This is a genomic window from Pseudoglutamicibacter cumminsii, assembly GCF_003143995.1.
Classification (GTDB): Bacteria; Actinomycetota; Actinomycetes; order Actinomycetales; family Micrococcaceae; genus Pseudoglutamicibacter; species Pseudoglutamicibacter cumminsii_B.
This window is the reverse complement of record NZ_QFWG01000003.1, coordinates 57,672-173,014: the sequence shown is the minus strand read 5'-3', so window position 1 is coordinate 173,014 and position 115,343 is coordinate 57,672. Positions and strand designations below refer to the sequence as shown.

At 60.3% G+C, this 115,343-nt stretch carries 95 protein-coding genes, 6 tRNA genes, 1 other RNA gene and 3 pseudogenes (2 of these 105 cut by a window edge); 34 read left to right on the top strand and 71 right to left on the bottom strand.

The window, feature by feature from the left end; genetic code table 11:
- Nucleotides 1–648, top strand: partial view of an IclR family transcriptional regulator gene (locus tag CAY35_RS04065; RefSeq protein WP_109303422.1) — the 3' portion only. Its footprint begins 63 nt before the window's first position; the window shows 648 of its 711 coding nt (coding positions 64–711); its start codon lies beyond the left edge, outside the window; the stop codon is at nt 646–648.
- Nucleotides 649–660: 12 nt separating this feature from the next.
- Here the strand turns inward: CAY35_RS04065 and thiL are convergent, their stop codons facing one another.
- From thiL to CAY35_RS04025, 8 genes are all read right to left on the bottom strand, one after another.
- Nucleotides 661–1,773 (bottom strand): thiamine-phosphate kinase, encoded by a 1,113-nt coding sequence (gene thiL, locus CAY35_RS04060; protein ID WP_109303421.1) that lies wholly within the window; start codon nt 1,771–1,773, stop codon nt 661–663.
- 116 nt (nt 1,774–1,889) lie between these two features.
- Nucleotides 1,890–1,962 (bottom strand) — tRNA-Glu (locus tag CAY35_RS04055).
- Nucleotides 1,963–2,092: 130 nt separating this feature from the next.
- Nucleotides 2,093–2,165 (bottom strand) — tRNA-Glu (locus CAY35_RS04050).
- 141 nt (nt 2,166–2,306) lie between these two features.
- Nucleotides 2,307–2,378: transfer RNA gene (locus CAY35_RS04045), tRNA-Gln, on the bottom strand.
- 260 nt (nt 2,379–2,638) lie between these two features.
- Entirely contained in the window at nt 2,639–4,150 is a 1,512-nt protein-coding gene (gltX, locus tag CAY35_RS04040; RefSeq protein ID WP_109303420.1) for a glutamate--tRNA ligase, read from the bottom strand.
- Nucleotides 4,151–4,271: 121 nt separating this feature from the next.
- Entirely contained in the window at nt 4,272–5,030 is a 759-nt protein-coding gene (locus tag CAY35_RS04035) for a fumarylacetoacetate hydrolase family protein (protein ID WP_109303419.1), read from the bottom strand.
- 20 nt (nt 5,031–5,050) lie between these two features.
- On the bottom strand, nt 5,051–6,133 hold the full coding sequence (locus tag CAY35_RS04030; protein WP_109303418.1) for a branched-chain amino acid aminotransferase: 1,083 nt from the start codon (nt 6,131–6,133) through the stop codon (nt 5,051–5,053).
- A 178-nt stretch (nt 6,134–6,311) separates the two neighbouring features.
- A complete protein-coding gene (locus CAY35_RS04025; RefSeq protein WP_109303417.1) occupies nt 6,312–7,376 on the bottom strand; it encodes a 3-isopropylmalate dehydrogenase in 1,065 nt (354 codons plus the stop codon).
- Nucleotides 7,377–7,502: 126 nt separating this feature from the next.
- On the opposite strand from CAY35_RS04025, the gene CAY35_RS04020 reads away from it, so the two are divergent.
- From CAY35_RS04020 to CAY35_RS04005, 4 genes are all read left to right on the top strand, one after another.
- Nucleotides 7,503–8,792 (top strand): sensor histidine kinase, encoded by a 1,290-nt coding sequence (locus tag CAY35_RS04020; RefSeq protein ID WP_109303416.1) that lies wholly within the window; start codon nt 7,503–7,505, stop codon nt 8,790–8,792.
- 26 nt (nt 8,793–8,818) lie between these two features.
- Nucleotides 8,819–9,529 carry a response regulator gene (locus CAY35_RS04015; RefSeq protein WP_258265613.1) on the top strand — a complete coding sequence of 237 codons (711 nt, stop codon included), beginning with the start codon at nt 8,819–8,821 and terminating at the stop codon, nt 9,527–9,529.
- 121 nt (nt 9,530–9,650) lie between these two features.
- Nucleotides 9,651–10,433, top strand: coding sequence for an ABC transporter ATP-binding protein (locus tag CAY35_RS04010; protein ID WP_101629478.1), 783 nt, complete (start codon nt 9,651–9,653; stop codon nt 10,431–10,433).
- On the top strand, nt 10,433–12,985 hold the full coding sequence (locus tag CAY35_RS04005; protein WP_109303415.1) for an FtsX-like permease family protein: 2,553 nt from the start codon (nt 10,433–10,435) through the stop codon (nt 12,983–12,985). Before CAY35_RS04010 ends, CAY35_RS04005 begins: the two co-directional genes overlap by 1 nt.
- 90 nt (nt 12,986–13,075) lie before the next feature.
- Here CAY35_RS04005 and metG read toward each other — a convergent pair whose 3' ends face one another.
- The 5 genes from metG to CAY35_RS03980 form a co-directional block, all read right to left on the bottom strand.
- Nucleotides 13,076–14,638 carry a methionine--tRNA ligase gene (metG, locus tag CAY35_RS04000; RefSeq protein ID WP_375231748.1) on the bottom strand — a complete coding sequence of 521 codons (1,563 nt, stop codon included), beginning with the start codon at nt 14,636–14,638 and terminating at the stop codon, nt 13,076–13,078.
- Between the two features lie 131 nt (nt 14,639–14,769).
- Nucleotides 14,770–16,371, bottom strand: a complete 1,602-nt coding sequence (gene serA, locus CAY35_RS03995; RefSeq protein WP_109303414.1) for a phosphoglycerate dehydrogenase — start codon at nt 16,369–16,371, stop codon at nt 14,770–14,772.
- Nucleotides 16,372–16,701: 330 nt separating this feature from the next.
- Nucleotides 16,702–17,721 carry a ketol-acid reductoisomerase gene (gene ilvC, locus CAY35_RS03990; protein ID WP_109303413.1) on the bottom strand — a complete coding sequence of 340 codons (1,020 nt, stop codon included), beginning with the start codon at nt 17,719–17,721 and terminating at the stop codon, nt 16,702–16,704.
- Between the two features lie 74 nt (nt 17,722–17,795).
- On the bottom strand, nt 17,796–18,314 hold the full coding sequence (gene ilvN / locus CAY35_RS03985) for an acetolactate synthase small subunit (RefSeq protein WP_109303412.1): 519 nt from the start codon (nt 18,312–18,314) through the stop codon (nt 17,796–17,798).
- 10 nt (nt 18,315–18,324) lie between these two features.
- Nucleotides 18,325–20,184: an acetolactate synthase large subunit gene (locus CAY35_RS03980; RefSeq protein ID WP_109303411.1), complete on the bottom strand. Its 1,860-nt coding sequence runs from the start codon at nt 20,182–20,184 to the stop codon at nt 18,325–18,327.
- A gap of 301 nt (nt 20,185–20,485) precedes the next feature.
- On the opposite strand from CAY35_RS03980, the gene ilvD reads away from it, so the two are divergent.
- The 8 genes from ilvD to CAY35_RS03940 all read left to right on the top strand — a co-directional run bounded on the left by ilvD (nt 20,486) and on the right by CAY35_RS03940 (nt 30,808).
- Nucleotides 20,486–22,366 carry a dihydroxy-acid dehydratase gene (ilvD, locus tag CAY35_RS03975; RefSeq protein ID WP_109303410.1) on the top strand — a complete coding sequence of 627 codons (1,881 nt, stop codon included), beginning with the start codon at nt 20,486–20,488 and terminating at the stop codon, nt 22,364–22,366.
- 78 nt (nt 22,367–22,444) lie between these two features.
- Complete coding sequence (locus CAY35_RS03970; protein ID WP_109303409.1) at nt 22,445–22,945, top strand: hypothetical protein; 501 nt, start codon at nt 22,445–22,447, stop codon at nt 22,943–22,945.
- A gap of 164 nt (nt 22,946–23,109) precedes the next feature.
- A tRNA-Lys gene (locus CAY35_RS03965) sits at nt 23,110–23,182 on the top strand.
- A gap of 89 nt (nt 23,183–23,271) precedes the next feature.
- Complete coding sequence (bcp, locus tag CAY35_RS03960) at nt 23,272–23,745, top strand: thioredoxin-dependent thiol peroxidase (protein ID WP_109303408.1); 474 nt, start codon at nt 23,272–23,274, stop codon at nt 23,743–23,745.
- Between the two features lie 32 nt (nt 23,746–23,777).
- Nucleotides 23,778–23,858, top strand: a tRNA-Leu gene (locus CAY35_RS03955).
- A 71-nt stretch (nt 23,859–23,929) separates the two neighbouring features.
- Entirely contained in the window at nt 23,930–25,702 is a 1,773-nt protein-coding gene (locus CAY35_RS03950; RefSeq protein WP_109303407.1) for an ABC transporter substrate-binding protein, read from the top strand.
- Nucleotides 25,703–25,878: 176 nt separating this feature from the next.
- The gene (locus tag CAY35_RS03945) at nt 25,879–27,360 is read left to right on the top strand and encodes a malate:quinone oxidoreductase (protein ID WP_101629488.1); all 1,482 of its coding nucleotides are present in this window, start codon (nt 25,879–25,881) and stop codon (nt 27,358–27,360) included.
- A 118-nt stretch (nt 27,361–27,478) separates the two neighbouring features.
- Nucleotides 27,479–30,808 carry an efflux RND transporter permease subunit gene (locus CAY35_RS03940; RefSeq protein ID WP_109303406.1) on the top strand — a complete coding sequence of 1,110 codons (3,330 nt, stop codon included), beginning with the start codon at nt 27,479–27,481 and terminating at the stop codon, nt 30,806–30,808.
- A gap of 77 nt (nt 30,809–30,885) precedes the next feature.
- Here CAY35_RS03940 and CAY35_RS03935 read toward each other — a convergent pair whose 3' ends face one another.
- The 6 genes and pseudogenes from CAY35_RS03935 to CAY35_RS03915 all read right to left on the bottom strand — a co-directional run bounded on the left by CAY35_RS03935 (nt 30,886) and on the right by CAY35_RS03915 (nt 39,281).
- The gene (locus tag CAY35_RS03935; protein WP_109303405.1) at nt 30,886–32,289 is read right to left on the bottom strand and encodes an MFS transporter; all 1,404 of its coding nucleotides are present in this window, start codon (nt 32,287–32,289) and stop codon (nt 30,886–30,888) included.
- Nucleotides 32,290–32,592: 303 nt separating this feature from the next.
- Nucleotides 32,593–33,543, bottom strand: coding sequence for a beta-ketoacyl-ACP synthase III (locus CAY35_RS03930; protein ID WP_309136522.1), 951 nt, complete (start codon nt 33,541–33,543; stop codon nt 32,593–32,595).
- A 21-nt stretch (nt 33,544–33,564) separates the two neighbouring features.
- Nucleotides 33,565–34,425: an MFS transporter gene (locus tag CAY35_RS03925; RefSeq protein WP_109303404.1), complete on the bottom strand. Its 861-nt coding sequence runs from the start codon at nt 34,423–34,425 to the stop codon at nt 33,565–33,567.
- A gap of 16 nt (nt 34,426–34,441) precedes the next feature.
- Nucleotides 34,442–34,834, bottom strand: a pseudogene (locus CAY35_RS10010) (MFS transporter); the annotation flags it as partial.
- Nucleotides 34,835–34,878: 44 nt separating this feature from the next.
- Nucleotides 34,879–38,082 (bottom strand): AAA family ATPase, encoded by a 3,204-nt coding sequence (locus tag CAY35_RS03920; protein ID WP_109303403.1) that lies wholly within the window; start codon nt 38,080–38,082, stop codon nt 34,879–34,881.
- Nucleotides 38,079–39,281: an exonuclease SbcCD subunit D gene (locus CAY35_RS03915; protein WP_109303402.1), complete on the bottom strand. Its 1,203-nt coding sequence runs from the start codon at nt 39,279–39,281 to the stop codon at nt 38,079–38,081. The genes CAY35_RS03920 and CAY35_RS03915 overlap by 4 nt, the downstream gene beginning before the upstream one ends.
- 108 nt (nt 39,282–39,389) lie before the next feature.
- Here CAY35_RS03915 and CAY35_RS03910 point away from each other — a divergent pair, with 108 nt between their 5' ends.
- Entirely contained in the window at nt 39,390–40,352 is a 963-nt protein-coding gene (locus CAY35_RS03910) for a hypothetical protein (protein ID WP_109303401.1), read from the top strand.
- Nucleotides 40,353–40,361: 9 nt separating this feature from the next.
- Here CAY35_RS03910 and CAY35_RS03905 read toward each other — a convergent pair whose 3' ends face one another.
- Nucleotides 40,362–41,363 carry an exonuclease domain-containing protein gene (locus CAY35_RS03905; protein WP_109303400.1) on the bottom strand — a complete coding sequence of 334 codons (1,002 nt, stop codon included), beginning with the start codon at nt 41,361–41,363 and terminating at the stop codon, nt 40,362–40,364.
- A gap of 113 nt (nt 41,364–41,476) precedes the next feature.
- On the opposite strand from CAY35_RS03905, the gene CAY35_RS03900 reads away from it, so the two are divergent.
- A complete protein-coding gene (locus CAY35_RS03900; RefSeq protein ID WP_258265616.1) occupies nt 41,477–42,151 on the top strand; it encodes a VTT domain-containing protein in 675 nt (224 codons plus the stop codon).
- 136 nt (nt 42,152–42,287) lie between these two features.
- Here CAY35_RS03900 and rdgB read toward each other — a convergent pair whose 3' ends face one another.
- The 6 genes and pseudogenes from rdgB to clpS all read right to left on the bottom strand — a co-directional run bounded on the left by rdgB (nt 42,288) and on the right by clpS (nt 46,722).
- Nucleotides 42,288–42,953 carry an RdgB/HAM1 family non-canonical purine NTP pyrophosphatase gene (gene rdgB / locus CAY35_RS03895; protein WP_109303433.1) on the bottom strand — a complete coding sequence of 222 codons (666 nt, stop codon included), beginning with the start codon at nt 42,951–42,953 and terminating at the stop codon, nt 42,288–42,290.
- Nucleotides 42,950–43,693 carry a ribonuclease PH gene (gene rph / locus CAY35_RS03890; protein ID WP_109303432.1) on the bottom strand — a complete coding sequence of 248 codons (744 nt, stop codon included), beginning with the start codon at nt 43,691–43,693 and terminating at the stop codon, nt 42,950–42,952. Before rph ends, rdgB begins: the two co-directional genes overlap by 4 nt.
- A gap of 249 nt (nt 43,694–43,942) precedes the next feature.
- Nucleotides 43,943–44,734, bottom strand: a pseudogene (locus tag CAY35_RS03885) (MBL fold metallo-hydrolase); the annotation flags it as partial.
- A 13-nt stretch (nt 44,735–44,747) separates the two neighbouring features.
- Nucleotides 44,748–45,683 carry a glutamate racemase gene (gene murI, locus CAY35_RS03880; RefSeq protein WP_109303397.1) on the bottom strand — a complete coding sequence of 312 codons (936 nt, stop codon included), beginning with the start codon at nt 45,681–45,683 and terminating at the stop codon, nt 44,748–44,750.
- A gap of 47 nt (nt 45,684–45,730) precedes the next feature.
- The gene (locus CAY35_RS03875; protein WP_109303396.1) at nt 45,731–46,414 is read right to left on the bottom strand and encodes a DUF2017 family protein; all 684 of its coding nucleotides are present in this window, start codon (nt 46,412–46,414) and stop codon (nt 45,731–45,733) included.
- Nucleotides 46,414–46,722, bottom strand: coding sequence for an ATP-dependent Clp protease adapter ClpS (clpS, locus tag CAY35_RS03870; RefSeq protein WP_109303395.1), 309 nt, complete (start codon nt 46,720–46,722; stop codon nt 46,414–46,416). The genes CAY35_RS03875 and clpS overlap by 1 nt, the downstream gene beginning before the upstream one ends.
- Nucleotides 46,723–46,806: 84 nt before the next feature.
- Between clpS and CAY35_RS03865 the strand changes: the two genes are divergently transcribed.
- On the top strand, nt 46,807–48,114 hold the full coding sequence (locus CAY35_RS03865) for a nicotinate phosphoribosyltransferase (RefSeq protein ID WP_109303394.1): 1,308 nt from the start codon (nt 46,807–46,809) through the stop codon (nt 48,112–48,114).
- A gap of 100 nt (nt 48,115–48,214) precedes the next feature.
- Here the strand turns inward: CAY35_RS03865 and CAY35_RS03860 are convergent, their stop codons facing one another.
- The 7 genes from CAY35_RS03860 to CAY35_RS03830 all read right to left on the bottom strand — a co-directional run bounded on the left by CAY35_RS03860 (nt 48,215) and on the right by CAY35_RS03830 (nt 56,453).
- The gene (locus tag CAY35_RS03860) at nt 48,215–49,981 is read right to left on the bottom strand and encodes a DEAD/DEAH box helicase (protein ID WP_109303393.1); all 1,767 of its coding nucleotides are present in this window, start codon (nt 49,979–49,981) and stop codon (nt 48,215–48,217) included.
- A gap of 161 nt (nt 49,982–50,142) precedes the next feature.
- On the bottom strand, nt 50,143–50,442 hold the full coding sequence (locus CAY35_RS03855; RefSeq protein WP_375231747.1) for a DUF3039 domain-containing protein: 300 nt from the start codon (nt 50,440–50,442) through the stop codon (nt 50,143–50,145).
- A 73-nt stretch (nt 50,443–50,515) separates the two neighbouring features.
- The gene (locus CAY35_RS03850) at nt 50,516–52,096 is read right to left on the bottom strand and encodes a hypothetical protein (protein WP_146191914.1); all 1,581 of its coding nucleotides are present in this window, start codon (nt 52,094–52,096) and stop codon (nt 50,516–50,518) included.
- Nucleotides 52,081–52,854: an ABC transporter ATP-binding protein gene (locus tag CAY35_RS03845; protein WP_109303390.1), complete on the bottom strand. Its 774-nt coding sequence runs from the start codon at nt 52,852–52,854 to the stop codon at nt 52,081–52,083. Before CAY35_RS03845 ends, CAY35_RS03850 begins: the two co-directional genes overlap by 16 nt.
- A gap of 232 nt (nt 52,855–53,086) precedes the next feature.
- On the bottom strand, nt 53,087–54,085 hold the full coding sequence (locus tag CAY35_RS03840; protein ID WP_109303389.1) for a tetratricopeptide repeat protein: 999 nt from the start codon (nt 54,083–54,085) through the stop codon (nt 53,087–53,089).
- Nucleotides 54,086–54,156: 71 nt separating this feature from the next.
- Nucleotides 54,157–54,513, bottom strand: a complete 357-nt coding sequence (locus tag CAY35_RS03835) for a hypothetical protein (RefSeq protein WP_146191913.1) — start codon at nt 54,511–54,513, stop codon at nt 54,157–54,159.
- Nucleotides 54,399–56,453 carry a hypothetical protein gene (locus tag CAY35_RS03830; protein ID WP_146191912.1) on the bottom strand — a complete coding sequence of 685 codons (2,055 nt, stop codon included), beginning with the start codon at nt 56,451–56,453 and terminating at the stop codon, nt 54,399–54,401. The genes CAY35_RS03835 and CAY35_RS03830 overlap by 115 nt, the downstream gene beginning before the upstream one ends.
- Nucleotides 56,454–56,604: 151 nt before the next feature.
- Here CAY35_RS03830 and CAY35_RS03825 point away from each other — a divergent pair, with 151 nt between their 5' ends.
- A complete protein-coding gene (locus CAY35_RS03825; RefSeq protein ID WP_109303386.1) occupies nt 56,605–58,047 on the top strand; it encodes an AI-2E family transporter in 1,443 nt (480 codons plus the stop codon).
- A gap of 537 nt (nt 58,048–58,584) precedes the next feature.
- Nucleotides 58,585–59,280 (top strand): endonuclease NucS, encoded by a 696-nt coding sequence (nucS, locus tag CAY35_RS03815; protein WP_109303385.1) that lies wholly within the window; start codon nt 58,585–58,587, stop codon nt 59,278–59,280.
- Between the two features lie 81 nt (nt 59,281–59,361).
- Here nucS and CAY35_RS03810 read toward each other — a convergent pair whose 3' ends face one another.
- The 20 genes and pseudogenes from CAY35_RS03810 to argS form a co-directional block, all read right to left on the bottom strand.
- On the bottom strand, nt 59,362–59,805 hold the full coding sequence (locus CAY35_RS03810) for a DUF2550 family protein (RefSeq protein WP_109303384.1): 444 nt from the start codon (nt 59,803–59,805) through the stop codon (nt 59,362–59,364).
- A 6-nt stretch (nt 59,806–59,811) separates the two neighbouring features.
- Entirely contained in the window at nt 59,812–60,087 is a 276-nt protein-coding gene (locus CAY35_RS03805; RefSeq protein WP_109303383.1) for a F0F1 ATP synthase subunit epsilon, read from the bottom strand.
- Nucleotides 60,088–60,089: 2 nt separating this feature from the next.
- Nucleotides 60,090–61,547 carry a F0F1 ATP synthase subunit beta gene (atpD, locus tag CAY35_RS03800; RefSeq protein ID WP_101629512.1) on the bottom strand — a complete coding sequence of 486 codons (1,458 nt, stop codon included), beginning with the start codon at nt 61,545–61,547 and terminating at the stop codon, nt 60,090–60,092.
- Nucleotides 61,548–61,595: 48 nt separating this feature from the next.
- Entirely contained in the window at nt 61,596–62,486 is an 891-nt protein-coding gene (locus CAY35_RS03795) for a F0F1 ATP synthase subunit gamma (protein WP_101629513.1), read from the bottom strand.
- An 84-nt stretch (nt 62,487–62,570) separates the two neighbouring features.
- Complete coding sequence (gene atpA, locus CAY35_RS03790; protein WP_109303382.1) at nt 62,571–64,208, bottom strand: F0F1 ATP synthase subunit alpha; 1,638 nt, start codon at nt 64,206–64,208, stop codon at nt 62,571–62,573.
- A 91-nt stretch (nt 64,209–64,299) separates the two neighbouring features.
- The gene (locus CAY35_RS03785) at nt 64,300–65,112 is read right to left on the bottom strand and encodes a F0F1 ATP synthase subunit delta (RefSeq protein ID WP_101629515.1); all 813 of its coding nucleotides are present in this window, start codon (nt 65,110–65,112) and stop codon (nt 64,300–64,302) included.
- Nucleotides 65,112–65,656, bottom strand: a pseudogene (locus tag CAY35_RS03780) (F0F1 ATP synthase subunit B). Before CAY35_RS03780 ends, CAY35_RS03785 begins: the two are co-directional and overlap by 1 nt.
- 81 nt (nt 65,657–65,737) lie before the next feature.
- On the bottom strand, nt 65,738–65,950 hold the full coding sequence (gene atpE / locus CAY35_RS03775) for an ATP synthase F0 subunit C (protein WP_035754591.1): 213 nt from the start codon (nt 65,948–65,950) through the stop codon (nt 65,738–65,740).
- 110 nt (nt 65,951–66,060) lie between these two features.
- Nucleotides 66,061–66,870 (bottom strand): F0F1 ATP synthase subunit A, encoded by an 810-nt coding sequence (gene atpB / locus CAY35_RS03770; protein ID WP_101629517.1) that lies wholly within the window; start codon nt 66,868–66,870, stop codon nt 66,061–66,063.
- Between the two features lie 94 nt (nt 66,871–66,964).
- Nucleotides 66,965–67,219: a hypothetical protein gene (locus tag CAY35_RS03765; RefSeq protein ID WP_101629518.1), complete on the bottom strand. Its 255-nt coding sequence runs from the start codon at nt 67,217–67,219 to the stop codon at nt 66,965–66,967.
- 12 nt (nt 67,220–67,231) lie between these two features.
- Nucleotides 67,232–67,666 carry a hypothetical protein gene (locus tag CAY35_RS03760; RefSeq protein WP_101629519.1) on the bottom strand — a complete coding sequence of 145 codons (435 nt, stop codon included), beginning with the start codon at nt 67,664–67,666 and terminating at the stop codon, nt 67,232–67,234.
- Nucleotides 67,667–68,815 (bottom strand): MraY family glycosyltransferase, encoded by a 1,149-nt coding sequence (locus CAY35_RS03755; protein WP_109303380.1) that lies wholly within the window; start codon nt 68,813–68,815, stop codon nt 67,667–67,669.
- Nucleotides 68,812–70,587: a peptide chain release factor N(5)-glutamine methyltransferase gene (gene prmC / locus CAY35_RS09950; RefSeq protein ID WP_109303379.1), complete on the bottom strand. Its 1,776-nt coding sequence runs from the start codon at nt 70,585–70,587 to the stop codon at nt 68,812–68,814. The genes CAY35_RS03755 and prmC overlap by 4 nt, the downstream gene beginning before the upstream one ends.
- Before the next feature lie 20 nt (nt 70,588–70,607).
- Nucleotides 70,608–71,696, bottom strand: coding sequence for a peptide chain release factor 1 (gene prfA, locus CAY35_RS03745; protein WP_109303378.1), 1,089 nt, complete (start codon nt 71,694–71,696; stop codon nt 70,608–70,610).
- 144 nt (nt 71,697–71,840) lie between these two features.
- Entirely contained in the window at nt 71,841–73,901 is a 2,061-nt protein-coding gene (gene rho, locus CAY35_RS03740; RefSeq protein ID WP_109303377.1) for a transcription termination factor Rho, read from the bottom strand.
- A 253-nt stretch (nt 73,902–74,154) separates the two neighbouring features.
- Complete coding sequence (gene thrB / locus CAY35_RS03735) at nt 74,155–75,249, bottom strand: homoserine kinase (RefSeq protein WP_109303376.1); 1,095 nt, start codon at nt 75,247–75,249, stop codon at nt 74,155–74,157.
- 2 nt (nt 75,250–75,251) lie between these two features.
- Nucleotides 75,252–76,379, bottom strand: coding sequence for a threonine synthase (gene thrC, locus CAY35_RS03730; protein ID WP_109303375.1), 1,128 nt, complete (start codon nt 76,377–76,379; stop codon nt 75,252–75,254).
- Nucleotides 76,380–77,690: a homoserine dehydrogenase gene (locus CAY35_RS03725; protein ID WP_109303374.1), complete on the bottom strand. Its 1,311-nt coding sequence runs from the start codon at nt 77,688–77,690 to the stop codon at nt 76,380–76,382.
- A 134-nt stretch (nt 77,691–77,824) separates the two neighbouring features.
- Nucleotides 77,825–79,291, bottom strand: coding sequence for a diaminopimelate decarboxylase (gene lysA, locus CAY35_RS03720; RefSeq protein ID WP_109303373.1), 1,467 nt, complete (start codon nt 79,289–79,291; stop codon nt 77,825–77,827).
- 136 nt (nt 79,292–79,427) lie between these two features.
- Entirely contained in the window at nt 79,428–81,032 is a 1,605-nt protein-coding gene (argS, locus tag CAY35_RS03715; RefSeq protein WP_375231750.1) for an arginine--tRNA ligase, read from the bottom strand.
- A gap of 190 nt (nt 81,033–81,222) precedes the next feature.
- Here argS and CAY35_RS03710 point away from each other — a divergent pair.
- From CAY35_RS03710 to hrpA, 3 genes are all read left to right on the top strand, one after another.
- Nucleotides 81,223–81,295 (top strand) — tRNA-Arg (locus CAY35_RS03710).
- Between the two features lie 15 nt (nt 81,296–81,310).
- A complete protein-coding gene (locus tag CAY35_RS03705) occupies nt 81,311–82,126 on the top strand; it encodes a hypothetical protein (RefSeq protein WP_109303371.1) in 816 nt (271 codons plus the stop codon).
- 105 nt (nt 82,127–82,231) lie between these two features.
- A complete protein-coding gene (gene hrpA, locus CAY35_RS03700) occupies nt 82,232–86,332 on the top strand; it encodes an ATP-dependent RNA helicase HrpA (protein WP_109303370.1) in 4,101 nt (1,366 codons plus the stop codon).
- Nucleotides 86,333–86,335: 3 nt separating this feature from the next.
- Here the strand turns inward: hrpA and CAY35_RS03695 are convergent, their stop codons facing one another.
- Entirely contained in the window at nt 86,336–86,761 is a 426-nt protein-coding gene (locus tag CAY35_RS03695; protein ID WP_109303369.1) for an HIT family protein, read from the bottom strand.
- Nucleotides 86,762–86,809: 48 nt separating this feature from the next.
- Nucleotides 86,810–88,150, bottom strand: a complete 1,341-nt coding sequence (locus CAY35_RS03690; protein WP_109303368.1) for an NAD(P)-dependent alcohol dehydrogenase — start codon at nt 88,148–88,150, stop codon at nt 86,810–86,812.
- Nucleotides 88,151–88,256: 106 nt separating this feature from the next.
- Between CAY35_RS03690 and CAY35_RS03685 the strand changes: the two genes are divergently transcribed.
- The gene (locus CAY35_RS03685; protein WP_101629534.1) at nt 88,257–88,670 is read left to right on the top strand and encodes a Fur family transcriptional regulator; all 414 of its coding nucleotides are present in this window, start codon (nt 88,257–88,259) and stop codon (nt 88,668–88,670) included.
- Nucleotides 88,671–88,680: 10 nt separating this feature from the next.
- Here the strand turns inward: CAY35_RS03685 and CAY35_RS03680 are convergent, their stop codons facing one another.
- From CAY35_RS03680 to CAY35_RS03660, 5 genes are all read right to left on the bottom strand, one after another.
- A complete protein-coding gene (locus CAY35_RS03680) occupies nt 88,681–89,556 on the bottom strand; it encodes a metal ABC transporter permease (protein ID WP_101629535.1) in 876 nt (291 codons plus the stop codon).
- Nucleotides 89,519–90,370, bottom strand: a complete 852-nt coding sequence (locus CAY35_RS03675; RefSeq protein ID WP_109303367.1) for a metal ABC transporter ATP-binding protein — start codon at nt 90,368–90,370, stop codon at nt 89,519–89,521. The genes CAY35_RS03680 and CAY35_RS03675 overlap by 38 nt, the downstream gene beginning before the upstream one ends.
- A 31-nt stretch (nt 90,371–90,401) precedes the next feature.
- Nucleotides 90,402–91,544 (bottom strand): metal ABC transporter solute-binding protein, Zn/Mn family, encoded by a 1,143-nt coding sequence (locus CAY35_RS03670; protein WP_109303366.1) that lies wholly within the window; start codon nt 91,542–91,544, stop codon nt 90,402–90,404.
- A gap of 123 nt (nt 91,545–91,667) precedes the next feature.
- Nucleotides 91,668–92,732 (bottom strand): hemolysin family protein, encoded by a 1,065-nt coding sequence (locus CAY35_RS03665; protein ID WP_109303365.1) that lies wholly within the window; start codon nt 92,730–92,732, stop codon nt 91,668–91,670.
- Nucleotides 92,732–94,075: a hemolysin family protein gene (locus CAY35_RS03660; RefSeq protein ID WP_109303364.1), complete on the bottom strand. Its 1,344-nt coding sequence runs from the start codon at nt 94,073–94,075 to the stop codon at nt 92,732–92,734. The genes CAY35_RS03665 and CAY35_RS03660 overlap by 1 nt, the downstream gene beginning before the upstream one ends.
- A gap of 371 nt (nt 94,076–94,446) precedes the next feature.
- Here CAY35_RS03660 and CAY35_RS03655 point away from each other — a divergent pair, with 371 nt between their 5' ends.
- The 3 genes from CAY35_RS03655 (at nt 94,447) to CAY35_RS10005 (ending at nt 99,228) form a co-directional block, all read left to right on the top strand.
- Nucleotides 94,447–98,181 carry a multifunctional oxoglutarate decarboxylase/oxoglutarate dehydrogenase thiamine pyrophosphate-binding subunit/dihydrolipoyllysine-residue succinyltransferase subunit gene (locus tag CAY35_RS03655; RefSeq protein ID WP_109303363.1) on the top strand — a complete coding sequence of 1,245 codons (3,735 nt, stop codon included), beginning with the start codon at nt 94,447–94,449 and terminating at the stop codon, nt 98,179–98,181.
- A 258-nt stretch (nt 98,182–98,439) separates the two neighbouring features.
- A complete protein-coding gene (locus CAY35_RS03650; protein WP_109303362.1) occupies nt 98,440–99,042 on the top strand; it encodes a GDSL-type esterase/lipase family protein in 603 nt (200 codons plus the stop codon).
- Nucleotides 99,043–99,150: 108 nt separating this feature from the next.
- On the top strand, nt 99,151–99,228 hold the full coding sequence (locus CAY35_RS10005; protein ID WP_375231749.1) for a 50S ribosomal protein bL37: 78 nt from the start codon (nt 99,151–99,153) through the stop codon (nt 99,226–99,228).
- A gap of 199 nt (nt 99,229–99,427) precedes the next feature.
- Here the strand turns inward: CAY35_RS10005 and rsrA are convergent, their stop codons facing one another.
- Both rsrA and CAY35_RS03640 read right to left on the bottom strand, forming a co-directional pair.
- Nucleotides 99,428–99,700, bottom strand: a complete 273-nt coding sequence (rsrA, locus tag CAY35_RS03645) for a mycothiol system anti-sigma-R factor (RefSeq protein ID WP_101629542.1) — start codon at nt 99,698–99,700, stop codon at nt 99,428–99,430.
- Nucleotides 99,697–100,458 (bottom strand): sigma-70 family RNA polymerase sigma factor, encoded by a 762-nt coding sequence (locus tag CAY35_RS03640; protein ID WP_109303431.1) that lies wholly within the window; start codon nt 100,456–100,458, stop codon nt 99,697–99,699. The genes rsrA and CAY35_RS03640 overlap by 4 nt, the downstream gene beginning before the upstream one ends.
- Nucleotides 100,459–100,769: 311 nt before the next feature.
- Between CAY35_RS03640 and CAY35_RS03635 the strand changes: the two genes are divergently transcribed.
- The 6 genes from CAY35_RS03635 (at nt 100,770) to CAY35_RS03610 (ending at nt 105,609) form a co-directional block, all read left to right on the top strand.
- Nucleotides 100,770–101,264 carry a DoxX family protein gene (locus CAY35_RS03635; RefSeq protein ID WP_109303361.1) on the top strand — a complete coding sequence of 165 codons (495 nt, stop codon included), beginning with the start codon at nt 100,770–100,772 and terminating at the stop codon, nt 101,262–101,264.
- A gap of 87 nt (nt 101,265–101,351) precedes the next feature.
- Nucleotides 101,352–102,707, top strand: coding sequence for a 3-phosphoshikimate 1-carboxyvinyltransferase (aroA, locus tag CAY35_RS03630; protein WP_258265612.1), 1,356 nt, complete (start codon nt 101,352–101,354; stop codon nt 102,705–102,707).
- The gene (gene rsgA / locus CAY35_RS03625) at nt 102,707–103,873 is read left to right on the top strand and encodes a ribosome small subunit-dependent GTPase A (RefSeq protein WP_109303359.1); all 1,167 of its coding nucleotides are present in this window, start codon (nt 102,707–102,709) and stop codon (nt 103,871–103,873) included. The genes aroA and rsgA overlap by 1 nt, the downstream gene beginning before the upstream one ends.
- Before the next feature lie 10 nt (nt 103,874–103,883).
- Nucleotides 103,884–104,720: a histidinol-phosphatase gene (gene hisN / locus CAY35_RS03620; RefSeq protein WP_109303358.1), complete on the top strand. Its 837-nt coding sequence runs from the start codon at nt 103,884–103,886 to the stop codon at nt 104,718–104,720.
- Nucleotides 104,721–104,767: 47 nt separating this feature from the next.
- Nucleotides 104,768–105,223, top strand: a complete 456-nt coding sequence (locus tag CAY35_RS03615; protein WP_146191911.1) for a fluoride efflux transporter FluC — start codon at nt 104,768–104,770, stop codon at nt 105,221–105,223.
- Complete coding sequence (locus tag CAY35_RS03610) at nt 105,220–105,609, top strand: fluoride efflux transporter FluC (RefSeq protein ID WP_109303356.1); 390 nt, start codon at nt 105,220–105,222, stop codon at nt 105,607–105,609. The genes CAY35_RS03615 and CAY35_RS03610 overlap by 4 nt, the downstream gene beginning before the upstream one ends.
- Nucleotides 105,610–105,717: 108 nt before the next feature.
- Here CAY35_RS03610 and CAY35_RS03605 read toward each other — a convergent pair whose 3' ends face one another.
- Nucleotides 105,718–106,038 (bottom strand): putative quinol monooxygenase, encoded by a 321-nt coding sequence (locus CAY35_RS03605; protein ID WP_109303355.1) that lies wholly within the window; start codon nt 106,036–106,038, stop codon nt 105,718–105,720.
- Between the two features lie 5 nt (nt 106,039–106,043).
- Nucleotides 106,044–107,639: a sodium/proline symporter PutP gene (gene putP, locus CAY35_RS03600; RefSeq protein WP_109303354.1), complete on the bottom strand. Its 1,596-nt coding sequence runs from the start codon at nt 107,637–107,639 to the stop codon at nt 106,044–106,046.
- Between the two features lie 495 nt (nt 107,640–108,134).
- On the opposite strand from putP, the gene CAY35_RS09465 reads away from it, so the two are divergent.
- The 3 genes from CAY35_RS09465 to CAY35_RS03590 all read left to right on the top strand — a co-directional run bounded on the left by CAY35_RS09465 (nt 108,135) and on the right by CAY35_RS03590 (nt 109,925).
- Nucleotides 108,135–108,587, top strand: coding sequence for a hypothetical protein (locus tag CAY35_RS09465; RefSeq protein WP_181377475.1), 453 nt, complete (start codon nt 108,135–108,137; stop codon nt 108,585–108,587).
- 451 nt (nt 108,588–109,038) lie between these two features.
- Nucleotides 109,039–109,497, top strand: coding sequence for a cytidine deaminase (locus tag CAY35_RS03595; protein WP_109303353.1), 459 nt, complete (start codon nt 109,039–109,041; stop codon nt 109,495–109,497).
- A gap of 8 nt (nt 109,498–109,505) precedes the next feature.
- Nucleotides 109,506–109,925 carry a hypothetical protein gene (locus tag CAY35_RS03590; protein WP_101629560.1) on the top strand — a complete coding sequence of 140 codons (420 nt, stop codon included), beginning with the start codon at nt 109,506–109,508 and terminating at the stop codon, nt 109,923–109,925.
- Between the two features lie 60 nt (nt 109,926–109,985).
- On the opposite strand, the gene ssrA is transcribed toward CAY35_RS03590, so the two are convergent.
- From ssrA to CAY35_RS03555, 7 genes are all read right to left on the bottom strand, one after another.
- Nucleotides 109,986–110,372: a transfer-messenger RNA gene (gene ssrA / locus CAY35_RS03585) on the bottom strand.
- A gap of 116 nt (nt 110,373–110,488) precedes the next feature.
- Complete coding sequence (gene smpB / locus CAY35_RS03580) at nt 110,489–110,986, bottom strand: SsrA-binding protein SmpB (protein WP_101629561.1); 498 nt, start codon at nt 110,984–110,986, stop codon at nt 110,489–110,491.
- A gap of 92 nt (nt 110,987–111,078) precedes the next feature.
- Nucleotides 111,079–112,575 carry a peptidoglycan DD-metalloendopeptidase family protein gene (locus CAY35_RS03575; RefSeq protein ID WP_181377474.1) on the bottom strand — a complete coding sequence of 499 codons (1,497 nt, stop codon included), beginning with the start codon at nt 112,573–112,575 and terminating at the stop codon, nt 111,079–111,081.
- Between the two features lie 118 nt (nt 112,576–112,693).
- Nucleotides 112,694–113,626 carry a permease-like cell division protein FtsX gene (gene ftsX, locus CAY35_RS03570; RefSeq protein ID WP_109303351.1) on the bottom strand — a complete coding sequence of 311 codons (933 nt, stop codon included), beginning with the start codon at nt 113,624–113,626 and terminating at the stop codon, nt 112,694–112,696.
- Nucleotides 113,623–114,384, bottom strand: a complete 762-nt coding sequence (ftsE, locus tag CAY35_RS03565; protein WP_109303430.1) for a cell division ATP-binding protein FtsE — start codon at nt 114,382–114,384, stop codon at nt 113,623–113,625. Before ftsE ends, ftsX begins: the two co-directional genes overlap by 4 nt.
- 134 nt (nt 114,385–114,518) lie before the next feature.
- Nucleotides 114,519–115,055, bottom strand: coding sequence for a hypothetical protein (locus CAY35_RS03560; protein WP_109303350.1), 537 nt, complete (start codon nt 115,053–115,055; stop codon nt 114,519–114,521).
- 6 nt (nt 115,056–115,061) lie between these two features.
- Nucleotides 115,062–115,343 carry the 3' portion of a YgaC family protein gene (locus CAY35_RS03555; RefSeq protein ID WP_258265611.1) on the bottom strand. The gene runs 312 nt beyond the window's last position, so 282 of the gene's 594 nt are visible here — the last part of the coding sequence; the start codon falls outside the window, past its right edge; the stop codon is at nt 115,062–115,064.

The window sequence follows — 115,343 nt, the reverse complement described above, 5'->3', positions numbered from 1 at the left end:
TCAGGTCCAGCGAGCCTCGCGGAACTCGTAGAGGCAACCCATCTTGCGCGCCCAACAGCGCACCGGCTCGCTCAAGCTCTGGCCCACCACGGGCTCGTGACCAAAGACCTCCACGGACGCTTCACACTCGGTCCACGCCTCACTGAACTCGCGGCAGCCGCCGGCCAAGACCGGCTCGTTGCTGCTTCACGCCCTTCACTCCACCGCTTGCGTGAACTCACCAACGAAAGCACCCAGGTCTTTAAGCGCCAAGGTGACCTCCGCATCTGCATAGCCTCCGCCGAGCGTCCTACCGGCCTACGCGACACCATCCCGGTAGGCACGCAACTGTCCATGAGTGCCGGCTCTGCGGCGCAGGTCTTGCTCGCTTGGGAGGACCAAGCCCGCATCGTCCAGGGGCTTGAAGGCGCACGATTCACTGCCCACGACCTCGCCCGGGTCAAGCAACGCGGGTGGGCGCAATCCGTGGGTGAACGCGAACGGGGTGTGGCCTCCGTTTCAGCGCCAATCTTCAGCCCCTCGGGGAAAGTTCTCGCCGCGCTTTCGATGTCGGGCCCTGTTCAGCGCACCGGCAACGACCCCGGCCGACGCTACGGCAGCATCGTCGCGCAGGTAGCCCACGACCTCAGCGCCGCAATCGCGACCTGACGCTACTCGGCTTCACACACCGCTGTAGTGGTCGAAGCCGAGGGTTTCGTCGAGGCGGCGGCCAGCGATATAGGCGCCAGGTTCCGTACCAGATCTCGTGTCAGGCTGGCTTAGCTGTTCAACCGTGCCGATGCGGCGGATCGCTACGCCGTCAATCGAAGGGGCCTCAGCCCCTGCCGGAAGCGTGAACAGCAGGTTGAAGTCCTCTCCCCCATATAAGACGTTGTGCCGCGCCTCTTGGGCGGTCAGGTTCCAGGACTCCGCCAGTTGTGCGGCGAAACTGTTGATGACCGCTTCGTCGAGCGCAACAGCAACGTCGCTGGCTTGTGCGATGCGTGTGGCGTCACGCACCACGCCATCGGACGTGTCAATGCTTGCGATGCGGTGCTCGCGTGCCGCTAGCGCCGGACCGACGGCTAGCGGCGGAGCTGGCACGAAGTGAGCGGCAAGCGCTCTTTGCGGCTCGGCCTCCGAGGCCCTGAGTCCACCAACCTGAGGGGACAGAAGTTCGTTGAGGGCAGTGCCTGAGATCCCTGGGATCCTTCCAGCCAGATAGACCCCATCCCCCGGTTGTGCCGCACTGCGGACGAGCGGGGTGGAGTCAGCGCCGAGTTCGCCGATCGCGGTGATGCTCACCGCTACGGATTCCGCCGCCGAGACATCCCCTCCGATGAGCTCAGCACCTGGAGCACCGAGCTCATCGCACGCTTGCCGCATCCCCGCCGCAAACTCAGCAGGCCATGTCTCTTCGATATCGCCCGGGAACGACAACGACACCAGGAGATAACGAGTGCGGGCCCCCATCGCGTTGATGTCGGAAAGATTCTGGGCAGCGCATTTGAATCCGAGCAGCCGCGCATCGGTTTTGGCGCCGCTCGGCCATGTCAGCATGAAATCCTGACCTTCGACGGAGGTGTCCATCGTGAAAACCATGCGAGCATTCGCGGCAACCACAGCCGCATCGTCGCCATTGGCTACAACAACGCGGCTCAGGACCTGCGCTAACCCGTCAGCGCCGCCCGTCCCCGCCTTGGGATGCGAGGCCTCCGATGCCGATGCAGAACCGAATGCCTCGGTGATGGATGCGATGATCGCACGCTCACCCATCCCGCTCACGGTACCCATAGGTTCTCCTTCGGCAGCGCTCACATGGCCCAGCAACAATCTACTCAACGATGAGATAGACCCAGATTAGGGCATAAAAAATCCCGGTGAGTTCATCACCGGGATTTTTTCTTTCGTGACCCCAGCGGGATTCGAACCCGCGTTACCGCCGTGAGAGGGCGGCGTACTAGGCCGCTATACGATGGGGCCGCTTTCGCGACACGCTCCACTAAATCGAACCTGTGCACTGCACAAGATCAACCTGCACTGAGCCTCATATTGAGTTTTCGTCTCATAGTGAGTTAGCGAACTGTTGAGTTCGTGAACGTGTTGTGCGACGTGACCCCAGCGGGATTCGAACCCGCGTTACCGCCGTGAGAGGGCGGCGTACTAGGCCGCTATACGATGGGGCCAAATGCTTTTCCCTACCTCATGCCCTGCATTGCTTTAGCAAGTCCCTGCTTCAGCAAGCAAGACCCTGCTTTAGCAAGACTGTGGGATTTTCAGAGGGGAATCGCTGATCCTTAACGCTGCTTACAGCGGAAGGATCTTCGCTGGGATACCAGGACTCGAACCTAGAATAACTGAACCAGAATCAGTCGTGTTGCCAATTACACCATATCCCAATGTGCATTCGATTGTAGCACGATCAATATGATTACGCATATTCAATTAGCTGCGCCCGGCATTTCAATACTTTTGTATCTTCACGCTAAGCGTTTGTTCGCAACCATAAAATCTTTTGATCGCTATGGCATGCGATTGTCTAGCCTACATGAGACGAGGGAGGAAACCAAATCGGTTCCCTCCCTCGTGTCGAACGCCACATTAACGGGGCGAGACCCTAAGGTGTCTAACGCGCGCAAACACTACGTTGCAACTACGTCTACTCGACGTGGTTCTCGCGGAACGCCCGCAAGCGCGCCAGTGTGGATTCCTTGCCCAGGATCTCGAGCGATTCGAACAGCGGCGGTGATACGCGGTGACCCGAAATCGCCGTGCGCACCGGACCGAATGCAAAACGTGGTTTGAGCTCGAGGCCTTCAATGAGGCTCTCACGCAGGGCCTGCTCAATGTTTTCTACCGTGAAGTCTGAAACCTTCTCGAGCGCGTCCGCTGCCGCATCGATCACTTCACCGAGGTTCTCTGGCATGCGCTTGAGAGCATCCTCGTCCATCGTGATCTCGGCGTCCGGCTTGAACAGGAAGTCCAGCATCTTAGGTGCCTCGCCCAGCAGCTGCATGCGCTCCTGAACCAGCGGAGCGGCCGCTTCGAGGATGCGACGCTCATCGTCAGTCAACGGATCCGAGACAAGCTCAGCACCACGCAGGTACGGGACCAGACGCTCAACGAAAACCTCAGCGCTCAAGCGGCGAATGTGCGTACCGTTGATCGCTTCAGCCTTCTTGACGTCAAAGCGAGCCGGGTTCGGCTGAACATCCTTGATGTCGAAAGCCTTGACCATCTCGTCCATCGTGAAGATGTCCTCATCACCCGAGATCGCCCAACCAAGCAGCGCGAGGTAGTTGACGAGGCCTTCCTTGATGAAGCCCGCATCGCGCAGGTTGAACAGCGAGGATTCCGGGTCGCGCTTGGACAGCTTCTTGTTCCCCTGCCCCATGACGTACGGCATGTGGCCGAAACGCGGCAGGTATTCGGCAATGCCAAGCTCGATCAGCGCGCGGTAGAGCGCAATCTGGCGCGGAGTCGAGGACAAGATGTCCTCACCGCGCAGAACGTGGGTCACGCCCATCAGCGCGTCATCAACCGGGTTCACCAGCGTGTACAGAGGCGCACCGTTCGAACGCGCCACCACGAAGTCTGGAACCGAGCCCGCAGGGAACGTGATCTCGCCACGGATCAGGTCATCGAACGTGATGTCCTCATCTGGCATCCGCAAACGGAAGACCGGCTTGCGGCCTTCGTCGCGGAACGCCTGCTTCTGTTCCTCGGTCAGGTCGCGGTCGTAGTTGTCGTAGCCAAGCTGTACGTCCTGGCCGGCGGCCTTGCGGCGCTCCTTGACTTCCTCGGGAGTCGAGAAGTCCTCGTACACGTACCCGCCGTCAATCAGTTTCTGCAGGATATCGGCGTAGATGTCCATGCGCTGCGACTGGCGGTACGGCTCCTGTGGGCCACCCACGCGGATGCCTTCGTCCCAGTCAATACCGAGCCACTCCATGGCGTCGATGACCTGGTTGAACGACTCTTCGGAGTCGCGCGCCGCATCGGTATCTTCGATGCGGAAAATCATGGTGCCACCCGTGTGGCGAGCATACGCCCAGTTGAACAGGGCCGTGCGGACCATGCCAACGTGCGGAGTACCCGTCGGCGACGGGCAGAAACGCACACGTACAGGAGTTGAATCAGAAACCGTAGGAAGCGACGCAGTAAAGCTCATGATTCCTTATCTTAGTTGGTTTAAATAACGATGCGGTGGCCGGCTAACTCATACGCTGCCGGCTACGTCACGCGGCTGGAATCGCATCAATGCAGTTGGAACTACAGCAACACACTTGGAACTACAGCACGCGATTAGAAAGAGTGCCGATGCCTTCGATCGTGACTTCGACCGTCTGGCCTTCACGCAAAAGACCGACGCCGGCCGGGGTTCCGGTCAGCAGAACATCGCCTGGAAGCAAGGTGAATGCCTCGGATGCTTGCGCGATCAACTCGGCGACCTGGGTCAACATGTCGCGAGTGTTGCCGTCTTGGACGGTCTCGCCATCCACGGTCGTGGTGATAGCCAACGCGTCCGGGTCCAGTTCGGTCTCGATCCACGGACCCAACGGAACCGAACCATCGAAGCCCTTGGCGCGCGACCACTGGCCGTCGTTGCGCTGCGCATCCCGCGCAGTGAGATCGTTCGCGACCGTGTAACCAAACACCACATCGTGGGCGCTCTCCGCCGGAACGTCCTTGCAGATCCGGCCGATCACAACGGCCAGTTCGCCTTCATAGGAAATCTCGTCAGAGAAATCCGGGAAGCGGATAGGCTCCCCCGGCCCCAGAACCGCGGTGTTCGGCATCAAAAACATGACCGGACGCGCGGGGGCTTCCCCGCCCATCTCGCGGGCATGCTCTGCATAGTTCTTGCCGAAACCCACGATCTTGGAACGCGGGATGATCGGCGCAACCAGGCGCACATCGTCCAGGTCGTGAACGGTCTGGGTCGGCTGAACGCCGTGGAAGAACGGGTCGCCAGCCAGTTCGATGACCTTCTGGTCTTCTACCAAGCCGTAGAACGGATCGTTATCAGTGACACAACGGGCAATTCGCATGGTTCTAGCCTACTGGCCGGCTATGCGAGCTTGTGCAGCCAGCCGTGCGCGTCCTCTACCCCGCCGGTCTGAACACCCAACAGGTCGTGACGGATCGAAGCCCACACGCCGTCCTGCTTGACCTCCGGCATCGTGAGCGTCATGTCACGGCCGCGAAGCTCGGAAATAGGGGTGATGACCGCCGCGGTACCGCATGCGAAGACCTCATCGAGTGAGCCGTCCTCAACGCGACGCTTCCACTCGTCCAGGGTGAAGGTGCGCTGCTCGACAGCAAGGCCCTTCTCTTGGGCCAGCTCAAGCACCGAGGAGCGCGTCACGCCGTGCAGGATCGTGCCGTCGAGCGCCGGGGTCACGAGCGTCTTACCGTCGTCGATCACAAAGAACACGTTCATGCCGCCGAGTTCCTGAACTGCGTGATCGTTGGTTGGGTCGGTGAAGATGACCTGCTGGCAACCGTTCGCCTCGGCCTCGAGTTGCGCGATGAGCGAGGCTGCATAGTTACCGCCGCACTTCGCCTCACCCGTGCCGCCGTGGCCCGCGCGGGCGTAGGTCTCCGAGAGCCAAATCTGGACCGGCTTGAGCTCGCCGCCAAAGTAGTTACCGGCAGGCGACGCGATCACGCGGAACTCATAACGATGCGATGGCCGCACACCCAGGAACGCCTCGGTCGCGATCATGAAAGGACGCAAATAGAGCGATTCGCCGTCGCCGTCCGGGATCCAGGCCTCGTCCGCGCTCACGAGTTCCTTGATTGCCTGCAAGAAAACATCCACCGGAAGCTCAGGCATACCCAAACGCACCGCGGAGCGGTTCAAGCGGCGACCATTCTCCTCCGGACGGAAAGTGTAGGCCCCGCCATCCTTGTGGCGGTAAGCCTTGAGGCCCTCGAAGACCTCCTGGCCGTAATGCAGTACCGCCGCGGCAGGGTCCAACGTCAACGGGCCGTACGGAACCACGCGCGCATCGTGCCAACCCTTGTCAATGTCCCAGTCGATAATGACCTGGTGATCCGTGTAGTACGTGCCGAAGCCCGGGTCCTGCAGGATCTTGTTGCGTTCCTCGTCAGAGGTTGGGTTGGTCGTGAGCGTGCGGGTGAACTCCACTGTTCTGCTCCAGTTCCGATACGTTTCGCCGCTCTTGGTGGCGGCTCGTGATGTGTTTGCGCGGCGCCGCAGACGGTGAGCCTGCACGCACCTTTAAGTAACCCTAGTCCTGCGCCTACCGTATGCGGTAGAGCAAGACAGCGGGTTTCAGTTTGAGGCCGGTTTCAGTTTCTTGGCGCTAAGCGCTGAGCTGGGCGATGATCGCGTCACCGATTTCGGTGGTGGCTCGCTGCGGCGTGGAAGGCGCGTCGACGAGTGCCGCGAGGTCCCGCTCGACGGCGGCTTCGATCGCTTCGGCTTGCTCATCGAGGCCAACGTGGCGCAGCAACAGGGCGCCGGAAAGGATCGCGGCGGTTGGGTCCGCGATGTTCTGGCCAGCGATGTCCGGCGCGGAGCCGTGGACTGGCTCAAACATCGATGGCGCGGTTCCGTCGACGTTGATGTTGCCGGAGGATGCGAGGCCGATGCCGCCGGTTACGGCGCCAGCGAGGTCGGTCAGGATGTCGCCGAAGAGGTTGTCGGTCACGATGACGTCGAAGCGGGCCGGGTCGGTGACCATGAAGATGGTCGCGGCGTCGACGTGGAGGTAGTCGACGGTGACCTCCGGGTAGTTGGCGGCTTCTTCGTTCACGATGCGGTTCCACAGCTTTCCGGCGTTGACCAGGACGTTGTGTTTGTGGACCAGCGTCAGTTTCTTGCGACGTGCGTTGGCTCGTTCGAAGGCGTCGCGGACTACGCGGCGCACACCGTGGGCGGTGTTAATCGAAACCTCAGTTGCGACTTCGTGCTCGGTTCCGGCCTTGAACTGTCCGCCGTTGCCTGCGTACAGGCCTTCGGTGCCTTCGCGGACCACGATGAAGTCGATCTCGCCAGGTTCGCTCAGCGGGCTGACCGAGCCTGGGAAGAGCCGCGATGGGCGAAGGTTGACGGCGTGGTCGAAGGAGAATCGCAGCTTGAGCAGGATTTCGCGTTCGAGGATTCCGGATGGGATCCGGTCATCATTGGGGGCGGCACCGACTGCGCCGAAGAGGATCGCTTCGTGCTGGCGGAGGTTCTCCATGGTTTCTTCGGTGAGGGTTTCCCCGGTTGCAAGCCAGTGTTCTGCACCGATGTTGTATTCGGTGGTTGCAACCTCAACGTCGGTGTTTTCCAGCGATGCCATGATGACCCTCAGGGCTTGGCTGACCACTTCTGGCCCGATGCCGTCGCCTGGGATTACTGCCAAATCAAGTGTGCGCGTCATGTCATACACAATACGCCTAGTCCCACATTCTGAGCCAACATCTCACCATATGAAACGCCTTTGTGACAGCGCGTGTCATACCGCAGGCGGATCCGTCACGAGCTACAACTCACTAAAGTGAGGAGCATGTCCCGCACGCTCCACACCGACCCGCCAGCATCCCGTATCAACCGCATCGGGCGCACCGAAACGTGGGTCCGCACCCATCCCACGACGATCGACATGATCCAGGCCGCCGGCATCGGCCTGGTCTTCTTGATCGCGTTGCTATCCACTGTCCGCGTGTCGATGAATCCGTGGCCTTTCGTCCCCTACCCGATCCGTTACATCGGGATGGTCGCGGTGGGCGTCACGCTGTGCGTCTCGTGGGCCATCCGCCGCTACAACCCAGCTGCTTCTCTCCTGACCGCAATCGCGGCGTGCCTCGTGCAAGTGGCGGTCGTCGGCGATTCTTCGATCGCGATCATCCTCGTGCCGGGCATCATCTACTCGTCGGCGGCGCACGGGCGTCGCTGGGTTTCCAACACGGCCCTGATCGCGGGACTCGCGGGGTCGGTTCTGGCGGTCATGTATTTCACCCCACGGTCCTACGAGTGGTCTGCACCTGAGCAGGTCGTAGTGCTGATTGGGCACTGGCTCATCGTCACGGTCGCGTGGCTTTTCGGGCGGTTGTCCTTCGAACGGCGAGCGCGCGTGGATTCTGAGCGGGTCAGGATGCAGCGGCTCATTGACCAGCAGGTGCGTGAGCGTGAGTTCGCGGCTGAGGATGAACGGCGCAGGATTGCTCGTGAGATGCACGATGTGGTGGCTCATTCGCTCTCGGTCATCATTACGCAGGCGGATGGCGGTAGGTATGCGGCGGCTCAGCGGCCGGAGGTCGCGCGTGAGGTTTTAGAGACGATCGCGAACACGGGCCGTGAGGCGTTGGCGGAGATGCGTTCGTTGCTCGGTGTTTTGCGGGATGAGGGCGATGAGGCGCGCCGCTCCCCCGCTCCTGGTTTTGATCGTTTGGATGAGCTTGCGTACACGGCGAGCGCGAACGGCATCGAGACGGTGATCGAGTGGAAGTTTTCGCCCGCGGGCACGTTGCCGTCAGGTGCTGAGTTGGCGGTGTATCGGATTGTGCAGGAGGCCTTGACGAACGTGCGTAAGCACGCGGTTGCGCCTACTCGCACGGATGTTGTGCTGACATGGACGGCCAAAGGGCTTGCGGTGACGGTGACCAACGATGCACGGGACACTTCATCCCCGGTGTCAGCCGCTCCGGTGTCTGTCCCTGGGGCCGGTCGCGGCCAGGTTGGTATCCGCGAGCGTGCTGAAATATATGGAGGCAATGCGAGTTTCTCGGATCTGCCAGGCGGATATCAGGTGTATGTGTTTATTCCGTATGCGTCTGATGTTTTAGCTGGCGCGTGAGCTTGGCGATGTGCGTGGAGGATTCAGTGGAAGGTTCAGTGGAGCAGATTAGGGTTGCGCTGGTCGATGATCAGCAGTTGGTGCGTTCTGGTTTTCGTATGCTGATCGATTCGCAGCCTGATCTGCATGTGGTTGCGGAAGCCGCTGATGGGCTTGAGGCGTGTCAGGCCTTTGTTGATGGTGGCGCTATGGTCGATGCGGATGTTGTCTTGATGGATATCCGTATGCCGCGCATGGATGGGATTGCGGCGACGACGCGGATGCTTGAGGAGTCTGCTCGCCGCGGCGTGGATGCGCCTCGGGTTTTGATGCTGACGACGTTTGATCTGGATGAGTACGTCCTTGACGCGATTTCGGCAGGAGCGGCCGGCTTTTTGCTCAAGGATGCTCCGCCGGAGGATCTTTTGGATGCGATCCGTACGGTGTTCCACGGTGGTGCTGTGGTTGCGCCGAGTTCTACTAAGCGGTTGCTGGACCACATGGCGCCGATGTTGCGGGCACAGGCACAGCAGGATGGGTCTTCGGCGCACGATGTGGTTGAGCTTTTGACGGCGCGTGAGCTCGAGGTTTTCCGTCTCATGGCTCAGGGCTACTCCAACACAGAGATCGCGGATCAACTCACGCTGTCCGAAGCAACGGTGAAGACCCATGTGGGGCGCGTGCTGTCCAAGCTCGAGGTTCGTGACCGCGTTCAGGCCGTGGTTCTTGCGTATCGCACGGGTGTAGTCACCCCGTAGCTGTGTCATATCCCCGTAGGTCAGCGCATCCCGGCAGGTCATACCTGGGTATGACACGGGGCATAAAACTTCCATTCTGGCGGCCGATGTTCTGAACTCGCGCGGCGTTTAGTCTGGATGCATGACTACACAACCTCCATCCCCTGAAGTACAGCCCGCATCGAACGCTGCCACCGCTCAACCCGCGGTTGCGGCCTGGAACCTGACCAAAGTGTTTGGGCAGGGTTCGACGCAGGTGACGGCACTCAACAACATCACGGTGGGTTTCGCGCCTGGCAAGTTCACGGCGATCATGGGGCCTTCGGGTTCCGGTAAGTCGACGCTGATGCACATGCTCGCTACGTTGGACCGTCCGACGAGCGGTGCGCTGGCCTTGGGCCCTACCCGCGTGGATACGTTGAGCGAAGACGAGCAGACTCGTTTGCGCCGCGAGCGTGTGGGTTTCGTGTTCCAGGCGTTCAACCTGGTTCCTACGCTGACCGCCGAGCAGAACATCGTGCTCCCGCTCGAGCTGGCTAACAAGAAGCCGGACATGGCGTGGTTCAACGAGCTCGTGGACCGCTTGGGTCTGCGTGAGCGCCTCAACCACAAGCCGCACGAGCTTTCGGGTGGTCAGCAGCAGCGTGTCGCCGTAGCGCGTGCCCTGTTGTCCCGCCCCGACGTGATTTTTGGTGACGAGCCGACCGGTAACTTGGATTCCGAATCCGGTAGCCAGGTGCTCAACCTGTTGCAGCGGGCCGCGCACGAGTACGGCCAGACCGTGATCATGGTGACGCACGACCCGCAGGCGGCCGCTTACGCTGACCGTGTGCTGTTGCTTTCGGACGGCGTGATCGCCGGCGAGATCAACAACCCGACCGCTCAGGGCGTAGCTGAAGCATTGGCTCAGTTGGGAGCCAAGTAATGAATACGATTGCGCGCGCGAATATTCGCGCTTATTTCCGCCGCTACATAGCTGTGATCGTCGCGGTGACGATCGGCGTGGGCTTCTTGAGCGCTGTCTTGAACTTCTCGACGTCCTCGCTCGCCTCGGTCAAGAACACTCAGGGCCAGGTGTATTCAAAGTCCGATGTCGTGGTTACGGCGCGGACCGCAGTTATCTCTCAGGATGGTGACGGTTCCGCACAGGACAAGCAGGACATTGACAAGCTGGTCACTGGCAGGGATTCGGTCGCCGATCACTTGAGGTATGACCGCGGCATGATCTTCAACGTGGGAAGCAGCACTGGTGATGATCCGGTGCACCTGTATGCAGTGGAAGGTAACTGGGATCTTCTCGGATTCAAGCGCATCGAAGGTGAGCTTCCAAGCGGGAAGAACATTGGTGTTAGCCAGAACCTCTACGACAGCCTCGCACAAGGCAACGGTGGCGGCGCTCCTGACATCACACTTGCGCTCGAGCCAGGCTTTGTTGGAAAGCAAGGCGCTGATCAGCCAGCCAAGATCACGTACAAGGCAACCGGTGTGTTCGAAGACTCGCGCATGCTCGACGCCTTCGGCCTTCCGTCGGTTTTCCTGGACCGGCAAGAAGCTGAGGCAGCAGGCTTCCTCACGGTTACTCCGGAAACGGTCTATCTGCTCAAGCTCTCCCCGGGTAGCAATCCTGCCGACGTTGTTCGTGAGATCAACGATGCCGCTATGGCGGCCGGCTACGAGGGCCTCAAGGCAGCAACCCCGGATGAGCTGCTCAACCAGTCGATGCGTTCCTTCAGCTCCGACATCGCGATCTTCACGTACGCACTCTTGGCGTTCGTAGTGCTCGCCGCCGTGGTGTGCGTGCTCGTGACCTCGAACACGTTCACTGTGATTCTGGCGCAGCGCACTCGCGAGCTCGCTTTGCTACGCACTATCGGCGCTAGCGCGAAGCAGATCAAACGCATGATGCGCACTGAAGGCTTCCTGATCGGTCTCATCGGCGGCGTGGTTGGTGTTGTGCTCGGCATCGTCTTGATCGCGGCAGGCGGGGCTCTCATGTCGTGGATCACCAAGACCACGACGTTCACGTTCGCGATCAACTGGTGGTCGATCCCTGCCGGTTTGATCTTGGCCGTCGTGATGACGTGGCTCGCTTCGATCCGCCCAGCGCAGAAGGCGTCCCGTCTCTCCCCTATCGCGGCACTTCAGCCGTTAGAAACCGTGACGGTGGGCAGCCGCAAGGGCAAAGTCCGCATCGCGATCGGAACCATCCTGATCCTGCTGGGCGTGGCTGTGATCCTCTACGGAATGCTGACCCCGATCAACGAGGACTTCGAGCTCGCCGGAATGCTGTTCCTCATGGTATTCCTTGGATGCTTGCTCGCGTTCATCGGCCTGCTCGTGATCGGCACGTTCCTTGTTCCGTTCCTCGTGGCGCTGTTCGGCAAGCTGTTCTCCAGAAAGCCAGCGGGCAAGCTCGCGGGCCTCAACGCGGTGCGCCACCCTGCCCGCACAGGCGCGGTCGGTTCGGCTCTGCTGATCGGTGTGACGCTCGTGGCGACCTGCTTGACGGGTATGTACAGCCTCAAGACGACCATGGAAAGCCAGCTCGACGAAGCGTTCCCGGTCGACGCGAAGATCACCTTCCCGGAAGACGCCCACCCGAACGCTGGAACCGTGGAAAGCGTGTCCCGAGCCGCAGGCGTCAAGGGGACCGCGCTCGTGAAGAAGGCGGATCTTCCAGTTGAGACACGCTCATCGTGGACCTGCGCTTCGCTCTATGTCGGCGATACAGGCGAACTCAGGAAGCTGATTCCATCCAACGTCCCTGTTCCGGGACTCAACGAATACGGTCCGGTGAACAGCCCGCAGAATGCGGGAACGCTCACGATCAACGGTACGGAGCTGAAACCAGTGGGGACTCCGTCCGGGGCCGATATCCCATGCCTCATCAGCACAGAGACCGCGCAGAAGCTTGACGTCAAGGTTTCGAACCAAGACACTCAGATCTGGGTCAAGCTCGACGAGAACGCCAACCTCGACACGGTCTCTGAGACTTTGGCCACCGCGGCGCACGTTTCACCTCACGATGTGGACGTGGTCGCTCAGATCAAGGATGCGCTCGGCACGTTCATGCTGACGTTCACCTACATCGTGGTGGGTCTCTTCGGTGTAGCGGTCGTGATCGCGCTCGTGGGTGTCTCGAACACGCTGACGCTTTCGATCATCGAACGCACCCGCGAGAACGCGCTGCTGCGTGCTTTGGGCCTAACCAAGAAGCAGCTGCGTTCGATGCTGTTCCTTGAGGCGTTCCTGATCTCCGGTATCACGGCTCTGACAGCGATCGTCATCGGTACGGTATTCGGATTCGTGGGCGCGTCGTCCCTGCTCCGCTCTGCCACGGCGGCCGACCTCACCATCCCGTGGATCCCACTGTTGATCCTGTGGTTCGCTACGGTGGCAATCACGATGCTGGCGACACTCATGCCGGCACGTCGCGCCGCCAAGGTCACTCCTGTCGAGGGGCTTGCCATCGAGTAAGCTCTCGCGACGCGCTGCAACAGCAAGACACAAAAGCCTGGGGCCGGTTCACATTAGTGAACCGGCCCCAGGCTTCGTCATTCTGGAGCTTTAGCTGTCCTTTGGCTCCTCATAACGAGGGAAGATCGGCTGCGGCTTCGGAAGCTCGGTTCCAGCTTCGACCGTGCTGTCGAAGGCCGCGAACGTGCGCATCGCGCCTTCCGGAACACCCAGCACATCCAGCATGCGGGTCATCGCGTCCGGCATGACAGGCTGAGCGAGCAAAGCGACTCGGCGCACAACATCCAGGGTCACTGCCAGCACTACCGACATGCGCTCAGGGTCTTCCTTCCGCAAGACCCACGGAGCCATGTCCGCGAAGTAAGCGTTCGCATCGTGCAGAACCTTCCACTGCTCCGCAAGAGCCAGCGAAAACGCCTGCTTGTCGTAGTGCGCGCGCGCCGAGTCGAGCAGGGCCTTAGCGGAATCCAGCAGCTCGGTGTCGGCGTCCGTGAGGTTCTCGAGCGCCGGCATCTTGCCTTCGAGGTTCTTAACGACCATCGAAAGCGAACGCTGCGCGAGGTTGCCGAGGTTGTTCGACAGTTCAGCATTCATACGGTTCACGATCGCCTCATGCGAATACGAACCGTCGGCACCGAACGGAACTTCGCGCAGGAAGAAGTAGCGCATCGCGTCCAAGCCGTACATGTCGATGAAGTCAGCTGGACCCACGGTGTTGCCCAGGGACTTCGACATCTTGACGCCGTTGTTGTGCAAGAAACCGTGAATCATGATGCGCTTAGGCAGCTCGATGCCAGCGGACATCAGGAACGCAGGCCAGTAGATCGCGTGGAAGCGCGAAATATCCTTGCCGATGACGTGCAGGTCGGCCGGCCAGTACTTGCTGAACTTCTCACCTTCGACGTCCGGGTAGCCGACACCCGTGAGGTAGTTGGTCAGCGCGTCAACCCACACGTACATAACGTGGCCAGGCGCATCCGGAACTGGGATACCCCAGTCGAACGTCGTGCGCGAAATCGAGAGATCCTCAAGGCCACCCTCAACAAAGCGGATGACCTCGTTGAAACGAGACTGCGGCGCCGCGAACTCCGGCTGCGCCTTATACAGCTCAAGCAACGGCTCGGTGTACTTCGAAAGCCGGAAGAAATACGACTCCTCTTCCGTCCACGTCACTTCGGTTTCGGTCGCGGTTGCATAGCGGACGCCGTCCTCACCAACGTGAGTCTCGTCCTCGTCGTAATACGCCTCGTCGCGCACCGAGTACCAACCGGAGTAATGACCCAAGTAAATGTCGCCGTTGGCCTCCATGGCCTTCCAGATCGCTTGTGCTGCGGCCTGGTGATCCGCATCGGTCGTGCGAATGAAACGGTCGTACGAAATACCCAGGGCATCCTGCGTGGCCTGGAATCGATCCGAGTTCACACGCGCCAGTTCCATCGGGGTGACGCCCTGCTTCTGCGCAGTCTGCATCATCTTCTGGCCATGCTCATCCGTACCCGTGAGCATGTACACGTCATAGCCGTCCAAACGCTTGAAGCGCGCCATCGTGTCAGAAGCTATGAACTCGTAAGCATGCCCGATGTGCGGCTCACCGTTTGGATACGAGATCGCCGTGGTCATGTAGAACGTTTTGTCTTTACCCAGATCAGTCACGCCGTGATTCTATCGAAACGACGTGTGGGATGGGTGTACATGACACCCATCCCACACTGTTACAGCTACTTTTACAGCGCCTGCTAAAGCTCCTCGCCCCTAAAACGTGACGTTGAGCGTTCCTCGATGTTTTAGCGTTCTTCGAGGTCAACCTCGCGAGCCACCGTGGCACCGATTTCCTTGCCGATGGTCTCCAAAAGACCCTCAGGCAGCGCGTCATCGATCGTGACAACCGCGGCAGACTGACCCTGCTCGTCGGCCGGGGCAACCTGCATTCCAGCGATGTTGACGTCGTGCTCGCCCAGAACGCGGCCGAGCGTACCGACCACGCCCGGGCGGTCCTCGTAACGCAGGATCAACATGTGGTCCTCGATCGGGATCTCGAGGTTCTGACCAAACACGGCGGTGAGCTTCTGAATCTGCTTCGGGCCCGTCAACGTACCCGTTACGGACAACGCCGCACCCGATGCCAACGCACCCGAAACCACGAGCTTATTGCGGTAATCCTCCGAAACCTCTGTAGTGGTCAAGCGGGTTGCAACGCCACGCTGCTCAGCGAGAACTGGCGCGTTGACGTAGGAGACGCCCTGCGAAACGACGTCGGTGAAAACACCCTTCAACGCCGCGAGCTTGAGGCTCGTGACATCCTTGGACGCGATCTCACCGGCAACCGTGAGCTCAACCGAGGTCAAACGCTCACCCTGGGCCAGAGCAGAGAAGATGCGGCCGAGCTTCTCAGCCAACGGGATACCTGGGCGCACGTTCTCGTCGATCACGCCGCCAGCAACGTTGACCGCATCCGGAACCAGTTCACCCGTAAGCGCCAAGCGCACCGATTTCGCGACAGCAACGCCAGCCTTTTCCTGAGCCTCAGCGGTCGAGGCACCCAGGTGCGGGGTCACCGAAACGTTCGGAAGCTCGATGAACTTGATGTCCCTGGCAGGCTCGGAGGTGTAAACATCGATGCCCGCGCCAGCGATCTGGCCTTCGGTCAGCGCGGTGTAGAGCGCATCCTCGTCGATCAGGCCACCGCGCGCAACGTTGAACACGAACGCGGTGTCCTTCATGAGCTTGAACTGGTCCGCGGAAATCATGCCGGTGGTTTCCGGGGTCTTCGGCATGTGGATCGTAATGAAGTCAGCCTTCTCGAGGAGCTCATCGAGCTCAACAAGCGTCACTCCAAGCTGTTGGGCGCGAGCCGGGGTCACGTACGGGTCGTATGCAACGAGCTTCATGCCGAAACCAGCCAGACGCTCCGCCACGAGAGCGCCGATGCGGCCCAAGCCGATGATGCCAGCGGTCTTCTCAAATAGCTCGACACCCGTGAACGCCTTACGGTTCCACTCCCCCGCTTTCATCGAAGCGTTCGCCGCCGGAATATTACGCGCGGCAGAGATGATGTGGCCCACCGTGAGCTCAGCGGCGGAGATGATGTTCGAGGTCGGAGCGTTGACGACCATCACGCCGTCCTGGGTTGCCGCCTTGATATCGACGTTGTCCAAGCCAACGCCGGCGCGGGCGATCACCTTGAGGTTCTTAGCGGCCGCGATCGCCTCCGCATCGACCTGGGTAGCGGACCGGACCAAGATCGCATCCACATCAGCGATGTCCGCGAGCAACCGCTCACGGTCCGCGCCGTCAGTGTGCCGGATCTCAAAGTCCGAGCGCAACGCTTCAACGGTTGCGGGCGAAAGTTCTTCTGCGAGCAGTACAACAGGCTGAGTCTGAGCCACGAACGTGATCCTCTGTTCGATCGATGGTTTATAACGCTGGGGTTTATCGAGCGCGTTTCACTGGGTGTCCGCTTGTGGCGGTCCCCCACTGAATCTAACGCTAGCTTCCGAACGGCCTACTCCGCTTCCACGTTGCGAAGGTGTGACACGCATCGGCTTCATGAAATGCAACATAACGATGCGGCACGTGCGTTGCGTGGTGACCCCGGCTCCTGACGGTGCTGGCTTAAATGCCGCTGGCGGGGAGGAACTCAATGTTCCTCCCCGCCAGCAACTAAAGCTGTCGACTACAGCGGCGCGCTAACGCCGGTCAACGTTTGAAACTTCGACTTAGCGAGCGGCAGTGCCCTCGGTGTAGTCGGAGTCGGTGTCTTCCATCCAGGAGAACAGCTTGCGCAGTTCGCGGCCGGTCGCCTCGATCGGGTGGCCTTCCTGTTCCTTACGCAGCTTCTGGAACTCTTCGGCACCGTTGTTCTGGTCGTCCATGAAGCGCTTAGCGAAGGTGCCGTCCTGGATGTCCTTGAGGACAGCCTTCATGTTCTCCTTGACCGATGGGTCGATCACGCGTGGGCCCGAGACGTAGTCGCCGAACTCAGCGGTATCGGAGATCGACCAGCGCTGCTTGGACAGGCCGCCTTCGACCATGAGGTCAACGATGAGCTTGAGCTCGTGCAGAACCTCGAAGTATGCGATCTCTGGAGCGTAGCCGGCCTCGGTCAGGGTCTCGAAACCGTACTGAACGAGCTGGGATGCGCCACCGCACAGAACAGCCTGCTCACCGAAGAGGTCGGACTCGGTTTCCTCGGTGAAGGTCGTCTCGATGACACCTGCACGGGTAGCGCCGATGGCCTTAGCCCATGCGAGTGCGATCTCCTTGGCGTCGCCGGTCGCATCGTTTTCAACTGCGATGAGCGCTGGAACACCGCGGCCAGCTTCGAATTCGCGGCGGACAACGTGGCCTGGGCCCTTAGGGGCAACCATGATCACGTTGATGTCCTTGCCTGGCTCGATGTAGCCGTAACGGATGTTGAAACCGTGTGCGAACACGAGGGTGTCGCCTGCCTTGAGGTTGTCCTTGATGGACTCCTCGTATACCTTGGCCTGGACCTGGTCTGGAACCAGGATCATGATGACGTCAGCCTCAGCCGCCGCATCGGCCACGTTCATGACCTTGAGGCCCTCTTCCTCAGCCTTCGCGCGGGACTTCGAGCCCTCAGCGAGACCAACGCGAACGTCGATGCCGGAATCACGCAGCGAAAGCGCGTGAGCATGGCCCTGCGAGCCGTAACCGATAACGGCTACCTTCTTGTCGCTCAGTTTGCTCAGGTCTGCATCTTCTTCGTAGTACATTGTGGTGCTCACGAAATCATTCCTTACAGTTTGAGATCTTTTAGGTCTATACGGTTAAAAGCTAAAAATAGGGTTTATGCCGAAATCGAATGCAATGTCCGCTGAGTCAACGACTTGCGTCCGCGTGCGATAGCCAGGGTTCCCGCCTGCACAATCTCGCGGATGCCGAACGGCTCCATAACGTCCAGTAGCGCGGCGACCTTCTCGCCCGAACCGGTCGCTTCAAGAACCACCGTCTCCGGTGAAACATCCACGACGCGGGCCCGGAAGTAATCCGCCGCCTGAGTCACCTGCGTGCGGGTCTCTGCGTCTGCATTGACCTTGATGAGCACGTGCTCACGCTGGACAGAATGTGTTTGCTCGAGTTCAACGATCTTGATGACGTTGATGAGCTTGTTCAGCTGCTTGGTCACCTGCTCCAGCAGCTTCTCATCCGCTTGAACCACAACGGTCATGCGGGAGAGCCCTGGGGTCTCGGTTGGGCCTACAGCCAAAGAATCAATATTGAATGCTCGGCGGGCGAAGAGGCCTGCGACGCGAGTCAACGCACCTGGGACATCTTCGACCAGTACCGACAAAGTATGGCGTGCCATTGATGTAGTCCTATTCCTCTTCCCACTGAGGCGTCATGCCTCGTGCCACCTGAATCTCGTTATTTGAAACACCTGAAGGGACCATCGGCCACACCATCGCGTCCTTCGAAACAATGAAGTCGATGAGCACTGGACGGTCGTTGATCGACATCGCCTTCTCGATCGCGGCGTCGATCTCGTCTTCAGACTCGACGCGGATACCAACGCAACCGTAGGCGTCGGCCATCTTCACGAAGTCCGGAACACGGATCGAATCCTTACCGGTGTTCAGCTCGGTGTTGGAGTAGCGGCCGTCGTAGAACAGCGTCTGCCACTGCCGCACCATGCCGAGCGAAGAGTTGTTGATGAGCGCGACCTTGATCGGGATCTTGTTGATCACGCACGTCGCGAGTTCCTGGTTGGTCATCTGGAAGCAGCCGTCGCCGTCGATGGCCCACACGACTCGGTCTGGGTTGCCCACCTTGGCGCCCATCGCCGCAGGGATCGAATAACCCATGGTTCCCAGGCCTGCCGAGTTGAGCCACTGGCGTGGGCGTTCGTACTTCACGAACTGTGCCGCCCACATCTGGTGCTGGCCAACGCCTGCAACGTAGATCGCTTCCGGGCCAGCGATTTCGCCGATCCGCTTGATGATGTGCTGCGGTGCGAGCGCGCCATCGGTGGTTTCGGTGTAGCCGAGCGGGTACGTATCGCGGATGCGGTTGAGGATCTCCCACCATGGCTCGAGGTCCGGAGCTTCGCCTTCGTCCTTGCGTTCGCGGTACGCCTCGGTGAGCTCAGGCAGGATGTTTTTGAGGTCACCGACGATCGGGACATCTGCGTTGCGGTTCTTGGAGATCTCCGCCGGGTCAACGTCTACGTGGATCACGCGCGCATCCGGCGCGAAAGACTCGAGGACGCCGGTCACGCGGTCATCGAAACGAGCGCCGAGCGTGATCAGCAGGTCCGCTTGCTGAAGCGAGGAAACCGCGGCAACCGAACCGTGCATGCCCGGCATGCCAAGGTGCTGCTCGTGCGAATCCGGGAACGCGCCGCGCGCCGTCAGCGTCGTGACAACCGGCGCCCCCACCAATTCAGCGAGCTCACGTAGCTCATCCGCCGCATCGGCCTTGATGACACCGCCACCTACATAAAAGACCGGGCGGATCGACGACGCAATGTACTTCGCGGCCTCGCGCACCTGCTTGACGTGGCCCTTCGAGGTCGGCTTGTAACCGGCCATGACTGGCTGCGGAGGCCACGTGAAGGTCATCATGCCTTCCTGAGCATCCTTCGTAACATCGACCAGAACCGGGCCAGGACGGCCCGTTGTCGCAAGATAGAACGCCTTAGCGAGCGTCTCCGGAACGTCCTGAGCGTCCGTAACCAAGAACGAGTGCTTGGTGATCGGCATCGTGATGCCCACGATGTCGGCTTCCTGGAACGCGTCCGTACCGATGACCTTCGAGTTGACCTGGCCGGTGATCGCGACCATGGGAACCGAATCCATATGGGCATCCGCCAGAGGCGTCACGAGGTTCGTTGCACCAGGACCCGAGGTTGCGATAGCGACACCTGGGCGGCCCGTAACCATCGCGTAACCTTGAGCCGCGTGGCCAGCGCCTTGTTCGTGACGAACCAATACGTGGTTGAGGTCCGGCGCCTCCAAAAGAGGGTCATAGGTCGGCAGAATAGCGCCACCCGGAAGACCGAATACAGACTCAATACCGAGTTCCTGAAGCGAACGCACAATAGCCTGCGCGCCCGTCATTTCGACCGGCTCTACAGTCCGATTCGGCCCCATGACGTCCACCGCGTGCCCGCGGGGGTGGTGTGTCTTACGGGCGTTATTCCCCGTAGACGCATCGGATGCAGCGTTTGCCTGCCCCATGATGCTGACCCCTCTCACCGAGTGATGTGTAAATTCTGTATTGCATGCCCGTGTCCATGCGCATGTGGAAGGTCATCCCACATCCGCTCCCCCAACGACGTTGTATCGCGGTCGAAGGTGAGTCCGGTCATACGGACTCAAACACGTCGATTTATCGTCTCAGCTGTGATCTGGGACAACCAAACCGGGCACGTAACAATCTCACATATTGGATCACAGACCACCATGTGAACATGACGTAACCGCGTCACACACCTTAAACCACACCCCATTCACGCGCCCCGCGTGTTTGACTAGAGGCATGCCAGCACTTCGTTCACGCACAGTTACACACGGCCGCAACATGGCAGGCGCACGCGCACTCATGCGCGCATCCGGCGTCGCCAACCAGGACATCGGTAAACCGATCATTGCCGTAGCCAACTCCTTTACCGAGTTCGTGCCAGGCCACACCCACCTCGCACCCGTGGGCCGCATCGTCTCCGAAGGGATCCACAAGGCAGGAGCTGTCGCACGCGAATTCAACACGATCGCAGTCGACGACGGCATCGCGATGGGCCACGGCGGCATGCTGTACTCGCTGCCAAGCCGCGACATCATCGCCGACAGCGTCGAATACATGGCCAACGCACACTGCGCCGACGCGCTCGTGTGCATCTCCAACTGCGACAAGATCACCCCGGGAATGCTGCTGGCCGCACTGCGCCTTAACATCCCAACGGTGTTTGTCTCGGGCGGTCCGATGGAATCGGGACGCGCCGTGCTGACCGACGGAACCGTCAAGAGCCTCGACCTCGTCAACGCGATCGCCGACGCCGTCGACGAATCCGTCTCCGACGCCGACATGCTCTCGATCGAAGAGAACGCGTGCCCAACCTGCGGCTCGTGCTCCGGAATGTTCACCGCTAACTCGATGAACTGCCTCACCGAAGCGATCGGCCTTGCGCTCCCAGGCAACGGCTCCGTTCTTGCAACCCACACCGCGCGCAAGGAACTCTACGAGCGCGCCGGCTCCACCATCGTCGACATCACCAAGCGTTACTACGAAGAGGACGACGAATCCGTCCTGCCACGCAACATCGCAACCCGCGAGGCCTTCGATAACGCGATGGCGCTCGATATCGCGATGGGCGGCTCGACCAACACGATCCTGCACCTGCTCGCCGCAGCACAGGAAGGCGAGGTCGACTACACGCTTCCGGACATCGACAAGAAGTCCCGCGAAGTCCCATGCCTCGCCAAGGTTGCGCCGAACGTTGCAGGCGACCGCACCTACTACATGGAAGACGTCCACCGCGCCGGCGGAATCCCGGCGCTGCTGGGTGAGCTCAACCGCGCGGGAATGCTGCACACCAACGTGCATTCCGTGCACTCCCCTGACCTCACCAGCTGGCTAGACAAGTGGGACATCCGCGGTGGCAAGGCCAGCGAGGAAGCTCACAAGCTTTGGTACGCAGCTCCTGGCGGCAAGCGTTCCTCGAGCGCATTCTCGCAGTCAGAGGTGTGGGACAGCCTTGATACCGACGCGGAGAACGGCTGCATCCGCGACGCCCAGCACGCCTACTCGGCCGACGGCGGCCTTGCAGTACTGCACGGTAACATCGCGCGCAACGGATGCGTCGTTAAGACCGCCGGCGTGGACGAATCCATTTGGACGTTCTCCGGACCAGCAGTCGTGTGCGAATCCCAGGACGATGCAGTCTTCAAGATCCTGTCCAAGGAGATCAAGGAAGGCGACGTCGTCGTGATCCGCTACGAAGGACCACGGGGCGGGCCGGGCATGCAGGAAATGCTCTACCCGACGTCCTACCTCAAGGGCCTGGGCCTGGGCGCGAAGTGCGCGCTGATCACCGACGGCCGCTTCTCCGGCGGAACCTCGGGTCTTTCGATCGGCCACGTATCCCCTGAGGCCGCCTCCGGTGGTGAGATCGCGCTCATCCAAGACGGCGACACCATCACGATCGATATCCCGAACCGCTCGATCCAACTCGAGATCTCGGATGAAGAAATGCAGAAACGCCGCACCGAGCTTGAAGCCGGCCACGGCTACCAGCCTCTCAAGCGTGAGCGTGAGGTCAGCCGGGCGTTGCGTGCCTACGCACTCATGGCTACCTCAGCCGACCGCGGCGCTGTACGCGACATCTCAGCCCTCGAGCGCATCGCGCGCCCACAAGATCTATAAGGAATCTAAGTCAATGGTCAATGCCCTACCTCACCGCAGCACGTCGGTGCGGTAGGGCATTCCCGTATGGTGGAGAATATGGACACGACAGGCCCCGCCCCTTCGAGTGAAACCGCGCTTCAAGACGAGCTTCGGTCTCGCCTGCGCGCGGTGTTCGATGCGCAAATCCCGAACTACGGCTCCTTCAACATCGCCTACGCGATGGGGCAAGCCGGTTCCGGAGGCCAGTGCCTTATCGGTTTTCGGAATCAGCCGCTTGAACTCGTCGTGGCACCCATCGACGCGAACACGTACCAAGCGTCCGAACCCGCTGTGAGCATCAACCTCACCAACTTGAGTGCGGTAGGAATCTACTCCGAAGACTCCGTCGAGCTCGAAATGTCAACCGGGCGCACATTCCGCATCACGTGTTCTGCATACCCGACACTTCTGTTGGAAACACCGCAGGCTAACAACCAGGATTCGGCGGGCACGAACATGCTTGCCGTGACCCTAGATCAAAGCGGTGAAGCGGCAGAATTCTCGGATTTCATCAACGCTTTCGCTGATGCTGTAGAGGCAGGAAGTACACCGCTTTAAAGACCGTAAATGAGCGGCTGCAAAGCGTCCTTGTTCGCGGGACTGTGTGCCCTTCCTCACAAAACAGCTAAAAGATTCTCCTCGATTTGTTGTTTCTGAAAACAGCCTGTAATGTTGAACAGGTCGCCGCGAGGAAGACACAAAATTCTTCGAGGCAAAGACAAGCGCCTTTAGCTCAATTGGTAGAGCACTTGACTCTTAATCAATAGGTTCCGGGTTCGAGTCCCGGAGGGCGCACTAGACTGAAAGGCTGAAACTGTCTCAAACAGTTTCAGCCTTTCTCGTATCAGGCGAACTTCAGTATCAAGCACCTTCAAGGAGCACGCATGAGCAACCGTCTAGAACCGGGCCAAAAAGCACCTGACTTCACCTTGACCGCAGCTGACGGAAGCACCGTGAGCCTCAAGGACCTTACGAACGGCACCAAAGCCATCGTGTACTTCTACCCCAAGGCAATGACCCCGGGATGCACTAAGCAAGCGTGCGACTTCCGCGACTCGCTCGAGTCCCTGGCCGCCCACGGCTACAAGGTCGTTGGGATTTCTCCGGACCCGGTCGAGAAACTCGCGAAGTTCGTTGAGCGTGACGAGCTAACCTTCCCGCTACTTTCTGACGAAGACCACGCCGTCGCGGAAGCCTACGGCGCGTGGGGCGTCAAGAAGAACTACGGACGCGAGTACGAAGGCCTCATCCGGTCAACCATCGTGATTGACGAGAACGGAACCATCGAGCTCGCCCAGTACAACGTCCGCGCCACAGGACACGTCGCCAAACTTCACCGAGACCTGAATCTGGTCTAATATAGATTCCCGGTGCCCACAGGGCACCCCAAGCGGGCGTGGCGGAATTGGTAGACGCGCTGGATTTAGGTTCCAGTGTCTTTGACGTGAGGGTTCAAGTCCCTCCGCCCGCACTCATTCCCTTTATGCGTTCACTCGCTTACGCGCGACTCGACGTAAGCCGCCACCCCCGGATGGTGCAACGATGCAATCCAACACACACTCCCACCGGGATCGTGGCCGTATCTCACGCGAAACCCTCGACAACGCCGGCCCGAGTCGCCGCACGGTTCTGGGTTGGGGTCTCATGACTCTCATGGCAGCAGGATGCGCCCGTGTGCCATCCGCGCCAGACAAACAGAGCCGAACCGAACTAAGCCTCCTCGCGTCGGCTCTCCCAACAGTCTGGGATCCAGCTTTCATTCACGACGTCTCTGGGCAACAAATACTTCAACAAGTCTGCCCGCCGTTGCTCAGCATCGATTCCAGCACGGGTAACCTCACGGGCATCCTCGCCAGCTCTGCAAGTCTCAACAAAGCTGGCACCCGTCTTCGCGTCACTCTCGCCAAAGGGCTCACGTTCTCCGACGGAACAAAGTTGGACGCCGACGCGCTCAAAGCCAACTTCGAGCGCTGGCAAAACATCGCGACCACACCATCTAAACCTTCTGCGATCGATACACTCCTAGCCGACTCCGCCTCGCACCCGCTCATCGAGCGCTACGAAACACCCGCACACAACGTCCTCGACGTGCACTTCACGCGCCCGTGCTTCGCATTCCCCGAAGCCCTCACCCACCCGGGCCTCGGCGTCCTCTCCCCGGCATCGTTCCGCACCAAAGCAACCGACCCCGTCACCGAAACAATCGGCGCGGGCGCCTACCGCATCGAAAACAAAGCCACAACAACCGCGGCACAGCGCGAAACAAGCAACACCACCAAACTCAAGCTACGGCTAGAGTTCATCGACGAACGCGTCGCCACCTCGAGCGAGAGCCCAAGCTCGACTACGCCAGCCCCAAGCGCGGACGCCAACGATACGATGGCGAGTTCAACCCTGCGCGCCGCGCCCGAAAAGGATCAAGCTCCCCGGACCGTGAGCTTCATCCACACCAGTGCAAAGATCTCCCCAGCCAAATGGCTTACCAGCGACCACAGCAGCGCAACCCACACAGACATCGTCGACGCCATTTCGATCAAAGAACAAAAAGAAGTCGCACAGGCGGGGCTGCGCACGCTCCACCGTGACCCACACTCCGTGGTGTTCCTCGGTTTCAATCACGACGACGAACATCTCCGCCATCGAGCGATGCGACAAGCGATCGTCCACAACATCGACGAACGCGAGCTACTCAAAGACCACTACCCAGAATCGACGCTATCCGCTAACGGATTCACTCCCGCATCACTCGGGGTGCAGCCCGAACGTCCCGTCCTTCGCGAAGAAAAACCAACCGAAGAACTGCTCGAAGCCGCCGGCTACACCGGTCAAAGCATCCCGCTCGCCTACCCAACCGGCGTACGCCTTCCCTACATGCCGCGCCCCGAAGCGACCGCTCAAAACATCCGCGAACAGCTCGCGAAAGCCAACATCACAACCCACCTCAAACCGATGCGCTGGGACACCGAGTTCCTCCCAGCACTTCTCAAAGGCGAACACACCGGACTCTGGATCTTCGGGCTTCACGGGCTCTACCGCTCGCCGCATGACATGCTCGCTCGGCTCTTCAGCGGTGCCCACCCTCTCTGCAACGCACGCCTCACCGACATCCCACAACGGCTCGACGCCGCGCTCGGCATCGAATCCCCCACCGAACGCCGCGAAACCTACAAGCGCATCCAAAAAGACCTCCTCACCGACCTGCCGCTCTATCCCCTCATATTGCCGGCATCAACCATCGCGCTCTCCCGCGACGTCACCAGCTACCCGCTCTCCCCATACCTTGAAGAACCACTCGAGTACGTAACCCTCAAATAAGCACTCGTGTAACCTCAACCACGCGACATGTGGCCAGCCACAGGAACTAACGTGGCACTCCTAACATTGCCCTCTTAAAACGGCGCCATAGGTTTCGCCTAAACAGCCGCCAGCGGTACTGTGAGACGTAGACTTATTAAGGTTTAACCGCAAACATCTCAGATGGAGCTGCATCCGTGTCTTCGACCAACCAGAAGATCTCCCTCGACGTCGCCCTGATCGGCGGCGGCATCATGAGCGCAACGCTCGGAACCTTCCTCAATCATGTGGAACCGGGGTGGAGCATCGGCGTGTTCGAAAGCCTTGACCGCGCCGGCGCCGAGTCCTCCGACCCGTGGAACAACGCCGGCACGGGCCACTCCGCACTGTGCGAGCTCAACTACTCCCCAGCCGGTGCCGATGGTTCGGTTGACCCAACCAAGGCCCTCGGCATCGCGGAACAGTTCCAGCAGTCCCGCCAGTTCTACGCGTGGCTCGTTGAACAGGGCATCGTCAAGGACCCATCGACCTTCATCAATGCGCTGCCGCATGCTTCCTTCGTGATCGGCCAAGACCACAAGCGCTACCTGCAGACCCGCTACGAAACCCTCAAGCAGAACGTCCTCTTCCAGGACTTCCAGCACACCACCGACATCGACCAGATCGCTGAGTGGGCCCCACTCGTAGCTGAAGGACGCACCAACAACGACGTCGCGATGACCCGTTCAGAAGCCGGAACCGACGTCAACTTCGGTTCGCTGACCCGCCAGCTGCTCGACGCGATGGCCGCCAAGAACTCGACCGACGTCTACTACAACCACAAGGTCACCAACATCAAGCGCTCCGGCAACGGCTGGACCGTGACCGTCAAGGACAAGGCTTCCAAGCAGACCCTCGAAGTCAACGCCAAGTTCGTGTTCGTTGGCGCCGGCGGTGGCGCACTGCCGCTGCTTCAGAAGTCCGGCATCGACGAGATCAAGGGCTACGGCGGTTTCCCTGTCTCTGGTGAATTCCTTCGTTGCACCAACGAAGAGGTCATCGCCCGCCACGAAGCCAAGGTATACGGTCAGGCATCCGTGGGTGCGCCTCCGATGTCCGTTCCGCACCTCGACACCCGTTACGTGGACGGCAAGAAGTCTCTCATGTTCGGCCCTTACGGCGGCTTCTCGCCTAAGTTCCTCAAGTCGGGCTCGTTCTTCGATCTGCCGTTCTCTGTTCGCGTGCACAACCTTGGCACGATGCTCGGCGTCGCGAAGTCCAACTTCGATCTCGTGACCTACCTCGTATCCGAGCTCGCGAAGACCCGCAACCAGCAGATGGAAGCGATGCGCGCGTACTACCCAGCAGCTCAGAAGGGCGACTGGGAAATGATCACCGCAGGCCAGCGCGTTCAGACCATGAAGAAGGGCCCGAACGGCAAGGCAGTCCTCGCATTCGGTACCGAGGTTGTCTCCTCGGCCGACGGCAGCATCGCCGGCCTGCTCGGCGCGTCCCCTGGCGCATCGACCGCGGCTCCGATCATGGTCAACCTCCTCAAGACCTGCTTCGCTGACAAGTGGGCTGGCTGGGAAGACCAGATCAAGGAGCTCATCCCAACGCTGGGCCAGAAGCTCAACAACAACGCTTCCCTCTACACCGAGGTCAAGGACCGCACCGACAAGGTTCTGCGCCTGAACTAATGAAGCACTTGGACTAATACAGTTCAGCGCAGAGAAATAGCTCATAAGATGAGGAAGGAACCGTGACATAAAGTCACGGCTCCTTCCTCTCTTTTTCGCCCTCACTTCAAGGACTTCCATGCATCACTTGGCGAAAGTCTCGCTACGCAACCGGGCACTCATCATCTTGATCACGCTGTTCGTGAGCGTTTTCGGCGTCGTCTCGATGAATCAGCTCAAGCAAGAGCTCATGCCCTCTGTTGAGTTCCCCATGATCTCGGTTGCCGCGCAGCAGCCAGGTGCATCCCCGCAAGTCATGGACGAACAGGTCGCACAGCCTTTGGAGCGTTCGTTGCAGGCTGTCGAAGGGCTCGAATCCACTAAGTCGACCTCCCGGACCGGCATAACCACAATCCAGTTGTCCCTCGATTATGGGACCAACATGGACAGGGCGCGCAACCAGGTTGAGCGCGCGATATCCAACGCCCGAGACCTTCTGCCCGATGGCGTATCCCCCACCTCTTTCGCCGGATCCTTCAGCGACTTCCCCGTGGTTTACTACGCGGTGTCAGGGGAAGGCTCGCTCTCCGCTGTCGCTGACCGCGTGACGTCCAACGTCATTCCTGAGATTGAACGCCTGGATGGCGTCCGCCAAGCCCAGCTCACGGGCGCGAGCTCTCAGTACGTCAAAGTCACCCCGGACGAAAAGAAGATGAAGGATGCCGGGCTGACCGAACAGGACCTGCAGAAAGCGATCAGCGAGGTTGGTCGCTCCGTACCACTCGGCTCGGTTGAAGAAGGCTCGCTGTCTCTTCCAGCCGAGACTAATGGCGCTCCCAAGGATCTCGACGAGTGGCGTAAACTTCCGATCGCCGCGGCGGCAAACGCGCAAGCCCCCGGTGCTGGTGATGCGGCAACCGGTGATGCGGCGGCAAACGCACAGGCATCACCGCAATCGCCAGAACTGGCACCTGGGCAGACGCAGGGGCAGGCACAGACGCAGAAGCCGAAGATCTCGCTGCTGGGTGACGTCGCTAAGGTTGAGCTTGCTGATGAGGAAAGCTTCTCGATCACGCGAACCAACGGTGAGCTCTCGCTTGCGCTCTCGATCACGAAAACCCCGGATGCGGATACGGTGAAGGTCGCCGAAGCCATCGAGGAAGCGTTGCCGCAACTACTCAAGGACGCGGATGCCGAGGGTGTTCTGATCTTCGACCAATCCGAGGCGATTACGTCAGCGGTTTCTGACCTCACCAAGGAAGGGCTGCTGGGTCTTGTCTTCGCTGTCCTGGTGATCCTGATCTTCTTGCTGTCTTTCAGAGCAACACTCGTCACCGCGATCTCGATTCCGCTGTCGCTGCTGGCCACGTTCATCGGTCTGTTCGGCTTCGGCTATTCCCTGAACATGCTGACGCTCGGCGCGCTCACGATTTCGATTGGTCGCGTGGTTGATGACGCAATCGTTGTGATCGAAAACATTCGCCGCCACCTCGCCAACGACACCGCCGGTGCCACTACTGGCGCCGCCGGCGATGGAGTTGAGCGCGACGGAACGGTCGTATCCCGCCGCAACAGCATCGTCCACGCGGTGAAGGAAGTCGCCGGAGCAATTACCGCATCGACGTTGACGACCGTCGCTGTGTTCGCGCCGATCGCGTTCGTCTCGGGACTTGCGGGTGAGTTGTTCCGTCCGTTCGCGCTCACGGTGACCATCGCGTTGCTAGCCTCGCTCGTGGTATCGCTGACGATCGTTCCGGTTCTCGCATACTGGTTCATCTCGGGTGAGAAGGGCGCCAAGAAGAGCACTAAGAAGAAGCGTGCTCGACGCAGCGCTGAGACGACAGAACAATTGCCGGCGCTTCAGCGCGCGTACCGCCCGGTTCTGCGATCCACGCAGAAGCACCCGGTGATCACGCTCGTGGCGTCCGTGGCATTGCTCGCCGGATCTATCGCACTAACTCCGTTCATCAAGACGAACATGTTCGGCGATATGGGCGAGACTTCCTTCGATGCCGAGCTCGCTTTGCCGACTGGTTCCTCATTGGCCAAAACTGAAAAGCAAGCACGCATGGTCTCGGATGAGATCGAAAAGGTCGACGGAGTCCGCGACGTACAGTACACCGTTGGCTCCGGCACGGATCAGTTGTCCGTGATGATGGGTGGGCAGGGATCCGATACCGCTCAGTTCATTGTGGTGGTCGATGGCTCGTCCAAGGTCAATGAGGCGCGCGATGCGGTTGAAAAGCAGGTGGGCGCGCTCAAGGGCCTGGATCAGAAGGCCGAGTTTGAGGTGTCCGCGCCCGGAACTGGCGGTGGTTTCAACCAGGACATCACAATCGAGGTCCAAGGCACGAGCCCTGAGGTGCTCGCTAAAGCCACGAAGAAGGTCACTGACACGATGCGGGATATCCCTGAGGTGACCGCTATCAAGAACGACCTGACGACGACCCAACCGACAGTGCTCGTTGACGTCGACCGCAAGAAGGCCGCCGAGAAGGGGCTGAGCGCACAGCAGGTGGGGGCGTTACTCAACGGCACCATCGAACCGCTTGAGGCTGGCCGCACAACGTTCGGGTTCCAGACCTACTCGATCAAGATCGGCGAAGGTAAAACGATCTCCTCGATCGAAGACCTTGAGAAGCTGACCATCCCTGCAGCTACGGGCGACGTCAAGGTTTCGGACGTCGCTAAAGTGAGTCAGCAGGATAAGGAAACCGTTGTGGTTTCGCGGAATACCGACCGCATCGCGCAGGTCACGATCTCCCCTACGGCCGCGGGTTTGGGTTCCGTGGCGGACGAGGTAGGTAAGCGGCTGGATCAGCTTGAACTGCCCGATGGCGCGCATGCCACAATCGGTGGCGCGGCGACTCAGCAGGCGGATGCTTTCATGCAGCTCGGTATCGCTGTGTTGCTCGCGATAGCGATCGTCTACATCATCATGGTCGCGACGTTCCGGTCGCTGATCCAGCCATTCATTCTGCTGATCTCTATTCCGTTCGCGTTCATCGGGTCACTGCTGGCCCTGCTGATCACGCAGATCCCGCTGGGCCTGCCCTCGCTGATCGGTATGTTAATGCTGGTCGGCATCGTTGTGACGAACGCGATTGTTCTGATCGACCTCATCAACCAGTACCGCGACGCAGCGGATCACCGTGACGCGGGCGAACGGGATGCGATGCCGCTGGATCAGGCGATCGAGCTGGGTGCGTTGCGCAGGCTCCGTCCAATCTTGATGACGGCACTCGCCACGATCGGCGCGATGGTTCCAACCGCGTTCGGGTTGACCGGCGGCACGGGTGGCTTCATTTCGCAGCCCCTCGCGGTCGTTGTGATCGGCGGTTTGATTTCCTCGACCCTGCTGACGCTCATCCTGGTTCCGGTCCTCTACCGGCTCGTAGAGGGCCGCCGCGAACGCAAGCGTCTCAAGCGTGCCGATCAACAGACGGAAGAAGATGCCGTTCCCGCATAAGGAATCACCCTAAACGCAGTGGCGCCCTGGCTGTTCGTCAGCCAGGGCGCCACAGGTTTATTGAGTTACTGAGTTAATCAGTCACGGAAGCTGCGCGTCGTCGTGCGGCGGGTCTCTTCACGCATCGCCAGAGCATCCTGTACGTGGAGGTCACGGCCAGGGCGGTCCTTGACCATCGTGACAGCGATGAAGGAGATGACCGAAACGATGATCATGTAGACACCGATCATGTTCGGTTCGCCCGTACGGTTGAGGATCATCTGCGAGATCATCGGTGCGAAAGCACCACCCAGGACGGTACCGAGTGCGTAACCGATCGAAACGCCGGAGTAGCGAACCGAGGACGGGAACATCTCTGCGTACAGGGCCGCCTGAGGGCCGTAGGACAAGCCGAGGCCGACGGTCATGATCAGAACCGCAACAACGTACATCCACAGATCATCAACGGTCTTGACCTGCTTGATCATCATCCACATCGGGATAGCCCACACAGCGAGCAGAGCATAGCCGAGCTGGAAGGTGCGGACACGGCCGATCTTGTCACCGAGCCAGCCGCCGAGGAAGGTGAACGTCAACCAGCCGAACGAGCCGATCACGGTTGCGCCGAGGACCGGGCCGAGTGGCAGTGGATCAACTTCGCGCTTAGCGAGGAAGCCGATGAAGAACGCGATGAGCAGGTAACCGATTGCGTTGTTAGCAATGAAGATGAACGCGGAGAGGAAGACCTCGCGCTTGTTGTGCTTCATGAGCTTGCCCAGCGGAGCGGAGGACTCAGCGCGGCGCTCCTGAAGCTCTTCGAAGACTGGCGACTCGGAGACCGCCATGCGGATCAGGTAACCGACGATCACGAGAACGATCGAGATCAGGAAGGTGATGCGCCAGCCCCATGCGAGGAAGGCCTCCATGCCAAGGATCTGCTGGAGCATGAAGATCACACCGGTTGCAAGGATCATGCCGATCGGCACACCGATCTGAGGGTATGCGCCGAAGAGCGAGCGGCGGCCCTTTGGTGCGTGCTCAACAGCCATGAGGGCTGCGCCACCCCACTCACCACCGGCGGAGAAACCCTGGAGGACGCGGAGAAGCATCAGCAAGAGTGGCGCTGCGACACCGATGGTTTCGTAGGTTGGCACCAGGCCGATCGCTGCGGTCGCGAAGCCCATCATCATGAGCGTCAACACGAGCATCTTCTTACGGCCGAGCTTGTCACCGAGGTGACCGGCTACGATCGCGCCGAGTGGGCGGAAGAGGAAGGAAATACCGATCGTCGCGAGCGAGATGACCTGCGCGAGGCCCGGCGCATCCTTGGCGAGCGGGTTGAAGTAGAGGTTCGCGAAGACGAGCGATGCCGCCTGCGCGTAGATGAAGAAGTCGTACCACTCAATCGAGGTGCCGACGAGGGTACCGGCAAGGACGCGACGCTCTTCCTTGCGCTTTGTTTTGGCATCGAGATGTGCCGTAGGTGCGGTTGATGTGGTCATGATGTCCTTCTTTGGCCACAGCAGGCCCCGTGATGAGGCAGGGCCTGACTTTGTTGTTGCCAACCGAACGGTCATTCGGTTGTGACGGTCACCACATCATACACGGATTTAATGCGGCGTGTGTCACATCGCCACGGTGATGTTCGAAACTTTTGCGTCATAAAGCTTTTGGCGATGTAGCTATTCCGGTTTAAAAACTGGGGCGCTCCCCCCTTTTGAGGAAGAAACGCCCCAGTTTGATGTTCTAACTCTGCACTCAGTTGCGAGCGCGACTGCAGTCTCTAGGCAGCTTCTAGGCAACCTCTAGGCTGGCAGTTTGATGACCTGACCGGCGAAGGTGAAGCCGCCGCCGAAACCGAAGAGCAGAGTGCGGCCGCCGCGTGGAAGTTCGCCCGCGTGCCATGCCTTGGAGAGGCCAAGCGGAACGGATGCCGCGGAGGTGTTTCCGGACTCCACGACGTCCTTGATCACGATCTGATCGGTTGCGCCGAGCCCCTTTGCTAGCGGTTCGATGATGCGCAGGTTGGCCTGGTGGAAGGCAAGCACGTCGATGTCCTCGATCGTGAGTCCTGCTGTTTCGAGGACGCGTTGAGCTTCTTTGACGGCACCCGTGAGTGCCCAACGCATGACGTTGCGACCGTTCTGGCTGAAGTATTCCGGCTCGCCCCCGATCACAACGGCGTCGCCGAGCTCCGGAATTGACCCCCATGCAACTGGGCTGATTTCGGGTTCTTCGGTGCGTTCGAGCACGAAAGCTCCCGCGCCGTCGGCGGTTAGGACGCATGTGGTGCGGTCGGTGTAGTCGGTGAAGTTCGTGAGCGCTTCGGAACCGATCACGAGCGCACGTTCGGATACGCCGGAAGAGACAAACTGGTCGGCTACTGCGACGGCGTATTCGAAGCCCGAGCACGCCGTGTTGATGTCGAGGACACCTGGGCGTTCCATCCCGAGGGCTTCCGCGACGCGGGATGCGACGTTCGGGGTGCGGTTCTGGGAGGTCGTGGACGCGACGACGATGAGGTCTACTGAGTCAACGTCGGCGTCTTTGAGTGCCATGCGGGCGGCTTCGACGGCCATGGTTACGACGGTGTCGTTCTCCCCGACCATGCGGCGCTCTTTGATGCCGGTGCGGGCCTGGATCCATTCGTCGTTGGTTTCGACGAGTTTTTCGAGGTCGTGATTGGTGAGGACTTTTTCAGGCTGAAAGTGGCCGAGACCGATCACGCGGGATCCCAGATAGGTGCGGTTCATCATACGTGTCACTGTATCAATTCTTTATGGCTGCTTTTGCTTATTAAGCGCGGAATACAGGCTCGCGCACGCGAGGACAACGACGGAGGCGCTGAGGGTTGCAGCTAGTGCAAGGTGGTGTCCCCCGGCGTCCGTGAGGCGTCCTGCGATGGAGTTGCCCGCTGAGGTTCCGAGTGTGATCGCGGCGGAGAGCAGGGTCATCACGAAGCCCATGCGGTGGGATGGCGTGATGCCTGATGCGAGGCTGAAGTTCGTTACAAGGATGGGCCCGATCGGAATACCGAGGAGCAGGATCGCGAGGCTCATCGATAGCGGGGTTTCAGGCAACCAGAGCACGACCACGATTGGTACGAGAGTCACGGCTGCGGTCAATAGACGCGCGGTGTGGGTGAAAGTTATAGGCCAGCGTGCCACAGAAAGTGCCGCGAGGCCTGAGGTGATGCCCATGACGGCGTAGATCAGGCCACCGGTGCCAGGGTTTCCTGTGTAGTCGGCGAAGTAGGTGAGGATTGTGGCTAGGGACCCGAAGATGGTTCCGACTCCGAGCATCCCGATGACGGTGATCGCGATGAGTGTCGCGTTCCTGCTTGAGGTCGGTTTCTTTGTCACGGTTTTGGTTTCCGTGACATTGCTTCGTGGCCCGCTGATGCGTGAGTAGGCTTCGGTGTGGTGGAGTGCGAACGCTGGGATGATCACGATGCATAGCGTCATCGCAACGTATACGGGTATGGCTGGCCCGAAGGTTGCCGCGAGGATACCGACGGATGCTGGTCCGAGGACGAATGCGAGTTCGTCCATGGTTGATTCGTAGCTTTGTGCGGCTTCGAGGGTGCGGAGTTGGTTGGGGTCGGTCCCGTATCTGTTGATCCAGCGGACGCGGGTCATGGGCTGCGGGTGGGATGGTTGCGCCGGCGAGGAACGCCACGATCATGAGTGCTGGTGTGAGGGTTACGGGCCCGTCATTGCCTGAACCGAAGTGGAGGACTCCGATGAGGGCGAGGACGTGCATGAGGCATAGCCCGAGGAGTGTTGGTCTCTGCCCGAGTTTGTCGGAGAGTGCACCGGAGATGGGGGTTCCGATTGCGGCTCCTACCCCGCCGATCGCGGTGACGAGGCCGGGGGTTGTGAAGTCTTCAGCTGAGGCGACGATGTAGGTCAGGGAGGCCATGCCGAGCATCGACATGGGTAGACGCGCTAGCAGAGAGATCGGAAAATATAGTGCGCCGGCATCGTGTGCGAGGCGGCGGAAACTCGTGGCCCCTGGTGTTGGGGCTGTGCCTTGTGCTGGTGTCATATGGTTCTCATGCTAACGCTTGGGGCCGGGCTGGTTGCCTCCTTTCAGGTTGCAGGCTGGTCGGCTGTGATGACTTTCACGCTCGAACCGTTTCGGGTTTTCTTCACATAGATCTGGTCAGGGATTTGGCTACGTAGCTCTTCGACGTGGGAGACGATGCCGATCATGCGGCCGTCTTGTCGGAGCCGGTCGATTCCGGACATCGCTTTGTCGAGGGTTTCTTTGTCGAGCGTTCCGAATCCTTCGTCGACGAACAGGGTCTCGATCGTGATGCCGCCGGTTTCTTCCTGGACGATGTCGGCGAGCCCTAAAGCCAGCGCGAGCGATACGAGGAAGGTCTCTCCCCCAGAGAGTGTCGCGGTTGGACGAACGGTGCTGTTCCAGGAGTCTTCAACTATGAGGTCGAGCCCTGCTTTTCTGTTTCGGCTTTTCGCGTCATCGTGCAGGATTCTGTACCGGCCATCGGACAATACGTTGAGCCTGTGGGTTGCTGCTTCCGCGACGGCTTCGAGCCTCGCCGCGAGGACGTAGGCTCGGATGCTCATGGATTTCAGGTTCTCGCCACCAGTTCCATTGAGTGCGGCGGCAATGCTCTTGGCTCGTTGGGCTTCCGCCCCGAGTGCACCCCGACGAGAGTCGGCTTCACACAGTTCCTGGAACATTTCCTGGATGGTTTCGTGGGCGTGTTCGGCGTCGTTATGGGCTTTGAGCGCGGCGTCTTTATGTTCTTCTAGGGATGCAAGTCGCGTGCGTTGTTCGGCGAGTTGTTCGTCACTCGGGGTGGCTTTGCCTTCGCTGATACGTTGGCTTGCGCGTTGAACCGCGCCGAGCATGGCAAGAGCCTTGCACCGTGCTTCGAGTTCTTCGCGTTGCTTGACGTCGTGCTTGAGTAGCGTCGCTTGTTCCTCGTCGAGGAGGTGGCTGGTTACCTCGGCGCGCGTGATGCCGTGTTTGCTGAGGTAGGTCTCCGCTTCAGTACGAGCCTCGTTGAGCGCGGCTTGTGATTCCACGGTTCGGGTGTGCAGATCGATACAGCGCCGCATGTATTCGCTGAACGATTCGAGGGCCGCGCGGAGTGTCTCGATGCTGTCCCAGTCGCCGAGCAGGGATTGTTGTTCTGCGCGGCGTTGTTCGTCTTCTTTCTGGGTTGCGTCGAGCTTCTCGCGGCTAGCTTTAGATTCTGTATCCGCGTATTCGAGCCGGTTTCGGCTATCGTCCACGGCCTTTTCTGCGGCGTTGACCGCATTTTCGGCACGGATGATCGTGTCTTCTTGTTGACGTACGCGTTGAAGTTTTTGCGTGAGTTCGTCAATGGATGTTTGGGCCTGCTCGAGGCTCAGCCCGCCTGCGGTGGCGCGGGCTTCGCTGAGCTGCTCGTAGCTTTGCCGTGCCTGGTTGTGTGCCTCGTCGTTGGCTCGTTCGGCGCGTTGGCGCTCATGTTGAGCTTGTTCGATATCCCGTTCACTGACCGCGGTTGTTTCTGTTGCCAGTTGCTGAGTGGCTTGAGTGTGGGTGGCTGGGGCTGGGTGTTCTGTGGCACCGCAGACGCTGCACGGCTGGCCGGGTGTGAGATCTTGGGCAAGGCTCGCTACGAGGTGAGATTCACGCCGTTTGTAGAGGTCTCTTTCGCGTGTCCGGGCTTCATCGAGCGTCTTTTGTGTGATTCCGCTGCGTTGATGCGCGGCAGTGTACGCGGCCTCCGCTTCTTCGACTTTTCGGGCTGCTTCGGCTTGTTCAGAGAGTTTTTTGAGGCGCTCTTGGAGCAGCTCGGATCCCTCTTGAGGTATTTCGCACGAGTTCTTCGTCTCGAGTGCGTCTTCGCGCCGCACTTGAGCCTCCGTCAGGCCGTTGCGCGCTAGCTCTACTTGGGCTTGGCGCTGTTCGTAGTCGGCGTGTGCGCGGCGTACAGCTAGCGCCGATGCTTTGCAGGCTTCCTGACTCGCGATGAGTTTTCTGTGCCGGTCAACGGCTTGCTCGATAGCCGCCTCCCACGACGCGAAGGCTTCTACTGGTTGAGAGATGATCTCAGTGTTCGCTTCAATTTCAATGCCGGTAGCTTCGGCTTCACTAGCTTCAGCCTCGTCAGCTTCGCCCGCTCTCAAAGCGAGTAGCGCGTAAGGATAAGCATTTCTCGGTTGCTCAACCGGTAGGGCGCCTGGTAACTCTGAGCGGGCATTCTGAAATGCCGTCCTGAGCTTGTCGACCGCTTGCGAGGCTTTCTCTTCTGCGTTCAGGAAGCGTTGCGCTTCGCTGGCCAACTCGTGTTGTTTCAGGGCTTGGTGTTTCTGCTCCGCGCTGGCTTGGGTGTCTTCAAGTTCTGTGCGGATGAGCTTGTATTTCTCGTATTCCTTGGCATCGCTCACAACCGTTTCAAGCTGAGTGAGCTGTTGTCGCGCTTCCTCATAGCGGCCGAGGGCAACCTGATGCGCTTCCTTTCGCTGCTCAACGCGTTGCAACGCGGTTCTAGTCAGGCCGCGCCCCCACGCAACGTCGTGCTCTGTGGCATCGTGTTCGGGATTCTGGCCTTCTGCTACTTCGGACTCCGCAGACTCGAGTTCGTAACGCACCGCGAGCCCTTCAAGCTTGTTGAGGGAACGCGCAAAGGCTTGTTCGGTTTCACGGGTCTGGGCTTCGAGCTGCTTCGAGTGTTCGTTCGCTACTCGTTGCAGGTTCTCATACAGGGACACGTCGAAGAGTGTCGAAAGCAGTTGGTCACGCTCGTTGGTGTTGCTCTTGAGGAACTGAGCGAATTCGCCTTGTGGGAGCATCGCCACACGCGTGAATTGATCGAGGCTCAACCCTAAGAGACCCTGGTCACCGGCGAGGAAGGTGTTAACGTCAGCAGGCTTAGCGCCGCGGCTCACCCACTCCCCGTCTATCAGCTGTTCTACGTAGGCTTTCGCATGTTCTAGGGTTGTTCCCTCGCCACGCAATTTTGGCCGGTCCCATGACGGCGACCGTTTGACACGGTACCGCTGAGCGCCGATCGAGAACTCAAGCTCAACAGATGCACCAACAGAGTCAGGTGCGTAGCTACTCCTGACTGGTGGATTGGCACCGAGCTCACCTCTAACGCCGGGTAGTTTGCCATAGAGCGCGAAACATACAGCATCAAGAATTGTCGTCTTGCCGGCGCCAGTGTCCCCTTGTAGCAAGAACAGGCCGGTGCCTGCGAGTTCGTCAAAGTTGATGGTTTTGGTATCGGCGAAGGGTCCGAATGCCGTGATCGTGAGGCTGTGGAGTTTCATGCCCGACCCTTCTGCATGTGTGCTTCTACGCGTGCTTGATCAATCAGGTTTTCCAGGAGCTTCGATTCGTCATCATTCGGTGTCCGCTGACGCACGAATTCGAGGAAACCTTCCGCCACTTCTTGAGGATTCTCGGCGTTTTTGATGCGCTCCCTATACGTTTGCGGGTTCTGCGAGTTGCCGCTGTTTTCGTGCTGAAGCACGAGGGCTTTAGGGAATCTCTCTCGTAAACGTTCCATAGGGCGTTCGGGGCGTTGCTCATCGGTCAACGTGACTTGGCAATAAGCCTTCTCAGCCCACGCGTGTTCATCGCCGCTCAGCAGCTCCTCGAGCGTGCCTTTGAGGATGGCAAGCGGAACCGCAGGTGGCCACGAAACCCATGTGGTGGCCACGTCTTCGCCCGGGTTGATGTCGACGATCCAGGCGCCCTTTTCTTGCTTCGCCTCAGAGAACGAGTATGGAACCGGCGAACCACTGTATTTCACATACGGCAATGGGCTTTGCGGCCCGTGCAGGTGCCCCAATGCCGTGTAGTCAGCCCACCCGAACAGGTCAGCTGATACCCGGTCCAGCTGCCCTACAGACAGTACGGCTTCAGACTCGCTAGGCGTGCCTCCTGCCGCGAAAAGGTGCGCCATGGCCACCGTTCGGACGGGAACATCCCCCGCCTCTTGCGCACGCTGTTCAGCAACGTTGCGGATCCGTTCCACAGCGGCCGCAACCACATCCTGGTGTGTCAGCTTTTCAACACCCAGTTCGGCAGCAACGACGCGCGGCTCCAAATACGGAAGCCCGTACACGTCGACGTGTTGCACGGCCCTTCCATCGTCCTCTCGATCCCACTCCGTGAAGCGAACCGGTTCAACGCTCTCTGCAACACTCGTCCGAAAATGCACACCCGCTGCAGACATGAATCGGCTACCGAAAGACATCCTGCGCGGGGAGTCATGGTTCCCGCTCGTGACCACAACGCTGATGCCCAGACGCACCAGCTCTTCAAGCGTCTCCTCGAACATCGTCACCGCGCGTTCGGGAGGCACCGTGCGGTCGTACACATCCCCCGCGATCAGCACCGCATCCACCGCGTGTTCACGCGCGGCATCGACCACATCGCGCATTGCTTTCGCCTGAGTATCTTCAAGCGATTCGCCATGAAAACTGCGCCCTAAATGCCAGTCCGATGTGTGCAGAAACTTCATAGCTTCACCCTACCCAGACCCCTGACACTTTGAATCTCCGCTTGGCTGGGTGCATATGAGAGCCCCGGATGCATCGCATCTATTACTGCTCGCCGCTAGGCTACAGATATGAGCAACATCAACGGTGAGTCCTCGTCCACGCCCATCCCCCGCGCCAACGACAAAACGGCCTACAGCGAGCTGATCTACGCTGTCCTGAGCGCGGCCGCAGAAGTTGAACGCACCAACTCAACCGATATCGAACAGCTCGGCCCTGAGTCGATGCTGATGCTCTCGATCGGCGACGGGCTCACTGAAGCACTCGAATGGGCCCACGAAGGAGTCGCATCCGACGAACCGGCATGCATGTGGCTCGGTTCCCTACGCTGGATCCGGGCGGTAGATCACGAACTCCCCGCCGGCGCGCCTACCCCACCATCGCGACCTTTCGCAGACCATATGCTCGCACGCGGGGTCGATAAAGGCGGCGATCCGCAGAACATCGCCGGCCTTCGCTCGCCTGAAATGAGCCTTCCGCACCGGCCTTTCAACCGTCCTGCGGCGAGCGTTCCAGAACTCGCAGCAACAGACGGCCCCGGCGTGCTGGCTCGCGCAATCGCAATCGGCGTGGTTCCTTACCTGCCGGTAGAACAGACCCGCTCTTTCGCGACCGCCTCCGCCGCGCTCTCCCACGGTTCGCCCCAGGCCCACGCCGCGTGCGCCGATGCCGCCGAACTCATCGTGTGGGCCACGCACCAGATGCCTAACGATGCCGATGACAACGCGTTCATTCAGATGCTGGAAAAGATCGCTGACGTTGGCGATGACGCTCCGCAGGCAACGGATAACGACGCGGGGCCGGCCCGCATGAGCTTGTCACTTGCCGCTGGAGTCGCTTTGAATACGCTCGGTACCGATGCGGCGCAGGCTAACGCTACGGATGTCGGAACCGCGCTGGCCGATGAAGGTTACCTCCAGGCGGGCATGTTTGCTGCCGCGCTCATCGCCGCGGTTACGGGCAAGTCTGGGACGCGACACCACTTCCCGATCGTCGAGGAGTACTCCCAAAAGCTCGCCGAGCTGATGTTCTGAGACGCCGGTTCAAACCCCATGTGGCCAGTGGCCACCTACGGCCTGGAGGAATTCGGCTTCGGACATCACTGAAATTTCTTGGCCCATGTCGCGGCGCGCCAGCGCGTGGCGTGCCTTGCGCGTCATGCGCCCGGATGTGAGATCTTCAGCGACGAAGCCGTCGCCAACCACCAGCACGCTCGTCTGAGTCGTCACGCGGTCCGCGGTATGTGCACCAACCGCGGCCGCGCGCTCTTTCGCGTCGCTTCGCGGAATGCCCAGCTCACCCGTGAACACAACACGCTGCCCGTAGAGCGGATTGGCGGGGTCGGCGTCCATGTTCGGCTCTGGGTTCGGGCCTTCGATCGGCCATGGCTCACTAAACTGTTGCGGCACTGTGTGCCCAGCCGCCCGCCATCCGCGGGCATCACGCAACGCTTTACATTCGGGGTCGCCGGGCTTGAAGCTCGCCATCGTGGATACTTGCAAACCTGCCCGGGCCACTGCCTCCTGAATACTTCCGGCACCCAGGCGGTGCGCCGCATCCACCCCGATGGCCGCACATGCACGCGCATCGGCCAGAGCATCGTGATGCTCTGTGAGATCAAAGCCTGCGGCATGAGCCGCAAACGGCAGCGAATAGGACATGAGGTCATAAACCTTGCGAGCCAGCTGAACTGTGCACGCATACGCCAGCCTGGAAGCCCCGACCTCTGAAGCCTGCAGACCCGCCCGGATCACACCGATATCGAAAGCGGCATTATGCGCAAGAACAACATCGGAACCAATGAACTCGGCAATGTCCGGATAAGCTGCAGCAAAACGCGGGGCCGCGGCAACGTCTTCAGGCCGGATCCCGTGGATCGAAACGTTGCGGGGATCGAAATGGTCGAAACCTTGAGGCGGCTGAAGCAAGGAGGAATACGTGTCAACAACCGCGCCATCGCGGACCTTCACGAGCCCCACCGCGCACGCGGACCCTCGAAATCCGTTCGCGGTCTCAAAATCGATTGCAACAAAATCCACAGCCACGTGTCCTAAGTCTAGCCAGTCGTAACGCGGCTTCCTCGGTGTCCCCACGTAGAATTCTGTTCATGCTTAGCAACCTCCTCAACGGTTTAGCCGCCTCAGACGCGGTGTCCCACATGATCAACGTCGGCGCCGCTTTCCTGCCTGACTGGCTGAACCCAGACGTTTTCCTGCGCGATTCGCCCCTGGGCCCGTGGGTCATCGCACTCGTGGTCGGCATCGTTTTCGCCGAGACAGGCTTGTTGCTGGGCTTCTTCTTGCCAGGCGACTCGATGCTATTCACGGCCGGCATGCTCATGGCAACTGGCGCGATCTCTACCCCGTTGTGGATTGCGGTTCCTGCCATCATCATCGCGGCGATCGTCGGTAATCAGCTGGGCTACTACATCGGCGAAAAAACTGGGCCTACGCTCTACAGCCGCGAAGATTCAAAGGTTTTCAAACGCGAGCACGTCGTCAAGGCCCACGACTTCTTCGAACGCCACGGCGGTAAGGCACTGATCCTGGCGCGTTTCGTCCCGATTGTTCGCACGTTTGTTCCGGTCATCATCGGTGTCGCCGGGATGAATAAGGCGAAGTACTTCCTCTACAACGTGATCGGTGCGGTCTTGTGGGGCGGCGGCGTAACCCTGTTGGGTGCGTGGCTCGGCCGTTTCCAGTGGGTTGGCAACAACATCGACATCATCTTCATCGCGATCGTTCTGCTCTCGATCATGCCGATCGTCATTGAGGCCGTGCGTCACCGCATCAACGCGAAGAAGAAGAAGCCAGCGCCTGAAGAGGCTAACTAGCTAGCGCCCTGCTGAGGCTCTAGCGGCACTAACATCAGCAGGAACATCACGATGGGCCGGTTACGTTGGTACGTAACCGGCCCATCTACGTGTCAGGCACAAACCGTCAGATAGAAAAGCGTTCCGACGCGGCGGCTTAGTTATTGCCGCATGCCGCGATGATCGATGGCAGCAGGGCCTCGATCGCTTTCTTGCGGTGGCTGATGCTGTTCTTCTGCTCAGGCGTGTGTTCGGCGAGCGACTTGCTGGAACCGAGTGGCTGCATGATCGGGTCGTAACCGAAGCCGCCGTCACCTTGTGGTTCGGTCAGCAAGGTTCCTTCGAGCTCGCCGCGTTCGACAACTTCAAACCCGTCAGGGGTTGCTACCGCCGCGGCGCACACAAACGATGCGTGACGCTGCACCGGATCAGTGATGTCCGCCATCTGCGCGAGAAGCAAGCGGTTGTTCGCTTCGTCGTCGCCGTGGACTCCTGCCCAGCGGGCCGAGAGGAAACCTGGCGAACCACCCATGACGTCGACAGCCAAGCCGGAGTCATCGGCGATCGCGATCAGCCCGGTCTCACGCGCCACCGTGCGTGCCTTGAGCAGTGCGTTGTCTTCGAACGTCACGCCGGTTTCCACGATGTCAGGTGCGCCTGCCGCGCCCGCATCGATGACCTGCGTGTCCACGTCAAGCCCTTCGACCTTGCCACGTAAGAGCTCGCGCAGCTCAGCTAGTTTGCCCTGGTTATGGGAAGCCAGCACGATACGCGGAGTTGCCTCGCCCGCTGAAGTTTCTGTGTTTGTAGGGTTTTCGTTCATCGCTGCCATCCCAAGGTTTCGCATTGCATTGCGGCGAGTTCTGACGCGCCGGTCACTGCCAAGTCAAGCAGCGCATCGAGCTCCGCACGGTTGAACGGGGCGCCTTCAGCGGTGCCCTGCACCTCAACGAAGTCACCCGAACCGCGGACCACGACGTTCATGTCGGTCTCAGCCCGCACATCCTCGACGTACGGCAGATCCAAAACAGGCGTTCCATCGATGATGCCCACGGAAACCGCGGCGACCGTGTCAGTCAGGACCTCGGCCTGCTCCGCGACCAAGCCTTCCTTGCGGGCCCATTCGACCGCGTCCGCGAGCGCGACGAAAGCCCCCGTGATCGCTGCGGTGCGGGTTCCGCCGTCGGCCTGCAGGACGTCGCAGTCCAGCACGATGGTGTTTTCGCCAAGCTGGTTCGTGTCAATCACGGAACGCAGAGAGCGGCCGATGAGGCGCGAGATCTCGTGGGTGCGGCCACCGATCTTCCCTTTGACGGATTCGCGCTGGTTACGGGTGTTGGTTGCGCGTGGGAGCATCGCGTATTCGGCGGTGACCCAGCCGCGGCCTTCGCCCTTGAGCCAGCGTGGCACGCCTTCCGTGAAGGAGGCGGTGCACAGGACCCGGGTGTTGCCGAATTCGATGAGTGCAGAACCTTCAGCGTTCTTGGACCACGCTCGCGTGATGGTTACGGGGCGTAGCTGGTCTGGGCGGCGTCCGTCGGCGCGTGTTTGTGTTGTTCCCATGCGGTCATCGTATCCGTTCTTGTGTGCTGTCACGCGGTTGTGTGATCAGCCTGATATTGGTTCTCGTTGAGTGGGGGCGGGTTATGGCGATGGGTCGTGTGGCCCTGGCTGGACGGGGTTCTCTGCGGTTCCGCGGTGGCCTGGGATGGGTCGGAGGCGTACGCCAGCTTCTTGAAGTGCGCGCGCTAAGGATTCAGGGATGCGCGCCATCGATGCGGTGCGTGGGTCGCCGATGCGTTCACCTGAGCGCACGCCGTATGTCACTCCGGCTACAGCGACGGCTAGGTTGCCATCGTATTCGGCGCGGGCTTCTTCCAAGAGGGTTGCGTGGTCCGTCCAGACGGGGATGTGCGTCAACAGGAGGCGCTCGACTCCAGCTGCCTTCGCGACTTCGCCGGCTCGTTTACCGGTGAGGTGTACGCCCTTGATGTGATCGTCGCGTCCCTCCTGGAATGCGGCTTCGCACAAGAAGAGGTCGGCGTCACGTGCCGATTCGATGAGTTCTGGGCATTCGTCGGTGTCGCCCGAATACGTGAGGATCGAGTGGACCGGCCGGCCGTCGAGGATCTCGTTGCCTTCGATGCGGAAGGCGTAGGCTTCGTCGACGGGGTGGACCACTGGGTATGGGGTCACGGTGAGCGGCCCGATCGTGACGGGTTCGTTGGCTTTCCAGGAGCGGAAGTCGAAGTCTTCTCGCATCCCCGGGTCGCGGGGCAGGCCGTAGGCGTCCGCCATGCGGTCAGCGGTGTCGGCTGGCCCGTAAACACGTACGCGATCACGACCCCACCCTTCAGGGTCCCAGTGCACGGCGACGTGCAGGCCGCACAAGTCCATGCAGTGATCCGGGTGCAAGTGCGAAATCAGTACCGCATCGATATCTTTGAGGTCCATGTAGCGCTGCAGGACGCCGAGGGACCCAGAACCAAAGTCCAGCAGCACGCGCCATGGACGGGTCCCGTCGTGGGCTGTCAAGAGGTAGCACGATGCGGGTGAGCCTGGGCCGGGGAACGATCCCGTGCAGCCGATGATCGTCAGTTTCATGTCATGAGCTCCTTCATGCCATCGGCTCTGGTCGGGAGTTCTTGTTCGTCCGAATCTGCATGTGGGTCACGCCAGTGACTTCCGGCCCGAGGAACCGCTGAGCCATCGCAGAGAAATGGTCGGTGTCCCCAGTAGCCATGAACGTGTATTGCCCAGTGGCATCCGGCGGCGCGATGAGCCCCTCTTCCGTCAGCGAGCGGAAAACATCCTTCGCGGTCTCATCTGCCGAAGACACGAGGCTCACGTTCTCCCCCATCACATACGAGACGACACCCGTCAGCAACGGATAGTGGGTGCATCCTAAAACGAGCGTGTCCACGTTCTGTTCTTTAAGAGGCTGTAAGTATTCTTGCGCAAGGTTCAAAAGCTCCGGGCCCGAGGTCTCGCCACGTTCCACGAACTCAACGAAACGCGGGCACGCGGCAGTGCTGACCTCAATGTGCGGGGCAGCCGCAAAAGCATCCTCATAGGCACCCGAACGTATCGTCGCTTGCGTGCCGATCACGCCGATACGGCCGGTATGAGTAGCACGCACAGCGGCTCGAACCGCCGGCTTGATCACCTCAACCACGGGAATACCGTGGCCCACCGTGTAGCGTTCCCGCGCATCGTGCAGGACCGCCGCCGACGCCGTATTGCATGCGATCACCAGCTGCTTGACCCCGGCCTCAACCAGCTGGTCCATGATGTCCAGCGCGTTCGCGCGAACCTCCGCAAGTTGCAGCGGCCCATACGGTCCGCGCGCGGTATCCCCCACGTAGAGGATCGATTCCTGAGGGAGCTGGTCGATGATTGCACGAGCCACGGTCAAACCACCCACCCCGGAATCGAACACGCCGATGGGCGCCAACGTCGGATCGCTTGCTAGCGATTCCGCACGTAGCGCGGCTTGGATTCCTGACTGCCCAGCGTCATCAGCTACATCGGCAGAGGTAGGTACGGGTTCCATAGTCTCCTGTGAGGCACCAACAAGACGAGTACTGTTGCCTCTCTAGGCTAAGCCTTTCCGCGCAACAACGCATGCATGAGTGAGTCCTGCAACCACGACGTGAAGCCGTACAGAACCGCTATCCCCTGATCCGGGTCCTCAGTTACCCCGTGTTCCATGGCTTCTTGGACGAGGTCGGCGTCTTCTTGGTTTTCGATCCCAAGGCGGGAAGCCAGCACGAGCCGCATCACGTTGAGGGTCGAAGCCGCCTGCCCGGCCTTCTCAGGCGGGATCAGGAACGGGTCTTTCATCACAGCGCGGGCGAGCCATTGGAGGCCTTCACGCTTGCTACTGACGAGCCCTGGCTCGGTTCGTGCACGCATCGCGTCATCAGCGCCGTCGAGCGCGCCCACTGCATCGGTGCTGTGAATTGAGCGCGGCAGAATTGCCAAAAGCGCCGGGTCCTCCGGGTCGGCTAACGTATGTGCCTCGCCCAGTAGCGAGGAGTCAGGGTCTGCGATGTCGTTGCTGAGCCCTAGCTCCTCCCACCACGCGCCGGCAACGCCGGCGTTGGTGCCGCCAGCCGAGTCCTTAGCGTTCGATGCTGGCTTGAGTCCCGCATCGATATGTTCCGCTTCGCGAGCCGCTAGCATCTGATCGATATCGCGGGCCAGCATCGCGAGCAGTTGCGCTTCCGCATACTCAAGCTCAGCGGCATAGCCCTTACGGGTTGGCCTGAAGGGGCGCGCCATTAAACGCCACCCTCGCGCATCGTGGCCTGCAAACCGTAGCCGTGCATCGCTTCAACGTCGGTTTCGATCTTTTCGCGCGGACCGCGAGCCACCACAGCCTGCCCCGAGTGATGCACTTCAAGCATGAGTTTCTGCGCAACCTCGTCTGAATAACCGAAGTATGTTCGAAACACATAGGAAACATAGGACATCAGGTTGACCGGATCGTCCCACACAACAAGCTCGAAAGGGCGCGCGGCACTTGGTGCTAGCGCGCTCTCTTTCTCTACTTGATGCCTCGTTGAGGTTGCGACAGCCATAATCGCCATTGTAGTAGTACGCCGCGTAGTCGCTATGAGCTCAAACACAAGAGGTGCCGCATCTGCCGGGCTCTCCGTAATAAGCTGGGGGTTATGTCAACGAGCACGTCACTGATGACCGACCGCTACGAGCTGACCATGATCGAGGCCGCGTTGGCTTCCGGTACAGCCAACCGTAAGAGTGTTTTTGAAGTTTTCGCACGCCGCCTGCCCGAAGGCCGCCGCTACGGTCTGGTAGCCGGAACGGGACGATTCCTCGAAGGCCTCAAGGACTTCCGATTCACGACCGAAGACCTCGACTACCTCGCCAACAACAATGTGGTTGGCGAAAAGATGCTCAACTGGCTCGCAGATTTCCGTTTCTCAGGGACGATCACCGGCTACGCCGAAGGCGAGATCTACTTCCCGAACTCCCCGATCATCCAGGTGGAATCCACGTTCGCTGAGGCCGTCATCCTGGAGACCTATCTGCTTTCCGTGCTCAACTACGACACCGCAGTAGCCTCCGCGGCATCCCGCATGATCGCTGTAGCTGGCGACCGCCCATGCATCGAGATGGGCTCGCGCCGCACCAACGAAGAGTCCGCCGTCGCCGCAGCCCGCGCCGCCGCCATCGCCGGTTTCGCAAGCACCTCAAACCTCGAAGCCGGTCGCCGCTACGGCCTCACCACTGCCGGAACCGCGGCGCACTCTTTTACGTTGCTCCACGATTCGGAACGTGAAGCGTTCGAGGCCCAGATCAAGTCGATGGGCGTGGATACGACCCTGCTGGTCGACACCTACGACGTCGAGAAGGCTGTCCGTACTGCGGTTGAGATCGCCGGCCCACAGCTCGGTGGTGTCCGTCTGGACTCGGGTGACCTCGTTTCCCAGGCCGCGTGGGTGCGCGAACTTCTCGATGACCTCGGCAACCCCAACACCAAGATCATCGTGACCTCCGACCTCGACGAGTACGCGATCGCAGCGCTGCGCTCCGCGCCCGTTGACGGTTACGGTGTGGGCACTCAGCTCGTGACCGGCTCCGGCGCACCGACTGCGTCGATGGTGTACAAGCTGGTTGCACGCCAAGGCAACGACGGCGAATGGGTTCCCGTAGCGAAGTCAGCATCCGGCAAGAAGTCCGTGGGCGGCAAGAAGTACGCGTACCGTCAGATCAACGAACGCGGACGTGCGACCGCCGAACTCGTGGGCGTCAACCGGATCCCTGCCGAGGTCACCGACAATGACCGCCCGCTTCAGATCCCGCTCGTGGTCGACGGCGAGATTCAGCCTGGCCTGACCGGCGCAACTGGTGTCGAGGCAGCCATCGAACGCCGCAAAGCGTCCATCGAGGAAATGCCGGGCCGAGCGCGTCAGCTCATGCGCGGCGAACCAGTGATCCCAACACTTATCGAAGAATAAATCTTCGCTACATACAGCACGCGGGGTTCCCACTGTGAACAGTGGGAACCCCGCGTGCTTTGCAGATCTATATTGTCCTGTTTGAAGCGTCCTGGCTTGCCTATTTCTGGCCTACGAACCACTTCTGGAGCACCGAGATGCGGTTGCGCAGTTGCTTTTCGGAGGCCTGAGCTACGGGTGGTCCGCCGCTGATCGCGCGTAGCTTGTTGTGGATCTGGCCGTGAGGGATCCCGGTCTTGTTCGCATAGGCTGCAACTGACTTAGCCAGCTGCGTGCGCAGGTCCATGAGCTGCCGGTGATCCACCACTCCAGGCGCTTGTTGTTGCCCCGTCGACTTCCGCTTGCTCAGATGCTTGGCCTGCCGCTGACGCAGCAGCTCGCCGACCTGCTCGGCGTCCAGAAGCCCGGGGATGCCCAGGAAGTCGAGTTCTTCCTCGGAACCGACGCCTGCCCCCAATCCGAATTCGCCGCCGTCGTAGAGCACGCGGTCAAAGCTCGCATCCGATTCCAGAGCCTGGAACGTGCCGCGGTTCAGCTCGTTCGAGGCGCGCTCTTCACGGTTCGCGGCGGCAAGTTCTTCCTCGATTTCCTGCATCGTCTGGTCTTCGCCGCTCGTTGGGCGGTCGAGAGCGTGGTCTCGTTCGACCTCCATCTCGTTAGCGAGCAGCGTCAGAACAGGCACCGACGGCAAGAAAACACTCGCGACTTCGCCGCGTTTACGCGAACGCACAAAACGGCCGATCGCCTGAGCAAAGAACAGCGGCGTCGAGGTGCTCGTCGCGTAGACCCCGACCGCCAACCGCGGAACGTCAACACCCTCGGACACCATCCGGACCGCGACCATCCAGCGCTTTGTGTTCTCGGTGAAGTCCTCGATGCGTTTCGAGGCACCCGCATCATCGGAAAGCACAACCGTGGTCTTCTCGCCCGTGATCCGATCCAGGATCGCGGCATACGCCCGCGCAGTGTCCTGATCCGTCGCAATCACCAAGCCGCCCGCGTCTGGCACGCTACGGCGCACCTCCGTCAGGCGCTGGTCCGCGGCGCGAAGAACCTTCGGGATCCACTCCCCCTCAGGGTTCAACGCCGTACGCCACGCCGACTGCGTGATGTCCTTCGTCGCGGCCTCACCCAGCTGGGCTTCCATCTCTTCACCCGTTGAGGTGCGCCACCGCATCGACCCCGAATAGGCCATGAACATCACGGGGCGAACAACGTGATCCTTGAGCGCTTCGCCGTAACCATACGTGTAGTCGGCCTTCGAGCGGCGAATGCCCTCGTCGTCTTCGACGTATTCAACGAACGGGATCTGCGCGGTATCGGAACGGAACGGCGTACCCGTGAGCGAAAGCCTACGCACCGCGGGCTCGAACGCCTCCCGAATGCCGTCGCCCCAGCTCAGGGCGTCGCCAGCGTGGTGAACCTCGTCCAGGATCACGAGCGTCTTTCCCGCCTCAGTCCGCGCACGATGCAGCAGCGGCTTATTCGCGACCTGCGCGTACGTGACGGCAACACCAATGAAACCCCGGCCGTGGCGGCCATCGGAGTTTTTGAAGTTCGGGTCAATAGAAAGCCCGATGCGGCCCGCGGCGTCTGCCCACTGCGTCTTCAGATGCTCGGTTGGCGCTACCACGGTGATGCGGTTGATGGTGCCGCGCTCAACCAGCGTCTTGGCGACACGTAGCGCAAACGTCGTTTTACCAGCGCCGGGGGTCGCGACGGCCAGGAAATCCTTGTTCGGACTGTTGAAGAACGCTTCGAGAGCCTCAGCCTGCCACTGGCGCAGCTTCGGTGCCGTACCCCACGCCGCCCGTTCCGGGTACGCAGGTGGCATGTCCTCGCCCACGGAAAATAGGGCATCGGACATAAAAGCATCCCTCCACAATCACTTTTCGATCAAACACTTGCACTGCGCGAGCAAATACTTGCACTGAGTCATCAATCACGTGCACTGCGCTGTTAAACACTTGCTGGCACAACAGAGGCAACCGTGGCCCAGGGGCGCACGGTTGCCCGCGATGGGGTTGATTAGTCACCCATCATTGAATCGTAGACTTCCTTGCACTCTGGGCACACAGGGAACTTCTGCGGATCCCGGCCAGGAACCCAGACCTTACCGCACAACGCGATCACAGGCTCGCCCGTCATAGCGGACTCCATGATCTTGTCCTTCTGAACATAGTGCGCGAAGCGCTCGTGATCGCCCGGCTCCGACAACTGCTCCTGCAGCTGCCGATCCATGACGGCGGTACCGCCCGCCGACGGGGAACCACCCGTGGACGCAGGGTCGTTGGCAAAAGGATCGTTGATCGAACTCATGCCATCCATTCTAAGCCGAGCCGGCGGAGTCGCTCATGCGCGACTCCGCCGGCTCGGATGATTCATGCCACGTTCGGCGGCATCACGCGTTACGGATCACGGTCTGCATGAGCTCCGGAGTTGAACGGTCAAACCACTTGCCGCCCAGCCAGATGCCCAGCACGCAGACCCCAATGCCCCAGACGAGGTTGAACAGTGCCGAGACCACGGGCGGAACCACCGGCGTCCCATTCCACGAAGTGAGGAAGAACACCAACGTTGGCGCGAGCAGAACCAGAACCGCAGCGAGGTACAGCGTCTGCGTGATGAAGATCCGCATACCTGCGCCCTGCGGGGTTTGGAACGGCGATTCCCCTGGCTGCGGGACGGCGTAAACCCAACGCGCCGAAACGATCGACGAAAGCCCCAAAGCCACACCCAGGGCTGCGATGCCTGCCAGCAACGTCTCCACGATCATCTCTGGCCGCCCCATGATCGCCAGAGGCACAACCGCACCCACAACCACGGCGATCAACGACAACGGCGCAGCCGCGGCAACTCGCCCCAATCGATCCTGCCAACCACGCACACCCGTCAGAACGTGCGTGTGGAAGGCCGTCGAATCGTACGAAACATCTGCAGAAATGCTGAAGCCCATAATCGCCCCGACGAAAATAGCGGTGAGGTGCCCGCCAATCCCGGTCTCGACCTTCGTCAAAGGCATCACAACGCCAAAGATGACAATGATGACCGGTAGGAAAATGAGCGAAGCAGAATAGCGAGCGTCCCGCGTCCAATACACCAAAGCGCGGCCTGCGATAGCGCCCCACGGCGTCGCCGGCATCCGGCCGATCCAGCCAAGCCCCTTAGTCTCCTTGGCTGCCACGATCCGTGGTGGAGACACCGTCGCCTTCTCAACCACGCGAACATAGAGGACCCAGCACACGATGAGGCTTGCAAGCCCGATCACAGTAGAGATAACGCCGTGCACCACGTTGCCCGATGCGAACGCCCACACAGCTCCAAAGAACGCACCGAACGGCGTATACGAGCTCACCTCGGCCACAGTATTGAACATATCGAGCAAGCGCCCCGGATCTTCATCCGGTTTCAGCGTCGCGAGCGCCGGACCAATGAACATCACCGGAACGAACAGCACCACAGTGCCCAGCTCACGCACACCACGCTTAACTCCCACCGAGCTGAACCACGCCATAAAGGTTCGGCCATACAGCTGAGCCGCGAGCGCCGACAGAACACCAGCAACAAGCCCGGCCACGAGCCAGCCAACGCTCACTTTGAAAGCAAACGCGGCGATCAGCATGCACACCAGCGTGGCTAGGCCCGGAACGCCAATGAAACCAGCCAACAGCAAGCCCGGAGCGAGCGTTCGCGCTTTGATCGGAAACAACGCGAACCGTTGCGGATCCATCGAACCATCCATACCCGTGAAGAACGCGGGAACAACAGTCCACCCCAGAACCACGAGCGCGCCCAGGACCACCACGATCATCTGGGCGATCGGAAGCGCCCAGGGCTCCAACGAGGCCAGTGCCAACGCACCCATCACCAGCAGGAAACCCACATATAGAGCGCCCAGAATCACGCCCACTAACTGCCACTTATTGCGGACCAGGCCGTTGACGAACAGCCTCCACCGCAACTTAATCAGTTGTGCAACCAAGACAAACCCCCGTGCTCGCCTCGGCCACCCACCAGATCAACAAAGCGATCCTCAAGCGACATACCGCCACGCACATCGTCCACCGTGCCCGCAGCCTTCAACTCGCCCTGAGCAATCACCGCAACGTGCGAGCACATCCGCTGAACCAAATCCATAACGTGGCTCGAAATCAGAACCGTGCCGCCCTGCTCGACGTACGTGTTCAGAATGTCGCGAATGTTCGCGCTCGAAACCGGATCAACGGCCTCGAACGGCTCATCCAGAACCAAAACCTGCGGCGCATGAACCATCGCGCACGCCAACGCAACCTTCTTATGCATACCGGCCGAATAATCAACGACCTGCTTGTCAGCCGCGCCCTGCAGATCCATGACCCGCAGAAGGTCCTCAACCCGCTCATCGACCACCGCGGCATCCATGCCACGCAGACGACCCGTATACGTGATCAGCTGACGACCTGAAAGACGATCGAAAAGACGCATGCCATCCGCGAGAACACCCAGCTTCTGCTTAGCCACAAGCGGCTGCTCCCACACATCAACGCCGTGCACGTACGCATGGCCCATATCCGGGCGCAACAAGCCCGTCAGCATCGACAGCGTCGTCGTCTTACCGGCACCATTCGGGCCGACCAAACCGTAGAACGAGCCGCGTGGGACATCAAACGCGAATGGGTATACAGCGACCTTGTCCCCGAACGTCTTGCCTAAACCGCGGAAGCTCACCGCCGCCGTAGACGGATCGGCCAGCTGTTGCATGTGGTGGCTTTCAGGAGGGTTCTCCTGTGCTCTGTAATTCTGCGGTGTGTCGTTCTGATAGCTCTGGGGAGCTTGTTCGTTTCGGTCGTGGTTATGCGCGGGTTCGCTCGCGTTATGTGTCATAGAAAAATCCAAACACGCACGCTTAAACGATGCAAGCACCACGCCGTTGAGGGTGGTGCTTGCATCACGTAGCTGGCAGGATGCCGCGGTTCTCCTAAAACAAGCTCATCTAGAACAAGCTCATCGCGAGCTTGCGGCGGCCAGCTGCAACACGCGGATCGTTCTGTCCCACCGCGCTAAACAGCTCAACCAAATGCACGCGCGCGGTCTCCCTGTCATCGCCGTGGTGCGCACCGATGAAGCGGATCAAACGCAAGAAGGCGTCATCCACGTGCCCACCCACAACATCAAGATCAGCAACGTCGATCTGAGCCTGAACATCATCCGGACGGGAGGCTGCAGCGTCACGCACCGCCTGCGCATCAAAAGCAGAGACACGCTTCAACAGATCCACCCGATGCACGCCAGCCTCGGCCTCAGCATCAGCCGGGTTCTCCTCAACCGCACGCTCGTACAGAGCCCGCGCCGCATCGTACTCCCCCTGCGCAACCAGCGCATCAGCCTCAGCGAACCGCCCACCGGTGGCTTCAGCGCCGGCAGTGTTGATCGGAGGAACAGTGGACGCCATGCCCTGCTGAACAGCGACCTGCTGCAATTCCTGAAGAGCCGCAGCCATCTGCTCAGCATCGACCGGGCCAGCGAACAACGGCATCGGTCGGCCACCCAAGATCGCTAGCACCATCGGGACCTGCTGAATCTGCAGCGCCTGGGCAACCCGTGGCTGCTCATCGACATCCACAACACCCAGGATGAACTTGCCGGCCTGAGCCTCAACCGCATCGTCGACAACGCGAACCACCGCGTCAGCCGACTCGGAACGGGCCGAATACGCGACCATGAACGCCGGAACACGCGCGCTTAGCTGCGCGAACTCCTGAAGCGATTGCTCAGTAATGACCGTGGCCCACTGCCCCAGCGTCGCTTCCATGCCCGATGTGGCGGTGGCCTGATCAGACGCGGTTGCGTTTGCTGCATGCTGGGCCTGCTGACTTAAAGCCGACAGATCCACCGCACCAGCCGAAGACGCCGGAACAGCAGGCTCAACCTGACGCTCAGGTGCGCCCTGATCCTGGCCCATGCCTTGCGGCTCAAACGATGAGGAACTCATAGACAAGACGGAATCATCCTCTCAACGACACCCCGAAAGCACTGCATTCAACGGCTACGGAGCCCAGACAACTACTTCAGCTCAGCGCCAACCGGTACGTACGACATACCAACGATCTCTGCCGGCTTACCGTTCTTAATATTGATGACAACAGGGATCGTCAACCGGGCCTCGATCGGCTTCTCGGTTTCCTTCTCCCCAATAAACTCACGAATGAATCCGGCCAACGTCGTCTTGCCGCCGTCCTCTTCCGGAGTCATCGTCATGGTCTCCGTGATCGAACCGGAAACCATGACGCTGCCGTCAGGAAGCTTCACGGCGTTCGCGGACTTGGCATCAACCTTGTAGGACGTCGTGAACTTACCCTTGCCGTCGTCCTCGTAGCTCTTCTTCGTGTCCGCATTCGCTTTACGGAGCTGGTCCACCATCGACGACTTTGCAAACTTCTTCGCAGATCCGACTTCTCCTTCGCGAGCGCGGCAGCGAACTGCTTCAAAGCCTCGTCGGGCGACATCAGGCCATCCTTAGAATCGCCCGGAGCAACCACACTCACTTGCGGATCTCCTACAGCGATGCCTGGGAACGTTGCCTTTTCGACCATCGGAACGGCAGAGACAACCTTGTACTGCTCACGCGCGCTCGCCTGCTTGAGCGTCACGACGACCGGCAGATCCTTGTTGCTGTCTGTCGTCACCGCCATCACGGTGCGAGGGAACTCACGATCAACCGGAACAGCGGCTGTCACAACCTTGCTCGAAATCGGCGGAACAAGATTGTCATTCAGCTTGACCTTCTTCTTGAGCGCCGAGTACAGGTCTTTACGCAAGGTCAATGCCGCGCCATCGAAGCGATCCTCAAGCTTCTTAGCGTCGCGGTCCTTGTCACCCGTGGCGCCAACCTCGCTAGCATCCTTGATGATGCGCTCAAGCTGCGACGTAACCAAGACCGAGTAGGCCTCATCGTCAGAAGATTCCACCTCTGAAGGTGTCGACAACGCGACGGTATCCGATGACGGATCCGCCCAAGCCAACTGCGCAGGAACTGCAACACCCAAAGCAGCGCCGGCAGCAGCCAGACGCTTCCACAAACGTTGGCGAGGGGCCTGGCCACGGCGGCGGGCACCTGGCGCTTGGTCACCGTTATCGGCTACGGACTGCATACGCTGATCATCTTCAGGCTTCACAGCGCCACCCTCCTGCTGGGCCTCATCATCGACGGCCTCAACATCGATGACTTCCGTGTCATCGCCGTACGACTGCACGACAGGCATTCCGCCATCGAAATCGTTGTCGTTCGAGTCATCGTCGTTCGAGTCAGCGTCGTTCGATACATCCGCAACGTCATGCTCGGCCGCGGACTCCCCTGCGTCCGCAGGAACGGTCTCGTCCTCAGCCTCGACGTCCTCAGCTTCGGCATCGGCTTCCTCAGCTTCAGCGGGAGCTACGACCCCATGCATACGGTTCGAAACGATCGTGTCATCCGACTGCGGGACATACGGCTCGGTACCACCAAAATTAGGCAAACCAGCATGTTGCTCTTCCCCGCGAACGTCCTCTACCGCGTTCTCTTCGGATGCGTCGACGTCATCAGTACGCGCATTCTCTGGAGCAACCGCATCCGCAGTCACAACACCCGCGGCAGCGGCGCCAGAACCTGCTGCGGCCTGGCGTCCTTGGCGCGGACGCCTCTCGCCTACACCACTCTCACGCCGAGCCGCAGCGGCACGACGCGGAGACTCAGCTACGCGCCGCCCAGTGCGCTTCTTAGGACGCGACATCGCCAGAATCAGCGCAAGACCAAACAAGATGACGGCTGCAACGAACCACGGAGTCGCTTTAGACCACTTGACCGACGTCTCAGCCTCCGGGTTGTCCCACGTCACCACAAGATCCTTAGGAGCAGGCTCAGAGCCGTCCTTCATGACCATCAAAGCAATCGGCCCACGGATCTCCTCAGGCCAGGTCACATCCCAACGGCCGTCCTGCTCCGATTCTGAGATCCACAGATCAGAGCCTTTCGGGTTCGGCGCCTTCGCCTCGCCCTTTCTGTGCTCAACCTTGAACGTACGCTCATCAGTATCCACAGATTCGATGACGTTCACCGCCGAGGAGCCAGCCCAAGCATCGATATCCCACGGACGGGCAACAACAACAGTGAATTTGCTGCCCTCACCCAACTTGACCTCGGGATTCGATTCAGGAGCCAGATGAAGATCCGAAGAGATCATCGTGATAGGCGCGTCCGGGGTGTCCTGCGGAACTTCCGCGCTGAGGCGATCCTCGGGCGACCACCACGTCATAAGTCCAATACCGATGATGAGGCACACCACGCCTATCACCAGGGCTACCGTGCTGATAATTTTTCGCACTATAGGTCAATCATCCTCGTATCAGCCGCGGCGAAGCACGCCGCAGTTCGGTCAAGTCACATACGCAGACACAGCCGCGCATAGAAAGAGTCTAACGAGTCGATCTAGAGCCTGTCCGAAAATCACTTGAAACTTGGGTAATCTAGCCCACATGACGCCGCATCAAGACGAGACCTCACCCTCGGAGTCTGAAACCGTAAACATGCGCCCGCCTGGGATGCAACCCGATGATCTCCCGGAAGAAGTGCGTCTAGCTTCAGATGCCCGCGACGGAGACGCTGACGATGCGGATGAGGAATCAGCTGAAAGCGCAACGCTACACGCGGATAGCCGGGATGCATCCGACGGCGCATCATCTGTACAGGACACACATAAGCCCGCTGCGGCGTCTACGCCTGTAGCAACACGCTTCCGCAAGTTCGTACCTTCGTGGCTTGGCCGCGCCCTCACGACAACAGAAGCGCCCGATCGCCATATGCAAGAACCTGCGGGCGGCTTCACCGTCGATACGGATGCAACACTGCAGTCAGACCTTGACGACGCAGACGGGAAGCCAGCTGGTTCAGCTGTGGCTAGCACCCCCGTCAAAACGGGTTTCGGCCTTGCGGTAGGCGTAGCCATCGCAGTCATCGCTTGGCTCGTCCTCGCCGAACTGTCACAACTATTGACCTGGATCGCGTTGGCGATGTTCATCGCGCTCGGCCTCAACCCCATCGTTCGCTTCTTCGAATCGCGCGGTTGGCGTAGGTGGATCGGCGTGCTTGTGGTCGCCCTCGGCATGGTCGCGTTCATCGGCGGGTTCTTGAGCTTGCTGATCCCGGCGCTTATAACTCAGATCACCGAGCTGGCCCGCCGGGCTCCCACGATCCTCGATGGTGTCACGAACCATCCACTGGTCGAAAAACTCGATGCGCAGTTCCACGTCATCGACAAAGCTAATGAAGAAGTCAGGGCCTTCATCAATAGCCCCGACACACTCGCGAACGTGATCAACGCCGGCAACTTTGTGGGCCAGTTCTTCTTCGGAGCACTCATCGTCTTCGTTCTCGCGACCTATTTCCTGGCCTCGATGCCTCAGCTGAAACTGTTCGTCTACTCGTTCGCGCCGGCATCCAAGCGGGAACGCGTTGCTGTCCTGTCAGAGAACATCACCCGCTCCGTTGGTAACTACGTCATGGGGCAAGCCACGGTCGCTATCATCAACGCTTGTTTCTCATTCATTCTGATGACGATCTTCGGCGTCCCCTATTCGCTGTTGCTTGCGCTGTGTGTCGCGATGCTCGCGTTCATCCCGCTCGTCGGTGGCGTGACAGCGGGTGCGCTCGTCGTAATCGTAGATCTGTTCTCGTTGTCGTGGCAGTCGACTCTGCTGTACGCGATCCTCTACATCGTTTATCTACAGGTCGAGGCGTACTTCATCTCGCCAAAGATCATGTCGCGTGCAGTGAAGGTACCAGGTGCCGTGGTCGTGATTGCCGTGATCGCTGGTGGTGCGTTGTTCGGTGTCCTGGGTGCTCTGATGGCGATCCCGGTTGCGGCAGCGGCGATCACGCTGATCAAGGAAGTGTTCTTCCGCCGCCAAGATGCACGTTGACAACACAGATGCACGCTGATGGATGCAGAAACACGCTAGTGGAGTATCACGCCCGCTGATACGCGGTTTTAACGGCAACGCGGCGCGTGGTTATCCCAGCATTTGTTGTGCCAGTGGCGGCGGTCCGCTTCCACGTCTGCATCTGAGCGGGAGCCGTCGGCGCGCCATGCAACGACGTGAGCTACCCCGGGCGGGATCAGCTGGTCACAGCCTGGGCAGCGGTAGTGTTTCCCAGCACCGTAGCCAGGTACTGCTCGGACGTGCCATAGCCCGTCGCTGAACTCTTGGAGGGGTTCGTGGCCGTAGTGGAGCCATCCGGCACCCGCATCCAGATCCCATGCTCTCGTACGGACCGGGCGCGAACCCCGGGACGGCGCCGACTGACACGATCCCCCGCCGCGACGACTTGGCCCGCGTCCTTGCGGGGCACGGCGGTTCTTGCGTCCCAAGGTTCCCTTCCCTTCACGAGGCCCATCAAACAGTTAACACCCTACCCAGCTCCACGCATGCGCACCGGCTGGAGCTAAACTAGCCTGGATGCGACTTCTGATTGCTACATGCGCTGTTGATTACACTGGTCGGCTCAACGCCCACCTGCCGAAAGCCAAGCGGCTCATCATGGTCAAGGCTGATGGTTCGGTCCTGATTCATAACGATGGCGGCTCCTATAAGCCTCTCAACTGGATGAGCGCGCCGGTCACTACTCACGTGCAGGAACCCGATGACGTCGATGCTGCAGAAGGCGTCGAGTCGATGTGGATCGTCCGTAACGCTAAAACCGGAGATACGCTGACTATCCGCATCTATGAGGTCTTTTCTGATGAGTCGCACGAGTTCGGTGTGGACCCAGGGCTCATCAAGGATGGCGTCGAGGCTGATTTGCAGCGCCTTTTGGCTGAGCAGATCCACTTGATTGGCGAGGGCGCGGCTCTGGTGCGGCGTGAGTACATGACCGCTATCGGGCCGGTGGATATCCTCGCTCGCGATGCGAATGGCGGCTACGTTGCGATTGAGCTCAAGCGTCGCGGTGAGATCGATGGCGTGGAGCAGTTGACCCGCTATCTTGAGTTGATGAACCGCGACCCTCATTTGGCGCCTGTGCGCGGTATTTTCGCGGCGCAACTCATTAAGCCGCAGGCTCGTACGCTCGCTGAGGATCGGGACATTGAATGCTTGGTTCTTGATTACGAGGCGATGCGCGGCGTGGATGACGTCGAGTCACGGCTGTTCTAGACGTTAGGACTAGAACATAGGGCTTTAAACTGTTGGGGCTCCTCACCGGATTCGGTGAGGAGCCCCAACAGTTACGAGCAATCAGTTCGATGGCGATTGACGCCACGTCCCCATGCCAGCTACCGGCCCGGCTTCGACCCACGAGGCGAGGCCGGTGTAGTCTCCGTAGCTCATCGCGAGACGAAGTGATTCTTCCCGGTTTTTCAGGTTGACCACAACCCAGTCTGCCGGTAAACGGCCCCCAACGTTCTCGGATGGTTCCCAACCCAGAACTTCAATGTCCGGCCGTTGCAGCTTCATCACTGGGATGGGGCTCACCGAGAACAGGCGCAGTACGTCGAGCCTGTGGTCGCCGTACCTGCAGATGACTTTCGTCCATCGGTTCTGGTGGTTTTCCAGTGCACTCTTAAACGTGCCGAGGGTACGCCGCAACTGGTTGCGGCGTACCCCCATAGCAACGAAGTAGGCGCCGATCACCACAAGAACAAGAACTCCCAACAGGAGTAGCCCCTGTGCTATCGACATGGTGAATCAGGCTACGGTCGAGTCCACGAGCGACGCACGGTCAGCGACAATGGTGACTCGGTTCGAATCGACCGAGAAGAAGCCCCCAGCGGCCTGAATGTGGATGCGAGCGCCATCGACGGGCTCTACCTCCACGTCGCCGCTGGCAAGCAGAGCCATGAGTGGCGAGTGGGACGGCATGACACCGATCTCACCTTCCACCGTGGTTGCTTTCACGAAACGTGCCTCACCAGACCACACGTGGCGGTCTGCTGCGACAACTTCCACATCCAACGTAGCCATAATTACTTAGTGGCCTTTTCGATCTCGGCTGCCTGGCGGTGTACGTCTTCCATGTCACCACAGTTGAAGAACGCCTGCTCTGGCAGGTGGTCAACGTCGCCGTCTGCGATCATCTTGAAGCCTTCGATGGTGTCCTTGATTGGAACCGTCGAGCCTTCAACACCGGTGAACTGCAGAGCGGTGTAGGTGTTCTGGGACAGGAACTGCTGGATGCGACGTGCACGCGAAACGACGATCTTGTCCTCTTCGGAAAGCTCGTCGACACCGAGGATCGCGATGATGTCCTGGAGCTCCTTGTTCTTCTGGAGGATCTGCTTGACGCGGACTGCCGTGTCGTAGTGATCCTGACCCACGTACTGTGGGTCCAGAATGCGGGAGGTCGAGGTCAGCGGATCCACTGCTGGGTACAGACCACGGGAAGCAATCTCACGGGAGAGCTCGGTGGTTGCATCCAAGTGCGCGAACGTGGTTGCTGGCGCAGGGTCGGTGTAGTCATCCGCAGGGACGTAAATTGCCTGCATCGACGTAATCGAGTGACCGCGGGTCGAGGTAATGCGTTCCTGCAGCAGACCCATCTCGTCAGCGAGGTTCGGCTGGTAACCCACTGCGGAAGGCATACGACCGAGAAGGGTCGAAACCTCGGAACCTGCCTGGGTGAAGCGGAAGATGTTGTCGATGAAGAGCAGAACGTCCTGGTTCTGAACGTCACGGAAGTACTCCGCCATGGTCAGGCCGGTCAGCGCGACGCGCAGACGCGTGCCTGGTGGCTCGTCCATCTGGCCGAATACGAGGGCGGTGTCCTTGAGAACGCCTGCTTCCTCCATTTCGACCCAGAGGTCGTTACCCTCACGGGTACGCTCACCAACACCGGCGAATACCGAGGTACCACCGAAGTTGCGAGCAACACGGGTAATCATTTCCTGAATCAGAACGGTCTTACCAACACCAGCGCCACCGAACAGACCAATCTTTCCACCCTTGATGTAAGGGGTCAGAAGGTCAATAACCTTAATACCGGTTTCCAGCATCTCGGTTGCACCTTCAAGCTCTGCGAAGTGCGGAGGCTTGCGGTGGATCGGCCAGTGGGCGTCGGCCTTGATTTCGTCCTGTTCAACGTCGAGGGCTTCACCCAGAACGTTGAAGATGTGTCCCTTGACGCCGTCACCTACTGGGACGGAGATCGGAGCACCGGTGTCCTGAACGGTGGTGCCACGAACCAGACCATCGGTAGTCTGCAGGGAGATTGCACGTACGAGGTTGTCGCCCAGGTGCTGGGAGGTCTCGAACGTGATCTTGCGGGTTTCGCCTGCGAGGGTGACCTCACAGGTCAGTGCGTTGTAGATCGCTGGGATCGCGTCGGCCGGGAACTCGACGTCCACGACCGGACCGATCACGCGAGCGATGCGGCCGGTTGCGCCCGGCGTCGCGGTCGCTGCCGCTTCGGTAACTTGAGCAGTCATGTCTCTCACTTCGCTGTTATAGCTGGGGTGGTCTTCGGTTGAGGGGTCTTAGCCGCCGAGGGAATCGGCGCCTGCGACGATCTCCGTGAGCTCCTGCGTAATTTCTGCCTGGCGGGCGTTGTTACGCAGTCGCGTGTACTTCTCAATCAGTTCTTCTGCGTTGTCGCCTGCGTTCTTCATTGCACGCTGGCGAGCTGCAAGCTCGGACGCTGCAGCCTGCAACATGGCTGCGAAGATTCGAGAGTCGAGGTAGCGCGGGAGCAGTGCGTCGAGCACCTGCTCTGGTTCTGGCTCGTAGTCGTAGAGCGGAAGCAGCTCGGATTCGTCCTGAACTTCTTCTTCGACAACTTCGAGTGGAAGCAAACGCGTCACGTTTGGTTCCTGCGTCACCATCGACTTGAACTGGGTGTACACGAGGTGGATCTCGTCTACCCCACCGTTTTCGTATTCACGCTCGAAGGCCTCGAGCACGGCGGCGCCAATTTCCTGAGCAGTATCGAATACGGGTGCGTCAGTGTTACCTGTCCACACTCGCTTGTACTCGCGTCCGCGGAAGTCGTAGTACTGCTGCGCCTTGCGACCCACCAGGTACGCGTCCACTTCCTTGCCTTCTTCCTTGAGAGCCGTGATGAGCTCTTCCGCTTCCTTCATGATGGTTGCGGAGTAGGAACCGGCGAGACCGCGGTCGGAGGTGAAAACCACTACAGCGGAACGCTTAGCGGTCGCCTTCTCACGGGTCAGGACGTGGTCGATTTCGGACTGCGAGGATACGGCAGATACAGCGCGAGTGATCGCATTGGCATAAGGCAGGGCTGCGGTAACGGCGTTACGCGCCTTGGTAATGCGCGAGGTCGCGATCAGCTCCATCGCCTTGAAGATCTTCTTCATCGAAGATGTCGATGCGATCTTCTGGCGGTAAACCCGGATTTGGGCTCCCATGGATGTCCTTTCATGCCCCGCTGGTGGCGGGCGGCGAACCTTCGATGTCTCGGTGGTCCGCCGCCACCTTCAGCGGATGTGCGATCAGCGCTTCTGCTTGACGATCTGCTCCTGGTTGACGTCCTCGGCTGAGAGAGCATCGTGCTCTTCGTGCCCGGCAGTCACCAGGGTGTCGTGGCCTTCACCGAAGAAGCCACGCTTGAACTCACCGATAGCAGATTCGAGCTCTGCAACGGTGGAGTCCTCGAGCTTGCCAGTCTCAGCGATCGTGGTCAGGATCGAGGTGCGGTGGCGCAGGCTCTCCAGGAACTCAGACTCGAAGCGGTTGACGTCTTCGACTGGAACGTCGTCGAGGTAACCGTTGGTACCAGCCCAGATGGAGGCAACCTGCTCTGGCACGGAGTACGGCTTGTACTGGCCCTGCTTGAGCAGCTCCATGAGGCGTGCACCGCGGGTCAGCTGCTGGCGGGATGCAGCATCGAGGTCCGATGCGAACATCGCGAACGCCTGCATGTCGCGGTACTGTGCCAGGTCGAGCTTCAAGGTACCGGAAACCTTCTTCATTGCCTTGACCTGTGCCGCACCACCAACGCGGGAAACGGAAACACCCACGTCGACAGCTGGACGCTGGTTAGCGTTGAAGAGGTCGGACTGCAAGAAGATCTGACCGTCGGTAATGGAAATAACGTTCGTTGGAATGAACGCGGAGACGTCGTTTGCCTTGGTCTCAATGATCGGCAGACCGGTCATCGAGCCGGCACCCATCTCGTCCGAGAGCTTCGCGCAGCGCTCGAGGAGGCGGGAGTGCAGGTAGAAGACGTCACCTGGGTATGCTTCACGGCCCGGTGGGCGGCGCAGCAAGAGGGAAACGGAGCGGTATGCCTCAGCCTGCTTCGACAGGTCGTCGAAGATGATGAGGACGTGCTTGCCGCCGTACATCCAGTGCTGACCGATTGCGGAGCCAGCGTATGGTGCGAGGTACTTGAAACCTGCGGAGTCGGATGCTGGCGAAGCAACGATGGTGGTGTACTCCATCGCGCCATGCTCTTCTAGGGTCGACTTGACTGCTGCAATCGTGGATGCCTTCTGGCCGATTGCGACGTAGATGCAGCGAACCTGCTTGGTGACGTCACCCGATGCCCAGTTTTCCTTCTGGTTCAGGATGGTGTCGATCGCAATAGCGGTCTTACCGGTCTGGCGGTCACCAATGATCAGCTGACGCTGGCCACGGCCAACAGGGATCATTGCGTCGATCGCCTTGAGGCCGGTCTGCAGCGGCTCGTTAACCGACTGACGCTGGGTCACGGTTGGGGCCTGCAGCTCGAGTGCGCGGCGGCCTTCAGCCTTGATCTCGCCCTGATCGTCAATTGGCTGACCCAGCGGGTCAACTACGCGGCCGAGGAATTCGTCACCGACTGGTACGGAGAGAATCTCTCCGGTGCGGTGGACCTCCTGACCCTCTTCAATACCTTCAAAGTCACCCAGGACAACAACACCGATTTCGCGGCGGTCCAGGTTCTGGGCCAGGCCCAGGGTTCCGTCTTCAAAACGAACCAGTTCGTTCGCCATCACGGAGGGAAGACCCTCTACGTGGGCAATGCCGTCAGCTGCCGAGACAACGTGTCCGACCTCTACACGCTCTGCGGAATCCGGGGTGTAGGACTCTGCGAAGGTGTTGAGTGCGTTACGGACTTCCTCGGCATTGATGGTCAGCTCGGCCATCTGCCTCTCCCTGCTCTCTAGATTGGTGGTCCCTACCGGTTTCCTGCCGGTCGAAGGGACGTCATGCTTTTAAAACTACTCGGTTGCGGACTTAGCTTGCGAGCTTGCGGCGCAAATCTGCCAGGCGGCTAGCAGCGGTTGCGTCAACCACTTCATCGCCTACGACAATGCGAACGCCACCTACAACGGCCGGGTCGATCACTTCGTTGAGTCGAAGTTCGCGACCGTACATTGAGTTCAGCCCTGCCTGCAGTCGTTCGCGCTGCGAATCGGTCAGCGGACGGGTCACACTCACCGTAGCGATGAAACGCTGCTGCCGGTGTGCCGCGATTTCAGCGAAGCGCTCTACCAGTGCTGTAGGTCGCAAGCCGCGAGGGTGAGATACCGCCTGCGCCAGCAGTGTGCGGGTCACGTCAGATGCCTGTGGAACAAGCTTCTGCGCGAGCTCAACCTTCGCATCGACTGGCGCCTGCGGATCAGTGAGAGCCCATTGGAGCTCGTGATCGGAAGCGACCAGGTCAACGAAACCGAGCAGCTCGGTCTGGAGTTTGTCCAGTCCAGCGGCGCCGTCTGCCTTTTCGGCAACGGTCGTCGCGGTGATGGCGGCGACGAGTTCGAGGGTGTCGCCTAGGTCCCGCTCGGTGGAGAAGCGCGAGCGCGCCAGCCCCTCGAGGACCTCACGAGCCTTATCACCGATGCGCTCTCCGAAGAGGGTGCGCACCAGGCCAGCTCGGGCTTCCGGTTCCCGCGATGGGTCCGTCAGCGCACGGCGCAAAGCTGCATTCTCGTCGATGACGTTCAGAGCGCCGAAAAGGTCGGTCGCCCAGGAAAGCTCGGCGGTAGCGGCCGAAGACTCGAGTGCTGCCAGCGCGTTCGCCAGCGCCTCGTTCGTCGCAGTTGCCATTAGTTCGACGCCCCCTGCTGCTGTGCTTCGAGGTCAGCGAGGAAGCGGTCAACAACGCGCTGCGAGCGTGCGTCGTCTTCGAGTGCTTCACCGACGATCTTCGAAGCGAGGTCGGTTGCCAACGTGCCAACCTCAGTGCGGAGGGAGGCCTGAGCAGCAACGCGCTCTGCCTGGATGCTGGCGTGTGCCTGCTCGGTGATGCGTGCTGCATCTTCGGCGGCCTTAGCTTCATCTCAGCAAGGATCTGTGCACCCTCAGCGCGCGCTTCCTCACGGATGCGGTTTGCTTCGGTGCGGGCTTCCTGCAGCTGCTGCTGGTATTCAGCCTTTGCAGCCTCGGCTTCAGCCTGTGCAGCTTCTGCCTTCTGGATGCCACCTTCGATAGCTGCGGTGCGCTCTTCGAAGGTCTTCTCGAACATCGGGGTGGCTACCTTGCCGACGATGATCAGCAGAACCAGGAAGCCGACGAGGGTGACGAGCACCTCCCACCAGTTCGGCAGCAGCGGATTAGCGGCGCCGGCCGCGAGGATCACTGCGTTATCCATGTTTCACCCGTCTTTCTTGCGTAATGGTGCATCAGCGTGGTTTTCCCTTGTGCCTTGATAGCCCAAGGAGAAGTCACGCGATTAGTTCCAGACGAACGCGAAGACGAGACCCAGAATTGCAAGTGCCTCGGTAAATGCCAGGCCCATGAAGGCGAGTGGCTGCAGCTTGTTCTGGAGTTCCGGCTGGCGTGCGACACCCTGGATGAAGGCAGCGAACACGAGGCCCACGCCAATACCACCACCGATGGCGGAGAGACCGTAGCCGATGGCGTTGAGGTTTCCGGAGATCTGCATGATTTTCCTTTCACGGTGTCCGCGGTTTGTGAACTGGTTTAGGGATCCGCGGACAAGGGCGGATGGTCTTCCTTATAACGTCTCGCTATAAGGCAGTTTGTTGGTTGATGCTAGTGGGCTTCCGCGATCGAGCTCTGGATGTACACCGCGGTCAGCAGGGCAAAGACGTATGCCTGCAGAACCATGATGAAGATCTCGAAGAGGAACATACCTACTGCACCGATGAAGACGAGCACACCGAGTGGATATCCGTACCACTCACCCATCTTCAGGAACATGAAGTTCATCGCTGAGCCAGCAAGCGCAACGATCATGTGACCCGAAAGCATGGTCGCGAACAGACGCAGCGAGTGCGTCATTGGACGAACCAAGAACGTCGAAACGATCTCGATCGGGATCACAAGGAAATAGAAAGGCCACGGCACACCCGATGGCATGAGTGCGACCTTGAAGTAGCCAATCCCGTGGGTCTTGAAGCCCAGGTAAATCCAGTAGAGGTACACGATGCCGGCTAGCGCGTACGCTGTGCCGACGTGTGACGTGGTGGGCAGTTGGATGAAGGGCACAGCGCCCATCAGGTTGCTGACAAGGACAAACGCAAACAACGCCACGAGGAGTGGTGTGTACTTGCGGAATTCCTTTTCGCCGAGCATGTCACGGCCCACTGAGTTCCGGACGAAGGAGTAGAAGCCTTCACCGAAGAACTGGAAGCGGCCTGGAATCATCTGCCGCTTGCGTGCTGCAGCGACAAAGAACCACGAGAGGAGCAAAACAGTTAGCAGAACAACAAGCATCTGCTTACCAAAACCGGTGCCGTATTCGGCGCCCCACGGGATAATCTCCGGAAGGTGGAGGTCATCGATGGTTGGTGGGGTGAAACCGTCGGAACCGGCGGCTGTGGAAAGCGCAAGCGCGATCAACGCGTTTCCTCTCTAGAAGCTGTACGGCTGTCTCCGCACGAAACTCATCAGCGATGACATCGTGATGTTCGGAGACTCGTGCTGGGGTTTGGGTCTATTTCAGGCGTCCGGCTTCCCGGCGACGGTCCACGTGGTGACGCCATGCGATATAGAGCCCTGCCACGGCACCGAATCCGGCTCCTGCGAACAGCAACCAAGAACGGCCCAGGGCCATACCCGCGAACCATCCTATCAAACCAAAGGCGATGATCCCGCCCAAGAGGTAGGTGATGTATTCGCGTACTGGATGTTCCGCGGCATCTTGCGGCCCATAGCCGCGTTGTGTCGAATTGAGTTTCTTTTTTGCCATGTTTTCCACTCGCTAGTTGTAGACCCTTTGGCGGACTTTCATGAGCGTGACCATCTCTGCGGCCTGCCAGGCGATGAACGCCCCTACAGCGCCGGCGACAGCCCATCCACGTGAGAACCAGCTTTCATCCGGCTGGATGAGCAGCAGGAACCCGAATGCGATGACTTTGATGACGTACGTGATCATGAAGGCCGCGAGAACGGCGTCTGGTTTGGTTTTGCTGACAACGTGCGCCACAAGCAGTGAGATCGCGAAAAACACCATGACGACGACGGCCGCAGCGAACGCTGAAAAGCCACCTGGAAGGCCCGCGAAGATAGCGCCAAGAATCACGATGAGAACCGCTACCCCACCACCGGCTACCGCGGAATAACCCAGGACTTTGAGCCATGGGAACGAGGTCGAGTCCGAAGCTTCGGTAATGAGGTTCGGCTGAGGCTTCGTCATCTAGACGCGTCCCTTCCGTCGAATGTGTAGCTTCTTGTGTTCGGCTTCGGTCCGATGTGCGAGGCGGCGTCTAATCCACGGGTGGATCGTCAAGGTTCCTGCTCCAAGCAACAAGACAGCCCATATCGGCAACATAATGCCGGCCGGCAGACGGTTGATCAGGATCGCACCGAATGCGACGATCGCGCTCCACAAATACAGAAGCAAGACTGCGCCGCGGTGGGTGTAGCCACCGTCGATGAGGCGGTGGTGCAGATGGCCGCGGTCGGCTGTAAACGGTGAGCGGCCTCGTGCGGCACGCCGCAAAACCGAGAGGAACAAGTCAACCAGCGGTAGTGCGATCACCGCGATCGGCAACACGATCGGCATGTAGGCCGGGATGTTGCGGAACCGTTCACCGTCGAGCGCACGCAGGTCAGCGGTGACCACGATCGTCGCGACCGACATGACAAGGCCGATCATCATCGCGCCCGACTCACCCATGAAGATCTTGGCGGGGTTGAAGTTGTGGATCAAGAACCCTAGCGATGATCCGAGCAGGATCGCCATCAAGAGGGCGCCGAGGTTCGCGTGATCGTATTGGTTGACCTGCCGCGCAAGCATGTAGCAATAGACGAAGAAAGCACTCGCACCGATCGCCGCGGTTCCAGCGGCCAGACCGTCGAGGCCATCAACAAAGTTGATCGCGTTCATCGTCATGATCATCAGGAACATCGCGGCACCGATCTGCCACACGACCGAGTCGATCTGAACCCATCCGACAGGCAGGACCTCAAGCCGAACACCTGAAACCGCCATGATGAGCGAGGCCGCGAGCTGACCGATCAGCTTGTAATACCAGCGCAGCTCGTAGAGGTCGTCTGCGACCCCTACGATCAAGATCACGATGAAAGCTAAAGCCAACCCGGCGACCACATCGGGCCGGATGAAAACGCCGGTCAGAAACGGTGCTTGAGTCGAAGCCGCCAGCGCAACCAGGAACGCGACGATCATCGAAACGCCGCCGAGTTTAGGGATTTTCTCGGAGTGGACGTCGCGGGCACGCACCGGGATGTCCGCCATGGTGCGTTTACCTATCGCGCGTAAAATTGGTGTGAGCGTCGCGGAAGTCACGAACGCTAGCGCAGCGAGCAGAAGGTAGACCCTCATTGTTCGAGCGTCTCCCCTGGTTCGTGTTCGCCCGCATCTGGCGTGTCCGGCTCGGTTTGCGGAGCAGGGTTGCCGTCGATGTCGAGGATGGTCTGGTCGGCTTCTCGTAGCTTCTCGACGCTGATGGCTCCTGCACGGACGACGCGCGGCGGCGTCACGGTGTAGTCAACGATGGTCGACGGCGGAGCCGGCTCGCTAGGTGCAGCATCAGTGGATGCTGGCTCGGTTTCGGTCTGCGGGGCACCTTCGAGGTAGACGGCAACCGAATCTCCAAGCATGTCGTGTGCTTGGTGTGCGCTCATCGCGGCAGGCATCCCGGAGCGGTTGGCGCTCGAAACAGCGAGCGGGCCCGTCTGTGACAAAAGTTCAAGGGCATCTGGATGGTCCGGCATGCGCAGCGCGACGGTCCCCCGGGTTTCACCGAGGTCCCACGTCAGCGAGGGTTGCGCCATCAAAATCAAAGTCAGCGCTCCGGGCCAAAACGTCTCGGCGAGAGCCACGGCGCCTTCGGGGACCTCCGTTGCGAGCCCCTGGAGGGTTTCTGGACGCGGGATGAGAACAGGTGGCGGCATGTGCCGACCTCGGCCTTTTGCCGCCAGAAGGGTCGCGACCGCTTGCGGGCTGAACGCGTCTGCCGCGACACCGTAGACCGTGTCAGTGGGCATGACGACCAGACCCCTAGCACCGAGCGTTTCGGTTGCTCGCGCGATACCGTCAGCGCGCTCTTGAGGGTCAGTCAGATCGTATGTAGTGCTCACGCTTCCTATTCTTTCATTCCCGCGGCTTATTCGTTCAGATGTTGCTTCCGCCTCGGTGCGCCACATGATGGTGATGCGGTCCCGGCCCGTGAGGTCGGCTAGTGTCTGCGTGCGGTTGAAGGCTCCAGTCGCGATAGCGGCAGACCTCAGCTGGGCGCCTTGTTCTTCAGCGTGTTCCATGATCACCACACCTCCACCGCGTACAGCGCGGGCCGCAAGCTGGATCACTGCGAATGGGAAGCTCAACCCGTCTCCCCCTCCCCCATATAACGCGGTGTGGGGGTCGAAGTGTTGTGTTTCGACGTCGCTGATCGGTGATGCATCAGGAACATATGGCGGATTGACACACACCATGTCCAGGGATGCCGGCTTGTCTGCGTAGTGCTCGAAAACATCGGCTTCTATGAGCTCAACACCTGTTCCCGCCAGGTTCCTGCGGGCGTAGGTCGCAGCTTCAGCGCTCGCTTCCACCGCTTCAATGCTGAAGAGCGTTTCGGAATCCACTGACGAACCACGTACCGCATCGGCCGCATTGACCGCATCGGCCGCGTGAGTAGCCAACGCCGCAGCGATCGCTCCCGACCCTGTGCACCAGTCGGCAATCCGAACCCGTTGCGAAGCGCACGTCGCAGCCACCGCCGGCAACAGCTTCAACGCGTGTTCGACCAACACTTCGGTCTCCGGGCGAGGAACGAAAACACCCGGACCCACTTCCAGATCGAGCCCATAAAAGCCTGCGGAACCCACAATGTGTTGCAACGGTTCGCGGCTACAACGCCGCTCAACCAACTGCTCAAATCCTGCCGGTGTAGGAGCTCCGCGAAGCGAAGCGGCCATCAGCTCGCCACGCGAAACACCGATCGCGTGCGCGGCGAGCCACTGCGCATCGACAGCTGGCAACGACACCCCGGCCTCTGCGAGCCGGGCACTCGCCCACCCGAGCGCAGCGCGCAGATCCAAAGGCGCAGCTCCCACATCGGGAGGAACAGCCCCCGCGTCGGAAGGAACAGGCATATCGGCAGGCTCCGGGCTTTTTATTTACCTTCGCCCACGTGGGCTAGGCGTTCGGCTTCATCCATTTCAATGCAGGAATCGATGACGGCCTGCAGCTCGCCATCGAGCACAGCATCGAGGTTGTAGGCCTTGTAGCCGGTGCGGTGGTCCGCGATGCGGTTCTCCGGGAAGTTGTAGGTGCGGATGCGCTCGGAACGGTCCATGGTGCGGACCTGGGAACGGCGCTGATCGGCTTGTTCGGCTTCGATCTGCTCCTGCTGGTGCGCAAGCAGGCGCGAACGCAGAACACGCATCGCGGCGGCGCGGTTCTGGATCTGCGACTTCTCGTTCTGCATCGCAACCACGATGCCGGTTGGCAAGTGCGTGATGCGTACGGCGGAGTCGGTCGTGTTAACGGACTGACCGCCCGGGCCGGAGGAACGGTAGACGTCGATCTTGAGATCGTTATCGTGGATCTCGATCTCTTCAGGTTCATCGACTTCCGGGAACACCAGAACGCCTGCCGCCGAGGTGTGAACACGGCCCTGAGATTCGGTCACAGGAACGCGCTGAACGCGGTGAACGCCACCTTCGAACTTGAGTGCGGCGTACACACCTTCGGCTGGCTCGCTGCCGGTGCCCTTGATCGCAACCTGCGCGTCTTTATAGCCGCCCAGATCGGATTCGGTAGCTGAGAGCATTTCGGTCTTCCAGCCACGGTTTTCCGCATAACGGATGTACATGCGCAGCAAGTCGCCAGCGAACAGAGCGGCTTCCTCGCCGCCTTCGCCGCCCTTGACCTCGAGGATCGCGTCACGGCCATCGTTAGGGTCACGCGGGATCAACAAACGACGCAACTTCTCTTCGAGCTCCGGGATCTGCGCCTCGAGCTCTTTCGCCTCCGCCGCGAACTCTTCGTCAAGTTCAGCCATCTCGGCAGCGGCCTCGTGGTCTTCACGAGCCTGCTCAAGCTTGTTGTGGGTCTCGACGATGGGGCGCAGCTCAGCCGAACGGCGGCCTAGCTTACGCGCCATCCCCTGATCCGAATACACGTCCGGGTCAGAAAGCCGCTTCTGCAACTGCTCATATTCGTCCAGGATCGCTTGGATCGGGTCGTTCGTTTCACTCATCTTGTTTCCTACGTTCGTCGGCTCGCGGTGGTCGGCTCTAAAACACCAGGTCTCAGAACACCAGGTCTTTGTACACCAGGGTAGAACAAACGCTCCTTGTGGGAGGCACGTCGGGTGCCTCCCACAAGGAGCGTTGTTATGCGGCTACTTGCCGTCCAGAGTGGTGCGGTTGACCACCATCAGGAATTCCGCGTTCGATGCGGTTTCCTTGATCTTGGTCGTCAGAAGTTCGAGTGCCTGCTGCGGTTCGAGGCTCGAAAGCACGCGGCGCAGACGCCACATGATCTTGAGTTCCTCAGGCGAAAGCAGGTTCTCTTCGCGGCGGGTCGAGGAAGCGTTGACGTCCACGGCTGGGAAGATGCGCTTCTCGGCGAGGCTGCGCGAGAGACGCAGCTCCATGTTGCCGGTTCCCTTGAACTCTTCGAAAATGACCTCGTCCATCTTGGAGCCGGTCTCGACCAGGGCGGTCGCGAGGATCGTGAGCGATCCACCGTTTTCGATGTTGCGTGCGGCACCGAAGAAACGCTTCGGCGGGTACAGCGCTGCCGCGTCGACACCACCGGAGAGGATACGGCCCGATGCTGGTGCGGCCTGGTTGTAGGCGCGGCCCAAGCGGGTCATCGAGTCCAGAAGAACCACGACGTCGCGACCCTGCTCAACGAGACGCTTGGCACGCTCGATCGCGAGTTCAGCAACGGTCGTGTGGTCTTCAGCAGGGCGGTCGAACGTCGAAGCGATCACTTCGCCGTCCACGGTGCGCTGCATGTCGGTCACTTCTTCAGGGCGCTCGTCAACAAGAACCATCATGAGGTGAACCTCAGGGTTGTTCTTCTTGATCGAGTCAGCGATCGACTGAAGGATCATCGTCTTACCGGCCTTCGGCGGGGAAACGATGAGGCCACGCTGGCCCTTACCGATCGGTGCAACGAGGTCAATGATGCGCGGACCAACCGACTTGGCGCCGGATTCGAGACGCAGGCGCTCCTCCGGGTAGAGAGGAACGAGCTTGTTGAAGTTCACGCGCTCCTTGTTCTCATCAGCTGGCACACCGTTGACGGTCGCGAGCTTGATGAGCGGCGTGTAGCGGTTGCGCCGGTTGTTGCCGTTGTTGCCCTCGTTGCTGTTTTCATCGTCACGTGGGGCACGGATAGCGCCGACGACGGCGTCACCCTTGCGCAGGTTGTACTGGCGGACCTGCTTCATGGTCACGTACACATCGTTCGGGCCAGGCAGGTAGCCGGAGGTCCGGATGAACGCGTAGTTGTCCAGGACGTCGAGGATGCCCGCGACTGGCGCGAGAACGTCGTCCTCGGTCAGCTCGGTGTCCTCAACCTCGATCTGGTTGCGGCCACGGTTACGACGGTTGTTGCGCTGGCGGTCACGGCGGTTGTTGCGCTGATCGTCGTTGTTGTTGTCGCGGTTACGGTTGCGACGGTTGCGCTGGTTACGGAAACCGCGGTCATCAGATTCCTCGTTGGAATCGTCTTGGCCGTCGTTGTGTTCGCGGTCGCGGTCGCGGTCGCGTCCGCGGCGGTTGCGGCGGTTGCGCTGATTGCGGGTTTCGCGGCGGTTACGGCCGCCCTCGTTGTTCGAGTCCTCGGACGAACCGTCACCAGATTCGTTCTCGTTCTGGTGCTTCTCGGAGTGGCTCTTCTCGTCACGAGGCTTGTCCCCGTCGCGGGACTTGTCACCGTCGCGGGATGAGGAGTCCTCGCCAGCGTGCTTCTCCCCCTTCGAAGGGGCGCCAGCTGGAGCCGCAGACGAGCGGCGACGACGGCCACGACCAGAACGTGCGGACTCATCAGCAGAGTCGGCGTCCTGAGCTGAAGCATCGGACTTCTTTGCGGAAGTGGACTCACCCTCAGAAGCGTCAGCCTTGGCGGCGCGATCCTTCTCGGAGTCCTTCTTCTGAGTCTCGTTCTTAGCTTCCTGCCCGGCCTTTTGAGCCTTCTGGGCTTCTTCCTTCTTCTTAGCGGCCTCACGGTCAGCTACGGCACCGCCGCGCTGATGATCCTGAATCTTGGCCACCAGGTCAGCCTTACGGAGGCGACGAGCACCAGTGATACCCAGCTGCGAAGCCAATTCTTGAAGCTGAGCCAACTTCAAGGAAGCAAGACCTCCAGAAGCCTTCTTCGCTGGAGCCTTAGCTTTCGTTTCAGTCTGCTCAACAGATGCGCCGGTGTTCTCGGCGGTGGTTTGGGACACGAAGGTTCCTTCCCCTCGTCACATGCACACTTCACGCAGTTCGCTTTTCGAAGCTGTGCTTATTGGGAAAAATGTGGTCATACTGGACCCCAGAAATGAAGGTCACAGCAAAGGGAATCACACAAGACACATCACCGGTAGCTACGCCGGGACGGAGGAGGATCCCCATCCACCCGATGAACGTTCCTTTCACGCGTCAGCGCGCACGCTTATGACGCCGGAACTTCGGTGGATCATGTATCTCATACGCTCATCAAGCGTTCCGATACACCTCAACCATAACACCTCGCTCGTCAAGACCAGGCATAAACACGTCCCAGCCCCCGCCCGAGGTGACCTCTTTCAAAACCTTTAACGCTGCGTCTGCATGGATTTCACCATGCGCCAGCACCAAGACCGTTGGCCCGGCCCCGGAAATCACGGCGGCGCACCCTGCGGCTCGCGCGGCGCGCACCAGCTGCGCCGATTCTGGCATCGCTTCCTCGCGATAACGCTGATGCAACCAATCTCGAGTAGCCCTCATCAGATGACGCGGATCCTGCGTGATCGCATACGTCAAAAGCGAGGCACGCCCAGCGTCAGCAGCCGCATCGGCATGATCCACAACTGCCGGCAACAAACTGCGGGCAGCATCCGTGGACAACGTCATTTCCGGAACCGCAACCACAGGCGTCAACTGCGCGTGAACTCGCGCCGCCACCGTGGAAAACTCGCCTCCCGCTACGGGACTTAACGTCGCCCCGCACGCTACTGCCGCATCGGAATCCTCACCGGCCCCGCTGGCTTCGTCAACAGTCCGCGGCTCAGAAACATCGACCGCGTCCTCAGCGAACGACATCGTATAGCCGCCGTACACTGCCGGCGCGACGTTGTCCGGATGTCCCTCATAATGCGCCGCGAGTTGGAACAAAACGTCACGTTCCCGGTCAGTATCCAGCCCCAACAGGCCGGCCGCCGCGAAAACAGCGCTCACGATCGCCGCAGCGGAAGAACCTTGGCCGCGTCCATGCGGGATCCGGTTCTCAGCAATCAGTTCAAGACCAACCGCATCCATCACATCGGCGGATACACCAAGATCAGTCCACGTGCGGCGCATCGTCTTCACAACAAGGTGAGACTCATCCCGCGGCAACGTGTCGGAGCCCTCGCCGTTGATCTCAACCGAAACGCCCGCCTCCTGACGCGTGCGCACCATCAAGCGGTCGCCGTAGCCGAGCGCAAGCCCCAGGCTGTCATATCCGGGCCCGAGATTCGCGCTGGTAGCGGGGACGCGTACCGTCACGGCGCGCCCCGCCACCAGCATCAAACGGCCGTGCTCATCACGAACCGGCTCAACGTCACACATCATGGCTACGCGTCGCCGCCAGCCTCGCCTGCAGAAACCAAGCCCAGAGCCTCAGCAACCGTATGCACATCGAACGGCAACTGACGTGGGGCGGCTTCCTCAGCCGGCGCGGACTTCACGGCCCACTCCGGATCCTTCAAGCCATGGCCCGTCACGGTGATCACGATGGTCTTGCCCTGCGGCGCCTTGCCTGCACGGTGCATCTTCAAAAGGCCAGCAGCGCCCGATGCGGAAGCCGGCTCAACAAAGACACCTTCACGCGAAGAAAGCCAGCGGTGGGCCTCAAGAATCTGCTCATCGGTCACGGAGTCGATCAGGCCGCCAGACTCATCGCGGGCCGCTTCAGCCTGCTTCCACGACGCCGGGTTACCGATGCGGATCGCGGTCGCCACTGTCTCTGGCTCAAGCACAGGGTGGCCCTTGACGATCGGGGCTGCACCCTCAGCCTGGAAGCCCCACATGATCGGGGTCTTGCTCGCTACCGGCTCGAGGACCTCACCGTGATGGTTCTCGGTCTTGTTCGCGTACTCCTTGTAGCCCTTCCAGTACGCGGTGATGTTGCCCGCATTACCGACTGGCAAGAAGTGATAATCCGGAGCGTCGCCCAAGAAGTCCACGACCTCGAACGCACCCGTCTTCTGGCCCTCAATGCGGTTCGGGTTGACCGAGTTCACGAGGAACACCGGATACGACTCCGAAAGCTTTCGCGCAACGTCGAGGCAGTTATCGAAGTTGCCGTCAATCTGGATGATCTGCGCGCCGTGAGCGATCGCCTGCGAGAGCTTACCCATCGAGATCTTGCCGTCCGGAACCAAAACCGCACACGTCAGACCAGCCTGCTTCGCGTAAGCCGCCGCGGAAGCCGACGTGTTACCCGTCGAGGCACACACAACAGCCTTGGCGCCGTCGTTTACGGCGGCCGTGATCGCCATCGTCATGCCGCGGTCCTTAAACGAACCGGTCGGGTTCATGCCCTCGACCTTGAGGTAGACCTCGTTACCGGTCTCTTCCGACAAAGCCGGCGCATACACCAGCGGTGTGCCACCTTCGCCGAGCGTAACGATGCGATCGTCCTTGCTGATCGGTAGGCGGTCTGCGTATTCGCGGATCACGCCGCGCCACTGGTGAGCCATTTAGGCTTCTCCTCCTTCAACGCGCAGAACCGAGGAGATGCCCCGGACCACGTCCAATTTCTTAAGGTCTTCAACGGTCGCCGCGAAACCGGATTCCTGGGCGGCGTGAGTGATGAGGCGCAGCAGAGCGCGAGGCTCACCGGCTTGTTCCGCGTCCTCAACCGCGAGCGACTCCTGCTTCATCGATTCGATCGAAACGCCGTGCTGAGCGAACGTCTGGGCGATCTGAGCGAGAACACCCGTGGTGTCGTCAGCCTCGATGCCGATCGCGTAGCGGGTCACGGTGTCGTCAATCGTGAGGGCTGGCAGGCCTTCCGGCAGGGTGAACGGCTGGACGGCGGTTCCGCTGATGCGTTGACGCACGGCGGTCACGACGTCGCCCATGACGGCCGATGCGGTTGGGGCCCCGCCAGCGCCGGCGCCGTAGAACATGAGTTGGCCAGCGTTTTCGGCTTCGACGAACACCGCGTTGAACGCGCCGTGTACGGCAGCGAGCGGGTGTTCGCGTGAGATGAGCGCTGGGTGGACGCGCATGCTCACGCCGGTCTCGGTCTTGTTGACGATCGCGAGTAGCTTGATGACCTGGTTGTTCTCTTGCGCGGCCTTGACGTCCCCCGCCGTGACGGAGCGGATGCCTTCCGTGTAGACCTGGTCGATCGTGTACGGCGTTCCGAACGCGTAGGTCGCAAGTATCGCGGCCTTGGCGGCTGCGTCGTGGCCGTCGACGTCGGCCGAAGGGTCCGCTTCGAGGTAACCGAGAGCGGAAGCTTCTTCCATGACCGCATCGAGGGACGCACCTTCGCGGTCCATCTTGTCGAGGATGTAGTTGGTTGAGCCGTTGACGATTCCCATGACCGAGGTGATGTTGTCGCCGGCAAGCGACTCGTAGATCGGGCGCAGGATCGGGATCGCACCAGCCACGGCGGCTTCATAGAACAGCTGCGCGCCCTTTTCGCGTGCGAGCGCGTTGAGTTCCGCGCCGGATTCCGCGATGAGTGCCTTGTTACCCGTCACCACATCCTTGCCGGCGGACAGCGCTTCAACGATGTAGCTCTTAGCCGGTTCGATGCCGCCCATGAGTTCGATGACGACATCCGCATCGGCGATAGCAGCCGAGGCGTCGGCGGAGATAATGCCGCGGTCAATCCACGGGCCGCGGTCGGCCTCAGTATTGCGAACGACCACGTGGGTCAGCTCAAGCGAAGCCCCGGTCTTTTCCCGCAGAACGTCCTGATCTTGACGCAGAATTCGGGCAACCTCGGCCCCAACAGTTCCGGCGCCCAGCAAGGCTACTTTCAATGTGGTGGTCATAGGTTGTTGATTCCTCAATTCCTCGTCTGCTGACTCATCCGCTGATGACTCATCTGCTGAGTTCTCGGCCTGCTCCGTGCGCTGGCGGGCCGATGGTGGTCGTGGCTTTAGCTTCCGTGGCTTTGGACGCCTAGCTAGCCCTGAAGCCCCAGATCCTGAAGCCCCAGGTCGCGCGCGTAGAGATCATCGACTGTTTCGCCGCGCACGATGAGCCGGTGCTTACCGTCCTTAACAGCAACAATGCCAGGACGTGTGAGCATGTTGTAGTTCGATGACAAAACGAAGCAATATGCGCCGGTGGCTGGTACGGCCAGGATGTCGCCCCGCATGACGTCGTTAGGCAGGTACACGTCGCGGACCACGATGTCGCCAGATTCGCAGTGTTTCCCAACAACCCGCGAGAGAACACCCGGCGCGTGAGATGTGCGCGAGGCGAGGATCGCGGAGTAGTCGGCGTCGTACAGCACCGGGCGCGCGTTGTCTGACATGCCGCCGTCCACGGAGACGTAGCGGCGGGCGGCGGACTCCCCTGCTTCAGTTTCCACGGTGACGTCTTTGATGGTCCCGACGCTGTAGAGGGTTACGCCGGCGGGGCCTGCAATGGAGCGGCCCGGTTCGATCGAGATGCGCGGGCACGTGATGCCGAGGCGTTCGGTTTCTTCGCGGATCACTGCCGCGATTCCGGTGGCGATCTCGTGTGGTTCGCGTGGGCTATCGGCTTCCGTGTAGGCGATGCCGTAGCCGCCGCCAAGGTCGAGTTCGCCGAGTTCAACGCCATGGGTTTCCTTGACCCATGCGATGAAGCCGAGCAAGCGCCGGGCCGCTTCCTCGAAACCTGCGGATTCGAAGATCTGCGAGCCGATGTGGCAGTGCAGGCCGATGAGCTCGACGTTCTCGGCTTCGAGGGCCTGCGCAACTGCTTGCGCGGCGGCCGAGAGCTCTGCGCCTGGTCGCGGCGTCATCGAGAGCCCGAACTTTTGGTCCTCGTGCGCGGTCGCGATGAACTCGTGGGTCGATGCGTGAACACCGGGGGTCAACCGCAACATGACGGGCGCGGTCGCTCCCCGGCTTCCAGCGATCTGATTGATGCGTTCGATCTCCTCAAGCGAATCCGCGATGATGCGGCCCACGCCGGCGTCGATAGCGCGGCGCAACTCCGCATCGGACTTGTTGTTGCCGTGCAGACCGATGTGCGCCGGATCAGCTCCAGCGGCAAGCGCGAGCCCCATCTCCCCGCCGGAAGCGGTGTCGATGCGCAAGCCCTCTTCGGTGACCCAGCGGACCACGTCGCTCGTCAGCAGAACTTTGCCCGCATAGTAGACGTCCGCGCCACCACACAGATCACTAAAGGCCGCATCGTACGCTTCTTTGAACGCACGGGCACGGGTGCGCAGTTCGTCCTCGTCGATCACATAGATCGGCGTCCCATACGTCCGTGCAAGAGTCTCCACGGAAACCCCACCCAGCACGAGCTGGCCGGAAGGGTCACGACGAGCTGACCGCGGAAACAGGCGCGGCGTGTTGGGGCGTTCGAGGTCGCTGAAGTTCTCTGGGACCGTCAACCAGTCAGGCGCCAACGGCGATGCGTGTGTTGTGCTCATCAGGGTCCTTCACAGTCCTTCACGTTGCGTCTTTCGCAGTGATGCTAGTTCGCCCGTGTCGATTCGTACCGCCTTGTTACGGGAGGTGTCGCATCTTTTCTGTGTCACATCTTTTCTATGTCACATGTTTTCTGTGTCACATCTTCTCTGGCGCGCTTACGCCGAGCAGTTCGAGGCCGTTGGCGATGACCGTGGTGGTGGCGTCGTTGAGCCACAAGCGGGTGCGGTGGACATCCTCGACCGCTTCGTCACCGACTGGGGTGATGCGGCATGCGGCGTACCACGTGTGGTAGGCAGCGGCCACGGATTCGATGTGGCGAGCAACGCGGTGTGGTTCGCGGCGCTGGGCTGCTGCCGCGACTGCCGATGGGTAGGCGGTGAGCGCCGCGAGCAGGTCGTTTTCTGCCGGATGGTTCAGCAGGCTCGCGTCGAACACGGAGCGATCGACGCCGCGGTCGGCTGCCGCACGGGCCGCTTGGCGGGAGCGTGCGTGGGCGTACTGGATGTAGAAAACAGGGTTTTCGTTGGTTGCGGTGCGCAGAACCTCAGGGTCGAGGTCGATCGGCGAGTCCGCTGGGACGCGCTCAAGCGAGTAGCGCAGCGCGTCGGTTCCGAGCCATTCGATGAGGTCCTTGAGCTCGATGATGTTGCCGGCACGCTTGGACAAGCGCGCGCCGTTGACGCTCATGAGCTGGCCGATCAGGATTTCGATGTTGGCTGCGGCATCGTCGCCGGCTGCGGCTGCGATGGCTTTGAGGCGGCCGATATAGCCGTGGTGGTCTGCACCGAGCAGGTAGATCTTCTCGGCGAAGCCGCGGTCTCGCTTGTTGAGGTAGTACGCGGCGTCTGCGGCGAAGTAGGTTGGAGCTCCGTTGGCTCGGATCAGGACGCGGTCCTTGTCGTCACCGAATTCGGAGGTGCGTAGCCAGATGGCGCCGTCCTCTTCGTAGACGTGCCCCTGTTCCTTGAGGCGTGCCACGGCTTCTTCGATTTTGCCCTGGTTGTGCAGGTCGGATTCGGAGAAGTAGACATCGAAGTGCACGCCGAAGTCGGCGAGGGTGTCTTTGATGTCTTTCATCTGCAGGGCGTAGCCGCGTTCACGCAGAACTGGCAGGGCCTCGGCTTCGCTGAGGTCCTTGACGCTCGGGTCGTCAGCGAGGATCTGCTCGGCCATGTCGGCAATGTACTGGCCCGGGTAGCCGCCCTCTTGGACTTCGAGGCCGTGCATGCGCCGGTAGATCGAGGTCGCGAACACGTCCATCTGGGAGCCGGCGTCGTTGATGTAGTACTCGGCGGTGACGTCGGCGCCGGATGCGCGCAGCATGCGCACGATCGAATCGCCGAGCGCCGCCCAGCGGGTGTGGCCGATGTGGAGCGGGCCGGTTGGGTTCGCGGACACGAACTCCATGTTGATGTTGTGGCCGGCGAGCGCATCGTTGTTGCCGTAGGTTGCACCGGCTTCGACGATGGTGCGCGCGATCTCGGCGGCGGCCGCGGTGTCGAGGGTCACGTTGATGAACCCTGGGCCCGCGATGTCCACGGAGGCGACACCTGGTGTTGCGGTGAGCTTCTCGGCGATCATCTCAGCGAGCTCGCGTGGTGCGAGCCCGGCTCGCTTACCGAGTTGGAGGGCGATGTTGGTAGCCCAGTCCCCGTGGTCACGGTTCTTTGGTCGCTCTACCTTGACGGTTTCTGGCAGGTCGACGTTGAGCCGCCCCTCGTTGCTGAGGGCGTTGAGGATCTCGGTGAGGTGCGCGGAAAGCTGTTCTGGAGTCACAAGGCTTCATCCTACCGAGGCTGAGCCCGTGATGCATCGCGGATTGCAGATGTGTCACAGCGCGGCAGTTGTGACGGTTCCGGATGGGGTGCATTCGCTCACGCGCGGGCTGGGGTGCTATTGTCTAGGACGGCCGTACACTTTGTGTGGCTGTGCCCCCGTAGCTCAGTGGATAGAGCGTCCGCCTCCGGAGCGGAAGGTCGAAGGTTCGAATCCTTTCGGGGGCGCTTTTTCGTTTAAGCATGGGTTTCGTTGTTTGTGCAGGTGGTTTCGTGACGACGGTTGCGTTGTTAGGTTCTGGGTTTGCGGCTCAGGAGTTGGCTCCTTTGTGCGCGCGGGCTTTGGCGACCACTGGGGCAGGCATTGGGGCGGGGCGTGGCCGCTTGGTGGTGTGGTCGCGTAACTCTGAGACGCTGGGCTGGGTCATCGATGACGCCCGCGATGCGGTTGCGAACGATGCGGTGGTTGCCGACGATGTGGTGGTTGCGGCCCCCGACGCCGCGTCAGCTGTAGGCGGCTTCATTAAAGGCGGCTCTGAGATCCCGCCGGCTGATGTTGTGATTCTTGCGTTGCCGTTTGGCTCGGCGATCAACGATGTTGTTGCCGGCTTGGGTGACGCATTGGCCGGCACAGCGGTCGTGGACATTTCGAATCCGGTCGAGATGACTGCGTTGGGTCCTAAACAGGCGATGTATGTTCCGGCGGGTTCCGCCGGGCAGGAGCTTGCTCAACGCTTGCCTGCCGGCTGTGTGCATGTTCACGGTTTGACGCATCTTGACGCGTCGGTGTGGGCCGAGGCCGCCGCGCTCGGCGCTGACGGCTCGGTTCCGGCCGCACTGCCTCTCGTGGCATCCGCGCCAGCGAGCGATCCCCGGCTCCAAACCGTGCTGGACCTGTTCACCCGCATGGGTTTCGCCCCGCGCATCATCGGCGGGGTCGAGGATTCCTCACTGATCGAGGTGGGTGGCCCGTGGGCTCTCGCGTATGCCCGCCGCTCCCCTATCTCGTCTGATTTCACGTGGGAAGCCGCAGCCGAGGCCTCCCTGCCCGGCGCCTAGCCGCCGGCCTTACGCACAGCACGAAACTCCACACACCTAGACCCTCAGACAAACCAAAGAACCGCAGACACACCTTAGAACCGCAGACTTTAGAATGGGCTCACCATGTCGATGACCATTTCGTATCCTCCAGAGCTTCCGGTTTCAGCCGCGCGTGACGAGATCGTTGACGCGCTGAACCGTCACCAAGTGATCGTGGTTGCGGGTGAAACGGGTTCGGGTAAGACGACCCAGCTCCCTAAGATGCTCGCCGAGGTTTTAGGCGTTGCTGACGCTGAGCCTGGCGAGCGCGGCATGATCGCGCACACTCAGCCGCGCCGTATCGCGGCGCGTTCGGTGGCTGAGCGTTTGGCAGAGGAGCTGGGCACCACCATCGGCGATGATGTGGGCTATCAGGTCCGGTTCACGGATGAGTCGTCGAAGAAGACCCGCATCAAGCTCATGACGGACGGCATTCTGCTCGCGGAGATCGCGGGCGATCCGCAGCTGTCCCGCTACTCCGGCATCATCATTGACGAGGCGCACGAGCGTTCCCTCAACATCGATGTTCTCTTGGGGCACGTCGCGCGTCTTCTCCCCCAGCGGCCGGACCTCAAGGTTGTCATCACGTCGGCGACGATCGACCCGGAGTCTTTCGCCCGCCACTTCGCGACCAAGAACGTCGAAGGCGAGCTCGTTCCGGCGCCGATCATCGAGGTTTCGGGCCGTACGTACCCGGTCGAGATCCGCTACCGCCCCGTGGGTGAGGACCCGAACGATGGCGCAGATGAGCTGGATCCGGCGTCGATTCCCGCTGATGTGGATATGACCTCGGCGGTGGTCGATGCGGTCAAAGAGTTGGCCTCGGAAGGTCCCGGGGATATTTTGGTGTTCTTCTCCGGCGAGCGCGAGATCCGCGATGCTCAGCAGGCGCTCAACGGGGTCATTAGTTCGACGCCGCGGTTGCGTAACAGCGAGGTCTTGCCGCTGTTTGGTCGGTTGTCGATGGCGGAGCAGCATCGTATTTTCGCGCCGGGTTCGAAGCGGCGGATCGTGTTGGCGACCAACGTCGCGGAGACTTCGCTGACGGTTCCGGGGATCCGGTACGTGGTGGATACGGGGCTTGCGCGTATTTCTCGGTATTCGACCCGGACCAAGGTTCAGCGGTTGCCGATCGAGCGGATTTCGCAGGCTTCCGCCCGACAGCGTTCGGGCCGTTCGGGCCGTGTTGCTGACGGTATCGCTATCCGTTTGTATTCGGAAGAGGACTTCGAATCCCGCCCGGAGTTCACTGATCCGGAGATTCTGCGCACCAACCTCGCGTCTGTGATTTTGCAGATGGCCGCGATGAAGGTCATCCAGACCCCGGACGATATCGCTGACTTCCCGTTCGTTCAGGCTCCGCCGGCGCGTGCTGTGCGCGACGGCGTGACGCTGCTGCGTGAGCTTGGCGCGCTCACCGAGCCAACTCAGCACAACACAGGCCAGCAGCAACAGCGCCAGCAACAACAGGGCAAGCCACGCGGCCGCCGCGGACGACGTGACCGCGGGCCTCAGCAACCGCGCGGTCCGTTGACCCGCATCGGGCGCGATCTTGCTCGTCTACCGGTGGATGTGCGCTTGGGACGCATGATCCTTGAGGCCGCGAAGCATTCGGCGGCTACCGAGGTTTTGGTGATCGCCGCGGCACTGTCGATTCAAGACCCACGGGAGCGCCCATCGGAGGAATCCGGTAACCGCGCCAAGGCGGCGGAGTTGCATTCACGCTTTGCTGACAAGAAATCCGACTTCACGGGCCTGCTCAACCTGTGGCGGTACCTGCAGGAGCAACAGCGGGAGCTCTCGTCCTCGGCCTTCCGGCGTATGTGCCGCGCGGAGTTCATCAACTATCTGCGGGTACGCGAATGGCAGGACCTGTTCGAGCAGCTACGCAAGCTCGTCAAGCCGTTACGCATCGCAGTACCGAACCGCGATGTCGATCCGGTCAACAAGCACGACGCGATCCACATGGCGTTGCTGAGCGGCCTGCTTTCGCACATCGGTTCGTGGGACGAACGCAAGCGCGAGTACGCGGGCGCGCGAGGCACGCGTTTCTCGATCTTCCCGGGCTCGGCGCTGGCTCAGCGCAAGCCTGAGTTCGCGATGGCCGCCGAGCTTGTGGAGACCTCGCGCCTGTGGGCGCGCACCGTCGCTGAGTTCAATCCGGACTGGGTCGAGAAGGTCGCCCCGCACCTGATCAAGGTTTCGCATTCGGAGCCGCACTGGTCGCGCAAGCAGGGGGCGGCGTTGATCTATGAGAAGGTCACGCTGTTCGGTGTCACGGTGGTCCCACGGCGCCGCGCTCAGTTGTCGCGTTTGGACCGGGCGCTTGCACGCGAGCTGTTCATCCGTCACGCGCTGGTTGAAGGTGATTGGGACACGCATCACGCGTTCTTCCGCCGCAACCTCAAGCGTTTGCGTGAGGTCGAGGAGATGCAGACCCGCATGCGTCGGCACGACCTGCTCGCCGACGACCACGCCCTCTTCGACTTCTACGATCAGCGCATCCCCGAGCACGTGACCGATCAGCGTGCTTTGGACCGCTGGTGGAAGGGCGCCCGCAGCGAGAACCCCCACCTGCTGGACTTCGACCCGGAGAAGCTCCTTCAGGCCGACGGCGAAGAGCTTGATCACGACGCCTACCCACAGCAGTGGCGCGTGGACGATGACCTCTCGCTTGAGCTGCGTTACGCGTTCGACCCCACGGGTGCCGGCCGCGACGGCGTGTATGTTCGCGTTCCGATCGTGTTCCTCAACCAGCTCAGCCCCGAGCCGTTCCAGTGGCATGTCCCGGGGTTCCGCGTCGAGTTGATCACGGCCTTGATCCGTTCCTTGCCTAAGCAGGTGCGTAAGGCTTTCGTCCCAGCGCCCGATGTGGCCCAGGCCGCCGCTGATGCGCTGGCTGAAGACTTTGATCCGGCAACCGATGCGTTGCTTCCTAGCCTCGAACTTGCGTTGCGCAGGCTCCGCGGCGAGGTGATCCCGCCTGGGTCTTGGGATCTGGAACGCGTTCCTGACTATCTCAAGCCGACGTTTCAGGTCATCGGTGCGCGCGGCAAGATCCTCGGGGATTCGAAGGATCTGCGAGCTCTGCAGGCGCAGCTTGCGAGCCAAAACCGTGCCGCGATCGCGTCCGAGCTCGGAGTTTCCGCCGAGCAGCTTGGCGAGGCCAAGCGGCGCGCTGGCGGCAAGCAGGCAGCAACGACCTCCGGGAAGCCGGGCGGAAAATCAGCACCTAAGCCAGCACCTAAGCCGGGCCCTAAAGCGAATGCGGCCACCGCATCGGGCGTTGATACAGCATCCAGCGTGTGGGAGCAGCGCGGGCTCACTCAGTGGCCGCCCGATCTCCCGGAGCAACGCTTCCCGCAGGAGGTTTCAGCAACCGTGCGTGGCCGTGACATTACCGGCTACCCGGGGCTGACCGACCTCAAAGACACGGCGGGCATCACGATCTACCGGTCGGTTGCGGAACGCACCGTGGGCCACCGCCGCGGGACCATCCGCCTACTTGCGCTCACGGTCCCGTCTCCTCAGCGCTACGTCATGGATCACCTGACCAGCCGCGAGAAGATCGCGTTCGCTCGGACACCGCACGGGGACGTGGACACGTTCGTCAAAGACGCGGTCTATGCCGCGATCGACCAGCTGACCCCGCCTCAAACGCCGCTGGATGAGGCCGGGTTCAAGGCCCTCTTCAATCACGCCCGTGGCGAGCTCACCGAAACCACGTTGGGGCTCATCAAGAGCCTCGAAAAGACGCTTGCAAGCGCCAACCGGATCCAGGCGCGGCTCGATTCGATCACCTCGAACGCGCTGGCCGATACGGTCTCGGATATCCGTTCCCAACTGCGCGGGCTGCTATATCCGGGCTTCGTGGCCGCGGCAGGCGGGCACAACGTCATGCACTTGCCGCGCTACATGGAAGCGATCGAGAAACGTCTCGACAAGGTTGAAGCCGGAGCGCTGACCCGCGACCTCGAAAACACTGACATCATCCAAGATCTCGAAGACGCCTACGACGACGCCCTCGACGCCGTCCCGCAGGGCGCCGCCCCTTCGGAGAAGCTCCTGGACATCAAGTGGCTACTCGAAGAACAGCGGGTGTCATTGTTCGCCCAAGAATTGGGAACAGCGCGGTCCGTATCCCCTAAACGGATCCGAACCGCGCTGCGAGAAGCCCAGCACTAGCTGCTACTGAGGAAGGTTGGCCCCGTGGCCGGCTTCCTTGAGCGCATCGAGGATCTTGCGTTGCGCTTCGTCGAAAAGCTCAGCCGCCACGTCGTTCTGGACGTTATCGAGGTTGTAGTCCTCAAGCGAGTTGGTTGGCCACACGTGAACGTGCAGGTGATCGACCTCGAAGCCAGCGACCATGAGGCCGGCACGCTCGGCGCCGAAGGCCTTGAGCTGAGCCTGGCCGATCGTCTGAGCCACCGTGGAAAGATGCGCAACCAGCTCAGGGGATGCGTCCGTCCACTTATCGACTTCCTCACGCGGAACAACGAGCGTGTGGCCCTGCGTGATCGGGCCGATCGACAAGAACGCTACACACGTGTCATCCGTCCACACGAAGCGGCCCGGAAGCTCACCGTCGATAATTCGGGTAAACAACGTTGCCACGGAACATCCTCTCCACAAGCCCGCACCCGCGGGCGATCTAACTACTGGTTATGCGTTCAGATGCGAATCCAAACTACCGATATCCAATACACCACGGTAGTGGAGTTCGCCCGCGACCATCCGGTCCCATGCCTCATTCATGTCAGCGGCGGTCACAATCTCGATGTCGGGAACAACACCGTGGTCAGCACAGAACTCGAGCATGCGCTGAGTCTGTTCGATCCCACCGATCTTGGTTCCAGCCAACCGCAGGCCCCGGTTCACCAGGGTGCGCGGATCAACCAGCGGCATCTCTGAACCATCCGCATCTGCCGGCAGACCCGCAAGCACCACAGTGCCTCGCGGAGCCAACAGATCCAGAAGAGCATTCACATCGTGAGGCGCGGAAATCGCGTCCACGAGCACCGTGAAGCGACCACGAGCCGCTGCCATCGAGCCTTCATCCGTCGTGAGCACGACGTCGTGGGCACCTAGCCGGCGTGCATCCTCGGCTTTCGCTTGCGTCCGGGTCAGCGCGGTGACCTCGGCGCCCATCGCGGCGGCAAGCTTGACCGCCATATGCCCCAATCCGCCGATACCGGCTACAGCAACCTTGTCCCCCGGCCCAACACGTAGGTCCTCGAGCGGCGCGTACATCGTGATGCCGGCGCATAGCAACGGCGCGGCGTGCGCGGGACCAATCTTCTCTGGAATGCGCAAGACGAAATCCTCGGGAACCACGATGCTCGTCGCATAACCACCTTGGGTGCGTTCCGAATGCGGCTCATCCCACGTACCGTAGGTTCCCACGGCGTTGTGGATGCAGAACTGCTCGTCCTGGCGCTTACACGGTTCGCACACGCGGCACGAACCCACCATGCAGCCCACGCCCACGCGCTCGCCGACCTGCCAGCTTTGCACCTCGGAACCAACCGCGCACACGCGCCCCACCATCTCATGCCCCGTCACGAGCGGAACCGCGCGAGAGCCCCATTCGCCGCGGGCAGTGTGCACATCCGAATGGCACAAGCCGCAGTATTCAAGGTCGATGACGATATCCCTCGGCCCGGCAGCACGGCGCGGGATCGCGAGCTCTTCCAGCGGCGCACCTAGCTCCCGCACGCCCACGGCGAGCGCTTCGTGAGCCTTACCCTGGAACGCCGCGAGACGCTGGGCTTCCCATTCTTCTGCGGTGAAGAGGTCCTCGCCGTCTTGAGGGAAACGCGCTGGCAGAACTTTGTCTTTACGCCCGACGCGCGGGTCAGGTTGGCCGGGCGCCTCCCCTTCCGTTGCTGTTGTGTCGTCTGCTTGTTTCTCCGCGTTGGAGGTTTTGGCTTCCTGGGCGGCTTGTTCGGCGCGTCGGCGCGCCTCGGCGAGAACGGTGACGGAAGGAATCTTCGCAGGTGTCATGTCTCTACTTTACGCACGCCCGTCGCACCCGCACACTAAACTGGTGGGACGCGTGGTTACGTGTTCGTGCCGTAACCCTGACCCGGTTGTGAGTTGAGGAGAACGTATGTCGAATAAACCGGCAACACCTGTGCGCCGCAACACTCGTCAGCGTGCACTTCTTGAAGAAGAACTCGACCGCCACGATGATTTCCGAACCGCGCAAGAGATCCACCAGTGCATGCTCAGCCACGGAGACACGGTTTCACTCGCGACCATCTACAGGTCGCTCACCCAGATGCATGAGGACGGTCTTGTAGACCAGGTTCGCACTGAAAGCGGAGAGATGGCTTTCCGCCGCTGCACCGACGAAGGGCATCACCATCACCTCGTGTGCCGCCAGTGCGGCGCTGCAGAAGAAATCGACGCCCCCGAATTTGAAGAATGGGCCGACCAACTCGCTGCCGCTTACGGCTTCACGGGTATCGACCATAACCTCGAGATCAACGGCTACTGCCCGGACTGTTCCCGCAGCCGGTAGCCGTTCAGCGTTACTGTTTCCACGCCATCGTGCGCGACCCTATGGCCCGCGCGATCAACCAGATCACAAACGAGATCGTCGTGATGTAAGGGCTCACGGGAAGCGATCCGGCGAGGGAGAGCAGAAGCCCGCCCACGAGCGAGATTTCGGCGAAAATAACCGACAGAACAACAACCTTGCCGGGGCTCGCTGTCAACCGCATCGCCGCAGCCGCTGGCGTGATCAGCAACGCCAAAACCAACAGCGCACCCACGATGTGGATCGACAACGCAACCGCGATGCCCAGAACGATCATGAACGCGGTCGATAGTCCTGCCACTGGAACGCCACGAGCGCTAGCGACCCACGGGTCGGTCGAAGCGAACATGAGCGGCCGCCACATGAACGCCAGCAACGCTAGAACAAGAGCGGTGCCGATCGCGATCGAGCTCAAGCGGGAATCATCCACCGCGACGATCTGGCCGGTCAGCAGACCAAACTTGTTTGCGCTCCGGCCCTGATACAAGGACAACGCCAGGATGCCCAAGCCGAGCCCGAAAGGCATCATGACGCCCGTGATTGCGTTCCTTTCACGCGCACCGGATCCTAGAAGCCCCATGATGAGGGCGGCGAGAATCGAACCGACCATCGAGCCCGTCACGACGTCATAACCAAGCAACAGCGCGATCGAGGCGCCTGCGAAGCTCAGCTCCGCGATGCCGTGGACCGCGAAGCCCATGTCGCGGGTCATGACCATGACGCCAACGACGCCGCCCATGACCGCGAGCAGCGCGCCCGCGATAATGCTCGGCCACACGAGAGCAAGGAGCTCACCGTAATCCTCAAACGAGAAGATCCGTTCCCAAATCTCAGGCCCCACGGCGCACCTCCTCACCGTAGCCGTCATGGTCGTGAGCGTGATCGTGATGGGCGTGATCTTCACTGCCCAGAATCGCGACGCGTCCGCCCAAGCGAACAACGTCAATCCGACGCCCGAACAGCTCCGAGAGCGTGTGGGTGTTGATGACGTCTTCAGGAGCACCGATGCGGTGCTGCCCCTCGACCAAGTAGAGGACCCTGTCCACGTACGGCAAGATCGGGTTGATCTCGTGGGTCACGAAAATGATCGCCGAATCCTCAACCCGAGCCTGCTCGGCGATGAGCTTAGTGACTTCCTGCTGACGTGCAACATCCAAGGACAGCAACGGCTCGTCGCACAACAGCAATGCTGGGTTGCTCGCCAACGCTTGCGCGGCACGCAACCTCTGCTGCTCGCCACCAGAAAGCTGCCACACAGGCCGCATCGCATACGACGTTGCGTCGACTCGCTCAATGAGCTCGTCCACGCGCTTCTTCAAGCGGCGGCGACGCGGATCGAAAAGCCGAGGACCCCATCGTTCGCCATCTAATCCCTGCGCAACCATGTCCCACCCCCGAAGAGGGGTCCCCTCGGGGATGGGACGTTGCTGAGGGATCACGGAAACATCATGTTCCTTAGTGCTCACACCATGCCCGGCGATGCGCGCCTCACCACTCGTGAGGTTCTGCATACCCAGCAGAACCTTCAACAACGTGGTCTTCCCGGCACCATTCGGCCCCAGGACGGCGACGAACTCACCTGGTTCGATCGTGAGATTCAGGCGATCGAAGATAACGCGGTCCCCAAAACGCAGATGAGCGTCAATCAGCTCAACCGCGGGGGCTTTAGCGTGTTCAGACATGTGTGAGGTGTACTCCAAAAATTGATCAGGACTACTTCGCGTCTACAGCCTTAGCGATAGCGGCGACGTTGTCCTTCATCCATTCAACGAACGACTTACCTTCCGGAATCGTCTCAGTGACGTCGACCGTCGGGACGCCCGCCTTCTTAGCCGACTCGTACAGCTTCTTAGTCTGCGGGTCAGCAGTCTGCGAGTTGAAAGCGAACAGCTGAACTTTACCCTGCTTGAGTGAATCCTCAGCACGCTTGATGACGAGCGCAGGGATCTCCTGGCCAGCCTCGACCGCCGACGAAAGGCCTTCCGGCGTGCCGTCCTCCATGCCGAGCTCGTCGAGCAATGCTTCCGGAACCGGCTCCGTCATCATGAACGACTTACCCTTGAGCTTCTTCTCAGCTGCCTTGAAGTCCTCGGAGTCAGTCACGTCCGAGATCTCCTTGGCGAGTTTGGAAGCGTTCTCCTCGTAGGTCTTCGCGTTGTCCGGGTCGGCCTTTGCGAGTGCCTCGCCGACTTCACCTACGAACTCCTCCATGTGGTCCAAGTCGTACCACACGTGCTCGTTTTCGCCGTGCTCGTGGCTGTGACCCTCGTGGCCGTGGTCGTGGCCCTCCTCGTCATGATCATGGCCGTGGTCGTGGCCCTCTTCACCGTGCTCGTGGTCGTGGTCATGACCTTCTTCACCGTGCTCGTGGTCGTGGTCATGACCTTCTTCACCATGATCGTGATCGTGGCCCTCTTCACCATGATCATGGCCATGATCGTGGCTGTGGCCTTCGCCCTCGAAGGACTTCACTACGGTCGGAGCCTTGTCACCGAGGTCCTCGATGATTTGTTCGGCGAAGTAGTCGTAACCGCCACCGTTGATGATGACGACGTCGGCCTTGCTGATCGCAAGCTTGTCTTTGGCCGTGGCTTCATACGAGTGCGGGTCCTGAGCCGCGTTGCTAATAATGCTCGAGACCTTGCCGTGTTCCCCAGCAACGCTCGAGGCGATATCGCCGTAAACGTTGGTCGTCGCAACGATGTTCAGCTGCTCAGTCGCGCTTCCTTCCTTGCCCTTGCCGTCCTCTGCTGCCGAGCAGCCGGTGACGGCCAAGCCAAAGCTGAGTGCAGTGGCCAAGCCGAGCAAGCCTTTGACCTTAGCGGCCCGAGGGCGCGAGGTGGTTGCGAATGCCATCTTTGGAACCTTCCATGTTTACGCGATGGACACCACGAGGCCCCACATCGCTATTGCAAACTATTCTCAGTAACAATAGCGTATGGGGCTCACGCATCATCACACAGACAGAAGTGAGATCCCTTACTCGGTAGACACGTTGAGTCGGCGTTGCCCCTGCTGCTGGGTCGCGTCCCGGATCTCACCCACGAGGGTCTCCAAGACATCCTCGAAGAAGAGAATCCCGATCGTCTCCCCGGCGTCATCCAAAACGCGTGCCACGTGAGAACCCGTCCGTTGCATCACAGCAAGAGCCTTCTCAACATCAACATCCGCGCCAAGGTTGACCAGCGATCGAACACGGGTGATAGGCATCGGGCGGTGCGAGTCCTCGAGCGGAACCCCCATGACGTCCTTCAGGTGGAGGTACCCCATCAGGTCGCCATCCTCGTCGACCATCACAAACCGCGAAAAGCCAGTGCGCCCAACTGCACGCTCAAACTCCTCAGGAGTGATGTCGACATCCAGCGTCACAACATCGTCGATCGGAACAGCGATGTCACGCACCACCTGATCCGAGAACTCAAATGCAGACGAGAGCAGTCCGGCCTCGTCGTCGACCAAACCCGTACGAGTGGATTCCTCGACGATCTGCTGAACTTCATCCACGGTAAACGACGACGCAACCTCATCCTTCGGTTCCAGCCCCAAGGCCCGGACCGCGTGGTTAGCGATCCAGTTCAACGCGACCACAATCGGACGCATCGCCTTAGAAATGAGCATGAGCGGCGGCGCCAAGATCAGAACAGCCTTGTCAGCCATCGAAACCGAGAAGTTCTTCGGAACCATCTCACCGACCGTCACATGCAGGAACGTCACCACGATCAGCGTTGCGGCGAGCGCGACAATCGAAATGACCGATTCCGGAACGCCAATCGCGTGCAGCGGAATCTCAAACAAGTGATGCACCGCAGGCTCAGCGACGATCAAGATCAACAGCGAACACACTGTGATACCGAGCTGACACACCGACAAGACAATCGTGACATGCTCCATCGCCTGAAGCGCCGTCTTCGCACTCTTTTGCCCTGCCTGAGCTTTCGGCTCAATCTGAGCACGACGAGCCGACATCACCGCGAACTCACTCGCAACGAAAAACGCGTTAGCAGCCAAAAGGACAACAAGCCATACAAGACCCCACCAGTCCATTACGCCTGCACCCCCTCAGCCTCAGCGGAGGCATCGGCACCGTCCTGTTCCGGAGCCGGAACAAACTCGAGACGATCAACACGCCGCTTCTCCATACGCGTCACACGCAACATGCCACCTGTGACCTTCAGCGTGTCACCCACGACAGGCAATCGACCCAGCGCGGACATCACAAAACCACCCAACGTCTCATACGCGTGACCCTCCGGAACCTTCAACCGAGGAATCTGATCCGTAGCCTCATCCGGACGCAACAAGCCAGGCACGAACCAGCGGCCATCGGCAGTCTGCAAAACACCAGGAGACGTGCGGTCATGCTCATCAGCGACCTCACCCACGATCTCCTCGACCAAATCCTCCAAGGTGACCATGCCAGCGGTACCGCCATACTCATCGACCACAACAGCCATCTGCAGCGGTGCTTCACGCAACTCACCGATCAGATCATCCAACTGCACGGTCTCCGGAACCCGGATCACATCCTGCATGATCGTGCCGGCAACCAGCTCATCGCGCTTCTCACGCGGAACCGAAACAGCCTTCTTGACGTGCACGGCACCCAGAACGTCATCCGAGTCCTCACCGAACACAAGGAAACGCGAGAAACCAGTGCGACGAGCCTGATCAATCAGAGCAGGCAGCGGAGCCTCATCCTCGATCATCTCGACCTTGATGCGAGGCGTCATGACATCCGCGGCCGTACGCTCCGAAAAGGCCAACGTTCGCGCCAAAAACTTAGCAGTCTTCGCATCCATGGTCCCCTGCTGCGCCGAACGCGCAAGCAAACTCTGAAGCTCAGCCGGAGTACGCGCCCCCGACAACTCTTCCTTAGCCTCAATGCCGAACAGGCCGAGAACCCAGTTAGAGAAACCATTCAGCCCGATCACGACCGGCTTGAAAACGGCCGTGAAGATCAACTGCGGGCGGGCCAGAGCGCGGCCAATCCGGTACGGATCGGCGATCGCCATATTCTTAGGGATCAGCTCACCCAGAATCATCGACAACAGGGTCGCGACCACCATCGCAACCACCAGGGACACCGCACCCGCGGCCGCCTCTGGAACACCCCATCCAACCAAGACCGGACCCAGCAACGCGCTGAACGCAGGTTCGATGACGTAACCCGTCAACAACGTCGTAATCGTGATGCCCAGCTGAACCGCAGACAACTGCGTAGAAAGCGACTTCAACGCCTTATACAGCGGGCGGGCCTTAGTGTCACCCTCGTCGATGGCCTTTTTAACTGACGTCGAATCCAACGCCACAAGCGAAAACTCAACCGCAACAAAAAACGCAGTCCCCAAAACCAAAAGGAGACCTAATACAAGCATGAGCCACGACATCAGAGGTCGGCTCCGCGGTGAGCGTTAAAGGAGAAATATCCGAAGACCGGACTAGAAGGCTCCGATCGCTGGGCCGCGCGGGCATGAGTAGCGCGCGCGCCCGTGTAACAGTGATGTGTCATAGTGGCACCACTATACAGGAACCACCCCCACCGAGCTCATGGAAGAAGCTCAAAATTCGCTCACAAAATGCGTTCAAGATTTCCATCGCAACGAGTGTCGATCCTCACTGTGCTCCCCCGCGCTGTTCGGTATGATGTTGAGTCGAATAATCATGCTCCTGAACTGTGTGTACGGAACACACGCGCACACAGTCTCGGAAGCACCATCAAACACTCCGAGACAAAACATCGGAAAGAGGCGTATCCCTAGTGTCTGACGTGTCTATCGACCAGCTGAAAGAGGAGTTCGGGGGAAACGAGTGGCTCGTTGACGAGCTCTACCAAAAATTCCTCGCAGACCCATCATCGGTCGATGAGAAATGGCGTTCGCTCTTCGAACAAGTAAAACCCTCGAACGACGAGAAGCCCGCAGCTCCAACTGCTAACAAGCCAGCCGCACCAGCCGCCGCAAAGGAACCAGCCAAGCCGGCTTCCTCTCCAAAGCACGCGGCACCAGCCGCCAAGCAAGAGAAGCCAGCGGCAACCCCAGCGCAGGCATCCCCAGCAGTGCGACCATCGCGTCAGAAGAGCCAGCTGCCAGCGCAGCCAGCCAAGAAGGAAGACGCCCCAAGCGATCCAAGCGCAAGCAAGGTTGAGCGCCTCCGCGGCCCGGCCCGCGCAATCGCTAAGAACATGGACGAGTCCCTGACCGTTCCAACCGCAACCACGGTCCGCGCCGTCCCAGCCAAGCTGCTGATCGACAACCGCATCGTGATCAACAACCACCTGCGTCGGGCACGCGGCGGCAAGGTCTCCTTCACCCACCTCATCGGATACGCGATCTGCCGAGCACTCAAGCTCAACCCGTCGATGAACGTCAGCTACGACGAAGAAGACGGCAAGCCAGTCGCAATCCATAACGCCCAGGTCAACTTCGGTATCGCAATCGACCTGCCACGCCCTGACGGTTCGCGTCTGCTCGTTGTACCGAACATCAAGGGCGCCGAGAACATGACGTTCTCGACCTTCTGGGAAACCTACGAAGACATCGTCAAGCGCGGCCGCGAAGGCAAGCTCACCGCGGAAGACTACGCCGGAACCACGGTCTCCCTGACCAACCCGGGCGGCCTCGGAACCGTCCATTCCGTGCCACGCCTCTCCAAGGGCCAGGCAACCATCATCGGTGTCGGCGCGCTCGACTACCCAGCCGAATACCGCGGCACCAGCGAAAAGGTCAAGGCCCGCAACGCCGTCGGCAAGATCATCACCCTGACCTCGACGTACGACCACCGCGTCATCCAGGGTGCAGCATCCGGCGAATTCCTGCGCGAAATCGAAAACCAGTTGCTCTCAGACGAGTTCTGGGACGACGTATTCGAGCAGCTGCGCATCCCATACGTGCCGGTCCGCTGGGCCGTCGACAACCAGGTTGATGCCGACTTCCAGATCAACAAGGTTGCTCGCATCCAGCAGCTCATCGAGTCCTACCGCTCGTCTGGCCACCTCATCGCGGACACCAACCCGCTGACCTACCAGATGCGCTTCCACCCAGACCTTGACGTCCAGACCTACGGCCTGACGCTGTGGGATCTTGACCGCGAATGGGTCACCGGCGGGCTCGGCGGCCACGACCGTCTCCCGTTGCGCGACATCCTGGGTATCCTGCGTGACGCTTACTGCCGCACCACCGGCATCGAGTACATGCACATCCAGAACCCAGAAGAGCGCGAATGGTTCCAGTCCAAGCTTGAGCGCCCATACGAGAAGCCGACCCGCGACGAACAGGTTCGCATCCTCGGTAAGCTCAACCAGGCTGAAGCGTTCGAAACCTTCCTGCAGACCAAGTACATCGGTCAGAAGCGCTTCTCGCTCGAGGGTGGCGAATCCCTGATCCCACTGCTTGACGCGATCATCTCCGACGCCGCAGATGCAGGCCTCGACGAAGCCGCCATCGGTATGGCTCACCGCGGCCGCCTCAACGTGCTCACCAACATCGCAGGCAAGACCTACGGACAGGTTTTCCGCGAGTTCGAAGGCACCGTTGACGCATCGACCGTCCAGGGTTCCGGTGACGTGAAGTACCACCTCGGCACCGAAGGCTCGTTCACTTCCGAGTCCGGCAACACGACCAAGATCTACTTGGCCGCTAACCCGTCCCACCTCGAAGCTGTAGACCCAGTCCTCGAAGGCATCGTCCGCGCTAAGCAGGACATCATCGACCGCGGCCCAGACGGCTTCACGGTCCTGCCGATCCTCGTCCACGGTGACGCCGCAATGATCGGTCAGGGTGTTGTTGCTGAAACCCTCAACCTCTCGCAGCTGCGCGGCTACCGCACCGGCGGTACCATCCACGTGGTTGTCAACAACCAGGTTGGTTTCACGACCCCACCAAGCTCCTCGCGTAGCTCGGTCTACCCGACCGACTTCGCCAAGGCCATCCAGGCTCCGATCTTCCACGTCAACGGCGACGACCCAGAGGCAGTTGTGCACGTTGGTCGCCTAGCGTTCGAATACCGTGAGAAGTTCAACCGCGACGTCGTGATCGATCTGGTCTGCTACCGCCGCCGTGGTCACAACGAGGGCGATGACCCATCGATGACCCAGCCGCTCATGTACAACCTGATCGACGGTAAGCGTTCGACCCGCAAGCTCTACACCGAAGCGCTCGTGGGCCGTGGCGACCTCACACAGGAAGAAGCAGACGGCGCACTCAAGGAATACCAGTCGCTGCTCGAGGCCGCGTTCTCTGAGACCCACAAGGCTCAGACGACCCCGATGCCTGCAGTCGGCGCGAACGGTGCGCTTGGCATGCCAAAGGCTCAGGCTGAGGACGCCGATGTATCCGATCCACGTGCAGACAACACCGCGATCACCCCTGAGTTCATCAAGGCCGTCGGTGACGCTCACACGGAAATCCCTGAGGGCTTCCACGTTCACCCGAAGCTCAAGACCCTGCTCGAACGCCGTGCAGATATGTCCGTCAACGGCGGCATCGACTGGGGCTTCGCGGAACTCACCGCGTTCGCTTCGCTGACCTCTGAGGGCATTCCTGTTCGCATCACCGGCCAGGACTCCCGCCGCGGTACGTTCGTTCAGCGCCACGCGGTCTTCCACGACCGCACCAACGACGACGAATGGACCCCACTGCACCAGGTCAAGGAGAACGCTGCGAAGTTCATGATCCACGACTCCTCGCTTTCGGAGTACGCGGTTCTGGGCTTCGAGTACGGCTACTCGGTTGAGCGCACTGACGCTTTGGTCCTGTGGGAAGCCCAGTTCGGTGACTTCGTCAACGGTGCGCAGACCATCATCGACGAGTTCATCTCCTCCGGTGAACAGAAGTGGGGCCAGCGCTCCTCCGTCGTGATGCTGTTGCCTCACGGCTACGAAGGCCAGGGCCCAGACCACTCCTCGGCACGCATCGAACGCTTCCTGCAGCTGTGCGCGGAAGACAACATGCGAGTAATCAACCCGACCACGGGTGCGAACTACTTCCACGCACTGCGTCGCCAGGCCTACCTGCGCCCACGCAAACCGATGGTTGTGTTCACGCCTAAGCAGCTGCTCCGCTTGAAGGCGGCAGCTCAGCCAATCGAGGCATTCACCCAGCAGACGTTCCAGCCGGTCATCCCGGACAACGATGTTGACGCATCGAAGGTCAAGCGTGTCATGCTGGTCTCGGGTCGTCTGTACTACGATCTGCTTGCACGCCGTAAGAAGGACAAGGACGAGACCACCGCGATCGTCCGCGTTGAGCAGCTGTACCCGCTGCCTCAGGAACAGATCGCAGCTGAGCTCGCTAAGTACCCGAACGCTGATATCCGTTGGGTTCAGGACGAGCCAGAGAACCAGGGCCCATGGCCGTTCATGGCAATCAACCTTGTGCCGACTCTGGACCGCGAGGTCACCGTCGTGTCCCGCCCAGCTGCGGCGGCACCATCGACTGGTTCCTCCAAGGTTCACGCCCAGGAGAACGCGGACCTGTTGGACCGCGCGTTCAACTAAACGGCCGCGTTCAACTAAACCGCGTGTGGTGCTTCACGCGCCACCAGGCTGGTAGGCCCGCCACATCCTTTCGAGGATGTGGCGGGCCTACCGCTTTAAACCACTACTGGCCGTTTTCTTGTGTGGAATAACCGCGCCGCTACGCGTTTGCGGGTGTATACGCCGGTAGAGTGAACACGGCGCACTATATTGTTGCGTTCCGTGATGTTGCGCTCCGTGAGGTAGGCGGAACATATCCCCCGTCGAAAGGATATTGGCGTGGATTCGCGAGCCATCCGTTTGGTCGCTATTGGCGACGAGTTGTTGGCCGGCCATGGCGACCCCCGTGCACTGGGTTGGTTCGGGCGTGTTCTGGCTGGGACTTCGAGCGATTCAGCGCAGATCACCTCGTTTGCTTTGCCTGCCCCGGCAGAGACCACTGAGGAGCTCGCTGAACGCTGGTTGGGTGAGGCTCAGCGTCGTTTCGCTAAAGACGGCGAGAACCGTTTGGTCCTTGCGCTATCCGATGCGGATGCTACCTACGGGGTCACGACGGCTCGGTCGCGTTTGAACTTGGCCAACATCTTAGATGCTGCAACTCAGCTGGGGTTGAGCACGTTTGTGGTGGGCCCTCCCCCGCGGCTTGAGGCCGACCGCAACCAGGAGATCGCCCGTTTGTCTGCCGCATTCGCGGATGTGACGACGCGTCGCAACCATTTCTACGTGGATGCTTTCCGCCCGCTTGAGAAACATGAGCAGTACCGCGCGGATTTGGCATCGAATAACGGTGTTCCTGGGCAACAGGGCCACGGTTTGATGGCGTGGCTTGTGATGCATCGCGGCTGGTATACCTGGCTTGGTATCCCTGAGCCAACTCGCTGACTTTCATTCTCATGCCCGTCGCATGCGATAATAGACGGAAGTGCTCGGTGCGAGACACCCGAGTATCACGAATTGTTCATAGATTTATGACGTTGTAAGGAGGACGCGATGAGCAGCAAGCGTGCACGTAAGCGCAAGGATCGCCGCCGGAACAAGGCGAACCACGGCAAGAAGCCAAACACCTGATCGTTTGATCGTTTAAAAGCTGGTGGGTCTGCACTATCCACGAATTGTGGAGTGCAGACCCACCAGCGTTTAACCACACGCACTGTGCTGTGTTTATTGTGGCTCCCTTATTGTGCGCTAGGTCGGATCCGTCAGCGCTACGGCCAGAGCTACGTCAGAACGGCCACCTTCCATCGACGCTACTGAGGCGTGTGCCGCGTCAAGCGCTTTCGGGCATCGAGTCTTTGATTTCCTCTAGCCGGTCAAGGATCTTGAATTTGAGTTGTTCCGGTGCGGCATCGTGGCAGCTGCGGCGTACGACGTTGCGGATGATGCATTCCAAGTCGTAGACGCTGCGGCATTCTTCACAGCCTTCGAGGTGGGCGCGCACTGCGTCGACGCCGTCGGCTTCCAGCACACCATCGAGGTATTCGTAGATGCGTTCAAGCCGGGCTTCAGTGCAACCACCGAGTTCGTTGCAGCCCTGAGTCATGATTGCTCCTTCTTCGAGACCTTCTTGGTCGACTTCTTTTCTTTCTTCTTTGCCCCTGTGGATGTTTCGGTACGTTCTACTGCGTAGTCGCTGAGCATGTCGCGCAACTGCCGGCGTCCGCGGTGTAGGCGGGACATGATGGTCCCGATCGGTACGCCCAGGATGTCTGCTGCTTCTTTGTAGGGGAAACCTTCGACATCCACGAAATACACCGCTAAGCGGAACTCTTCCGGGATGTCTTGGAGAGCTCGCTTGACTTCTGAATCTGGCAACGCGTCCAGGGCTTGTGCTTCGGCGGAGCGCAGAGCCTTGTCGCCACGTTCGATCTGAGCTCCGAGCTGCCAGTCCTCAACCTGGTCAGTTCCGGAGCGCATCGGTTCACGTTGCCGCTTCCGGTAAAGGTTGATGTACGTGTTTGTCAGGATGCGGTAGAGCCAGGCACGCAGGTTGGTGCCCGGTTTGTACTGGTGGAATGAGGCGTACGCCTTAGCGAAGGCTTCCTGGACGAGGTCTTCCGCATCGGCTGGGTGACGCGCCATCCGCAGAGCAGCTGAGTAGAGCTGGTCGACGTAAGGAAGGGCGTCGCGTTCGAAGCGCTGACGTCGATCTTCAGCTGTCTCGTGCTCGAGGTCAACTGGCCCGGAGTCTGTTGCAGCCGCGTTCGCATGCACGTCAGCTTCAGACTCCACGTTATCTTTGAGCTCGATATTCTCGGCGTCGTAGCCGTCAAGCTCTTCGTGTTTGTGTGTGGTTGCCATCTCGGCCAATGTTACTTGCTTTGCGCTTGATACGGAGTTGGATAGCGCTGTGGTGGCAGGTGTTTCCACGGTTGAAACCATCAGCACTTCCCTTCCTGCGACACTCACACGTTCTTGGATGTCAATAGGTTCAACGGAAACGTGGCGCGAAGTATTCCCTAACGCTTGGTGGCTCCTCCAAAGTTGCGGGCATTATGCGTGGTTTAGATGCTTTGGATGCCCTGCTCGTGTAAGGATGGAAGACATAACTACCCCGCGGGTGTTGGGCTCGTGACGCATGCGTTGCCTGGCGCCTGAGTATTGGAGGAAAAATGAGCCTTGTACGTCGTGTAGCTCGCCCGCTGTTGGCGGCACCGTTTATTACCGCTGGTGTTGCCCATCTCCGTTCGCCGGAGCGCACGGGCAATGGTTTGCGCCCGCTTTTGGACAAGGTTTCCGATGTTGTTCCACAGGCTCAGTCGGTAGCTGAGAAGCCTGAGCTGGCTGCTCGTGTTCTGGGCGGTGTTCAGGTGGGTGCTGGCGCGTTGTTAGCTTTGGGCAAGATGCCTCGTCTTGCGTCTGCTTTGATCGTTGCGGCGCAGTCGGCGACCTTGCTTGCTGATGGTGTTCCGCAGCATAAGGATGGTTCGCGTGCGCTGGCAGTTACGACGCAGCTCGGCCTGACTGGTGGCGCGTTGCTGGCTGTGGTGGATACTGATGGCAAGCCGTCGTTGGCTTACCGCACTCAGAAGGCTTCTAAGAAGGCGTCGAAGAAGGCGAAGAAGCAGGCGAAGAAGGCCGCTAACGCCGCCGGTTTGTCGTCCTAGTGATGGGGTGTCCCCTCGGCTGGCGGTTTGCTGGTTGAGGGGACACTTTTTATTTTCGAAGGGTTTTGTTTCGCTTCCATGTCGTCGATGTTGTGGTCGGCCCCTGTTGCTGATGGCCCGTTGGATGCTGTTGTTGAGATCCCTGGGTCTAAGTCGCTGACGAATCGTCACCTTGTGGTGGCGGCGTTGGCTGATGCCCGTACTCGTGTGGTGGGGGCTTTGCGTTCGCGTGATACCGATTTGATGGTTGAGGCGCTGTCTGCGTTGGGGGTCGGCTTCGAGTGGATTGATTCGTCGACGTTGTTGGTGACGCCGCTGGCTGAGGAGGCGTTGCGGGAAGAGGCCCCGGTATCGATTGATTGCGGCCTTGCGGGTACGGTGATGCGTTTTGTCCCGTATGTTGCAGCGTTGTTGCGTAGGCCTGTGACGTTTGATGGCGATGCGGCTGCTCGTGTGCGCCCGATGGGTGCGGTGATTGCGGGCTTGCGTGCGTTGGGTGCCGATGTTGTGGGTGGCGAGGATGGTTTCCTTCCGTTCACGGTGACGGGTTCTGACCGGGTTGCCGGTGGCGAGATTTCGTTGGATGCGTCGGGATCTAGCCAGTTTGTGTCTGGCCCGTTGTTGGTGGGTGCGCGGTTGCCGCGTGGTTTGGTGGTTCGGCATTCCGGTGGCGCGGTTCCGTCGCCTCAGCATGTTGAGATGACGGTTGAGACGTTGCGTGCCGCTGGCGTGGATGCCGCGGTGGGTTCCGATGGTGTTTCGTGGTCGGTTGCGGCGGGGCCATTGCAACCGGGCGATGTTGTGGTTGAGCCTGATTTGTCGAATGCTGGCCCGTTCCTGGCCGCGGCCTTGGTGTGTGGTGGCCGAGTTGCTATTCCTCGGTGGCCGTCTTCCACGACTCAGATTGGTGCTGAGTGGGAGCGGCTTCTTCCGCGTTTTGGTGCGCGGGTGCACCGGGAGCCGGACGCGTTTGGCACTGAGCAGCTCGTGGTGACTGGTGACGGCCGGATTTCAGGGGTTGAGGCCGATGGCTTGGCTGAGTTGGCGCCTACGGCAGCGGCTTTGTGTGCGTTGGCGGATGGCCCGAGCACTTTGACGGGGATCGCTCACTTGCGCGGACATGAGACGGATCGGTTGGCTGCGTTGGCCACGGAGCTCTCCGCGGTGGGTTCCCCAACTGTTGAGACTGAGGATGGGCTGGTGATCAGCCCGTCAGGCGAGCTCCGCCCGACGGTGTTCGGTTCGTATGAGGATCACCGGATGGCTACCGCCGGCGCGATCATCGGTTTGGCGGTTGAGGGTCTCAAGGTTGAGAACATCGAGACCACGTCGAAGACCATGCCTGATTTCCCTGCAATGTGGGCGGACATGTTGTCGCAGAAAGCTTCCGTCGCCGGGGCAGCTGACACTCAAACTCCTGACCAGGCAGGCGGTGTCGCCTGATGGCGCGGCGTGAGTGGTCTGAGGCGGATGTTCGGATCCGCCCGAATAAGCGCGGCACCCGTCCCCGGACGAAGGACCGACCGGCGCATGCTGATGCGGTGCTCGCGATGGTTGTGGGCGTTGATCGCGGCCGCTACCGTTGTGTTTTGCTCGATGAACCCGGCACCGGTTCGAAGGGCGCAGGTTCTAAAGGTTCGGGCTCTAAGAAGGCTCAGCGCCTGCGTCAGAAGCAGGCTGAGACTGGCCGTGAGCAGCGGATCGTCACGGCGATGCGTGCTCGCGAGTTGCGGCGTCAGGCGATTGTGGTGGGCGATCGCGTGCGGCTCGTAGGCGATGTGTCCGGCGCTGAGGGTTCGCTCGCACGCCTGGTGCGCGTCGAGGAGCGCTCCTCGCTGCTGCGCCGCAGCGCGGACGATACAGATCAGGTTGAGCGCGTGATTGTTGCCAACGCCGATCAGCTGGTGATCGTCGTGGCGGCGGCGAATCCTGAGCCGCGCACGGGTTTCATTGACCGCGCCCTGGTTGCGGCCTCGGATGCCGGCATTGATGCCGCCCTAGTCATCACCAAGACGGACCTGGCTAGCCCAGCACAGGTGGTTGAGACGTATGAGGGGTTGGGCGTCCGCGTTGTCACGTCCGGCTCGGCGGAGCATCCGGAAGACGTCGCGTCGCGTCCCGTGGATGAGACGAGCCAGAAACGCCTCCATGAGCTCTTGGATGGCCGGCTTTCCGCGCTCATCGGGCATTCGGGCGTGGGTAAGTCCACGCTGATCAACGCACTGACCGACGCCGAACGCGAGACCGGGGCAACAAACGCTGTGACTGGCCGCGGCCGTCATACGTCATCCTCTGCGGTGGCCGCGCATTTGCGCGGCGGCGGCCCGGGTTCATGGATTGTTGACACGCCGGGGATCCGTTCGTTCGGGATGGGCCATGTGGACGACGAGAACATCGTGAACGCGTTCACTGACCTTGTTCCTGCCACAGCGGATTGCCCTCGCGGTTGCACGCACGCGGCCGACGAACCGGGGTGTGCCTTGGACGCGTGGGTCGCCGATGGGAAGGCCGGCCCGAGCGGTGAAGTCCGGTTGGCGTCGATGCGCCGCTTGCTGGCTTCGCGTCAAAGCGACGTCAACGATGAAGACCTCAAGACGTTGGGTGGCTAGGGTTGTGAGTATGACCCACTTGAGTGATGACCTTGCTTTGGCGCATGAACTTGCCGATGCTGTCGATGCTTTGACGATGGAGCGTTTCGGCGCCGCGGATCTGTATGTTGAGACGAAGCCTGACGCCACGCCTGTCACGGAGGCTGACCGGCAGGCTGAGCAGCTTATTCGTGCACGTTTGGGGGAAGCTCGCCCGGATGATGCGGTGTTCGGCGAGGAGTTTGGTTCCACTGGGGATTCGAACCGCGTGTGGATCATCGACCCGATCGACGGCACCAAGAACTTCATGCGTGGCGTTCCTGTGTGGGCTACGTTGATCGCGTTGGTTGAGGACGGCGAGGTCGTGGTGGGCCTAGTCTCTGCGCCAGCTTTGGGCCGCCGATGGTGGGCTTCCGTGGGGCACGGAGCGTTCACTGGTGCTTCGCTGGATGATGCTCGCCGCATCGGGGTTTCGGGTGTCGCTGAGCTGGAGGATTCATCGTTCTCGTATTCTTCGCTCACGGGCTGGAAGGCCCGCGGTTGGCTCGATGGCGTGCTGGCGATCAGCGATACCGTGTGGCGCACGCGCGCGTATGGTGATTTCTTCTCGTACTGCCTCGTCGCGGAGGGCGCGGTGGATTTCGCGGCTGAGCCTGAGTTGAACCTCTATGACATGGCGGCGCTAGTACCGATTGTGCGCGAGGCCGGCGGCGTATTCACGTCTCTGCAGGCTGAGGATGGCCCGTGGGGCGGAAACGCAATCGCTTCGAATGGTCTGCTGCACGATGCGGCCTTGGGCCTGCTAGGGACCCGCGAGGCAGAGCGCACCCCTACTCCCCTGCCAACCCATCAGCACGGTTCCAACTAAGCGCTTCCGGTCGGCCCCGTTCAGCCCACCCCAGCATCGTTCGTTTTATGAGTTCTCTACGTCGCGTCATTTCACCTGCATGGCCGATCTATACGGCCGTGTTCGTGGGCGGTGCGCTCGGTGCTGCGGTGCGCGAGTCTCTGGTTCTACTCGGGGATGCGTGGCGGTGGCCAGAGAACCTGATGATTCTCCTCGTGAATGGCGTAGCTTCGCTGTTTCTGGGGTGGGTTGTCGGCATGTGGGATCGCGGCCGAGGCTTGGGCGGGAACTCTGCGGCCGTGAAGTGGCGTTCGTTTGTCAGCCCGGGTTTTGTGGGTGGTTTCGGATCGGTTTCCGCGGTGACGCTGCTTGCTTCAGACATCGTGGGCGATCTCGCTGTGCTGTCAGTGCACGTCGGGGTGGCGCTGGCGTGTGCAGGAGTGGGTTTCGGACTCGCCCGGTTGTGGAAGCCGGGTTCCTCGTTTACTCAGCCTGATCTTGCTTCCGGCGGTGATGAACGATGAGCGCGTTGCTGACGGTGCTGACGGTGAGCTTGGCAGGTGGGTTGGGTTCCGTTGCGAGAGTGTGGTTGATTCGGCGCGAGGAGAATGCGCGGGCTGAGGGAAGGCTCTCTTCAAAGTTCCCGTGGGGTATGTCGATTGCCAACACGCTGTCGTGTTTCATCTTTGGCGTGTTCACGGGTGGGTTCGCGGATCAAGCGTGGGCTGTGCCTGTTCTGGCTGGGTTCTGTGGTGGGTTCTCTACGATCGCTTCCGTCGCGACCACCGCTATTTCCGCGGCGAGGGAGAAGGCATGGCTACGTAGTACAGCGATTCTTGCCGCGATCCTTGCGCTGGCTGTTCCGGCGGCCTACCTCGGCTTGCTGATCGGTAAGGCGCTGTTCCTCTAGGTAGCTGCATCGCGGTCGGAAGCTCGTATAACGCAAGGGCGGAACGTGTTCATACACGTCCCGCCCTTGCGTTTTAGCGTGCGGATCTAGCGGGAGCTAGTGGGCCGCTTAGTCGATGCGCAGTTCGCCCATCTTGTCCCAGCCTTCGCCTTCGACCATGCGAGAGACGATGTCTGGGGTTTCAACGAGGAAAGGCTTCATCGACTCGAGACCCTTAGCGAAGTGGTCGGAGTTCACGTGGGCTTCGCCCGCGTCGTCCTTGAACGCTTCGATCAGCAGGAACACCGTTGGGTCCTGCGGGTCGCGGTACCACTCGAACCAGAGGTTTCCTGGCTCGTTACGGGTTGCCTTGGTGAACTCCTCAACGGCGTTGAGGAACTCTTCGGCCTTCTCCGGCTTCACTTTGTATTTCACATTGATAAGGATCATGGTTCCTATGCTTTCATGCCGGGGCCACGATGGCCGGCGTCACCAGTCGAACCGGCGCCTGCGGCCTGGACGATCGGCACAGCCTGCGTTGGGGCTTCCATGTGGTGGAAGCCTGCGAGCTCCTTTTCACCAGGTGCTGGAGTGAGCAGGGAAACCACTACCGCGAGTACGAGGCAGGTCAGGAAGCCTGGAACGATCTCGTACAGCGGCTCGGAGAGTGCACCACCCAGGGTGGAGAGCGTTGTGCTCTTGCTCCAGACGAACGCGACGGTCGCGCCACCAACGATGCCCGCCATCGCGCCCCAGTTGGTGAGGCGCTTCCAGTAGAGGCTGAGCACCACAACAGGACCGAATGCGGAACCGAAGCCGGCCCATGCGAATGCGACGAGGCCGAGCACGGTCGCGTTTTCTTCCAGCGCGAGGAATGCAGCGATGATCGCGACGATCAGAACGGCGACGCGGCCCAGCCACAGCTTCGTGGTCTTGGACATGCCTGGCTTGAACACCAGTGCGAGGTCCTCAACGAGCGCCGAGGAGGTCACCACGAGCTGGGAGGAGATGGTCGACATGATCGCGGCGAGAACCGCTGCGAGCACGAAACCTGCCAGCAGTGACGGCATGAGGTTCTGAGCGAGGTCGAGGACCACGGTCTCAGCGCTCTTGGCGTCAGTGAGCTGCTTGTCCTGGTTGAGGTTGAAGTATGCGATACCGGCCATCGAGGTCACGATGACGCCGATCACGGAGAGCACCATCCAGCCGACACCGATTGCGGCACCCCAGCGGGCGTCGCGGGAAGAACGCAGAGCCATGAAGCGGATGATGATGTGTGGCTGGCCGAAGTAGCCGAGGCCCCATGCGGCCGCGGATACGGCGCCGACGATGGTGCCGCCCTTCATGAGGGAGCCGAAGTCTGGGTTGACGCTGAGAACACCGTCGATGACCTGCTGTGGGCCGCCAACGGAGATCACGGCGAGAACTGGGACGATGAGGAGGGCCGCAAGCATGATGAGGCCCTGGACGGTGTCGGTGTAGGTTGCGCCGAGGAAGCCGCCGAACATCGTGTAGGCGAGCGTGATGCCTGCGACGAGCAGCATACCGGTCAGGTAGCTGCCGTTGAACGCAGACTGGAAGAACTTACCGCCAGCAGTCATGCCGGAGGATACGTAGAAGGTGAAGAACACCAGGATCACGATGCCGGAGACGATACGCAGGATGCGGGACTTATCGCCGAGGCGGTTTTCGAAGTAGCTCGGGATGGTGATGGAGTCGTTGGTGACTTCGGTGAAGCGGCGCAGGCGTGGCGCTACGAAGATCCAGTTGAGTGCCGCACCGATGGTGAGGCCGATCGCCATCCATGCCTGGAACATACCCATCATGTACAGGGCGCCAGGCAAGCCCATCATGAGCCAGCCGGACATGTCAGACGCGCCGGCGCTGAGTGCCGCGGTGAATGGGTGCAGGCGGCGGCCGCCGAGCATGTAGTCGTCGCCGTCGTCAGTTTTCTTGAAAGCGTAGTAGCCGATCAAGAGCATCGCTATGAAGTAAATGATGACGGCGATGAGTTTATATGAGCCGTCAGGACCCAATCCGAATAAGTCCATGTGTTCCTCCGGTTTATCCTCTCGTCATGCTTGATGCATCGGGTTTTATTCCGTTGGTGACTGGACAGACGAGTCATCGTTTCCGGACAACCGTCCAGCAGCCTTTGACAATATTTCCAATGTTCAGTTCTCAGCGTCCGCACTTGAAGAAGCACTTGTGCTGAGGCCAATGAGCTACCTTACAGTCATTGCGTTAATGATGCACGCTCATCGGCAGTATTTGATCCTGACATTCCTCAATCGTTGAGAGATAGACTTTAGTTTTGATGAATCTTGCTATCCACTGATCTTGTTTAGTAGGTCTTTAATCCCCGCTTTAGATAGACCTCGCCTTCCTGAATAATTTTCGTGATATGCGACACACTACCGCTATTCTGGGCACTTTCGAGTGTTGCCCCCGCGTTGCGAGATGCTTTATCCCTCGGAAACTTGTACAAGTCCGGATTGTTTCATCAGCTTCTCGGAGTTCCTGCTCTTCATGCCTATGGTCCCCTTATGAAGAAAACTGGATCAGTGGCAGCATTTTCCACTTTCGTAGCATTTTCCCTTGTACTGGACCTGTCCGCTTGCAGCTCCGAGAGCAAACAAGGGCACTCCCCCGACACTCCAGCTCCAGAAAACTCGGCCACTGAAACTTCAGCTTGGAATGACCGATTCTTTAGTGTTTCACCGGAGAATCCAGCTTCTGACTTTAACAACCCCTTTGCGACCTATTCATTTGAGGACTCCGCTACAGATTCTGCAGACGATTTTGCTGATCTAGCGCAAGAGGACGACAACAGGGTCGAAACACACAACGTCGGAGTTGTAATCAAATCGCCGTCTGCCAACATCAGCGTGAAGAAAATCGAAAGCCGCAAATCGATTCAAGGCACCTATGGGCGCACTATCAAAAAAAGAAAGGCAAGAAACTGTGGCTCCTGGAAATCAAGTGGAAAAACAATCTAAATGAAGCCGCGCGAAGCGCATGCGGTGGGCCGCGCTATGTCTCCCTTCGCGTCTACGACATCAACGGTGTCGAAATGCTGAGAGATGATGACTCTACTTTCATTAGTGGAAACGACTGTTCAACTGGCCTCATGAAGGATGAATCCGGCACCTGGCTCACGGCTTGTCACGGTAGGGACGAAAAGTTTGGCTGGGCAACATTCATCGATCGTAACGGCGAGGAATCGTATGTCACCCTCGACCCAGATCTTAAACTGCAATGAGTGACGGATGAATGATCGTTCGGCGAACACCATTTAATTAGCACTTCATAGGAGGAAGCGAGCGTAGGTCGAAGGCTAGGTTCGGTTCGGACTCTTTTCAGAGGCCACGAATTACGGAGCCTAGAACGCTCCAGGGTAAACAGCACTCCGGACCCGGTGTTAAATCCGGCGCATTAGAATTGAGATTCATGACCCCAGCTTCCAATCTGCCGCTCTCCCAGTTGCGTGATGAGTGTCAGCAGTTCATCGAGGATCGTTTTCCTGCAGACCAGCCCTATATGGGGGCGGCCGCCATGCTGCTAGCAGATGGCACTGTTTTGGCCGGGACAGCGCCTGAGGTCGCCAACTCTGGGGTTGCGTTATGTCATGAGACGGAACCATATTGCGCCGCCTACCGTTTGGATCAGCGCATCGTCGCGTCAATTTGTCTTTCACGCCTCGTCGATGGCCGCTATCTCGTACTGAGTCCCTGCGGCATCTGCCGCGAACGCTTGGCTGTCCACGGACCCGATGTGATGGTTGCTACGGCAGACCCTGCCGACCCCACGGTTCCCGTGTGGAAGAAATTGAAGGACGTTCATCTCGCCTACTGGCCTACCCCGTTCATGAAACCGGGCGAGGCAGCCGGCTGGCTGCAGCACGGCTGAGAGTAAAGATGTTCGAAGCTGATACGAGGCCTTTAGAAGTGTATTGCTGGGCAGACGGTAGCGGGTTTGGATGGAAGTCCCCCGGGGCTGCTTTATTTCCCGAGACCGGTTATTTCGATGAGTGCCCTTTTCTCACAGTGGATGTCGATGTCGCTGGCAGGATCGTCGATGTTGGCTTCGCGCTGGACCTAACTGACGGGGAACCCGTGAAAGACATCCGGTGCCGTATTGAACGGCACTGCAACGACGCGGCGATGAGCTGGGAGATGACTTTCCCACAAGGAACTCTTCTGACCTGTCATGCCGACGAGACCTGGAAAGCCGCGGGCTCGTTGGCAGAAACCTTGAGCGCCAGCCTGACCCCACACGGCGACATGCTGACAGTCGCCATCACGTCACGAAAACTTCAGGCATTAAAAAGGGCATAGAAAAGGGACCTGGTGAACTCTCCTGCGTCAAGGCACAAGAGAGTTCACCAGGTCCCACAATGGTGGAGGCGGCGAGAATCGAACTCGCGTCCGATGTGGTGTTGCCAGGACTTCTCCGGGCGCAGCACTGTTTCAGGGCTTCTCAGTCCCAGAGACCATCACCAGTGCAAGTGGCCTGTGGTTACCCTGTGGACTCAGCCGCTAAAAGTGTCGCGGACACGCTCACGGCAAGCGTGCCCACCAGTGGCTATCTAGCTGACGTCAGACAACCGGAGCGATAGCAACCCCGGGCTGACGGACTCGGTCACTGCAATTAGGCAGCGAGAGCGAAGTCAGTGCGCTTAGATTCGGCACTTATTAGTTTGCAGAGAACGTTAACGAGATGACTCTACATTCTCGGCCCGCTTCCCCTGTCGCGACTCACATCGTCGAAACCAAGTCGCCCCCGTATTCAGTTGTCCCACCCACACAACTGACGGAACCCGCAAGCATCAGATACTCGCGTGTCAGTTGCCTCAGTGGGCTGAACGATGCACTCACCGCAATGAGTGCAGATAACCATGTTACACGACGCCCGCACGGCGGTTACGCGAACGCAACGCACGCAATGCCTCACGGTTGTCCTGCTTCTCCTTTAAGGCGTGGCGCTTATCCCACTCCTTCTTACCGCGAGCCAACGCGATCTCAAGCTTGGCGCGGCCCTCCTTGAAATACAGGCTCAACGGCACGATCGTGAACCCAGCCTCATCGACGCGGCGCTCAAGCTTCACAAGCTCCTTACGGTGCAACAAAAGCTTGCGGCGGCGGCGTGCAGCGTGGTTGGTCCACGAACCGTTCAGGTACTCCGGGATGTAGAGCATCTCTGCCCACAGCTCACCCCGGTAAAAGGTGCAGAAACCCTCCGCGAGAGACGCTTTCCCCTCGCGCAAAGACTTAACCTCAGTACCCGTCAAAACCATCCCGGCTTCATAGGTATCCAGGATCTCGTAATCATGCCGCGCCTTACGGTTGGTCGCGACCACGTGATTACGTTGATCTTTAGTCTTCTTCTTATTGGCCATGATTGATCAAGCTTAGCGAATGACGAACGCCACCGCTTCCACGGTGGCGTTCGTCATCTATCTTTTGGTGCGCATCCTGCGCTGGCTATCAACTACCAGAGCAGACCCGCCGGGTTGCGGTGCTTACCGTTCACGATCGTTTCAAAGTGCAAGTGGCACCCTGTCGAGTTACCCGTCGTTCCGACGTACCCGATAACCTGTCCCCTCTTGACCTTCTGGCCCACGCTTACCGCCGTGCGCGTCATGTGGTGATAGTTAGTCGTCAACGCATGCCCGTTAACGATGTTGTGATCAACGGACACGACGATGCCACTCATGCCCTTCCAGCCGGCATGCATCACACGGCCGTCAGCCGCGGCGATGATAGGAGCGCCACAGCGGGAACCCCAGTCGATACCAGCGTGGACATAGCCGCCCATTCCGCCGTAGTCAATCGTGCCCGCAGGCGTTGGCCGCCAGCCGTAACCCGAGGTGATAGGACCAGACGTCGCCGGAACAACCAAGCCCCATGTGCCCTTCGAAACCGTCTTAGACACCTTCGTGTTGTTCGTCGCGGTCGTAGCCTTCTTCTGCGCAGCCTGCGCCTTAGCACGCAGAGCCGCGGCATTCTTAGCGCGACGACGCTCGGCAGCTTCAGCCTCACGCTGAGCCTTCGCTGCTGCCTCACGCGCCTTCCGAGCGCGCTCCTCAGCCTCACGCTTCAAGCGCTCCTGGCGTTCCTTAATCTCCTGATTGACCTTCGCCTGCTCAGCCTTCTGCTCTTCAAGCTGCTGACGCGCCTTAGATTTCGCGTCCTCGAGCTCAGCCTGAGCCTTCTCGGTCTCATCCAGTAACTGATCCAGATCAGCCTTCGCCGCATCGGCCGCCTCGCGAGCCTGAGTCTGACGCGCCAACGCGGCATCAGCCTGCTGCTTCAAACCACTGATCTCGTCTTCAACAGCGCTCAAACGAGCCGTCGCGTTACGCTGCTCAGCGCCGCGGCCCAACAACTGGTTCAGCTCGCGATTCTGGGCACGCGCAAGGCGCGAAGAAACCTCAACCGAGCTAGCCCACGAATTCAAATCCGAACCATTCATCAACAACGCAAGATCCGAACCCTCGAAACCACCAGACTGGTATGCACGCGCTGCAAGCTGACCCGTGAGCTTACGCTGCTCAGCCGTCAAAGCCTTCGTCTCATCCTGCGCCTGAACCATCTCTGCGCGTGACTGCTCCGCAGCAGCCAAACGTCCCTGAAGCTGTTCAGCCTCGGAACGAGCAACCGACTCCGCAGCCTCCGCTTCCCGGACAGCGGCCTCAGCCGCTGGAAGCTTGTCCTGGAATTCACGAAGCTTCGCTCCGTTCTTTTCCAGCATCGCGTTCACACTCTCGAGGTCCTTCTCGGTGCCTGCGATCTGCTTCTCGATGCGGTCCTTGCGGTCATCAAGCTTGTCAGCGTTGGCCGGGAAAATACCCAGAGTCAACGTCAAACCAGCGACTACACCCGCAGAAACAACAGCCGCAAGCTTTCCACGCACACCACCACGCTGCGCACCAGCATTCGCGGCCGCGTCACCGCGACCAGAGAACGAAGTAGCTTCATGTACCACGAGGGCTAACGTCCTTCCATAAAAAACGCCCCAAGAAGGAGAAGACATTGACGCAAACGACATCAACACAAACACAGCGCTATCTGCACAAACACAGTGTTACCTGTTCGTGACCTTACTAAACCTTTAAGTACCGGCGCAAGGTTATGAGCGAGCTGAGACCCGCCAGAACAACACCCAACAGAACCAAGAGTGGCCCCAACCACAGCATGACCGACGCATCAATAAACGCGATCGTAGGGTTAGCCACTGCCAAACGGTCCTGAATCACAAACTGAACGACCGCCCACAACACACCTGAGGCCAGCAGACCACCGAAAGCCGCCGCGATCATGCCCTCAAGCACAAACGGCAACTGAATCAGTGTCTTCGAAGCACCCACGAGGCGCATAATGCCCGTCTCGCGGCGCCGTGTAAACGCCGAAAGTCGAATCGTCGTAGCGATCAACAGCACCGCAGTCACAATCATCACGATCGCAATCACAATAGCCACGATCGACGCGCCATTCATCAAAGAGAAAACGCGCTCCAGAATCTGCCGCTGATCCGCAACCGAATCCACGCCAGGCACCGTCGAGAACCGCTCGTTGATGACCTCATACTTCTCAGGATCAGTCAGCTTGATCCGGTACGAGCTTGGAAGCTGATCCGCCGTGACGTTCTCAGCCAGCGCCGTGCCGTCGTACTGCTCCTTGAAGTGCTTCAGCGCCTCTTCCTGAGACTCGAAATAAAACTCGTCAACGTACGGCTTCATGTCAGGCGACTTCAGCGCCGCCTCAATGCTCTCCCGCTGAGCATCCGTGACTGAAGCGACATTGCCGTCGCCATCCACGGCACAGTTACGGGAATCCGACGACGAGTTACACAGGTAAACAGCGACCTGCACCTTGTCGTACCAGTAGCCCTTCATCTTCGAAACCTGGGACTGCAACAGAACCGCAGAACCCACGAACGTCAAAGACACAAGGGTCACCAAGACGACCGAGACGATCATCGTCACGTTACGACGAAGACCAGAGAAAATCTCACCGAGAACGAATGACAACCTCACAGATCGTCCTCCTCAGAATCAAACGGTGCGAACGCCTGCGAAGCCTGGGCCGAGATCTTCGGCGCCTCATCGCCCTTAGCGTGGTAGACACCGCCGTGCTCGTCACGGATCACTTCGCCGTTGGACAGCTCGATCACACGGCGACGCATCTGGTTCACGATCTCGTCGTCGTGCGTAGCCATCACGATGGTCGTGCCGTTCTGGTTAATCTTGTCCAAAATATCCACGATGCCGCGGCTGGTTTCCGGGTCGAGGTTACCCGTCGGCTCGTCAGCCAAAAGGATCGCCGGACGGTTCACGACCGCACGCGCAATCGCAACGCGCTGCTGCTCACCACCAGAAAGCTCATGCGGCAGACGGTTCGCTTTGCCCTCGAGGCCCACCATCTTCAAAACTTCAGGCACCGTCTGACGGATCATGCCGCGCGAACGGCCAATCACCTGCATCGCGAACGCGACATTCTGGAACACCGTCTTATTCGGCAGCAGACGGAAGTCCTGGAACACCACACCAATATTGCGGCGCAACTTAGGGACCTTCCACTGCGGAAGACGATCAACATTGACACCGGCGACGTGAACAGATCCGCGAGTAGCGCGCTCTTCACGCATCACCAAACGAATAAACGTGGATTTACCGGAACCCGAAGCACCCACCAAAAACGCGAAATCACCGCGGTCGATCTCCAGATCGACATCACGCAACGCAGGATTGTCAGGTGCGTCGTAGACCTTAGTCACATGGTCAAAACGAATCATTAAAGGCTCGCAACCGGAACCGGCCGCCGGCGCGCGGCCCTCATGGTCCGGCGATAGGTCGGGGAAGCTCACGCCGAGCTTCAATCATAGATCGAAACCGTAACCATTTCGTGACCCTGCCGCGCGTGTTGAAGCTAGAGCCTAACCGGCCGTTGCTTGTCCGGTTCAGCGACACTCGCCTGCCGCATCGACATCTTGCTGAAATCCTGACGCGCATTCTCACGCACACACGTCGAAATAGCCTTCGCCGCAAGCTTCGGGGCAGTCGTCATGACACGAACCACCTGCTCACGTCCCTCGTACACAGGTTCTTCAACCGTGCCCAAGCCACGCCATGCAAGATGGCCACGCAACGCATCGGCAACCTGCTCGCCACGCGTCTTCTCACGTGCACCCGGTTCGGCGGCCTTCAGCGGAAAGCACACCAGAACATAGAACTGCTCATTCTCCGGGACCTCCCGGTAGCCGTCCTCCGCACACTGCTGTTCAAATGCGGCAAGCAGCCGCTCCCCTTCCTCAGGCTCCACATTGTCCTGAACGATCGGGGTATCCGACTGAAAACCAACCTCGCCAGCGTTCACCACAAACTGGCCGGTCGCTTCGTCCCACCACGCCTCACGGAACGTCTGCGGGCCAGACTCCGGAATGTTGTAAGCACGAATAATAGGCATGACTCTCTACTTTCCTTCAGCCTCGACCATGGCCCGCCCTTGCGCGAACCGTTCCTCAACACGCCCATCGAACGGAGCCAACTTCTGCCCCACCCGCCCAAGCAGCTCAGAAGCCTCACGCGACATCGCCGCAATCAACTCCTGCGGATACCCCATGCTCACCTGATGCTCGGCGAACTCATCTTCATCATCAAGATACACGCCAGTCGTGGAGCGGTCGATGACATCCAAATCCATATCAATGGAGTTCATCTCCCAGCCGCCGTCCCCAAGGCGACGCCACCCGAT

What these genes read in the sequence shown, in the direction of transcription:
- lysA (WP_109303373.1), bottom strand. Translation starts at nt 79,291, where the DNA reads ATGAGCACAACACACGCATCGCCGTTGGCGCCTGACTGGTTGACGGTC.
- CAY35_RS04035 (WP_109303419.1), bottom strand. Translation starts at nt 5,030, where the DNA reads ATGCGAATTGCCCGTTGTGTCACTGATAACGATCCGTTCTACGGCTTG.
- CAY35_RS03595 (WP_109303353.1), top strand. Translation starts at nt 109,039, where the DNA reads ATGACCCCAGCTTCCAATCTGCCGCTCTCCCAGTTGCGTGATGAGTGT.
- rsgA (WP_109303359.1), top strand. Translation starts at nt 102,707, where the DNA reads ATGGCGCGGCGTGAGTGGTCTGAGGCGGATGTTCGGATCCGCCCGAAT.
- CAY35_RS03590 (WP_101629560.1), top strand. Translation starts at nt 109,506, where the DNA reads ATGTTCGAAGCTGATACGAGGCCTTTAGAAGTGTATTGCTGGGCAGAC.
- CAY35_RS03610 (WP_109303356.1), top strand. Translation starts at nt 105,220, where the DNA reads ATGAGCGCGTTGCTGACGGTGCTGACGGTGAGCTTGGCAGGTGGGTTG.
- CAY35_RS03675 (WP_109303367.1), bottom strand. Translation starts at nt 90,370, where the DNA reads ATGTCTGAACACGCTAAAGCCCCCGCGGTTGAGCTGATTGACGCTCAT.
- putP (WP_109303354.1), bottom strand. Translation starts at nt 107,639, where the DNA reads ATGGACTTATTCGGATTGGGTCCTGACGGCTCATATAAACTCATCGCC.
- smpB (WP_101629561.1), bottom strand. Translation starts at nt 110,986, where the DNA reads ATGGCCAATAAGAAGAAGACTAAAGATCAACGTAATCACGTGGTCGCG.
- CAY35_RS03855 (WP_375231747.1), bottom strand. Translation starts at nt 50,442, where the DNA reads ATGGATGGCATGAGTTCGATCAACGATCCTTTTGCCAACGACCCTGCG.
- CAY35_RS03705 (WP_109303371.1), top strand. Translation starts at nt 81,311, where the DNA reads ATGGGTTTCGTTGTTTGTGCAGGTGGTTTCGTGACGACGGTTGCGTTG.
- CAY35_RS03980 (WP_109303411.1), bottom strand. Translation starts at nt 20,184, where the DNA reads ATGGGGCAGGCAAACGCTGCATCCGATGCGTCTACGGGGAATAACGCC.
- CAY35_RS03635 (WP_109303361.1), top strand. Translation starts at nt 100,770, where the DNA reads ATGAGCCTTGTACGTCGTGTAGCTCGCCCGCTGTTGGCGGCACCGTTT.
- CAY35_RS09465 (WP_181377475.1), top strand. Translation starts at nt 108,135, where the DNA reads ATGAAGAAAACTGGATCAGTGGCAGCATTTTCCACTTTCGTAGCATTT.
- CAY35_RS03845 (WP_109303390.1), bottom strand. Translation starts at nt 52,854, where the DNA reads ATGCAACAGCTGGCCGATCCGTCTACGGCGGCGGTGAGCTTCCGCGGT.
- CAY35_RS03690 (WP_109303368.1), bottom strand. Translation starts at nt 88,150, where the DNA reads ATGACACCTGCGAAGATTCCTTCCGTCACCGTTCTCGCCGAGGCGCGC.
- atpE (WP_035754591.1), bottom strand. Translation starts at nt 65,950, where the DNA reads ATGCAGATCTCCGGAAACCTCAACGCCATCGGCTACGGTCTCTCCGCC.
- CAY35_RS03785 (WP_101629515.1), bottom strand. Translation starts at nt 65,112, where the DNA reads ATGGCAACTGCGACGAACGAGGCGCTGGCGAACGCGCTGGCAGCACTC.
- CAY35_RS03755 (WP_109303380.1), bottom strand. Translation starts at nt 68,815, where the DNA reads ATGAGGGTCTACCTTCTGCTCGCTGCGCTAGCGTTCGTGACTTCCGCG.
- thiL (WP_109303421.1), bottom strand. Translation starts at nt 1,773, where the DNA reads ATGGGTACCGTGAGCGGGATGGGTGAGCGTGCGATCATCGCATCCATC.
- ilvD (WP_109303410.1), top strand. Translation starts at nt 20,486, where the DNA reads ATGCCAGCACTTCGTTCACGCACAGTTACACACGGCCGCAACATGGCA.
- nucS (WP_109303385.1), top strand. Translation starts at nt 58,585, where the DNA reads ATGCGACTTCTGATTGCTACATGCGCTGTTGATTACACTGGTCGGCTC.
- CAY35_RS03760 (WP_101629519.1), bottom strand. Translation starts at nt 67,666, where the DNA reads ATGACGAAGCCTCAGCCGAACCTCATTACCGAAGCTTCGGACTCGACC.
- CAY35_RS03930 (WP_309136522.1), bottom strand. Translation starts at nt 33,543, where the DNA reads ATGATGAACCGCACCTATCTGGGATCCCGCGTGATCGGTCTCGGCCAC.
- CAY35_RS03825 (WP_109303386.1), top strand. Translation starts at nt 56,605, where the DNA reads ATGACGCCGCATCAAGACGAGACCTCACCCTCGGAGTCTGAAACCGTA.
- ftsE (WP_109303430.1), bottom strand. Translation starts at nt 114,384, where the DNA reads ATGATTCGTTTTGACCATGTGACTAAGGTCTACGACGCACCTGACAAT.
- rsrA (WP_101629542.1), bottom strand. Translation starts at nt 99,700, where the DNA reads ATGACTCAGGGCTGCAACGAACTCGGTGGTTGCACTGAAGCCCGGCTT.
- prmC (WP_109303379.1), bottom strand. Translation starts at nt 70,587, where the DNA reads ATGCCTGTTCCTTCCGACGCGGGGGCTGTTCCTCCCGATGTGGGAGCT.
- gltX (WP_109303420.1), bottom strand. Translation starts at nt 4,150, where the DNA reads ATGAGCTTTACTGCGTCGCTTCCTACGGTTTCTGATTCAACTCCTGTA.
- ilvC (WP_109303413.1), bottom strand. Translation starts at nt 17,721, where the DNA reads ATGTACTACGAAGAAGATGCAGACCTGAGCAAACTGAGCGACAAGAAG.
- CAY35_RS03840 (WP_109303389.1), bottom strand. Translation starts at nt 54,085, where the DNA reads ATGAGTTCCTCATCGTTTGAGCCGCAAGGCATGGGCCAGGATCAGGGC.
- hrpA (WP_109303370.1), top strand. Translation starts at nt 82,232, where the DNA reads ATGTCGATGACCATTTCGTATCCTCCAGAGCTTCCGGTTTCAGCCGCG.
- CAY35_RS03805 (WP_109303383.1), bottom strand. Translation starts at nt 60,087, where the DNA reads ATGGCTACGTTGGATGTGGAAGTTGTCGCAGCAGACCGCCACGTGTGG.
- CAY35_RS03935 (WP_109303405.1), bottom strand. Translation starts at nt 32,289, where the DNA reads ATGACCACATCAACCGCACCTACGGCACATCTCGATGCCAAAACAAAG.
- CAY35_RS03605 (WP_109303355.1), bottom strand. Translation starts at nt 106,038, where the DNA reads ATGATCCTTATCAATGTGAAATACAAAGTGAAGCCGGAGAAGGCCGAA.
- CAY35_RS03615 (WP_146191911.1), top strand. Translation starts at nt 104,768, where the DNA reads ATGAGTTCTCTACGTCGCGTCATTTCACCTGCATGGCCGATCTATACG.
- CAY35_RS03640 (WP_109303431.1), bottom strand. Translation starts at nt 100,458, where the DNA reads ATGGCAACCACACACAAACACGAAGAGCTTGACGGCTACGACGCCGAG.
- bcp (WP_109303408.1), top strand. Translation starts at nt 23,272, where the DNA reads ATGAGCAACCGTCTAGAACCGGGCCAAAAAGCACCTGACTTCACCTTG.
- CAY35_RS03900 (WP_258265616.1), top strand. Translation starts at nt 41,477, where the DNA reads ATGATCAACGTCGGCGCCGCTTTCCTGCCTGACTGGCTGAACCCAGAC.
- aroA (WP_258265612.1), top strand. Translation starts at nt 101,352, where the DNA reads ATGTTGTGGTCGGCCCCTGTTGCTGATGGCCCGTTGGATGCTGTTGTT.
- CAY35_RS04010 (WP_101629478.1), top strand. Translation starts at nt 9,651, where the DNA reads ATGACTACACAACCTCCATCCCCTGAAGTACAGCCCGCATCGAACGCT.
- CAY35_RS03910 (WP_109303401.1), top strand. Translation starts at nt 39,390, where the DNA reads ATGAGCAACATCAACGGTGAGTCCTCGTCCACGCCCATCCCCCGCGCC.
- CAY35_RS10005 (WP_375231749.1), top strand. Translation starts at nt 99,151, where the DNA reads ATGAGCAGCAAGCGTGCACGTAAGCGCAAGGATCGCCGCCGGAACAAG.
- CAY35_RS03940 (WP_109303406.1), top strand. Translation starts at nt 27,479, where the DNA reads ATGCATCACTTGGCGAAAGTCTCGCTACGCAACCGGGCACTCATCATC.
- ilvN (WP_109303412.1), bottom strand. Translation starts at nt 18,314, where the DNA reads ATGGCACGCCATACTTTGTCGGTACTGGTCGAAGATGTCCCAGGTGCG.
- CAY35_RS03835 (WP_146191913.1), bottom strand. Translation starts at nt 54,513, where the DNA reads ATGGTGGACCAGCTCCGTAAAGCGAATGCGGACACGAAGAAGAGCTAC.
- CAY35_RS04025 (WP_109303417.1), bottom strand. Translation starts at nt 7,376, where the DNA reads ATGACGCGCACACTTGATTTGGCAGTAATCCCAGGCGACGGCATCGGG.
- CAY35_RS03915 (WP_109303402.1), bottom strand. Translation starts at nt 39,281, where the DNA reads ATGAAGTTTCTGCACACATCGGACTGGCATTTAGGGCGCAGTTTTCAT.
- clpS (WP_109303395.1), bottom strand. Translation starts at nt 46,722, where the DNA reads ATGGCGATTATGGCTGTCGCAACCTCAACGAGGCATCAAGTAGAGAAA.
- CAY35_RS03875 (WP_109303396.1), bottom strand. Translation starts at nt 46,414, where the DNA reads ATGGCGCGCCCCTTCAGGCCAACCCGTAAGGGCTATGCCGCTGAGCTT.
- CAY35_RS03670 (WP_109303366.1), bottom strand. Translation starts at nt 91,544, where the DNA reads ATGGCATTCGCAACCACCTCGCGCCCTCGGGCCGCTAAGGTCAAAGGC.
- thrC (WP_109303375.1), bottom strand. Translation starts at nt 76,379, where the DNA reads ATGGCTCACCAGTGGCGCGGCGTGATCCGCGAATACGCAGACCGCCTA.
- CAY35_RS03810 (WP_109303384.1), bottom strand. Translation starts at nt 59,805, where the DNA reads ATGTCGATAGCACAGGGGCTACTCCTGTTGGGAGTTCTTGTTCTTGTG.
- CAY35_RS03795 (WP_101629513.1), bottom strand. Translation starts at nt 62,486, where the DNA reads ATGGGAGCCCAAATCCGGGTTTACCGCCAGAAGATCGCATCGACATCT.
- CAY35_RS03920 (WP_109303403.1), bottom strand. Translation starts at nt 38,082, where the DNA reads ATGAAACTCCACAGCCTCACGATCACGGCATTCGGACCCTTCGCCGAT.
- hisN (WP_109303358.1), top strand. Translation starts at nt 103,884, where the DNA reads ATGACCCACTTGAGTGATGACCTTGCTTTGGCGCATGAACTTGCCGAT.
- CAY35_RS03970 (WP_109303409.1), top strand. Translation starts at nt 22,445, where the DNA reads ATGGACACGACAGGCCCCGCCCCTTCGAGTGAAACCGCGCTTCAAGAC.
- thrB (WP_109303376.1), bottom strand. Translation starts at nt 75,249, where the DNA reads ATGATGTGTGACGTTGAGCCGGTTCGTGATGAGCACGGCCGTTTGATG.
- CAY35_RS03665 (WP_109303365.1), bottom strand. Translation starts at nt 92,732, where the DNA reads ATGGACTGGTGGGGTCTTGTATGGCTTGTTGTCCTTTTGGCTGCTAAC.
- atpD (WP_101629512.1), bottom strand. Translation starts at nt 61,547, where the DNA reads ATGACTGCTCAAGTTACCGAAGCGGCAGCGACCGCGACGCCGGGCGCA.
- CAY35_RS03950 (WP_109303407.1), top strand. Translation starts at nt 23,930, where the DNA reads ATGCAATCCAACACACACTCCCACCGGGATCGTGGCCGTATCTCACGC.
- prfA (WP_109303378.1), bottom strand. Translation starts at nt 71,696, where the DNA reads ATGAGTGAAACGAACGACCCGATCCAAGCGATCCTGGACGAATATGAG.
- CAY35_RS03865 (WP_109303394.1), top strand. Translation starts at nt 46,807, where the DNA reads ATGTCAACGAGCACGTCACTGATGACCGACCGCTACGAGCTGACCATG.
- CAY35_RS03680 (WP_101629535.1), bottom strand. Translation starts at nt 89,556, where the DNA reads ATGACGGCTACGGTGAGGAGGTGCGCCGTGGGGCCTGAGATTTGGGAA.
- rdgB (WP_109303433.1), bottom strand. Translation starts at nt 42,953, where the DNA reads ATGAACGAAAACCCTACAAACACAGAAACTTCAGCGGGCGAGGCAACT.
- CAY35_RS03685 (WP_101629534.1), top strand. Translation starts at nt 88,257, where the DNA reads ATGTCGAATAAACCGGCAACACCTGTGCGCCGCAACACTCGTCAGCGT.
- CAY35_RS04020 (WP_109303416.1), top strand. Translation starts at nt 7,503, where the DNA reads ATGTCCCGCACGCTCCACACCGACCCGCCAGCATCCCGTATCAACCGC.
- atpA (WP_109303382.1), bottom strand. Translation starts at nt 64,208, where the DNA reads ATGGCCGAGCTGACCATCAATGCCGAGGAAGTCCGTAACGCACTCAAC.
- rph (WP_109303432.1), bottom strand. Translation starts at nt 43,693, where the DNA reads ATGGGAACAACACAAACACGCGCCGACGGACGCCGCCCAGACCAGCTA.
- CAY35_RS04005 (WP_109303415.1), top strand. Translation starts at nt 10,433, where the DNA reads ATGAATACGATTGCGCGCGCGAATATTCGCGCTTATTTCCGCCGCTAC.
- CAY35_RS03765 (WP_101629518.1), bottom strand. Translation starts at nt 67,219, where the DNA reads ATGGCAAAAAAGAAACTCAATTCGACACAACGCGGCTATGGGCCGCAA.
- CAY35_RS03660 (WP_109303364.1), bottom strand. Translation starts at nt 94,075, where the DNA reads ATGTCGTGGCTCATGCTTGTATTAGGTCTCCTTTTGGTTTTGGGGACT.
- murI (WP_109303397.1), bottom strand. Translation starts at nt 45,683, where the DNA reads ATGGAACCCGTACCTACCTCTGCCGATGTAGCTGATGACGCTGGGCAG.
- CAY35_RS03925 (WP_109303404.1), bottom strand. Translation starts at nt 34,425, where the DNA reads ATGACCCGCGTCCGCTGGATCAACAGATACGGGACCGACCCCAACCAA.
- CAY35_RS03725 (WP_109303374.1), bottom strand. Translation starts at nt 77,690, where the DNA reads ATGACCACCACATTGAAAGTAGCCTTGCTGGGCGCCGGAACTGTTGGG.
- CAY35_RS03560 (WP_109303350.1), bottom strand. Translation starts at nt 115,055, where the DNA reads ATGCCTATTATTCGTGCTTACAACATTCCGGAGTCTGGCCCGCAGACG.
- CAY35_RS03860 (WP_109303393.1), bottom strand. Translation starts at nt 49,981, where the DNA reads ATGTCCGATGCCCTATTTTCCGTGGGCGAGGACATGCCACCTGCGTAC.